At 68.4% G+C, this 113,838-nt stretch carries 102 protein-coding genes and 1 pseudogene (2 of these 103 running past the window's edge); 51 read left to right on the forward strand and 52 right to left on the reverse strand.

From position 1 onward, the window contains the following. On the reverse strand, positions 1-672 hold the start of the coding sequence (locus CFB52_RS21490; RefSeq protein WP_099317377.1) for a penicillin-binding protein 2. The gene continues 1,191 nt to the left of window position 1, outside the view; 672 of the gene's 1,863 nt are visible here — the first part of the coding sequence; its start codon is at positions 670-672; the stop codon falls past the left edge of the window. Positions 673-1,088: 416 nt separating this feature from the next. Next, complete coding sequence (locus CFB52_RS21495; RefSeq protein ID WP_059639369.1) at positions 1,089-1,436, reverse strand: DUF3564 family protein; 348 nt, start codon at positions 1,434-1,436, stop codon at positions 1,089-1,091. A 647-nt stretch (positions 1,437-2,083) separates the two neighbouring features. Between CFB52_RS21495 and CFB52_RS21500 the strand changes: the two genes are divergently transcribed. Next, complete coding sequence (locus CFB52_RS21500; RefSeq protein WP_059574603.1) at positions 2,084-3,295, forward strand: SDR family oxidoreductase; 1,212 nt, start codon at positions 2,084-2,086, stop codon at positions 3,293-3,295. Positions 3,296-3,350: 55 nt separating this feature from the next. Here CFB52_RS21500 and hpaR read toward each other — a convergent pair whose 3' ends face one another. Then, positions 3,351-3,791: a homoprotocatechuate degradation operon regulator HpaR gene (gene hpaR / locus CFB52_RS21505; protein WP_059574601.1), complete on the reverse strand. Its 441-nt coding sequence runs from the start codon at positions 3,789-3,791 to the stop codon at positions 3,351-3,353. 152 nt (positions 3,792-3,943) lie between these two features. Here hpaR and CFB52_RS21510 point away from each other — a divergent pair, with 152 nt between their 5' ends. From CFB52_RS21510 to hpaI, 7 genes are all read left to right on the forward strand, one after another. Beyond that, entirely contained in the window at positions 3,944-4,633 is a 690-nt protein-coding gene (locus CFB52_RS21510) for a fumarylacetoacetate hydrolase family protein (RefSeq protein ID WP_099317378.1), read from the forward strand. Next, positions 4,630-5,394, forward strand: a complete 765-nt coding sequence (locus CFB52_RS21515; RefSeq protein WP_099317379.1) for a fumarylacetoacetate hydrolase family protein — start codon at positions 4,630-4,632, stop codon at positions 5,392-5,394. Before CFB52_RS21510 ends, CFB52_RS21515 begins: the two co-directional genes overlap by 4 nt. A 26-nt stretch (positions 5,395-5,420) precedes the next feature. Next, positions 5,421-6,884: a 5-carboxymethyl-2-hydroxymuconate semialdehyde dehydrogenase gene (gene hpaE / locus CFB52_RS21520; protein ID WP_099317380.1), complete on the forward strand. Its 1,464-nt coding sequence runs from the start codon at positions 5,421-5,423 to the stop codon at positions 6,882-6,884. 116 nt (positions 6,885-7,000) lie between these two features. After that, on the forward strand, positions 7,001-7,849 hold the full coding sequence (gene hpaD / locus CFB52_RS21525) for a 3,4-dihydroxyphenylacetate 2,3-dioxygenase (RefSeq protein ID WP_059574594.1): 849 nt from the start codon (positions 7,001-7,003) through the stop codon (positions 7,847-7,849). A gap of 44 nt (positions 7,850-7,893) precedes the next feature. Then, positions 7,894-8,286: a 5-carboxymethyl-2-hydroxymuconate Delta-isomerase gene (locus tag CFB52_RS21530; protein ID WP_059574592.1), complete on the forward strand. Its 393-nt coding sequence runs from the start codon at positions 7,894-7,896 to the stop codon at positions 8,284-8,286. A gap of 20 nt (positions 8,287-8,306) precedes the next feature. After that, entirely contained in the window at positions 8,307-9,110 is an 804-nt protein-coding gene (hpaH, locus tag CFB52_RS21535; protein ID WP_059639374.1) for a 2-oxo-hept-4-ene-1,7-dioate hydratase, read from the forward strand. Positions 9,111-9,122: 12 nt separating this feature from the next. Next, a complete protein-coding gene (gene hpaI, locus CFB52_RS21540) occupies positions 9,123-9,929 on the forward strand; it encodes a 4-hydroxy-2-oxoheptanedioate aldolase (RefSeq protein WP_059639375.1) in 807 nt (268 codons plus the stop codon). A gap of 75 nt (positions 9,930-10,004) precedes the next feature. Here the strand turns inward: hpaI and CFB52_RS21545 are convergent, their stop codons facing one another. Beyond that, a complete protein-coding gene (locus CFB52_RS21545) occupies positions 10,005-10,796 on the reverse strand; it encodes a helix-turn-helix domain-containing protein (RefSeq protein ID WP_099317381.1) in 792 nt (263 codons plus the stop codon). A 95-nt stretch (positions 10,797-10,891) separates the two neighbouring features. On the opposite strand from CFB52_RS21545, the gene CFB52_RS21550 reads away from it, so the two are divergent. From CFB52_RS21550 to CFB52_RS21565, 4 genes are all read left to right on the forward strand, one after another. After that, a complete protein-coding gene (locus CFB52_RS21550) occupies positions 10,892-11,143 on the forward strand; it encodes a hypothetical protein (protein WP_059574583.1) in 252 nt (83 codons plus the stop codon). 30 nt (positions 11,144-11,173) lie between these two features. Further along, positions 11,174-12,136 (forward strand): zinc-binding alcohol dehydrogenase family protein, encoded by a 963-nt coding sequence (locus tag CFB52_RS21555; RefSeq protein ID WP_099317382.1) that lies wholly within the window; start codon positions 11,174-11,176, stop codon positions 12,134-12,136. Positions 12,137-12,320: 184 nt separating this feature from the next. Further along, entirely contained in the window at positions 12,321-12,788 is a 468-nt protein-coding gene (locus tag CFB52_RS21560) for a helix-turn-helix domain-containing protein (RefSeq protein WP_059574579.1), read from the forward strand. After that, positions 12,785-13,360: a PIN domain-containing protein gene (locus CFB52_RS21565; RefSeq protein WP_059574577.1), complete on the forward strand. Its 576-nt coding sequence runs from the start codon at positions 12,785-12,787 to the stop codon at positions 13,358-13,360. The genes CFB52_RS21560 and CFB52_RS21565 overlap by 4 nt, the downstream gene beginning before the upstream one ends. Before the next feature lie 171 nt (positions 13,361-13,531). On the opposite strand, the gene CFB52_RS21570 is transcribed toward CFB52_RS21565, so the two are convergent. The 4 genes from CFB52_RS21570 to CFB52_RS21585 all read right to left on the reverse strand — a co-directional run bounded on the left by CFB52_RS21570 (position 13,532) and on the right by CFB52_RS21585 (position 18,812). Further along, positions 13,532-14,623, reverse strand: coding sequence for a porin (locus tag CFB52_RS21570; RefSeq protein ID WP_099317383.1), 1,092 nt, complete (start codon positions 14,621-14,623; stop codon positions 13,532-13,534). A 155-nt stretch (positions 14,624-14,778) separates the two neighbouring features. Next, positions 14,779-15,846 carry an ABC transporter ATP-binding protein gene (locus CFB52_RS21575; RefSeq protein ID WP_099317384.1) on the reverse strand — a complete coding sequence of 356 codons (1,068 nt, stop codon included), beginning with the start codon at positions 15,844-15,846 and terminating at the stop codon, positions 14,779-14,781. Then, complete coding sequence (locus CFB52_RS21580) at positions 15,839-17,611, reverse strand: iron ABC transporter permease (protein ID WP_059639381.1); 1,773 nt, start codon at positions 17,609-17,611, stop codon at positions 15,839-15,841. Before CFB52_RS21580 ends, CFB52_RS21575 begins: the two co-directional genes overlap by 8 nt. Before the next feature lie 100 nt (positions 17,612-17,711). Then, positions 17,712-18,812 (reverse strand): ABC transporter substrate-binding protein, encoded by a 1,101-nt coding sequence (locus tag CFB52_RS21585; protein WP_099317385.1) that lies wholly within the window; start codon positions 18,810-18,812, stop codon positions 17,712-17,714. Positions 18,813-19,181: 369 nt separating this feature from the next. On the opposite strand from CFB52_RS21585, the gene CFB52_RS21590 reads away from it, so the two are divergent. Together CFB52_RS21590 and CFB52_RS21595 are read left to right on the forward strand one after the other, a co-directional pair. Beyond that, complete coding sequence (locus CFB52_RS21590) at positions 19,182-19,862, forward strand: response regulator (RefSeq protein ID WP_099317386.1); 681 nt, start codon at positions 19,182-19,184, stop codon at positions 19,860-19,862. Positions 19,863-19,941: 79 nt separating this feature from the next. Continuing rightward, positions 19,942-21,363, forward strand: coding sequence for a sensor histidine kinase (locus tag CFB52_RS21595; protein WP_099317902.1), 1,422 nt, complete (start codon positions 19,942-19,944; stop codon positions 21,361-21,363). A gap of 32 nt (positions 21,364-21,395) precedes the next feature. Here CFB52_RS21595 and CFB52_RS21600 read toward each other — a convergent pair whose 3' ends face one another. From CFB52_RS21600 to CFB52_RS21635, 8 genes are all read right to left on the reverse strand, one after another. Next, positions 21,396-22,262 (reverse strand): MOSC domain-containing protein, encoded by an 867-nt coding sequence (locus CFB52_RS21600; protein WP_099317387.1) that lies wholly within the window; start codon positions 22,260-22,262, stop codon positions 21,396-21,398. 93 nt (positions 22,263-22,355) lie between these two features. After that, positions 22,356-23,309: an ABC transporter substrate-binding protein gene (locus CFB52_RS21605; protein ID WP_053525091.1), complete on the reverse strand. Its 954-nt coding sequence runs from the start codon at positions 23,307-23,309 to the stop codon at positions 22,356-22,358. Positions 23,310-23,341: 32 nt separating this feature from the next. Continuing rightward, positions 23,342-24,523 (reverse strand): cytochrome c, encoded by a 1,182-nt coding sequence (locus CFB52_RS21610; RefSeq protein ID WP_099317388.1) that lies wholly within the window; start codon positions 24,521-24,523, stop codon positions 23,342-23,344. A 50-nt stretch (positions 24,524-24,573) separates the two neighbouring features. Beyond that, positions 24,574-25,395 (reverse strand): ABC transporter ATP-binding protein, encoded by an 822-nt coding sequence (locus tag CFB52_RS21615; protein ID WP_060311029.1) that lies wholly within the window; start codon positions 25,393-25,395, stop codon positions 24,574-24,576. Continuing rightward, complete coding sequence (locus tag CFB52_RS21620) at positions 25,389-26,483, reverse strand: ABC transporter permease (protein WP_099317389.1); 1,095 nt, start codon at positions 26,481-26,483, stop codon at positions 25,389-25,391. The genes CFB52_RS21615 and CFB52_RS21620 overlap by 7 nt, the downstream gene beginning before the upstream one ends. 4 nt (positions 26,484-26,487) lie before the next feature. Then, positions 26,488-27,522: an ABC transporter substrate-binding protein gene (locus CFB52_RS21625; RefSeq protein WP_060011325.1), complete on the reverse strand. Its 1,035-nt coding sequence runs from the start codon at positions 27,520-27,522 to the stop codon at positions 26,488-26,490. 48 nt (positions 27,523-27,570) lie between these two features. After that, positions 27,571-28,410, reverse strand: coding sequence for a class II aldolase/adducin family protein (locus CFB52_RS21630; RefSeq protein ID WP_099317903.1), 840 nt, complete (start codon positions 28,408-28,410; stop codon positions 27,571-27,573). A 22-nt stretch (positions 28,411-28,432) separates the two neighbouring features. Further along, positions 28,433-29,518 (reverse strand): LLM class flavin-dependent oxidoreductase, encoded by a 1,086-nt coding sequence (locus CFB52_RS21635; protein ID WP_060011329.1) that lies wholly within the window; start codon positions 29,516-29,518, stop codon positions 28,433-28,435. Between the two features lie 260 nt (positions 29,519-29,778). On the opposite strand from CFB52_RS21635, the gene CFB52_RS21640 reads away from it, so the two are divergent. Further along, on the forward strand, positions 29,779-31,137 hold the full coding sequence (locus tag CFB52_RS21640) for an acyl-CoA dehydrogenase family protein (RefSeq protein ID WP_099317390.1): 1,359 nt from the start codon (positions 29,779-29,781) through the stop codon (positions 31,135-31,137). A gap of 88 nt (positions 31,138-31,225) precedes the next feature. On the opposite strand, the gene CFB52_RS21645 is transcribed toward CFB52_RS21640, so the two are convergent. After that, positions 31,226-32,200, reverse strand: coding sequence for a LysR family transcriptional regulator (locus tag CFB52_RS21645; protein WP_179231774.1), 975 nt, complete (start codon positions 32,198-32,200; stop codon positions 31,226-31,228). Positions 32,201-32,217: 17 nt separating this feature from the next. Between CFB52_RS21645 and CFB52_RS21650 the strand changes: the two genes are divergently transcribed. Both CFB52_RS21650 and CFB52_RS21655 read left to right on the forward strand, forming a co-directional pair. After that, positions 32,218-32,784: a cysteine dioxygenase gene (locus tag CFB52_RS21650; RefSeq protein ID WP_099317391.1), complete on the forward strand. Its 567-nt coding sequence runs from the start codon at positions 32,218-32,220 to the stop codon at positions 32,782-32,784. 105 nt (positions 32,785-32,889) lie between these two features. Beyond that, positions 32,890-34,515, forward strand: a complete 1,626-nt coding sequence (locus CFB52_RS21655) for a rhodanese-related sulfurtransferase (RefSeq protein WP_099317392.1) — start codon at positions 32,890-32,892, stop codon at positions 34,513-34,515. A 69-nt stretch (positions 34,516-34,584) separates the two neighbouring features. Here the strand turns inward: CFB52_RS21655 and CFB52_RS21660 are convergent, their stop codons facing one another. Further along, the gene (locus tag CFB52_RS21660; protein WP_099317393.1) at positions 34,585-35,730 is read right to left on the reverse strand and encodes a glycerophosphodiester phosphodiesterase; all 1,146 of its coding nucleotides are present in this window, start codon (positions 35,728-35,730) and stop codon (positions 34,585-34,587) included. A gap of 370 nt (positions 35,731-36,100) precedes the next feature. On the opposite strand from CFB52_RS21660, the gene CFB52_RS21665 reads away from it, so the two are divergent. Together CFB52_RS21665 and CFB52_RS21670 are read left to right on the forward strand one after the other, a co-directional pair. Continuing rightward, the gene (locus tag CFB52_RS21665) at positions 36,101-37,168 is read left to right on the forward strand and encodes a phytoene/squalene synthase family protein (RefSeq protein WP_099317394.1); all 1,068 of its coding nucleotides are present in this window, start codon (positions 36,101-36,103) and stop codon (positions 37,166-37,168) included. Between the two features lie 486 nt (positions 37,169-37,654). Then, the gene (locus CFB52_RS21670; RefSeq protein WP_059574542.1) at positions 37,655-38,854 is read left to right on the forward strand and encodes a porin; all 1,200 of its coding nucleotides are present in this window, start codon (positions 37,655-37,657) and stop codon (positions 38,852-38,854) included. 114 nt (positions 38,855-38,968) lie between these two features. On the opposite strand, the gene CFB52_RS21675 is transcribed toward CFB52_RS21670, so the two are convergent. The 3 genes from CFB52_RS21675 to CFB52_RS21685 form a co-directional block, all read right to left on the reverse strand. After that, the gene (locus CFB52_RS21675) at positions 38,969-39,388 is read right to left on the reverse strand and encodes a cupin domain-containing protein (protein ID WP_099317395.1); all 420 of its coding nucleotides are present in this window, start codon (positions 39,386-39,388) and stop codon (positions 38,969-38,971) included. Between the two features lie 10 nt (positions 39,389-39,398). Then, entirely contained in the window at positions 39,399-39,836 is a 438-nt protein-coding gene (locus CFB52_RS21680; protein ID WP_059574538.1) for a carboxymuconolactone decarboxylase family protein, read from the reverse strand. Between the two features lie 96 nt (positions 39,837-39,932). Then, complete coding sequence (locus CFB52_RS21685) at positions 39,933-41,417, reverse strand: PLP-dependent aminotransferase family protein (protein ID WP_060011342.1); 1,485 nt, start codon at positions 41,415-41,417, stop codon at positions 39,933-39,935. 165 nt (positions 41,418-41,582) lie between these two features. Here CFB52_RS21685 and CFB52_RS21690 point away from each other — a divergent pair, with 165 nt between their 5' ends. Further along, the gene (locus CFB52_RS21690; RefSeq protein ID WP_099317904.1) at positions 41,583-42,500 is read left to right on the forward strand and encodes a LysR family transcriptional regulator; all 918 of its coding nucleotides are present in this window, start codon (positions 41,583-41,585) and stop codon (positions 42,498-42,500) included. A gap of 122 nt (positions 42,501-42,622) precedes the next feature. Further along, entirely contained in the window at positions 42,623-43,372 is a 750-nt protein-coding gene (locus tag CFB52_RS21695) for an SDR family oxidoreductase (RefSeq protein ID WP_099317396.1), read from the forward strand. Positions 43,373-43,438: 66 nt separating this feature from the next. On the opposite strand, the gene CFB52_RS21700 is transcribed toward CFB52_RS21695, so the two are convergent. Together CFB52_RS21700 and CFB52_RS21705 are read right to left on the reverse strand one after the other, a co-directional pair. Continuing rightward, complete coding sequence (locus CFB52_RS21700; RefSeq protein WP_373680974.1) at positions 43,439-45,088, reverse strand: glycoside hydrolase family 32 protein; 1,650 nt, start codon at positions 45,086-45,088, stop codon at positions 43,439-43,441. 176 nt (positions 45,089-45,264) lie between these two features. Continuing rightward, positions 45,265-46,848: a glycoside hydrolase family 68 protein gene (locus CFB52_RS21705; protein ID WP_099317397.1), complete on the reverse strand. Its 1,584-nt coding sequence runs from the start codon at positions 46,846-46,848 to the stop codon at positions 45,265-45,267. 188 nt (positions 46,849-47,036) lie between these two features. Between CFB52_RS21705 and CFB52_RS21710 the strand changes: the two genes are divergently transcribed. The 5 genes from CFB52_RS21710 (at position 47,037) to CFB52_RS21730 (ending at position 52,153) form a co-directional block, all read left to right on the forward strand. Beyond that, a complete protein-coding gene (locus CFB52_RS21710) occupies positions 47,037-48,065 on the forward strand; it encodes a substrate-binding domain-containing protein (RefSeq protein ID WP_089465554.1) in 1,029 nt (342 codons plus the stop codon). 349 nt (positions 48,066-48,414) lie between these two features. After that, entirely contained in the window at positions 48,415-49,101 is a 687-nt protein-coding gene (locus CFB52_RS21715) for a type 1 glutamine amidotransferase domain-containing protein (protein ID WP_059574523.1), read from the forward strand. A 141-nt stretch (positions 49,102-49,242) separates the two neighbouring features. Then, positions 49,243-50,352: an NADH:flavin oxidoreductase/NADH oxidase gene (locus CFB52_RS21720; protein WP_099317398.1), complete on the forward strand. Its 1,110-nt coding sequence runs from the start codon at positions 49,243-49,245 to the stop codon at positions 50,350-50,352. Between the two features lie 137 nt (positions 50,353-50,489). Next, positions 50,490-51,560, forward strand: a complete 1,071-nt coding sequence (locus CFB52_RS21725) for an AI-2E family transporter (protein WP_059574519.1) — start codon at positions 50,490-50,492, stop codon at positions 51,558-51,560. Between the two features lie 218 nt (positions 51,561-51,778). After that, entirely contained in the window at positions 51,779-52,153 is a 375-nt protein-coding gene (locus CFB52_RS21730) for a hypothetical protein (RefSeq protein ID WP_099317399.1), read from the forward strand. Positions 52,154-52,192: 39 nt separating this feature from the next. On the opposite strand, the gene CFB52_RS21735 is transcribed toward CFB52_RS21730, so the two are convergent. Further along, on the reverse strand, positions 52,193-52,987 hold the full coding sequence (locus CFB52_RS21735; protein WP_099317400.1) for an SDR family NAD(P)-dependent oxidoreductase: 795 nt from the start codon (positions 52,985-52,987) through the stop codon (positions 52,193-52,195). 158 nt (positions 52,988-53,145) lie between these two features. On the opposite strand from CFB52_RS21735, the gene CFB52_RS21740 reads away from it, so the two are divergent. Further along, positions 53,146-53,991 carry an AraC family transcriptional regulator gene (locus CFB52_RS21740; RefSeq protein WP_099317401.1) on the forward strand — a complete coding sequence of 282 codons (846 nt, stop codon included), beginning with the start codon at positions 53,146-53,148 and terminating at the stop codon, positions 53,989-53,991. A 12-nt stretch (positions 53,992-54,003) separates the two neighbouring features. On the opposite strand, the gene CFB52_RS21745 is transcribed toward CFB52_RS21740, so the two are convergent. The 7 genes from CFB52_RS21745 to CFB52_RS21775 all read right to left on the reverse strand — a co-directional run bounded on the left by CFB52_RS21745 (position 54,004) and on the right by CFB52_RS21775 (position 63,790). After that, positions 54,004-54,591 carry a LysE family translocator gene (locus CFB52_RS21745; RefSeq protein ID WP_059574512.1) on the reverse strand — a complete coding sequence of 196 codons (588 nt, stop codon included), beginning with the start codon at positions 54,589-54,591 and terminating at the stop codon, positions 54,004-54,006. Between the two features lie 99 nt (positions 54,592-54,690). After that, the gene (locus CFB52_RS21750) at positions 54,691-56,184 is read right to left on the reverse strand and encodes a heavy metal sensor histidine kinase (protein WP_099317402.1); all 1,494 of its coding nucleotides are present in this window, start codon (positions 56,182-56,184) and stop codon (positions 54,691-54,693) included. Then, positions 56,181-56,876 carry a heavy metal response regulator transcription factor gene (locus CFB52_RS21755; RefSeq protein ID WP_011547791.1) on the reverse strand — a complete coding sequence of 232 codons (696 nt, stop codon included), beginning with the start codon at positions 56,874-56,876 and terminating at the stop codon, positions 56,181-56,183. Before CFB52_RS21755 ends, CFB52_RS21750 begins: the two co-directional genes overlap by 4 nt. 34 nt (positions 56,877-56,910) lie before the next feature. Further along, a complete protein-coding gene (locus tag CFB52_RS21760; protein WP_099317906.1) occupies positions 56,911-58,422 on the reverse strand; it encodes an efflux transporter outer membrane subunit in 1,512 nt (503 codons plus the stop codon). A 5-nt stretch (positions 58,423-58,427) separates the two neighbouring features. Then, positions 58,428-59,657, reverse strand: coding sequence for an efflux RND transporter periplasmic adaptor subunit (locus tag CFB52_RS21765; RefSeq protein ID WP_099317403.1), 1,230 nt, complete (start codon positions 59,655-59,657; stop codon positions 58,428-58,430). A gap of 36 nt (positions 59,658-59,693) precedes the next feature. After that, positions 59,694-62,861, reverse strand: coding sequence for an efflux RND transporter permease subunit (locus CFB52_RS21770; RefSeq protein WP_099317404.1), 3,168 nt, complete (start codon positions 62,859-62,861; stop codon positions 59,694-59,696). A 185-nt stretch (positions 62,862-63,046) separates the two neighbouring features. Continuing rightward, a complete protein-coding gene (locus CFB52_RS21775; protein WP_099317405.1) occupies positions 63,047-63,790 on the reverse strand; it encodes a Crp/Fnr family transcriptional regulator in 744 nt (247 codons plus the stop codon). A 168-nt stretch (positions 63,791-63,958) separates the two neighbouring features. Here CFB52_RS21775 and CFB52_RS21780 point away from each other — a divergent pair, with 168 nt between their 5' ends. Then, the gene (locus CFB52_RS21780; protein WP_099317406.1) at positions 63,959-65,611 is read left to right on the forward strand and encodes an acyl-CoA synthetase; all 1,653 of its coding nucleotides are present in this window, start codon (positions 63,959-63,961) and stop codon (positions 65,609-65,611) included. Positions 65,612-65,648: 37 nt separating this feature from the next. Here the strand turns inward: CFB52_RS21780 and CFB52_RS21785 are convergent, their stop codons facing one another. From CFB52_RS21785 to CFB52_RS21795, 3 genes are all read right to left on the reverse strand, one after another. Continuing rightward, a complete protein-coding gene (locus CFB52_RS21785; RefSeq protein WP_099317407.1) occupies positions 65,649-67,631 on the reverse strand; it encodes a methyl-accepting chemotaxis protein in 1,983 nt (660 codons plus the stop codon). Between the two features lie 139 nt (positions 67,632-67,770). Continuing rightward, entirely contained in the window at positions 67,771-68,202 is a 432-nt protein-coding gene (locus CFB52_RS21790; protein WP_060311006.1) for a YqaA family protein, read from the reverse strand. A gap of 75 nt (positions 68,203-68,277) precedes the next feature. Continuing rightward, on the reverse strand, positions 68,278-68,934 hold the full coding sequence (locus tag CFB52_RS21795; RefSeq protein ID WP_060967537.1) for a LysE family translocator: 657 nt from the start codon (positions 68,932-68,934) through the stop codon (positions 68,278-68,280). Positions 68,935-69,218: 284 nt separating this feature from the next. Between CFB52_RS21795 and CFB52_RS21800 the strand changes: the two genes are divergently transcribed. Continuing rightward, positions 69,219-69,701 (forward strand): Lrp/AsnC family transcriptional regulator, encoded by a 483-nt coding sequence (locus CFB52_RS21800; RefSeq protein WP_006479115.1) that lies wholly within the window; start codon positions 69,219-69,221, stop codon positions 69,699-69,701. An 801-nt stretch (positions 69,702-70,502) separates the two neighbouring features. Here CFB52_RS21800 and CFB52_RS21810 read toward each other — a convergent pair. Further along, complete coding sequence (locus CFB52_RS21810; RefSeq protein WP_099317408.1) at positions 70,503-72,152, reverse strand: IclR family transcriptional regulator; 1,650 nt, start codon at positions 72,150-72,152, stop codon at positions 70,503-70,505. A gap of 177 nt (positions 72,153-72,329) precedes the next feature. Between CFB52_RS21810 and CFB52_RS21815 the strand changes: the two genes are divergently transcribed. Beyond that, on the forward strand, positions 72,330-73,289 hold the full coding sequence (locus CFB52_RS21815) for an MBL fold metallo-hydrolase (protein ID WP_059574490.1): 960 nt from the start codon (positions 72,330-72,332) through the stop codon (positions 73,287-73,289). A 186-nt stretch (positions 73,290-73,475) separates the two neighbouring features. Then, positions 73,476-74,858: an MFS transporter gene (locus CFB52_RS21820; protein ID WP_099317409.1), complete on the forward strand. Its 1,383-nt coding sequence runs from the start codon at positions 73,476-73,478 to the stop codon at positions 74,856-74,858. Here the strand turns inward: CFB52_RS21820 and CFB52_RS21825 are convergent. After that, positions 74,855-75,655 carry an SDR family oxidoreductase gene (locus CFB52_RS21825; protein WP_099317907.1) on the reverse strand — a complete coding sequence of 267 codons (801 nt, stop codon included), beginning with the start codon at positions 75,653-75,655 and terminating at the stop codon, positions 74,855-74,857. The genes CFB52_RS21820 and CFB52_RS21825 overlap by 4 nt on opposite strands. A gap of 132 nt (positions 75,656-75,787) precedes the next feature. Between CFB52_RS21825 and CFB52_RS21830 the strand changes: the two genes are divergently transcribed. Continuing rightward, a complete protein-coding gene (locus CFB52_RS21830) occupies positions 75,788-76,747 on the forward strand; it encodes a GlxA family transcriptional regulator (RefSeq protein WP_099317410.1) in 960 nt (319 codons plus the stop codon). A 74-nt stretch (positions 76,748-76,821) separates the two neighbouring features. After that, entirely contained in the window at positions 76,822-77,970 is a 1,149-nt protein-coding gene (locus CFB52_RS21835) for an epoxide hydrolase family protein (RefSeq protein WP_099317411.1), read from the forward strand. Between the two features lie 104 nt (positions 77,971-78,074). On the opposite strand, the gene CFB52_RS21840 is transcribed toward CFB52_RS21835, so the two are convergent. Next, a complete protein-coding gene (locus CFB52_RS21840; RefSeq protein WP_099317412.1) occupies positions 78,075-78,566 on the reverse strand; it encodes a 2,4'-dihydroxyacetophenone dioxygenase family protein in 492 nt (163 codons plus the stop codon). Between the two features lie 126 nt (positions 78,567-78,692). Beyond that, positions 78,693-79,643: a LysR family transcriptional regulator gene (locus tag CFB52_RS21845; protein WP_059574482.1), complete on the reverse strand. Its 951-nt coding sequence runs from the start codon at positions 79,641-79,643 to the stop codon at positions 78,693-78,695. Positions 79,644-79,748: 105 nt separating this feature from the next. Between CFB52_RS21845 and CFB52_RS21850 the strand changes: the two genes are divergently transcribed. Both CFB52_RS21850 and CFB52_RS21855 read left to right on the forward strand, forming a co-directional pair. After that, positions 79,749-81,104, forward strand: a complete 1,356-nt coding sequence (locus CFB52_RS21850) for an aspartate aminotransferase family protein (RefSeq protein WP_059574671.1) — start codon at positions 79,749-79,751, stop codon at positions 81,102-81,104. Positions 81,105-81,153: 49 nt separating this feature from the next. Then, a complete protein-coding gene (locus tag CFB52_RS21855; protein WP_059608910.1) occupies positions 81,154-82,671 on the forward strand; it encodes a CoA-acylating methylmalonate-semialdehyde dehydrogenase in 1,518 nt (505 codons plus the stop codon). Positions 82,672-82,765: 94 nt separating this feature from the next. Here CFB52_RS21855 and CFB52_RS21860 read toward each other — a convergent pair whose 3' ends face one another. Continuing rightward, a complete protein-coding gene (locus CFB52_RS21860) occupies positions 82,766-83,140 on the reverse strand; it encodes a hypothetical protein (RefSeq protein ID WP_059574669.1) in 375 nt (124 codons plus the stop codon). Positions 83,141-83,442: 302 nt separating this feature from the next. Beyond that, a complete protein-coding gene (locus CFB52_RS21865; RefSeq protein WP_060310995.1) occupies positions 83,443-84,243 on the reverse strand; it encodes a LuxR C-terminal-related transcriptional regulator in 801 nt (266 codons plus the stop codon). 125 nt (positions 84,244-84,368) lie between these two features. Here CFB52_RS21865 and CFB52_RS21870 point away from each other — a divergent pair, with 125 nt between their 5' ends. Together CFB52_RS21870 and CFB52_RS21875 are read left to right on the forward strand one after the other, a co-directional pair. After that, positions 84,369-85,775 (forward strand): APC family permease, encoded by a 1,407-nt coding sequence (locus tag CFB52_RS21870; protein ID WP_059608909.1) that lies wholly within the window; start codon positions 84,369-84,371, stop codon positions 85,773-85,775. A gap of 72 nt (positions 85,776-85,847) precedes the next feature. Continuing rightward, positions 85,848-86,957 carry a P1 family peptidase gene (locus tag CFB52_RS21875; RefSeq protein WP_099317413.1) on the forward strand — a complete coding sequence of 370 codons (1,110 nt, stop codon included), beginning with the start codon at positions 85,848-85,850 and terminating at the stop codon, positions 86,955-86,957. Positions 86,958-87,110: 153 nt separating this feature from the next. On the opposite strand, the gene CFB52_RS21880 is transcribed toward CFB52_RS21875, so the two are convergent. Both CFB52_RS21880 and CFB52_RS21885 read right to left on the reverse strand, forming a co-directional pair. Continuing rightward, positions 87,111-87,323, reverse strand: coding sequence for a hypothetical protein (locus CFB52_RS21880; protein WP_059574472.1), 213 nt, complete (start codon positions 87,321-87,323; stop codon positions 87,111-87,113). A gap of 136 nt (positions 87,324-87,459) precedes the next feature. Then, positions 87,460-89,643 (reverse strand): FUSC family protein, encoded by a 2,184-nt coding sequence (locus CFB52_RS21885; protein ID WP_099317414.1) that lies wholly within the window; start codon positions 89,641-89,643, stop codon positions 87,460-87,462. Between the two features lie 199 nt (positions 89,644-89,842). Between CFB52_RS21885 and CFB52_RS21890 the strand changes: the two genes are divergently transcribed. Beyond that, positions 89,843-90,790 carry a LysR family transcriptional regulator gene (locus CFB52_RS21890; protein ID WP_099317415.1) on the forward strand — a complete coding sequence of 316 codons (948 nt, stop codon included), beginning with the start codon at positions 89,843-89,845 and terminating at the stop codon, positions 90,788-90,790. Between the two features lie 110 nt (positions 90,791-90,900). Here the strand turns inward: CFB52_RS21890 and CFB52_RS21895 are convergent, their stop codons facing one another. Both CFB52_RS21895 and CFB52_RS21900 read right to left on the reverse strand, forming a co-directional pair. Then, positions 90,901-91,203 (reverse strand): DUF4148 domain-containing protein, encoded by a 303-nt coding sequence (locus tag CFB52_RS21895; protein WP_099317416.1) that lies wholly within the window; start codon positions 91,201-91,203, stop codon positions 90,901-90,903. A gap of 230 nt (positions 91,204-91,433) precedes the next feature. Beyond that, a complete protein-coding gene (locus CFB52_RS21900) occupies positions 91,434-92,576 on the reverse strand; it encodes a porin (RefSeq protein ID WP_099317417.1) in 1,143 nt (380 codons plus the stop codon). 337 nt (positions 92,577-92,913) lie between these two features. Here CFB52_RS21900 and codA point away from each other — a divergent pair, with 337 nt between their 5' ends. The 5 genes and pseudogenes from codA to CFB52_RS34305 form a co-directional block, all read left to right on the forward strand. After that, positions 92,914-94,155, forward strand: a complete 1,242-nt coding sequence (gene codA, locus CFB52_RS21910; protein WP_099317418.1) for a cytosine deaminase — start codon at positions 92,914-92,916, stop codon at positions 94,153-94,155. A 166-nt stretch (positions 94,156-94,321) separates the two neighbouring features. Beyond that, complete coding sequence (locus CFB52_RS21915; protein WP_099317419.1) at positions 94,322-95,656, forward strand: chloride channel protein; 1,335 nt, start codon at positions 94,322-94,324, stop codon at positions 95,654-95,656. 252 nt (positions 95,657-95,908) lie between these two features. Continuing rightward, on the forward strand, positions 95,909-96,223 hold the full coding sequence (locus tag CFB52_RS21920; RefSeq protein ID WP_081059134.1) for a helix-turn-helix domain-containing protein: 315 nt from the start codon (positions 95,909-95,911) through the stop codon (positions 96,221-96,223). Next, entirely contained in the window at positions 96,220-97,479 is a 1,260-nt protein-coding gene (locus tag CFB52_RS21925) for a type II toxin-antitoxin system HipA family toxin (protein WP_099317420.1), read from the forward strand. The genes CFB52_RS21920 and CFB52_RS21925 overlap by 4 nt, the downstream gene beginning before the upstream one ends. Further along, positions 97,480-97,569, forward strand: a pseudogene (locus CFB52_RS34305) (TIGR00366 family protein); the annotation flags it as partial. Between the two features lie 93 nt (positions 97,570-97,662). Here CFB52_RS34305 and CFB52_RS21930 read toward each other — a convergent pair. The 4 genes from CFB52_RS21930 to CFB52_RS21945 form a co-directional block, all read right to left on the reverse strand. Continuing rightward, the gene (locus CFB52_RS21930; protein WP_099317421.1) at positions 97,663-98,991 is read right to left on the reverse strand and encodes an MFS transporter; all 1,329 of its coding nucleotides are present in this window, start codon (positions 98,989-98,991) and stop codon (positions 97,663-97,665) included. A 194-nt stretch (positions 98,992-99,185) separates the two neighbouring features. After that, positions 99,186-100,118, reverse strand: coding sequence for a 3-keto-5-aminohexanoate cleavage protein (locus tag CFB52_RS21935; RefSeq protein ID WP_060310983.1), 933 nt, complete (start codon positions 100,116-100,118; stop codon positions 99,186-99,188). Positions 100,119-100,153: 35 nt separating this feature from the next. Further along, a complete protein-coding gene (locus tag CFB52_RS21940) occupies positions 100,154-100,960 on the reverse strand; it encodes an SDR family oxidoreductase (RefSeq protein ID WP_060967517.1) in 807 nt (268 codons plus the stop codon). A gap of 73 nt (positions 100,961-101,033) precedes the next feature. Further along, a complete protein-coding gene (locus CFB52_RS21945; RefSeq protein WP_059574448.1) occupies positions 101,034-101,744 on the reverse strand; it encodes a GntR family transcriptional regulator in 711 nt (236 codons plus the stop codon). Between the two features lie 385 nt (positions 101,745-102,129). Here CFB52_RS21945 and CFB52_RS21955 point away from each other — a divergent pair, with 385 nt between their 5' ends. Continuing rightward, entirely contained in the window at positions 102,130-102,582 is a 453-nt protein-coding gene (locus CFB52_RS21955) for a type VI secretion system amidase immunity protein Tai4 (protein WP_099317422.1), read from the forward strand. 54 nt (positions 102,583-102,636) lie between these two features. Here CFB52_RS21955 and CFB52_RS21960 read toward each other — a convergent pair whose 3' ends face one another. Next, the gene (locus CFB52_RS21960) at positions 102,637-103,428 is read right to left on the reverse strand and encodes an IclR family transcriptional regulator (protein ID WP_059574447.1); all 792 of its coding nucleotides are present in this window, start codon (positions 103,426-103,428) and stop codon (positions 102,637-102,639) included. A gap of 160 nt (positions 103,429-103,588) precedes the next feature. Here CFB52_RS21960 and CFB52_RS21965 point away from each other — a divergent pair, with 160 nt between their 5' ends. The 5 genes from CFB52_RS21965 to CFB52_RS21985 all read left to right on the forward strand — a co-directional run bounded on the left by CFB52_RS21965 (position 103,589) and on the right by CFB52_RS21985 (position 107,999). After that, positions 103,589-104,365: an ABC transporter substrate-binding protein gene (locus CFB52_RS21965; RefSeq protein WP_059574445.1), complete on the forward strand. Its 777-nt coding sequence runs from the start codon at positions 103,589-103,591 to the stop codon at positions 104,363-104,365. Positions 104,366-104,453: 88 nt separating this feature from the next. Beyond that, positions 104,454-105,110, forward strand: a complete 657-nt coding sequence (locus tag CFB52_RS21970) for an amino acid ABC transporter permease (RefSeq protein ID WP_059574444.1) — start codon at positions 104,454-104,456, stop codon at positions 105,108-105,110. Beyond that, positions 105,107-105,862 (forward strand): amino acid ABC transporter ATP-binding protein, encoded by a 756-nt coding sequence (locus CFB52_RS21975; RefSeq protein ID WP_060310980.1) that lies wholly within the window; start codon positions 105,107-105,109, stop codon positions 105,860-105,862. Before CFB52_RS21970 ends, CFB52_RS21975 begins: the two co-directional genes overlap by 4 nt. Further along, positions 105,859-107,169, forward strand: coding sequence for an FAD-binding oxidoreductase (locus CFB52_RS21980; RefSeq protein WP_099317423.1), 1,311 nt, complete (start codon positions 105,859-105,861; stop codon positions 107,167-107,169). Before CFB52_RS21975 ends, CFB52_RS21980 begins: the two co-directional genes overlap by 4 nt. 89 nt (positions 107,170-107,258) lie before the next feature. Continuing rightward, positions 107,259-107,999, forward strand: coding sequence for a class I SAM-dependent methyltransferase (locus tag CFB52_RS21985; RefSeq protein ID WP_099317424.1), 741 nt, complete (start codon positions 107,259-107,261; stop codon positions 107,997-107,999). 24 nt (positions 108,000-108,023) lie between these two features. On the opposite strand, the gene CFB52_RS21990 is transcribed toward CFB52_RS21985, so the two are convergent. Together CFB52_RS21990 and CFB52_RS21995 are read right to left on the reverse strand one after the other, a co-directional pair. Then, positions 108,024-109,445, reverse strand: coding sequence for a cytochrome-c peroxidase (locus tag CFB52_RS21990; protein ID WP_099317425.1), 1,422 nt, complete (start codon positions 109,443-109,445; stop codon positions 108,024-108,026). A 95-nt stretch (positions 109,446-109,540) separates the two neighbouring features. Next, a complete protein-coding gene (locus CFB52_RS21995) occupies positions 109,541-111,214 on the reverse strand; it encodes a phospholipase C (RefSeq protein WP_099317426.1) in 1,674 nt (557 codons plus the stop codon). Between the two features lie 401 nt (positions 111,215-111,615). Here CFB52_RS21995 and CFB52_RS22000 point away from each other — a divergent pair, with 401 nt between their 5' ends. Next, complete coding sequence (locus tag CFB52_RS22000; RefSeq protein ID WP_099317908.1) at positions 111,616-112,473, forward strand: EamA family transporter; 858 nt, start codon at positions 111,616-111,618, stop codon at positions 112,471-112,473. A 27-nt stretch (positions 112,474-112,500) separates the two neighbouring features. Here CFB52_RS22000 and CFB52_RS22005 read toward each other — a convergent pair whose 3' ends face one another. Further along, on the reverse strand, positions 112,501-112,974 hold the full coding sequence (locus CFB52_RS22005; RefSeq protein WP_059574437.1) for an Lrp/AsnC family transcriptional regulator: 474 nt from the start codon (positions 112,972-112,974) through the stop codon (positions 112,501-112,503). Positions 112,975-113,295: 321 nt separating this feature from the next. Between CFB52_RS22005 and CFB52_RS22010 the strand changes: the two genes are divergently transcribed. After that, positions 113,296-113,838, forward strand: partial view of an amino acid permease gene (locus CFB52_RS22010; protein WP_059574436.1) — the 5' end (the start) only. It continues 843 nt past the right edge of the window; only the first 543 of its 1,386 coding nucleotides appear in the window; the start codon lies at positions 113,296-113,298; its stop codon lies off the right edge, out of view.

Consider the following 113,838-nt stretch of genomic DNA (forward strand, 5'->3'; position numbering starts at 1 on the left):
GGGCACGAGCGGGCGCGTGTCCGACACGATGCGGCCGAGCCGGTCGCGGATCACCTCGCGCTGGCCGGACGTGCCTTGCAGGCGCGCATTCGCCGCCAGCTCGACGCCTTCCTGGCCCTTGTCCTCGACGTTCGTGAAGCCGACCACGTGCGCGGCCGATTCGCCTTCCGGGTAGAAACGCTTCGAATCGGCGATCTGCGTGATGCCGTCGATCGCGAGCTTGTCGAGCCGGCTCGCGGTATCCGCATCGACCTGCCGCTTGAGCAGCACGAACGTCTTGTCGTTGCCGAGACGCCGCTTCACCTCGACGAGCGGCATGTCGAGCAGCTTCGCGATCTGCGGATAATCGGTGTCGGCGACCTGTTTCGGGTTCGCCCAGATTTCATAGGTCGACAGGCTGACCGCGAGCATCGCGCCGTTGCGGTCGACGATGCGCCCGCGCATCGCGTCGAGCTCGATCGTGCGCTGGTAACGCTTCTGGCCCTGGCCGACGTAGAAATCATGGTTCGCGACCTGCACCCAGAAAGCGCGGGCGATCAACGCGGCGAACGCGAGGAACACGACGACCACGATCAGCCGGGAGCGCCACATCGGAAGCCGCGACGCGAGCATCGGATTCTTGGTCGCCGCGGCGTACGGATCGGCGGGGTGGGTCTTTTTTTTCACGCTCATGCAAAGGCCGGGTCGGGCCGCCGGACGGCGGCGGGTCAGTCTGAATAATGCGATTGTAATAAATGAGTAAACAACGTGTGGGGAAAGTATGTTCCGGCCCCGCAAAAAGGCGAATGGTAGGTGATCCCGAGAATGGAGCGAAAAGGGGGCAGGGCGGCGCCGTAACGGAATGCGGCGGCGGCTGCGGCGGGGAAACACGGACGATTCGCCGTGCGCCGAGGCGGGGCACGGGGTGACCGGCATCGATCGATCGCGATTGCCCCGCACGCGATCAATTGCCCGTGTTCCGGTTATTTCTTTAATCTCGAAAATGAAAAGCGCCTCGAGCCGAGGCGCCATTCATGCTGAATATCGAAATGAATATCGTGGATGTCGGAATAAACCCGAAAACCGCAGACGATTCAGGTCAATAATACCTATCGGGCCACGGAAATAAATTCGCGGTATTCCGGCTGGGTCGTGCAGGTATCGACCGCCTGCAGCCGCCACGCGCCTGCGGGATGCTCGCCGGCGAGCACCGCGGGGCCGTGTTCGCGCCGCATCGCGTCGAACGACAGCCCCTTCAATTGACAGACGGCATTGCCGCTGTCGGCCGCGCAGAGCGCCATCGCGCCCTCCACGTCGCGGACCTTGCCCCAGGTCGGAAGGTCGATGCCCTGATGTGCCTCGCGCGACCACAGTCCCTCGTCGGTATCGACCCACAAGACCGCGAAGGAATGCCGGGTTGCCGATTCGCTGCCATTAATCCGAATGGTGAGGCGCATTGGATCCTCTCCTGAAAAGTTGAAACGTTCGACCGATTTGACTTGAACAGTCTAGATAGACTGGTGTGAAACGCAAGTGATAAACCGCAATAAATCCGTATTGAGTCCATTTCGGTTTCAGATGAAAGGACGTCTGACGATGCATGGTCATTCCCGATGCGTCAGCACACACGGGCGATAGCGGCGATCGCGGCGCCCGGCCGGACACGCGCGGCCGTCAAGAGATGGGATGACGGGCGGACACCCGCGTCGATCTGTCGCGCGCCGGCTGCCGTCGAATCGGGCCGCCCGACGCCATCGGGCACCGCCCGAACTCGGCCGCACCGAACGTTTCAGCGTTCCGACGCGGCGGCCGGCACGACACACTCCGACAATCGCGTACAAATCTGCACACTTTCACGAAACTTTCGGGACAGACTTGCACGCGTTCGAGCCCCACACTGGGCACTTCCCGATCCCATGCGCGGACGCCCGTCCGCGCCGGCTGCCGCCGCCTCGTGCCAGCGCGCGATCGACGCGATCGCAGGGCGTCCGCCCGATCGGGAGCCGCCGGGGCGCGCGTCAGCCCCGGCCCGGCCGCTGAGCCGTGCGCCGGCCCGCAACCGCGGGCGCCGCGCCGCCCGGCCGATTCTTCGAAGGAGACTATCGTGCTGATCTGGAAAACCGCGTTGTCGCTCAACTGGCGCACGAGCCTCGTGTCGCCGGCCAGCGCGCCGGTCGCGGCGGCGAACGTCGGCCGGCTCGTGCTGACCGGCGCCACGGGCTTCATCGGCAGTACCGTGCTGACGGCGCTCGTCAATGCAGGGCTGCTCGAACGCGTGGTGTGCGTCGTGCGCGCGCAGGACCGCGGCCATGCGGTCGCGCGGCTGCGTGAAGCCGCGCTGCGCGCGGGGCTCGCGCCGTACTGGGCGTCGCGCCTGACCGAAGCGAACGTGATCGTCGGCGCGCTCGGCGACGTGTGGCACGGCGCCGACGCGCCGCGCCTGGCCGGCGCGACGCACGTGATTCACTGCGCGGGCCACGCATCGCCGGCCGACGGCGCGCACCTGCAGGCCGACATCGCCGATGCGGTGCGCTTCGCCGAACGCTTTGCGCGCGCGCCGCGCCTGCAGCGCTTCGTGTACGTGGGCACGGCCTACGCGCACGCGGGCCGCGGCGGGATCGTGCAGGAAGAGGCGGAACGCGCCGCGGGCAACGATGCCGCGCCGGGCGCTGAAGGCCTGCCGGGTGCGGTGCTCGCGGCCGACTACCTGCACGCGAAGGCGCAAACGGAGCAGCGCCTGCGCGCGCTCGGGCTGCCGCTCGTCGTCGTGCGGCCGTCGCACGTGGTCGGCCACACGGTGCTCGGCACGCGGCCCGCGCCGAATTCGTTCTGGATGTTCCGGCTCGCGCATGCGGCGCGCCGCTTCACCGCGCGGCCGATGACGCGCATCGACATCGTGTCGGTGGACGACGTGGCGCGCGCGACGATGCTGCTGGCCGTCAAGCCGACGCTCGCGCATGACGTCTATCACGTGTCGGCCGGCGACGAGGCGCCGCAGGTCGCGCAGATCGTGCGCGCGATGGACGAGGCGGCGGGAATGACCGGGGCGCCGCGCTACGCGGCATGCGCGCCGGCCGAACTGCCGCTCGTCGTGCGCGACGTGCTCGGGCGCCGCGATCCGGCCCTGGAGCGCGTGATCGGCCGGGCGCTGCAGCGCTGCGGGGAATTCGCGACGGTCGATCGCGTATTCGACAATCGCCGCGTGCGCGATGAAATCGATTTCGAACCGTTGCCGTTCATCGATTACGTCGAGGAGTGCATGCGCACGTCGCGCGGCGTGGCCGTGACCGAACTGATGCGCGGCGCGTTCCACTGATCGTCCGCGCCGCACCGGCGCCCGTTGCCGCAGGCCGCGGAAGCGGGCGCCGCCGTCACGCGTCGCTGCCGAGCTCGATGAGCCGGTCGAGCGCGCGGTAGATGTCCTCGAGGCCGTCCTCGCCGAACCGCGACTCGAGTTGCCGGTATTGCTCGTCGATGCGCGGACCGATTTCCGTCACCAGTTTCCTGCTTTGCGGCGTCAGGCTGACCAGCAGCCGGCGCTGATCCTCCTGCGCGCGCGTGCGCGTGATCAGGCCGTCGCGCTCCATCCGTTCCAGCACGCCGGTCAGGCTCGGGCTCAGGATGCAGCAGCGTTTCGCGATCTGCCCGGCTTCGAGCGCCTGCGCCGGTTCGCCGTCGAGCACGCGGATGATCCGCCATTGCTGTTCGGTCAGCGAGAATTCCTTGAGAATGGGGCGAAACAGACCCATCAGCGTTTCGCGGGCCTCGAGCAGCAGCATGGCCAGGTTGCGATGGTCGAGCGTACGGTTCATCGGGGTGGGCAGAGGACGGGGACGCATCAATCTTAACAGCCGAAGCTGATGAATTTCGCGTATCAGGGTAATCGAGGTTGCCAGCGCACGATTGTTTACTTAAGATATTAACTATTGACGATGCGCCGCGACGCGCGGCAGGGGAACGACGCATGGAGCTTTCTTGCACGAACGCCGCGGCGCCGCCGTTGCCGGTCGCCATCGGTACCGTCTACGGCGCGTTGCTCAACGAGCGCGCGGCGCTCGACGCGCTCGGCGACGCCGTGAACGCGCCGCCTTACGGCCGCCCGCCGCAGGCGCCGATCCTGTACATCAAATCCGCCAACACGCATGCGGCCGACGGCGCCGCCGTCGTCGTGCCGGCCGGCGTCGACGCGCTGGAGATCGGCGCGTCGGTGGCCGTCGTGTTCGCGCGGCGTGCGACGCGCGTGCCGGCCGCGCAGGCGCTCGACTACGTGCACGGCTTCACGCTCGCGAGCGACGTGTCGGTGCCGCATCCCGACTACTACCGCCCGGCCGTGCGCTTCAAGTGCCGCGACGGCTTCTGCCCGCTCGGCCCGGCGATCGTGCCGGCCGCCGCGCTCGCCGATGTCGACGCGATCGGCCTGACGGTGCGGATCGACGGCGCGGTGGCCGCGGCCGCGTCGACCGCGACGTTGATTCGCCCGGTGCGCGCGCTGATCGCCGACGTGACGGCCTTCATGTCGTTCGACGCGGGCGACGTGCTGCTGCTCGGCGTCGCGGGCGGCGCACCGCGTGCCCGCGCGGGCAGCACGATCGAGATCGCCGCGGCCGGCATCGGCACGTTGCGGCATACGCTGATGGCGGAGGAAGCACGATGAAGACGGCGCGCGTGATCTACAACGGCGCACTCCACATGGCTGAACCGGCCGGCGACGGCGCGATCCGCCTCGATACGGGGCGCGTGGTGGCCGAGGACGCGGTGGCATGGCTGCCGCCCGTCGCGCCCCGCACGACGTTCGCGCTCGGGCTGAACTATGCGGACCACGCGAAGGAACTCGCGTTCAACGCACCGAGCGAACCGCTGATTTTCCTGAAGGGGCCGAATACGTTCATCGGCCACCGGTCGCTGACCGTGCGCCCGGCGGACGCCACGCACATGCACTACGAGTGCGAACTGGCCGTCGTGATCGGCCGGCCCGCGCGCCACGTGAGCCGCGCGCAGGCGATCGACTACGTGGCCGGCTATACGGTCGCGAACGACTACGCGATCCGCGACTATCTCGAGAACTACTACCGGCCTAACCTGCGCGTGAAGAACCGCGACACCTGCACGCCGCTCGGGCCGTGGTTCGTCAGCCGCGACGAGATCGGCGACGCGGGCGATCTCACGCTGCGCACGACGGTGAACGGCCGCGAGACGCAGCGCGGCAGCACGCGCGACATGGTGTTCGACGTGCCGGCGCTGATCGAGCACATCAGCAGCTTCATGACGCTCTCGCCGGGCGACCTGATCCTGACCGGCACGCCCGAGGGGCTGGCCGACACGAAGCCGGGCAACGAGGTCGTGACCGAAATCGAAGGGATCGGCCGGCTCGTGAACACGATCGTCGGCGAAGCGGACTACTATCGCGCCGGCTGAAGCCGTCGCCCAAGGAAGGAGAGCACATGACCATCAAGCACTGGATCGGCGGCCGCGAAGTGGAGAGCCGCGACACCTTCACGACGCTGAACCCGGCGACGGGTGAAGTCATCACCGACGTCGCGTCGGGCGGCGAGGCCGAGGTCGACGCGGCCGTGCGCGCGGCGAAGGAAGCGTTCCCGAAATGGGCGAACACGCCGGCGAAGGAGCGCGCGAAGCTGATGCGCAGGCTCGGCGAGCTGATCGAGAAGAACGTGCCGATGCTCGCCGCGCTGGAGACGCAGGACACCGGCCTGCCGATCGCGCAGACGAGCAAGCAGCTGATTCCGCGCGCGTCCGAGAACTTCAACTTCTTCGCCGAGGTGTGCGTGCAGATGAACGGCCGCACTTATCCGGTCGACGACCAGATGCTGAACTACACGCTGTACCAGCCGGTCGGCGTATGCGCGCTGGTGTCGCCGTGGAACGTGCCGTTCATGACGGCCACGTGGAAGACGGCGCCGTGCCTCGCGCTCGGCAACACGGCCGTGCTGAAGATGTCGGAGCTGTCGCCGCTGACGGCCGACCAGCTCGGCCGGCTCGCGCTCGAAGCCGGCATCCCGCCGGGCGTGCTGAACGTCGTGCAGGGTTACGGCGCGACGGCCGGCGACGCGCTCGTGCGCCATCCGGACGTGCGCGCGGTGTCGTTTACCGGCGGTACCGTCACCGGCAAGCGGATCATGGAGCGCGCGGGCCTCAAGAAGTATTCGATGGAGCTTGGCGGCAAGTCGCCGGTGCTGATCTTCGACGACGCCGATTTCGACCGCGCGCTCGACGCGTCGCTGTTCACGATCTTCTCGATCAACGGCGAACGCTGCACCGCCGGCTCGCGGATCTTCGTGCAGCGAACGATCTACGACCGCTTCGTGCAGGAATTCGCGCGCCGCGCGAACAACCTGGTGGTCGGCGACCCGACCGATCCGGGCACCAACCTCGGCGCGATGATCACGCGCCAGCACTGGGAAAAGGTGACGGGCTACATCCGCATCGGCGAGCAGGAAGGCGCGCGCGTGGTCGCGGGCGGCGCCGACAAGCCGGCCGGGTTGCCCGACCGTCTGCGCAACGGCAACTTCGTGCGGCCGACCGTATTCGCCGACGTCGACAACCGGATGCGCATCGCGCAGGAGGAGATCTTCGGGCCGGTCGCGTGCATCATCCCGTTCGAGGACGAAGACGAAGGGCTGCGGCTCGCGAACGACACGTCGTACGGCCTCGCGTCGTACATCTGGACGCAGGACGTCGGCAAGGTGCATCGGCTCGCGCGCGGCATCGAGGCCGGGATGGTGTTCGTGAACAGCCAGAACGTGCGCGACCTGCGCCAGCCGTTCGGCGGCGTGAAGGAATCGGGCACCGGGCGCGAGGGCGGCGAGTACAGTTTCGAGGTGTTCGCGGAGATCAAGAACGTGTGCATTTCGATGGGTTCGCATCACATTCCGCGCTGGGGCGTGTGACGGAAGCGGGTGGTGTCGCCGCAAGAACGAACGATTCCTTGGCCGGCACGCCGGCCAAGCATGGGGCCGGAGTAACCGCTAAAGCGCTAAGCCCGGCCGACTGGGAGACTTGAACGATGGGCAAACTGTCCCTCGCCGCGAAGATCACGCACGTGCCGTCGATGTACCTGTCGGAACTGCCCGGCAAGCATCACGGCTGCCGTGATGCGGCGATCCGCGGCCACCGGCTGATCGGTGAGCGCTGCCGTGCGCTCGGCGTCGACACGATCGTCGTGTCGGACGTGCACTGGCTCGTCAACGCGGGCTATCACGTGAACTGCAATGCAAGCTTCGCGGGCACCTATACGAGCAACGAGTTGCCGCATTTCATCCGCGACATGCAGTACGCGTACCCGGGCAACCCGGCGCTCGGCCGGCTGATCGCCGAAACGGCCACCGAGCGCGGCATCGCGACGCGCGCGCACGAGATCGACAGCCTCGAGCTCGAGTACGGCACGCTCGTGCCGATGCGCTACATGAACGGCGACCAGCACTTCAAGGTCGTGTCGATCGCCGGCTGGTGCATGTGGCATCAACTCGACGAGAGCCGGCGCTTCGGCGAGGCGCTGCTCGAAGCGATCGAGAAGAGCGATTCGAACGTCGCGTTCCTCGCGAGCGGTTCGCTGTCGCACCGCTTCAACGACAACGGCAGCCCCGAGGAATCGATCCACCAGATCAGCCGCGAATTCTTCCGGCAGGTCGACCTGCGCGTGGTCGAACTGTGGAAGCAGGGCGATTTCAGGACGTTTTGCGCGATGCTGCCCGAGTACAACGTGCATTGCCATGGCGAAGGCGGCATGCACGACACCGCGATGCTGCTCGGGCTGCTCGGCTGGGATCGCTACGACAAGCCCGTCGAGATCGTCACCGACTATTTCGCGAGCTCGGGCACCGGGCAGATCAACGCGATCTTCCCGCTGCCCTGAGCATTGCCGCGCACCACGACTTCGAATCCGACCGGAGACTTGCCATGCCACACATCGTCGTCGAATACACCGCGAACATCCGCGACGACGCACGCATTCCCGCGCTGCTGCGCACGATCAACGCGACGCTGATCGCGCAGGGCGGCGTGTTCCCGACCGGCGGCATTCGTTCGCGCGCGATCGAGCTGCACGACTACTGCATCGCCGACGGCGCGGAGGACGACGCGTTCGTCCACGTGACACTGAAGATCGGCGCGGGCCGCAGCGACGAAACGAAGCAAGCCGCATGCGACGCGCTGTTCGACGCGATCAAGGCCCATTTCGCCGAGCTGTACGCGAAGCGTTATCTCGCCCTGTCGATGGAATTGATCGAGTTCAGCGAAAGCGGCTCGTACAAGCACAACAACATTCACGCCCGCTACAAGCGGGCCGGCTGAACCCCATTTTCGATCCGACCATGCTCGAACCCGCCATCATCGACCAGCTCGCGCACCGTCTGCACGACGCCGAGCGCGCGCGCACGCAGATCCGCCAGATCTCGCTCGACCATCCCGACATCACGATCGACGACGCGTATGCGATCCAGCGCGCGTGGGTGACGCTCAAGCTCGCGGAAGGCCGCACGCTGAAGGGGCACAAGATCGGCCTCACGTCGAAGGCGATGCAGAACACGTCGCAGATCGACGAGCCCGACTACGGCGCGCTGCTCGACGACATGTTCTTCGAGGACGGCGGCACGATACCGACCGGCCGCTTCATCGTGCCGCGTGTGGAAGTCGAACTCGCGTTCGTGCTCGGCAAGCGGCTCACCGGCCCGAACTGCACGATCTTCGACGTGTACGACGCGGTCGATTACGTCGTGCCGGCGCTCGAGATCATCGACGCGCGCAGCCAGTCGATCGACCCCGATACGAAGCGGCCGCGCAAGGTGTTCGACACGATCGCCGACAACGCGGCGAACGCGGGCGTCGTGATCGGCGGCCGGCCGGTGCGCCCGCGGGACGTCGATTTGCGCTGGGTCGCGGCGATCATGTCGCGCAACGGCGTGGTCGAGGAAACCGGTGTCGCGGCCGGCGTGCTGAACCATCCGGCGAATGGCGTCGCGTGGCTCGCGAACCGGCTGTCGCGTTTCGACGTCGCGCTGGAGCCCGGGCAGATCGTGCTCGGCGGATCGTTTACGCGGCCCTGCGCGGCGCGTTCGGGCGATACGTTCAGCGTCGACTACGGCCCGCTCGGGACGATCCAGTGCTACTTCGAGTGAGGTGAGCGGACGATGCGGATTCCGTCGAATGTCTTCAAGGCCGCGCTCGCGCGCGGCGACGCGCAGATCGGCCTGTGGCTCGGCCTCGCGAATCCCTACAGCGCGGAAGTGGTCGCCGGCGCCGGTTTCGACTGGCTGCTGATCGACGGCGAGCATGCACCGAACACGGTGCCGACGATCCTCGCGCAACTGCAGGCGATCGCGCCGTATCCGTCGCATCCGGTCGTGCGCGTGCCGTGGAACGATCCGGTGATCGTCAAGCAGGTGCTCGATCTCGGCGCGCAAACGCTGCTCGTGCCGATGGTGCAGAGCGCGGACGAGGCGCGTGCGGCGGTGGCCGCGACCCGTTATCCGCCGCACGGAATCCGCGGCGTCGGCAGCGCGCTCGCGCGCGCATCGCGGTGGAATCGCGTCGGCGAGTACCTGCATCGCGCGAACGACGAGATGGCCGTGCTCGTGCAGGTCGAGACGCGGGCCGGGCTCGACGCGATCGATGCGATTGCGCGGGTCGACGGTGTCGATGGCGTGTTCATTGGCCCGGCCGATCTGGCCGCCGATCTCGGGCATCTCGGCAATCCAGGCCACCCCGATGTGCAGGCCGCGATCGACGGCGCGATCCGCGCGATCAAGGCGGCCGGCAAGGCGCCGGGCATCCTGAGCGCGGATGAAGCGGCCGCGCGGCGCTATCTGGAAGCGGGCGCGTTGTTCGTCGCGGTCGGTGTCGATACGACGCTGCTGGCGAGGAGCGCGGAGCGGCTTGCGGCGCAGTTCAAGAAGGGCGGCGACGCCGCCGCGAAGAAGGGCGACGGCACGTATTGACGCGGCGGCGGGCGGTTGTTGTCTGCCGCCCGCCGGATTTTCGCCGTGCGGCTGCATGCGCGCGCATCGCCGCCGCTATCCCTGCGCCTGGCTTCCCCCCGCCAAATATCTCCCCGGCGTCGTCCCCAGCGCGCGCCGGAACATGTCGATGAACGCGCTCACGTTGTCGTATCCGAGATCGAGCGCGATCGTCGTCACCGGCACGCCGTCGGCGATGCGCTCCAGCGCCCGCAACAGCCTCGCCTGCTGACGCCATTGCGCGAACGTCAGCCCGGTTTCGGCGACGAAGCGGCGGCTCATCGTCCGTGCGCCGATGCCGGCCCATTCGGCCCATTCCTCCAGCCGCCGGTCGTTCGCGAGATCCGCGGCCAGCGCATCGGTGATCTTCACGAGCCGCGGGTCCCGCGGTCGCACCAGCCCCAGCGCCTCGGCTTCCGATGCCGCGATTTCATCGAGGATCACGTCGGCGATCCGGGCCTGTGCGGCATCCAATTCGGAATCGCCCCAGCTCGCCGCGCGCTGCACGGCCTCGCGCAGCAGCGGCGTCGTGCGGATCGCACGCGGCGTGGCCGGCAGCGCCGCGCAGCGCGCTTCGGCGACGAACGCCGACCAGCCGGAAATCGGCCCGAACGAGCGCAGCGAATGCCGGCAGTGCGGCGGAATCCAGATCGCGTGGATCGCGGGCACGACCCACTCCTGATCGTCGAGGCCGATCGTCACGAGCCCGCTCAGCGCGCCGACGAGCTGGCCGCGCGCATGCGAATGCGGCGCGGTGATACGGGGGGCGCGTTGCGACAGGGCGGCGGCGACCACGAACGGGCCGTCGTCGGACGTGACGAAGCGGGCGGGCAGAAGCGGATCGGACATGGCCGGATATCGGTATCGAATGGCCGTTATACCGGAGAACGGCCGGATTTGCACGCCTACACTGCGTCCATCGATGACAACCGGAGTACGACGCGATGCGAGCCGAACAAATGCTTCCCGACCATGCCAACCAGATCGATGCCGGCGGAACGACGATCCGCAAGGGCACGGTTGGCGCTTTTCTGGTCAATGCCCGTGTGTTGACCGATCCGAATGCCGCGCCGGCGGACAGGGCGCGCGCGGAGGCCGATGCGATCGATGCGCTGCCGGCGCTGCGCGCGCTCGGCCTGTTCGACGTGCTGGAAGTGCGCGATCCCGCGCTGCGCGCGTGGCTCGATGCCCGGTAAAGATCCACCGTCCAGATTGAAGGAACCACCATGAAAGCAGCAGTTGTTGAAGGCGCTGGACAGCGCCCGGTTTATACCGAATTCGAACCGCCGCGCGCGATGCCGGGCCACAGCCTGATCGACGTGACGGCGTCCGCGCTGAGCCGCATCGCACAGGGACGCGCGGCCGGCACGCATTACTCGTCGGACCGACGCTATCCGTTCGTCGTCGGTGTCGACGCCGTGGGGCGTCTCGACGACGGTCGGCGCGTCTACTTCTTCGGCGCCCCCGTGCCGTTCGGCGCGATGGCCGAACGCACGGTCGTGCCCGATACGCAGTGCGTGCCGCTGCCGGACACGCTTGACGATGTCACCGCCGCGGCGATCGCGATTCCGGGGATGTCGTCGTGGGCGGCGCTGACCGAACGCGCGCGGTTCGTCGCGGGCGAGACGGTGCTCGTCAACGGTGCAACGGGTACGTCCGGGCGGCTCGCGGTGCGAATCGCGAAGCATCTCGGTGCGGCGAAGGTGATCGCGACGGGGCGCAACGCGGCTGCGTTGCAGGCGTTGCTGAATGCCGGCGCGGACGCCGTGGTGTCGCTGCAGCAGGACGACGCGCATCTGGCGCGGGCGCTCGAACCGCATTTCCGTGAAGGCGTCGACGTCGTGCTCGATTATCTGTGGGGCGCCAGCGCGCAGACGCTGCTGGCGGCTGCCGCGAAGGGGACTCCCGGCGCTCGGCGGCTGCGTTTCGTGCAGATCGGTTCGATCGGCGGCGCGGACGTGTTGCTGCCTGGCGCCGTGCTGCGTGCGACCGCGATCGAATTGATGGGCAGCGGCCTGGGCAGCGTGTCGCTGCCTGGCTTGCTCGCATCGGTGCGCGGCGTATTCGAAGCGGCGGGGCCGGCGGGCCTGACGATCGACACGCGCACGGTGCCGCTGTCGGCTGTCGGCGAGCACTGGGGCGATACGAGCAGCGCCGTGCGTTGGGTGTTCACGATGCGTGGTGACTGAACGGCGACGAGCGGGCCGCGGTCGTCACTCTGTACGCGGAAGGACCAGAAGCCGGGTGACGGCGCGTATTGACTGATATCGAGGTTCGGCGGTCTTATAAGGGCTCTATCGATTTTCGTTTATTGCGATTTTCGTTTATTTCGAATAAGATGGCGCATTTGAGAACCCTGCTTGGGAGCGCGCGATGGCCCATACCTCGATGTCCGATACGATCTTGCCGGTGGAGCGCGAGGTGCAGGCGGCGGTCGAAGGACAGCGTGCGCTGGCGGCTTATCTGGCCACGCGAACGGAAATACAGCGCATCCAGATTTTCGATGACGAAAATCGCGCCCATCAGGTCGAGCTTCCGACTTCTGCACTGCGTCTGCTGGTCGACATCCTCGCGGAGCTTGCAGATGGCAATGCGGTCAAGGTCGTGCCCGTTCACGCGGAACTGACCACGCAGGAAGCAGCCGACCTGCTCAATGTGTCCCGTCCACACCTGATCAAGCTGCTCGAATCGAAGGCGCTGCCGTATCACAAGACCGGCAAGCATCGTCGTGTGCGCTTTTCCGATCTGATGCGTTACAAGACCGAACGCGATCGGGCGAGCGCCAATGCGATGGAAGAGTTGGGGCGGCAAGCGCAGGAATTCGGGATGGGCTACGAATGACGAGTTCGCCATTCACGGCGGTCTATGATGCCTGCGTGCTGTACCCGGCACCGTTGCGCGATTTCCTGATGTGGCTCGCATTGAGCGGGTGTTTCAGGGCTCGCTGGAGTGCCGATATCCATAACGAATGGAAACGGAACCTGTTGCGCAAGCGCCCGGACCTCGGCGCCGCACAACTCGACCGGACTGCGAGTCTGATGGATCGCGCGATACCTGATGCGCTGGTGACCGGGTACGAAGCGTTGATCGAGGGCCTGAGGCTGCCGGATGCCGATGATCGGCATGTACTGGCCGCCGCGATCCGCTGCAACGCCAGTGTGATCGTGACGTTCAACCAGAAGGACTTTCCCGACGCAGTGCTGTCGGCGTACGGGGTGGAGGCGCAGCATCCCGACGTGTTCGTCGACAATCTGTTCGATCTCGAGCCGGCTGCGGTTGTCGGCGCAGCACGGCGACAACGCGAAATGCTCAAGCATCCTCCGATGATGGTGGATCGCTACCTCGACATCCTGCAGCGGCAGGGGATGGTTCAGACCTGCAAGGCGCTCGAAGCTTACCGGGCGATTCTCTGAACGAGCCGCCATGGTGTTCGCGTGCTCAGCGAATCGCCGGCACGTTGCTCGCGCATCCGTTTCAACGTGTTTCTTCGGTCGCCCGTGCCGCGCCCCGACATGCGACGAAGCAGAGGGCGACGCGCCCGGAAACGCTCGCACCGTCCTCTGCCCGCCGTCATGTCGGAGCGGTCAGAACCGCTGCTGAATCCCCGCCGTGACCCCGACCTGCGTGGTGCCGTACCCATTGAAATCGCGCGACACGCCGACTTTCTGGTCGTGCTTCGCGATCGCGAACGCACCGGCTGCATACAGCACCGTGCGCTTCGACAGCGCGTACTGCGCACGCACCGACACCAGCGTCGGGTCGGCATCCGTGCCGCCCTTGATGTTCTGGTGGTAGACGGCCGCGATCAACGAGAACGTCGGCGTGAACTGGTACGACCCGCCGAGCCAATACATGTCGCTCAACTGGTTCGCGGCCGTGGTGTGATACGTGCGCCGATAGTTGCGATAGCCGGCCATCGTCTTCAGGTTACCGAAGTCGTAGCTCAGGCCCGCGTGGATGCCCTGGATATAGTTGACGGTATCGGCCGGCGTGACGCTGTCGGCCGCGCCGTTCTGCCGGTCGAACGTGACGACGGCCGCGAACGGCCCTGTCTCGTAACCGACCGCGAAATCGTATTTCGAGCTGGTCTTCACGCTGCCCGGCACGTTGCCGAAACCGTACAGCGCGCCGAACTTGAAGCCGCTGAATTCGCCGTCGTAGCGCACCGCGTTCGACGAGCGCGTGAACAGGCCGTCCTTGCGGCCGCCCGTCGCCATCGACGAGGTCGCCCACGAGTAGTTCTGCGCGTAGCCCATCGGGTCGAACGGCAGCATGTAGTCGTACGTGACGGTGAAGTTGCGGCCGAGCGACAGCTCGCCCCATTTGCCTTTCAGGCCGACCGTCGCGCGGCGCGCGAAGATCGAGTCGGGGCCGTCGTCGGACGCGCCATTCGCGAGATCGATGCCGCTTTCGAGGCGGAACACGGCTTTCAATCCGCCGCCGAGATCCTCGACGCCGCGCAAGCCCCAGCGCGACGTGTTCTTGTTGCCCGACTTCAGCTTGAACGCATTGCCGCCCTCCGGGGCCGCATGGTTCGTGTATTCGATGCCCGCGTCCATGATCCCGTATATCGTGACCGACGACTGCGCGTGCGCGGCCGGCGCGGCGAGACAGGCTGCCGCGGCCGAACTGGTGAGGACTGCTGTTCGAATAGAGCGTTCTGCGCGTGACTTCATTTTGACGGTGTCTCCTAGATTATTGTGGGCGGGTTGAAACAGAAAACGGGTACGCGGCGCGCCATCGGCGGACGCCGTGAAGCGTCCGCCGATGCGAGTCGCAAAGGGGCGGCTTGAAAGCCGGCGCGGCGGCACGCGAGCCGCCGCGATGCGGATCAGCCCGCTTTCGCGAACGCCCAGCAGTCGTTGGCCGGGAATTCGATCCAGTGCTTGCCGGCCGCGCGCGGCACGTGGCCGAACGCGCGCAGGCGCATCTCGCCGCAATGGAACAGGTATTCCCAGCGGTCGCCGAGATACATCGACGTGACGAGGTCGGCCTGCAGCCGGTTCGCGCCCGGGCCGTCGGCCACCTGCACGCGCTCGAGACGGATCACGGCCTGCGCGTCCTGGCCCGGCGCGAACGTGTCGCGGGCCAGCGCCTGCAACTCCCAGCCGTCGCCGGAAAGCGTCACGCGTTCGCCGTCGACGGCCGCGACGCGCGCGTCGATCCGGTTGTTGCTGCCCATGAATTCGGCGGTATACAGCGAGCGCGGCGCACCGTACAGCTCGGCCGGCGTGCCTTCCTGCTCGATGCGGCCGTTGCGCAGCAGCAGGATGCGATCGGACATCGCCATCGCTTCGGTCTGGTCGTGCGTCACGCACAGGGCCGACAGTCCGAGCGACACGATCAGCTCGCGCAGCCACGCACGCGCTTCCTCGCGCAGCTTCGCGTCGAGGTTCGACAGCGGCTCGTCGAGCAGGATCACCGGCGGGTTGTAGACGAGCGCACGGGCGATCGCGACGCGCTGCTGCTGGCCGCCCGACAGTTGATGCGGAAAGCGTTCGGCGAGATGGCCGAGGCCGAGCTGGTCGAGCGCGGCCTGCACGCGGTGTTTCTGTTCGGCAGGCGCCACGCGGCGCAGCTTGAGCCCGTAGCCGACGTTGTCGGCGACGGTGCGGTGCGGCCACAGCGCGTACGACTGGAACACGAGGCCGAGCGAGCGCTGCTCGACCGGCAGGTCGATGCGCCGCGCGCCGTCGAAGAACACGCGCTCGTCGAGCTGGATGCGGCCGTCGGACGGCTGTTCGAGGCCGGCCACCGCGCGCAGCAGTGTGGTCTTGCCGCTGCCCGACGCGCCGAGCAGGCACACGACTTCGCCGGCCTTCAGTTCGAACGACACGCCCTTGAGGATCGGGTTGGCGCCGTAGCTGAGGTGCAGATCGTCGACGATGAGCTTATCCATGAAGTTTCACTCCGAAGCGCAGGGCCACGCCGAGACCGGCGCCGACCATCGCGATGTTGATGACAGAGAGCGCGGCGACCTGGTCGACGGCGCCGGTCGCCCACAGCGACACGAGCAGCGCGCCGATCACTTCGGTGCCGGGCGACAGCAGGTAGACGGCGGTCGAGTATTCGCGCTCGAAGATCATGAAGATCAGCAGCCACGCGGCGAGCAGGCCGAAGCGCACGAGCGGCAGCGTGACGTCGAGCGACACGCGGCTGCGCGTCGCGCCGACGCTGCGGCCGGCTTCCTCGAGCTCGGGGCCGACCTGCAGCAGCGCGCTCTGGATGAGCCGCATCCCGTACGCGAGCCACACGACCGTGTACGCGATCCAGATGCTCCACATCGAGTTCTTCAGTTCGCGCAGGCCCGGCACGAACAGGAAGATCCACAGGAACGCGAGACCGGCGAGCAGGCCCGGCACCGCGCGCGGCAGCAGCACGAGGTAGTCGAGCAGCCTGGTCGCCCAGTCGGGGCGGCGGTGGCCGGCGAACGCGACGAGCGAGTAGAAGCCGATCGCGAGCGCGCCGCCGATCACGCCGATGCCGAGCGTGTTGACGATCGCGCGCACCAGGTTGTCCTGCTCGAACAGCTCGACGAAGTTCGCCAGCGTCAGCACTTCGGCGAGCGGCACGCCTTCGCCCCAGTTGGTGACGAACGCGCGCAGCACGATGCCCGAGATCGGCACGATCACGGTCAGCGCGAGCCACAGCGCGACGATCGCGAGCGCGACCCAGCGCCACACGCCGAGCGGCAGCACGGTCGCGCGGCCGGCCTTGCCCTTCACGGTGACGAAGCGATTCGCGGTCTTCAGCAGGCGGCGCTGCAGCAGCACGAGCGGGAAGGTGATCGCGACGATGCACACGGCGACCGCGGCCATCAGGTGATACGACGGCACGCCGAGCTTGTTGGTCAGCTTGTACAGGTAGGTCGCGAGCACGAGGTGGCCTTCCGGGTCGCCGAGCACGAGCGGCAGCCCGAACACCTCGAAGCCGAGGAAGAACACCAGCACGCCGGCGAACAGCAGCGCAGGCATCGTCATCGGCAGGCTCACGTCGAGCGCGACGCGGAACGGGCGGGCGCCCGCCACGCGCGCGGCTTCCTCGACGTCCGAGCCGAGGTTGCGCAGCGCAGCCGACGAATACAGGTACACGTGCGGCACGTGCGTGAGGCCGACGATCACCGTGATCGCGAAGATCGAATACACGTTCCAGGGCACGCTCTGCACCCCGAACAGCTCCTTGAACCACACCGAATAGAAGCCGACCGGGCCGGCCGCGACCACGTAGCCGAACGCGAGCACCATCGGCGACACGAACACCGGCGTGAGCAGCAGCGGTTCGAGCCAGCGGCGGCCGGGCAGGTCGGTGCGCACCATCAGGAACGCGAGGATGCCGCCGAGCGGGATCGAGATGAACAGCATCCCGCCGGCGATGATGAACGAGTTCTTCACGGCCGACCAGAAATCGGGATCGCTGAAGATGAAGCGGAAGCCTTCGACGCCGAGCGTCTTGTTCGCGTCGAAGAACGGCGCGGACAGCAGGCTCTGGAACAGGATGAAGCCGAGCGGCAGCGCGACCGCGACGGTCAGTACCGCGACGACGATCCAGCGCAGCATGCCGGCGAGCGGCTGCAGGCTGCTGACCGGCAGCGCGGGAATCGCGTCGCGCGGGCCGGTGGCGGGCGGAACGGCCGGTGCCGTGCCGCGTGTGCTGGTGGAAAGCATGAGTTCGCCCCTGCGGCCATCCGGATGGCCGCCTCAAGGAAGTCGGTAAGGGGAAGGAGCCGCCCGCGCGCCGTGCGGCGGGCGGCCCGGCGTCAGCGGCTCAGCGCTTGATCGCCTGCTGCCATTGCTTCAGGAACGCGAGGCGCTTCGACTGGTCGAGATAGACGAGCAGGCCGGTGCCGATCTGGATCGGCTTGAGCGAATCGCCGAGTTCCTTCGTGAGGCTCGCGGCCGACGTTTCGCCGGTCACGTCCGCGCGGATCGCGTACAGGTTCGCCTGGTTCGCGATCAGCGTCTGGCCGCGCTTCGACAGCAGGTAGTCGACCCACAGCTTCGCGGCGTTCGGGTTCTTCGCCTTCTTCGACACGGTGGCGAGGCGGCTCACGACCTGCGTGTAGTCCTTCGGAAACACGTAGCCGATCGACTTGTCCTTCTTTGCCTTCGCGTACGCATACGAACCGATGATGTTGTAGCCGATCAGGTTCTCGCCCGACGAGATGCGCTCCATCATCGCGCCCGTGCTCGACTGCAGCTTCGGGCCGGTCGCGCCGATCGCCTTCACGAGTTCCCACGTGACCTTCTCGTTCACGTGCGCGTCCTGGGTCAGGTAGTTGAAGCCGACGCCCGATTTCTCGATGTCGTAGGTCGTGACCTTGCCCTTGAACTTGTCGGCCTGCGTGGTGAGCAGCTTGATCAGGTCGGCGCGGGTTTTCGGCACCTCGTTCTCGGGGATCAGCCGCTTGTTGTAGACGATCGCGAGCGGCTCGAACGTCGTGCCGTACGCCTGCTTCTGGTACTGCGCCCATTGCGGCACGTTCGGGCTTTCGGGCGAATCGTACGTCGCCATCAGGCCGTCGTTGACGAGCTTGACCTGCAGGTCCATCGCCGAGCTCCACAGCACGTCGGCGCTGGTGCTGCTCGCCGCGTTCTCGCTTATGTAGCGGTTGTACAGCTCGGTGCTGTTCATGTCGTTGTACTCGACCTTCACGCCGTACAGGCTTTCGAAGTCCTTGATCAGCGGACGCACGAGGCCCGTGTCGGTCGTCGAGTAGACGATCAGCTTGCCTTCCTTCTTCGCGGCGTCGATCACGCCCTGGTAGTTCCCCGGGTAGCCGGCCGGAACCTGCGCGGCGGCGCCGCCGGCGGCAGTGCCCAGGACGACCGCCAGCGCGGCGGCGAGGTGCTTCGGTGCAAACGGCATGTCTTCCTCCAGTGATGCGTCGATGTTGTTCGAATGACGCGGATGTTACGGGCGGGGCACTTTCAGCCCGCTTTCATTTCCGTTCGCGATTGCGCCGTTCGCGTCATGGATTTCCCGGGGGCGACGCGGGTTTCGCGGCGCAACAGGGGGACGCGACGCGGGGTGACCGGCTACGCGGGCGCGGCCACCAGTTGCCCGAGGACTTGGCCACCATGCCGCGCGTACGCGGCCGTTCGCGCCGCATACCCGACGCCGCCGCCGACGACGCGGCCCGTTCGCGGCACCCGCGCAACCCGTGTTTGCGCGAGGCGTGGAGACGGAAAGGATCATGTAATGTAGCGGGCTGTCGCTGACCTTACCGGAATCCCCATGCGTGTGCTGCTCGTCGAAGACAACCCGAACCTGGCCCAGTCGCTGAGCGATGCGCTGAGCGCCGCGCGCTTCGCGGTCGATCACATGGCCGACGGCGAGGCGGCGGACCACGTGCTGCGCACGCAGGATTACGCGTTGGTGATCCTCGATCTCGGGCTGCCGAAGCTCGACGGGCTGGAGGTGCTGCGGCGGCTGCGCGCGCGCCGCAATCCGGTGCCGGTGTTGATCCTCACCGCGCACGGTTCGGTCGAGGACCGCGTGAAGGGGCTCGATCTCGGCGCCGACGACTATCTCGCGAAACCGTTCGAGCTGACCGAACTCGAGGCGCGCGCCCGCGCGCTGATCCGCCGCAGCCTCGGCCACGAGCATTCGCGGGTCGAATGCGGGCCGCTTTCGTATGACAGTATCGATCGCAGCTTCCATCTCGCGGGCGAGCCGCTGTCGCTCACGCCGCGCGAGCGCTCGGTGCTCGAGGTGCTGATCCTGCGCAACGGCCGCGCGATCAACAAGGACACGCTGTCGGAGAAGATCTTCGGGCTCGACGAGTCGGTCAACGCCGATGCGATCGAGATCTACGTATACCGGCTGCGCAAGAAGCTGGAGAACACCGGCGTCGCGATCGTCACGCTGCGCGGGCTCGGCTATCTGCTCGAAGCAAAGGCTGGGACGGTCGAATGAGCGCCCGTCGCGCTCGCTCGTGCTCGCCGGCGGCCGACGCGGCGCCTGCGATCGTTGGCGCGGCCCGGCCGAACGCATGATGGCCCGCCCGAACCTGCGCGCGCAGGTCGCGCTGTGGCTGCTGCTGCCGCTGCTCGGCCTGCTCGCGCTCGACTCGTGGCTCACGTACCAGCGCGCGATGAGCGCCGCGCACGTCGCGTTCGACCGCACGCTGTCGTCGTCGCTGAAGTCGATCCGCGAAGGCGTGCGGCTCAACGACGGCGAGATCGAGGTCGACCTTCCGTATCTCGCGCTCGAAATGCTCGAGTCGAGCGACGGCGGCAAGATCTACTACCTGATCCGCGAGGACAACGGCCGCACGGTCACCGGCTATCCGGACCTGCCGCTGCCGCGCGGGCGCGACGCGGGCGACGGCGCGCTGTTCGTCACGCGCTACTACGACGTCGTGTATCGCGGCGAACAACTGCGGATGGCCGCGCTGCGCATCCCGGTGCACGACGTGCCGACCGCGCAGTCGCGCATCGTGTGGGTGATGGTCGGCGAGACGATCGAGGCGCGCCAGGCGCTCGCGCGCGAAATCCTGATCGGGTCGCTGCTGCAGGAAGGGCTGCTCGTCGTGCTGGCGCTCGGGATCGTGTGGCTCGGCGTCGGGCGCGGGCTGCGGCCGCTGAACCGGCTGTCGGCGACCGTCGCCGCGCGCAGCGAGGACGACACGACGCCGCTCGACACGGGCGCGATGCCGAGCGAACTCGCGCCGCTCGTCGATTCGATCAACCAGTACATCGGCCGCACGCAGCGGATGCAGGTGGCGCGGCGCCGCTTCTTCGCCGATGCGGCCCATCAGTTGAAGACGCCGCTCGCGGCGGTGCAGGCGGGCGTCGAGCTCGCGCTGCGGCCCGACGAGCAGCCGCGCATGAACGTGCACCTGCGGCGCGCGAACGGCGCGGTGCGGCAGGCCGCGAAGATCGTCCAGCAATTGCTGTCGCTGTCGCGGCTCGATTCGGACAGCGGTCATGCGGTCGCGCACAAGCCGGTTGCGCTGCACCGGCTCGCACGCAGCGTGACGCTCGACTGGTCGCCCGTCGCACGCGCGCGCGACATCGATCTTGGCTTCGAGCACGAGGCAGACGTCGACGTGCTCGGGCAGTCCGACCTGCTCGGCGAGATGATCGGCAACCTGATCGACAACGCGATCCGTTATGCGGGCGACCATGCGGTGATCACGGTGCGTGTCTCGCGCGACGGCGAAGCGGCGCGGCTCGACGTGATCGACGACGGGCCGGGCATTCCGGCCGACGAACGCGACGCGGTGTTCGAGCGTTTCCATCGCGGCAGCAAGACGCAGACGGTCGAAGGCACCGGGCTCGGGCTGTCGATCGTGCGGGAAATCGCGCGCGTGCATCAGGGGAGCGTGACGCTGGCCGATGCGGCCGGCGGCGGGCTGATCGTGACGATCCGGCTGCCGGCGGCGGTGAACGACGCGATGCCGCGCGCCGTATGACGGCGCGCGTAGTAGCGGGCCGCGCTGTCGGCTCAATCGCCGAACCCGATCTCCGCTTCGACCGGCTGCCCGACTTCGAGCCACGCGCCGGCGCCTTCGACGACGATCGCATTGATGCCGAACGTCAGCGCGCCGTCGTAGTTCGGGTTCGCGCGATAGGTCTGCATCGTGTCGGTCGGCTCGTGCGGCCATGCCGGGTCCGGCGTGCCGGTTGCCTGGTCGATCGTCGGCACCGGGCAGCGCGTGCACAGCTTGACGAGCCGCAGCCGCACCGGCGTGTCGCCGCCGGCGTCGAGATGCTCGACGAAATCCTCTTCGTACGCATCGAGATCCGACACGACGATGTTTGGCCGGAAGCGGTTCATCGGGATCGCCGGCGCGCCCTTCGCGGCAAGCCGCGCGTTCAGGTCGTCTAGCGACGACTGGCCGATCACCAGCAGCGGATAACCGTCGGCGAACTGCGTATGCGTATCGATGTCGCCGGTCCATTTGCGGTTGCAGCCGCGGCGCGCGTCGGGGCCGAAGCGCGCGAGCTTCGTCGGCGCGCCGAGAAATGCGGTGAGCCACGCGGCCGTTTCGGCGCCCGTGTCGATCGCGTCGACGGTGTCGCGCCACACGGTCGCGGCCATCTTCGGCGTCGCGGGCGTCGCGTCGCCGTCGAGCGGCGTGCGGATCTCCGGCATGCCCGGCGCGTTCAGCACGAGCGCATCGCGGTCGAGCGTCGGGTGGATCAGCGCGAGGCGCGGGTGCGTGCGCTGCGTGAGCATCTGTCCGTGCGGATCGGTGATCAGCCAGTGACGGTCGTACGCGAGGCCCGTTTCGAGCAGTTGCGCGCGCGACAGCGCGATGCCGGCGCAGGATTTGATCGGGTAGACGAAGAGTTCGGCGATGGCTGGCATGACGTGACGCTGGCTGGAGGCGGGATGATCGAATCGCGATTGTGCCAGATCATGCGTGAGCCGTTCGGGCGGTCGTGCGCCGCCACGCGTTCCTCAGGCGAGCGGGAAGCCGGTGTCGAAGGTCGTGCGCACGTCGAGCGGCTGGCGCAGCAGCCCGGCCTTCAGGTAGAAGTCGGCCGTGCGCTGCTGTTCGGCGATCACCGCTGCGTCGATCGGCTGCCAGCGCGTGCCGCGGCGCTCGAACTGCAGCTTCGCGGCGGCCGGTGGAATGCCGATGATGCGTGCGAGCGCCGCCGAATACGCGTCGACGTGCCGGTACGACCAGGCCTGCGCGCGCACGACGCGCCGCAGGAAATCGTGCAGCACGTCGCGCTTCGATGCGATCGCCGCGTCGGTCGCCGCGAGATAGCTGAGGCCCGACCACAGCCCGCGGCCGTTGACGAGCACGCGCGCGCGGCCGCTCGTTTCGGCGAGCGCGGTGTAGGGCTCCCAGGTCGCCCACGCGTCGATCGAACCGGTGGCGAGCGCCAGCATCGTGTCGGCCGGCGGCAGGAAGCGGAACGACACCGCATCGGGCGGCAGGCCGGCCGCATCGAGCGCCTTCAGCGTGACGAAATGGCCGATCGAGCCGCGGGTCGTGCCGATGCGCTTGCCTTTCAGGTCGGCCGCGCCTTTCAGCGCGGCGTCGGGTTGCACGAGCACGGCCGTGCCGTATGGATCGGAACGGTTCGCGCCGATCACCTTGATGCGGGCGCCCGAGGCGAGCGCGAAGATCACCGGCGCGTCGCCGATCGGCCCGCAGTCGACGGCGGCCGCGTTCAGCGCTTCCGCGAGCGGCGCGGCGGCCGGGAATTCGGTCCACGCGATGTCGTACGCGAGGCCGTTCAGTTCGCCGGCCGCTTCGAGCAGCGCGCGCAGCCCGCCTTTCTGATCGCCGGCGCGCAGCAGCGGGCGGGCGCCCGACTGCGCGCGCACGGCGGCCGGCGCGGCGGCGATCGTGGCAAGGGCGCTCGCCTGCGCGAGGAAATGGCGTCGGGTCGGATTCATCGTGAAGTTCGGTTCAAGAAAGGTTCAGGGATTCAATGCGGAAGCCCGGCCTGTACGTCGCGCACGGGTTCCTGATCGACGCGCAGCAGCAGCGCGGTCAGTGCGTCGCCGCTCGTGGCGCGCGCGGCCGGGCGGGCCACCGCGTCCGAGCGGCACAGCAGGTCGGCATCCGACCAGCCGGCGCTGCCCGGCAATGCGCGCGCCCGCAGCCAGCCGCGCCGATCGGCGAGCAGTTGCGTGCCGCCGAGCGCATCGGGCGCGACGCCGGCGATCGTCGCGAACGCGAGCCACGCATCGGCGGTCGTCGCGACGCAGTTCGCACGCGGGCCGGCTGACGGCGGCACGGGCACGCCGCGTTCGGTAACGAGCAAGGTTTGCCAGCGCGCGTCTTCCTGCGGTGGTGTCGCGCCGGCCGCGAGCGCGACGACGCGCACGCGCTGGCCTTCGCGCCAGCGCTCGAGCGCCTGGGGCGCGGCGTCGCCGCAGCGCACGTCGAGGGCCGGCAGCGGGACGGGCACCGGCCACGCGCCTTCCGCCTGTGCGCTGCTGCCGGCGGCCAGCGCTTTCAGGTAATCGAGCACGGCCCATGTGTCCTGCGGGCCGAGCGTCGCCGCGAAGCCGGGCATCGTCGACGCACCGTGCTCGTCCCGCGTGCCGTGGCGCACGCGCCAGAACAGTTCGCCGTCGAGGCGGCGCGCGAGCAGCGCGCCGGCGAAGGTCGGCGGCCAGTGCGCGAGCGTGGCCGCGAGCGGGCCTTCCCCGCGTCCGTCCGCGCCGTGGCAGGCCGCGCAATGTTGCGCATACAGGTGCGCACCGCGCATCACGTTCGACACGGAAAACGGCGTGGGGTCGCTCTGGAAGCTCGTCGGCACGGCTGGCGCGAGCCACAGCGAAGCGGGCGGCCACGGCGCGAACCACGCGACGGCCAGCGCGGCGATGGCCGTCGCGACACGCCACTTGCGCGAAGCCAGCGCGGCGCAGGCGAGCCCGACGGCCAGCGCCGTCAACGTACACGCGAACGCGAGTTGCCGCGTGAGCCCCGCGTCGATGCGCAGCGTTTCAAGCGCGATGCGGTGTGCCCACGGCCACGCGGCCTGGCCGTCGGCGTCGCCGGTCAGGCCGATCGCGTGCAACCCATGCGCCAACGCGATTTGCGCGCGATACAGCAGTTGCAGGAACGCGATGGCCCAGTCGGCGAACGGCGGCGCGTTCATCGCGCGCGCCTCCGGCGGGCCGCATTCGAACGTCGAACGGCGCCCGGCATCTACCAGCTCGCATCGAGCCCGAGATGCCGCAGCGCGTCGTGGCGCAATTCGGCGAGGCGCGGGTCGCCGCGATGGCGCGGGTAGGGCAGGTCGACGCGCAGTTCGGCGACGATCCGTGCCGGGCGCGGCCCGAACACGATCACGCGCTGCGCGAGAAACAGCGCTTCTTCCACGTCGTGCGTGACGAGCAGCGCGGAGAAGCCGTCGCGTTGCCACAGCGCGGTCAGCTCGGCCTGCATCGTGAGCCGCGTCAGCGAATCGAGCTTGCCGAGCGGTTCGTCGAGAATCAGCAGGCGCGGGTCGTTGACGAGCGCGCGGGCGAGCGCGACGCGCTGCGCCATCCCGCCGGACAACTGATGCGGAAACACGTTCGCGAAGTCCTCCAGCCCGACGCGCGCGAGGGCATCGTCGACGCGATGCTGCGCGGTACGCGCCACGCCGCGTGCTTCGAGGCCGAGCGCGACGTTCGCGCGCACGCGCCGCCACGGGTACAGCGTCGGGTCCTGGAACACGACGATGCGCGACGGATCGGGGCGCTCGATCGGCACGCCGTCCTGCGCGATTCGGCCTTGCTTGGCGGCGTCGAGCCCCGCGACGAGGCGCAGCAGCGTCGATTTCCCGCAGCCGCTCGGGCCGAGCAGCGCGACGAATTCGCCGGCCGCGACCGACAGCGACACGTCGTCGAGCACCGGCAGCGCGCCGCCGGGGCCGTCGAACGCGTGGCTCACGCGGCGGATGTCGATGCGTGCGCCTCGCGGCGGCGCGACGGCGGGCGCCGCAGCAGTGGCGGCGGACGGTTCGAGTACGGCGGCGCTTACCATTTGACGGTTCCTTTCTGCCAGGCGAGCACGCGGTCGCGCACCGCGAACAGCAGCGCGATCAACCCGGAAAACAGCAGCGCCATCACGATCAGCGCCGCATACATGTTCACGTACGACGCCCAGCCCTGCGCCCAGCTCAAATACCAGCCGAGCCCCGACTTGACGCCCATCATCTCGGCGACGACCAGCACCGTGAACGACGCGCTCAGCCCCATGAAGACGCCGACGAACACGTGCGGCAGCGCGGCCGGAATCGCGACGCGCAGCACGAGGAAGCGCGCGTTCGCGCCGAGCGTGCGCGCGACGTCGTAGTACTGCTTGTTCACGCTCGCGACGCCCGACCACGTCAGCACGGCGACCGGGAAGCCGGTCGACAGCGCGATCAGGAACGCGGCCGCTGAATAGCTCGACGGGAAGAAGTAGAACGTCAGCGGCAGCAGCGCGGTGGCCGGCACGGGCCCAAGCACGCGCAGCACCGGATGCACCCAGTAGCCGATGCGGCGCGACCAGCCGATCGACACGCCGACCGCGAAGCCGACCGTGACGCCGTACGCGAAGCCGAGCGCGAGCAGCTTCAGCGTGTTGCCGGCGCTGCCGGCGAGGCGCGGCCAGTCGTCGACGTAGACCTCGATCAGCGCCTGCGGCGGCGCGAAGAACGGCGTCGGCAGCCAGCCGGTTTTGGCGGTGACGATTTCCCACGCGGCGAGCACGAGCGGCAGCGCGACGAGCCACGGGCCGGCCGGGCGAACGCGTGCGAGCCGCGTGCGGGTCGCGGGAACGCGATGGCCGAGCGTCGCGGCGACGAGCAGCAGCGCGGCGATCGTCCACGCGGCCGTGCCGAACGTGTCGGTGTACGCCCAGTCGCTGAAGCCGACGATCCGGTTCGGCCACAGGTGCGTCAGCGCGCCGAGCGCGGCCCACGCGAATGCGGCGGCGATGCCGGTCGGCCAGGTGCGCGCGCGCCGGGCTTCCGCGGCCAGCGTGGCGTCGCAGGTCGTGCAGGCCGCTCGCGCGGAAGTTTCAGCGTTGGCGGCGCCGGCCGGAGCCGATGCGGCGCGTGCGGCGGACGCATGTTCGATCGTCGACATCGCGTTACCCCAGTACGTTCGCATAGACCTGCTGCGCGAAGCGCTGCGGGTCCGTGCTCTTCTTCAGCACGCTGATGCGGCGGAAGTCGTCCGCATAGAACGCGATTTCCTGCTGCAGGTCGACGTTGGTCGGGTGGTGCGTGTAGGTGAGCGTCGCGTACAGCTTGCGCAGATCCTCGGGGCTGATCTTCGGCGAATACTTCGCGAACACCTTCGCGGCTTCGTTCGGGTTGTCGTGCGTGTACTCGGTGGCCTGCACGATCGAGCGCGCGAGCGCGGCGGCCGACGGCCGGTCGTTGCGCACGAGGTCGCCGCGCGCGCCGATCACGCAGCACACCTTGCGCGCGTATTCGCCGGACAGGTTGGTCGCGAGTTCGGTATACGCGCCGTTGCTGCGCTTTTCGAGCAGGTAGAGGTTCGGGTCGCCGTCGGCGATCGCGTGGATCTCGCCCTTGTCGACCGCGACGCCGAGCAGGTCGGCCGGATACTGACGCCACGTGATGTCGCGCTCCGGGTCGACACCGTTCTTCGCGAGCAGGATCGAGAAGAAGTGCTTGCCGGGCGCGGCCAGATCGCTGACGCCGACCGTCTTGCCCTTCAGCGCCTGCAGCGTCGTGACGCCGGCCGCCTTCGCGCCGAGCAGCCGCACGCAGCCGCCGTGCGAGCTGCCGATGATTTTCACGTCGAAGCCGGCTTCGAGCGGCTTCAGCCAGCGGTGGATCATCCCGACCGCCGCGTCGGCCTTGCCGGTCGCGATCGATTCGAGCAGTTGATCGGTCGAGCCGCTGTAGTTGATCAGCTCGACCTGCAGCCCGTTCTTCTCGAAGAAGCCGCGCTCCTGCGCGACGACGATCGGCGTCAGGCAGAACGCGTTCTGGTTCCACGCGAACGTGAGCTTCTTCAGCGGCGGCGCGGACCACGCGTGGCGGCCGAGCGTGATCGCCGGCACGGCGAGCGCGGCGGCGCCGGCCGCGCGCAGCAGCCGGCGGCGTTGGTCGTCGTGCGCGTCGTGGGGCGCGGGTGCGGTGGTTTGGGTCATGGTCTGGTCTCCGGTGTGGCGCAAGTCCGTTATTGGCGTGAACAGGCCCTAATCGAGCAGGTCGGGTTCGTCGGCGACGACGCGTGCGAACAGGCTGTCGAACGCATGCAGCGCGCCGTCGGGGCCGCCGATCTGGCCGTGCGTATGGCGCGCGGTGGCGTGATCGATCGGCCGCGGCGTGCCGGCCGCTTCGGCCAGCAATTGCGTGTGCGCGACGTTGTCGAGCGCGATGTACCACCACGCGGCGGCCTCGACCGTCGGGCCGGCCGTCAGGATCCCGTGGTTCTTCAGGATCACGCCCTTGTGCGTGGCGCCGTCCGGCTTCGCGAGCGCTTCGGCGATCCGCGCGCCTTCGCTGGTGTCGACGACCATCCCCGTGAAATCGTCGAACAGCGCGTGGTCTTCATAGAACACGCACGCGTCCTGCGTGAGCGGATCGAGCGGGCGGCCGAGCGTCGACCATGCCTTGCCGTAGGTCGAATGCGTGTGCGCGGCGGCGACCACATGCGGATGGGCTTCGTGGATCGCCGCATGGATCGCGAACGCGGCCTTGTTCAGCGGCCGCTGGCCGATCGCGGTTTCGCCGCGTGCGTTGACGAGCAGCAGGTCGGAGACCTTGATCTGCGAGAAATGCACGCCGAGCGGGTTCACCCAGAAATGATCGGGCAGCTCCGGATCGCGCGCGGTGATGTGGCCCGCGAGGCCCGCCGCGAAGCCGAAGCGCGCGAACAGGCGGAACGCGGCCGCGAGCCGCTCCTGCCGGTGGCGACGCTCGGCGGCGACGTCGAGGCGCGGCGCGGGCGGATCGAACCAGAAGTGCTGGCGCGGGGTGTCGGCGAGCACGAGGCCCGATGCGGTACGGTGGGGCGAGGACAGGACGGCGGACATGATCGCGTATGGCTCCGTTGGCTCAGGCGGCGCGGCGTGCCGCGTCGCGTGCGGCGACGGCGCCGCGCACACGCGGAATCAGTTCGCGGCCGTAGTCGATCGCGTCTTCCAGCGGATCGAAGCCGCGGATCAGGAACGTCGTCACGCCGAGGTCGTAATAGTCGAGCAGCGCGTCGGCGACCTGTTCGGGCGTGCCGACGAGCGCCGTCGAATTCGAGCGCGCGCCGGTGAGCTTCGCGATCTCGGTCCACAGCCGCTTGTCGACGCGTGAGCCGCGCTCGGCCGCGGCGAGCAGGCGGCGTGCGCCTTCGCTCTGCTGCGGGCCGCCGGCGCCGAGCCCGGCCGCTTCGCGCAGCCGGCGCGTTTCGTCGAGGATGCGGTGCGCACGCGCCCACGCTTCGTCCTCGGTCGCCGCGAGGATCGGGCGGAAGGATACGGAGAAGCGCACCTGGCGGCCGTGTTTCGCGGCTTCGGCGCGCACGCGCGTCGTCAGGTCGCGCACCTGGTCGAGCGATTCGCCCCACAGCGCGTACACGTCCGCGTGCTTGCCGGCCACCGCGAGCGCGGCTTCCGACGCGCCGCCGAAGTAGATCGGCACGTGCGGCTGCTGGAACGGCTTCACTTCCGAGAAACCCTGCTTGAACCGGTAATGCGCGCCGTCGTGATCGAACGGCTGCGCTTCCGTCCAGATTCGCCGCAGGATGCCGAGGTATTCGTCGGTGCGTGCATAGCGCGCGTCGTGATCGAGGAAATCGCCGTCGCGCTGCTGCTCGCTGTCCGAGCCGCCGGAGATGAAGTGCACGGCGAGCCGGCCGCGGCTGAACTGGTCGAGCGTCGCGATCTGCCGCGCGGCGAGCGTCGGCGCGGTGAAGCCGGGGCGATGCGCGAGCATGAAATGGATGCGCTCGGTCGCGGCCGCCGCGAACGCGATCGTCAGCGTCGCCGACGGGCCGGTCGAGTGATGCGGCACGAGAATCCGGTCGAAACCGGCCGTTTCGTGGGCGCGGGCAAAGTCGCGCACATAGTCGGGATCGACCACCGGGCCGGACGCCGGGTGGATTTCCGACTGCTTCTGGCTCTGGATCATGCCGATGAATTCGACGCTCATCTGGGTCTCCGGTGCAGGGATGTCCCGGCGCACGGCCGGGCAGGAATGGAGCGCAGGTTAACGCGGGGATCATGCGGAATGGAAATAATCAATCCCGATTTGAATATCAGATTTGCATGGTTTGGGGCCGTATGCGTTGCGCATACGCTGTGGGCTCGTGAATGATCGGGCGCGCGTCGGCGCTGTTTTCGCCTGCTGTTTTCGCCCGCCGTTTTCGTCGTTCCGCCGCCGTGTTCGACCTACCCAGGGAATCCGTTTCGATGTCCGCCAGCCTTGCCGTTTCCTCGCCGCCACCGCAACCCTCGCTGCGCCTGCTGCCCGCGGACGCCGCCAAGCCCGCCCACGCCGACGCCATCGACGAGACGGACGACGCGCGCCTTGCCGCGCTGCTCGAGCGTCTCGCCCCCGAACTCGCCGCCGATGCGGCCCGCAACGACGTCGACGGCCGCTTTCCGCACGAGAACTTCGCGCGACTGCATCGTGCCGGGCTGATCGCGCAGGTCGTGCCGCGCGAGCATGGCGGCGCCGGGGCGACGCTGGCGCGGGCGAGCCGGATCGTCGCGGCCGTCGCGCGGGCCGATCCGGCAACCGCGCTGGTGCTGACGATGACGTATCTGCAGCACCGCGCGCTCGGCCGCGCCGACAACCGCTGGCCCGCGCAGGCGCGGCGCGCGGTGTTCGACAGCGCGGTCGCGCACGGCGCGCTGATCAACGCGCTGCGCGTCGAGCCGGCGCTCGGCTCGCCGTCGCGCGGCGGGCTGCCGGCGACCCTCGCGCGCCGCGATGGCGACGGCTGGCGGCTGTCGGGCCACAAGCTCTACAGCACCGGGATTCCGGCGCTGCGCTGGCTGGCCGTGTGGGCGCGCACCGACGAACCGGCGCCGCGCGTCGGCGTGTTTCTCGTGCCGCGCGACCCCGCGGTGGACGGCGATCGCATCCGCGTGATCGAAAGCTGGAATCACCTCGGCCTGCGTGCGTCCGGCAGCCACGAAGTCGTGTTCGACGACGTGCCGCTGCCGGCCGACCATGCAGTCGACGTGCGCGCGCCGGACGCATGGGCCGTATCGGCCGCCACTCATGCGGATGCCGACGCGCAGGCGGACCAGCAGGCGTGGATGGTCGTGCTGCTCGGCAGCCTGTACGACGCGGTGGCGCGTGCGTCGCGCGACTGGCTCGTCGAATTCGCGACGACGCGTGCGCCGAGCGGGCTCGGCGCCCCGCTCGCGACGCTGCCGCGCGTGCAGGAGGCGGTCGGCGAAATCGAAGGCTGGCTGCACGCGAACCGTGTGCTGCTCGACGATCACATCGCGCGCACCGACGCCGGCAACGCGCCGTCGGTGACGACCAGCGGCCTCGTCAAGCGCACCGTGACCGAGCACGCGATCCGGACGGTCGAGCAAGCGCTGAAGTTGTCGGGCAATCACGGGCTGAGCCGCGGCAATCCGCTCGAGCGCCACTATCGCGACGTGCTGTGCAGCCGCGTGCATACACCGCAGGACGATGCGATCGCGGTGGCGGCGGGGCGGGCGGTGCTCGACGCGGCGACGCGCGGGCAGACGAATGCAGGGGCGGACGGGACGTCACGCAACGGGATCGAACGCGGTCGACGCGATGCGTGAGCCGGGTCAGGTTGCCGCGCACGGCAACGGCGCGGCGCGACGCAGGCGCCGCGCGGCTACCGAGGCTACCGCGGCCACCGAGGCTACGTTACGCGGCCTTGTCGTGCGATTGCTCGGGCAGCGCGAACGCCGTGCGCGCATGCGCGGCGACGGCCGCGAGCGGCGCGTCGAGGCGCGCGGCATCGTGCCGGCGCAGCAGCCACAGATCGATCTGCGGCTTGAAATCGGCGAGCGGCACGATATCGAGCGCGTCGCGCAGCGGGCTGCCTTCGACGAGCGGCAGCGGCATCAGCCCGAGGCCGAAGCCGTTGGCGACGCTCTGCAGTTGCAGGTCGCGGCCGTACGCATCGAGCGTGACCGGCATCGGCAGGCCCTGCGCGTCGAGCGCCCGCCGCAGGCCCGCACGAAAGCCGCAGCCGTCCGGGTTGAGCACCCAGCCGCGCGCGTGGCAATCGGCGAGCCGGTAGCTGCGGCGCGGCCAGTCGCCCTTGCGGCCGACCGCGACGAGCCGCGTGGCCAGCAAGCGTTCACCCTCGACCTGCGCCGGCAGCACCATCTCGCGCGCGAGGAAGACCAGCGCCGCATCGAGTTCGCGGCGGGCGATGCGGTCGACGAGCAGTCCGCCCCATGCGGTCGTGACCTGCGTCGCGAGCGCGGGCCACTGCGCGGCGAGATCCGCGATCAGCGCGGGCAGCATCAGTTCGCCGAGGCCCTGCGTGAGCCCGATCCTGAATTCACCGGCGGGCGGCTGCTGGCCGGCCGTCAGTTCGCGCAGCGCGTCGACCTCGCGCAGGATCGCGCGACACTGCTCGAACACCTGCCGGCCGATGTCGGTCGGGCGCGGCGGCTTCGTGTTGCGGTCGAGCAGCGTCACGCCGAGCGTTTCCTCGAGATTCTGGACGCGCCGCGTGATCGCGGGCTGCGTCATCCCGAGCTCGGCCGCGGCCTGGCTCAGGGTCTGGCAGCGGACGACCGCTGCAAAAGCGTCGATATCGCTAATTTTCATGTTTGTTCTGCATGGTCTTTCGGGTGCATCATGACGATCCATCATATTCGGCATCATATTCGAGGAGACGGCCGATGAGTACGCTTTCGTTGCAACAGACGCCGCTGCGTCCGTTCGTCGAGGGTCTGGATGCGCTGCTCGCGTCCGGCGCGAACGAGGCGCGCATTCTCGACGAGGGCGGCGCGCTGCTCGCCGCGCTCGTCGAGCACGACGACTGGTTGCCCGACGCATTCGCGCAGCCCGATCCCGAGCGTTACCGGCAGTACCTGCTGCATCTGGACCCGGACGAGCGCTTCTCGGTCGTCAGCTTCGTGTGGGGGCCGGGCCAGGCGACACCGATCCACGATCACACGGTGTGGGGGCTGATCGGGATGCTGCGCGGCGGCGAGTTCTCGCAGCCGTACCGGTTCGACGCGGCCGGCAGGCCGGTGCCCGCGGGCGACGCCGTGCGGTTGCGGCCGGGCGAGGTCGAGGCCGTGTCGCCGCGCATCGGCGACGTTCACCGCGTGACCAACGCATTTGCCGACCGCGTATCGATCAGCATCCACGTGTACGGCGCGAACATCGGCAAGGTCGAGCGCGCGGTGTACCTGGACGACGGTACCGTGAAGCCGTTCGTGTCGGGCTATTCGAATGCCTGACGCAACGCCCGCTCGCGCGGCCCGTGGCGGGCGCGCGGCGGCAGGGCCACGATCGAGCCGTTCCGTTTTCTTCACCGACTTCAACGTATTCAACCCAGAGACATCGTGACGCACTCCGCAGATTCCCTTTCCCGTTTCCCCGTCGCGTCGTACCAGGACGTACGCGCGCGCCTGCTTGCCCGCGACGAGATCGCGCTGATCGACGTACGCGAGGAAGATCCGTACGCGCAGGGCCATCCGCTGTGGGCCGCCAATTTTCCGTTGTCGAAGCTCGAACTCGACGCGTGGACGCGGATTCCGCGCCGCGACACGCCGATCGTCGTGTTCGGCGAAGCGGGTGGCGAGGATCTCGCGCCGCGCGCGGCCGCGACGCTCGCGCGGCTCGGCTACACCGACGTGCGGCTGCTCGACGGCGGCCTCGCCGGCTGGGTCGCCGCGGGCGGCGAACTGTTCATCGACGTGAACGTGCCGAGCAAGTCGTTCGGCGAATGGGTCGAGGCCGAGCGTCATACGCCGTCGCTGTCCGCGCAGGAGGTGCAGGCGCTGATCGACGCGAAAGCCGATGTCGTGATCGTCGACGCGCGCCGCTTCGACGAATACCAGACGATGAACATCCCGACGTCGACCAGCGTGCCGGGCGCGGAACTCGTGCTGCGCGTGCGCGCGCTCGCGCCGGACCCGCGCACGCAGGTGATCGTCAACTGCGCGGGCCGCACGCGCAGCATCATCGGCACGCAGTCGCTCGTCAACGCGGGGCTGCCGAACCCGGTCGCCGCGCTGCGCAACGGCACGATCGGCTGGACGCTGGCCGGCCAGACGCTCGAGCGCGGCGCCGCACGGCGCTTTCCGGACGAGATCGATGCGACGCAGCGCGCCGAAGCGCGTCGGGCCGCCCGCGCGGTGGCCGAGCGCGCCGGCGTGCCGCGCATCGCGCTGGCCGACGTCGCCGCGCTCGCCGAACCGGGCCGCACGCTGTACCGCTTCGACGTGCGCACGCCGGAGGAATACGAAGCCGGCCACCTGCCAGGCTTCCTGAGCACGCCGGGCGGCCAGCTCGTGCAGGAGACCGACCATCATGCGGCCGTGCGCGGCGCGCGGATCGTGCTGGCCGACGACGACGGCGTGCGCGCGGACATGACCGCGTCGTGGCTCGCTCAGATGGGCTGGGACGTGCGCGTGGTCGAGCCGGCCGGCGCCGCGGCATTCGTCGAGCGCGGCCAGCCGCCGCGCGACGTGCCCGCGACGCCGCCCGCGGCCGACGTGTCGCCCGCGACGCTCGCCGGCTGGCTGAAGGAGGCCGCGCCCGGCGAGCTCGCGATCGTCGACGTGACGGCCAGCGCGAACTACGTGAAGCGTCATGTGCCGGGCGCGTGGTTTGCCGTGCGTGCGCAGTTGCGCGACGCGCTGGCCGCGATTCCGCCCGCGAAGCGCTACGTGTTCACGTGCGGATCGAGCCTGCTCGCGCGGTTCGCGGCGGATGACGCCCGCGCGCTGCTGCCGGCGTCGGCCGAGATCCGCGTGCTGACCGGCGGCACGGCCGCGTGGATCGACGCCGGGCTGCCGCTGGAGAGCGGCGAGACCCGTCTTGCGTCGCCGCGCATCGACCGCTATCGGCGCCCGTACGAAGGCACCGACAACGCGGCCGCGGCGATGCAGGCGTATCTCGACTGGGAATACGGGCTGGTCGACCAGTTGAAGCGGGACGGCACGCACCACTTCAACGTGATCTGACCGACGCGGTGGAACCGGGCGCGGCACCTCGTGCGCGGCGCCCGGTCGCGTGCGGGTCGGCGCTTCGTGTCAGCGCTTGAACGTATCGACGGCCGTGCGGCCGACGGCCGGATCGTCGGTGAAGAAGCCGTCGATGCCCGCGCGCAGGTACGCCTGGATCTCGCGCACCGAGCCGGCCGTGTTGCGCGTGGCCGGCGTGCCGCCGTCCTTCAGCGATGCGGGCAGGAAGTTGTTTTCCGGGCGGAACGTGTACGGATGCACGACGAGGCCGGCCTCGTGCGCGTAGCGCACGAACGGCGTCGGCTGCTGCAGCGTGCCGTCCGCGGCGACCGCGATGATCGACGTCTTGTACGGGCCGACGCCGTTCGCATAGGTCGCGATCTCGCGCATGCCGTCGCGCGTCGACAGGTCGCCGTAGGTGCGCGTGTCGTTCGCCTTCACGAAGTCGTACGGGCGCTGACCGGCTTCGTCCATCAGCTGCACGAGCTGCCAGTTCGGTTGGCTTGACTTGATCCGGTTGCGGATCGCTTTCAGGTTCGCGACTTCGAACGACTGGATGTAGACGGTCGCCGTGCGCGACGTGTATGAATCCTTCAGCAGCGCGTCGACGAGGCGATCCTCGAGCGGCAGGCCGATCGACTGGAAGTAGGTCGGATGCTTGGTTTCCGGGTACAGATGGATCGTGCGGCCTGTCTGCGCGGACATCTGCTTCGCGAGCGCGACGATCTCGTCGAACGTCGGAATCTCGAACTGGTCGTTGTAGGCCGTATTCGCGGGGCGCACCTGCGGAATGCGCTCGCGCGCCCGCAGCGTCTTCAGCTCCGCGAGCGTGAAATCCTCGGTGAACCAGCCGGTCAACTGCGCGCCGTCGATCGTCTTGGTCGCCTTGCGGCTTGCGAACTGCGGCAGCGTCGACACGTTCGTCGTGCCCGAGATCTCGTTCTCGTGGCGCGCGACGAGAACGCCGTCGCGCGTCGACACGAGGTCGGGCTCGATCACGTCCGCGCCGTCCTCGATCGCCTTGCGATACGACGCGAGCGTGTGTTCGGGGCGCAGCGCGCTCGCGCCGCGATGGCCGACCACCTGGACCTTCGCGGAGATCGGCTGCGTGGGATCGCGCGTCAGGGCGTCGTCGCCGCCGCACGCAGCGAGCAGGAGCGCGGCGGCGCAGGCGAACGGGGCATAGCGCAGGGAGGTCGGGCGCTTGAGGAGCATGTCGTTGAACCTTCGAAACGGAGTCGGAAAGGGCGCTCGAGTCGGCGGCCCGGCGGGAAGCCGGGCAGAACGGAATCGAACGGTGCGCGATCGTCGCATCGAATAATTACATATGTATTACTTGGACCTTTCCGTTCTGTTTTGAAGGGGCGACGGGCGCGGCAGCGCGAGCGACGGCAGCCTTGCGCACATCGCATTCCGGCCGTCACAGCGAACCCGCGCGCCGGATGCACTAAACTTGCGGGAATTTTGCATCGCCGCACCGGGGCCGACGCCCGCCGCGCGCGACGATGCGGCGACTCGCGGGCCGGCGCGGGCGCCCGGCGCCCGTGTGCGCCCGGGGCCCGCGCCGGCCGATTTTTCCCGACTCATGACGACCCATACCGATCCTGCCTATCTGCTCGGCGACCTGCTGAAGAACGTATCCCGCTCCTTCTACCTGACGCTGCGCGTGCTGCCCGACGGCATGCGCGACCCGGTCGGCCTTGCGTATCTGCTTGCACGCGCGGCCGATACGATCGCCGACACGGCGCTCGTCGCGCCTGACCGGCGCGCGGCGCTGCTGACCGACCTGCGCGACGACATCGAGCGTCTCGGCGACGGTGCGGCGCTGTCGCGTTCGCTCGAGGACGTGACGCGGATGCAGACCGATTCGCACGAACACCTGCTGCTCGGTTCGATGGAACCGATGCTCGCGCTGCTGCGCGCGCAGCCGGAGGTCGATCGCGCGTCGATCCGCAAGGTCGTCGCGACGCTCACCGCGGGGATGGAATTCGACCTGCGCACGTTTCCGGACGAGCGGTCGGGGCAGGTCGCATCGCTGCCCACGCGCGGCGAACTCGACCGCTACACGTACCTCGTCGCCGGCTGCGTCGGCGAATTCTGGACCGACATGACGGGCGCGCACACGCGCGCCGCGCGCGGCTGGGATCTGCCGGACATGCGCGAGAAGGGCATCCGTTTCGGCAAGGCGCTGCAGATGACGAACATCCTGCGCGATTGCGCGAAGGACCTGCGCATCGGCCGCTGCTACCTGCCCGACGACGTGCTGCGCGCGCACGGGCTCGTCGTGGCCGACCTGATGCAGCCCGATGCGTCGGCGCGCGCGCGCGGCGTGCTGGTCGACCTGCTGCGCGGCGCGCTCGACCAGTATCGCGACGCATGCCTGTATACGCTCGCGATCCCGCGCCGTTTCGTGCGGCTTCGGCTCGCCTGCCTGTGGCCGATCATGATCGGCCTCGAAACGCTCGAACTGCTGGCCGGCCACGCTGCGTGGCTCGACCCGGCGCAGCCGGCCAAGGTGCCGAGAAAGCGCGTCTACCGGATCATGGCGGCGTCGCTCGCGCTGGTCGGTTCGAACACGGCGATCCGCGCGCGCCTGAGCGCGCTCGCCGACGCCGTGACCGCGCGGCTCGCGCGCCCCGCGTCGCAGCACTGAAGCGCGTCGGTGCGACCGGCGCCGGCATCGCCTCCCGGCCCGCGCTCGCCGGGCCGTTCCCGTCCGATCTCCCGTGCCCCGTGCACGGACAAAAACGTTTTCATGATTTCGTGTCTCGAAATGTGGGTGTCACGAACGTCGGCGATCCTGCGCGGCGGCGTGAATCGCGGCGTCAGCTTCGATCGCGCATTTGTAAGATGTTTGGTTGCCGAAGGCGTCTGACGACATCGGACGGTCGCGTTGCACCCGTAAAAATGTAAAGCTAGGGTTTTCACCGGCAAATGCCGGAAAGGCCCGCCGCACAAGCATTTCGAGCTGTTATGTAACCGTTTGGTGAACGCCCGCGTTGCGTCGATCATACGATGACCGACTGCACATGTTGGGAAACAATTGGTAATCCGTCAGAATCGCGTCGGCATGTACTCGCACATGTGTCGGTCACAAAACCACACCAGAAAAGAAACATTCTTTGAGGACGGAGAATCAATGAAAAAGCGCGTCGCTTTCGCCATGACGGCAGTGGGTCTCGCAGCCGCTACCGCCGCCCACGCCCAGAGCAGCGTGACCCTGTACGGTATCGTCGACAACGGCCTGGCATACCAGAACAACGCGGCCCCGTCGACGGGTGCGACGACCGGCGGTCACTCGAAGGTATCGATGTCCACCGGCGTATGGGCAGGCAGCCGCTTCGGCCTGAAGGGCAGCGAAGATCTCGGCGGCGGCACGAAGGCGATCTTCCAGTTGGAAGCAGGCGTGAACTCGGCGACCGGCGCGTCGCAATGGGCAGGCGGCATCTTCACCCGCCAGGCATGGGTCGGTATGACGAACCAGGCGTACGGTACGCTGACGGCCGGCCGTCAGTACACGGCGTACTACACGCTGCTGTCGCCGTACAGCCCGACGACGTGGCTGACGGGCGCATACGGCGCGCACCCGGGCGATATCGACTCGCTGGATACCAGCTACCGCGCGAACAACTCGCTCGTCTACATGTCGCCGAAGTTCTACGGCTTCACGGTCGGCGGTTCGTACTCGTTCGGCGGCGTGCCGGGCAGCGTCAACCGCGGCTCGACGTGGAGCGCGGCGGTCCAGTACCTGAACGGCCCGGCAGGCATCGCGGTCGGCTATCAGAAGGTCAACAACTCGACGCTCGGCGGCGGCGTGTGGGGCGACAACTCGACGGTCACGAGCGGCGGCCAGCCGGCGGTGTCGGCGCTCAATGCCGGTTATCAGACGGCGCAGTCGCAGCAGCGCATCGGCGTGACGGCCGGTTACCAGTTCACGCCGGCGTGGGATGTGTCGGCGTCGTACACGAACGTCAAGTACACGCCGGGCGTGGGTTCGGTGTTCCGCAACAGCGCGATCTTCAACACGGCCGGCGCCGTGCTGCACTGGAAGGCAGCGGCTCAGTGGGACTTCGCGGTGGGCTACTCGTACACGGCGGCGACGCAGTCGAACGGCATCACGAGCGCGGCCAAGTACCATCAGGTCACGCTGTCGCAGTACTACAGCCTGTCGAAGCGCACGGGCCTGTACGCACTCGAGGCTTATCAGCACGCGTCGGGCAATACGCTGAGCAAGACTGGCACCATTCAGGCAGCAACGACGCAGATCGGCGACGGCGTGGCGGCAGGTTCGAAGCAGAACCAGATCGCTGTTGGCGTCGGCATGATCCACCGCTTCTAAACGTCGCGCGGCGCGCGAGCGCCGCTCACGGCGTGCGGTATGAAAAAACCGGCTTTCGAGCCGGTTTTTTCGTTTACGTCGCGAGCATTCGCCCGATTCGCCAGATTCTCCGGATCACTGATCGATCGGCGATTTCAGCGGCTGATGCTCGCCCGTCAGCCCGAACACGACGAGTTGCGCGGGCTCGGTCGCGCTCGCGTTGCGCGATACCTGATGGCGCGAGCCGGGCGGCTCGTACCAGCCATCGCCGGCGCGATAGCGGCGCAGCGGGCCGCCGTTCACCTGCGACAGCACTTCGCCTTTCGACACGACCGCGAACACCGAGCCGAGATGCCGGTGCGCGTCGGACGCCTGACCGGGCGCATAGTCGACCGTCGCGACGACGACGAGCTTGCCGGGCGCTTCGGGCACGGCCTGCTGCATGATCGCGTGCACGCTGTCGCCGGCGTCGTGCGCGTGGGCGGCGGCCGGCAGTGCCGCCGCGAGCACGAGCCCGATGTACGGCGCGATGCGATGGAGCGGGGAGCGGATCATCGTCGCCGCCTTACTCGGGCATCTTGCGGAACGCGATCGCGAAGCGGTTCCACGAGTTGATCGTCGCGATCAGCATCGACAGGTCGAACAGCTCCTCGTCGGTGAAATGCGGCTTCACGGCTTCCCAGACGGCGTCGGGCACGTGGTTGCCGGCCACCAGCGTCAGCGCCTCGGTCCATTCCAGCGCCGCGCGTTCGCGCTCGGTGAAGAACGGCGTTTCGCGCCACGTGACGACGGTCGCGAGACGGCGGTCGGTTTCGCCGCCCTTGCGTGCGTCGCTCGTATGCATGTCGACGCAGAACGCGCAGCCGTTGATCTGCGACGCACGCAGACGGACGAGTTCGGCGAGCGGCTTCTCGATCGAGCACTTCGCGAGGAATTCCTCGGCGTTGCGCATCACCTTGATCGCATTCGGGCTGGCGGCATAGAAGTTCAGGCGCGGTTGCATGGCAGGTCCTTTTCGGTTGGGTAGCGCCGGGGTGGCGCGACAGGACCCACTTTAGGACGCGTACTGGCCTGCTTGAATAGCCAATTCCGTGGAAATTCAGGTAACCAGTGGCGGCCCGCCTGCGATGCCGGCTTCCAGCAGCCGGGCCAGCTTCGCGAGCGCCGTGTCGATGCGCAGCGCGTCGATCCCGCCATAGCCGAACAGCAGCCCGGCACGCACCGGCACGTCCGCGTGGAACGCGGAGATTCCGTACAGGCCGATGTCCTGCGCCCGCGCCGCGCGGACCAGCGCCGCTTCGTCGAGCCCCGGCTTCAGGTGCGCGGCGAGATGGATGCCGGCGGTCGGCACGATCGCGTCGAACCACGGCGCGAGTTCGCCGCGCAGGTGCGCGATCAGCACCTTGCGCCGCGCGTCGTAGTGCTTCTGCACGCGTTTCAGGTGCCGCGCGAAATCGCCATCGTGCATGAAGCGCGCGAGCGCCGCCTGCGTCAGCGTGCACGTGTGCCAGTCGACGATCTGCTTCGCCTTGGCCAGCGCGCCGCGCAGCGCGCGCGGCGGAATCGCGTAGCCGATCCGCAGCTCGGGAAAGATCGTCTTCGAGAACGTGCCGACGTACGCGACGAGGCCCGTGCGGTCGAGGCTCTTCAGCGATTCGACCGGGCGGCCTTCGAAGCGGAATTCGCCATCGTAGTCGTCCTCGATGATCACCGCGCGGCGGCGCTGCGCCCATTCGAGCAGCGCGACGCGGCGGTCGAGCGTCATCGGCATGCCGAGCGGGAACTGGTGCGACGGCGTCACGTAGACGAGCCGTGCGTCGTCCGGCAGCCGTTCCGTGACGAGGCCGTGCGCGTCCACCGGCACGCCGGTCACCGTCGCACCGAGCGACGCGAACGCGGCGCGCGCGGGCGGATAGCCTGGATCCTCGACCGCGACGACGTCGCCCGGCCGCACGACCACGCGCGCGATCAGGTCGAGCGCCTGTTGCGCGCCTTGCGTGACGAGCACGTCGTCCCAGCTGCATGCGACCGCGCGGCTGAATCCGACGTAGCGCGCGATCGCGCCGCGCAACTGCGGGTCGCCGGCCGGGTCGTGGTACTGGCCGGGGCCGCGCGCCTGCTGGCGCAGCGCGTGATGCAGGCAGCGCCGCCATGCGTCGAACGGGAACAGCGTCTTGTCGGTCACGCCGCCGCGAAAGTCGAAGCCGGGCGAATCGTGCGGCGCGGGCATCGCGAGCGCGTCCGGCAGGTCGTTCCACAGCGCGCGCGCATCGACCGCGTCGATGCGCGGCATCTCGTCGACGATCGACGGCGCCGACGCGGCCGCGGCGTGCGGCACGCGCGCGAGGCCGTCCGCAACGAACGTGCCGTCGCCGGCGCGCGTATTCAGGTAACCCTCGGCCACCAGGCGCTCGAACGCGTCGAGCGTCGTCTTGCGCGACACGCCGAGCTGTTTCGCGAGGTCGCGCGTCGACGGCAGCCGCGCGCCGGCTTCGAGACGCCCGTCGACGATCGCGGTGCGCAGTTGCCGGAAGATTTGCCCCGTCAGGTCGTGACGGCCTTCGATGCGGATCGCGATGTCCATCGCAGTGGTTACCTCGATTCGTGTCATTTCGCCTCGGCCAGCATACCGGAAGTCGAGCGCGCCGGCGGCGGTTCGTGGCTCGTGGCCGCGGCCGCCATCGCGCGATTGGACCGCCGTGCGCTGCTGCCTTACGATCCACGACAAACCTCACCGCGGAGCGACCTCATGCTGTCCGAAGACGAACTGGCGCTGCTCGACGCGATCCGCGCCACCGGCAGCCTGTCGCGTGCCGCCGCGCGGCTCGGCAAGGCGTCGTCGACGGTGTCGCACGCGGCGCGCCAGCTCGAAACGCGCTTCGACGCGCTGCTGTTCGACCGGCGCGGCTACCGGCTGCAGCTCACGCCGGCCGGACAATTGCTGGCCGACGAGGCGGCGCGGCTCGCGCTCGACGTCGCCCGGCTGACGCAGCGCGTGCGGCAGGTCGCGAGCGGCTGGGAGGACCGGCTGTGGATCGTCAGCGACGAGGTGCTGGAGTTCGATACGCTCGTGCCGGTCGTCCGCGCCTTCGATGCGCTCGATTCGGGCGTGTCGCTGCGTTTCACGCACGAGGTGCTCGGCGGGACCTGGGAAGCGTTGCGCGACGGCCGCGCGGATCTGGTCGTCGGTGCGACCAACGAGCCGCCGGCCATTCCGGGCCTCAAGTGGTTCGAACTCGGCGCGATGGAGTGGGTGTTCGCGGTGTCGCCGCGCCATCCGCTGGCGTCCGCGCGCGGCCCGCTGACGCGCGACGCGATCGGTGCGCACCGCTCGGTCGTCGTCGCCGATTCGTCGCGGCGCGCGGCCGGCCGCGCGTATGGCCTGCTCGGCGGGCAGGCCGTGCTCGCGGTGCCGTCGATGCGCGCGAAGATCCTCGCGCAGCGCGATGCGCTCGGCGTCGGCTGGGTGCCGCGCCGGCGCGTCGCGTCGCTGCTCGCGCGCGGCGAACTGGTCGAGAAGCAGACGGCCGATCCGCGCGAGCCGAATCTGTTGTACGTCGCGTGGCACGGCGATCGCGACGGCCGCGCACTGCAATGGTGGCTGGAGCAATTGCGCGAGCCGAGACTCGCACGGCGGCTGCTCGACGGGATCGACGTGGTCGGCTGAACGCGCCCGCGCGAACATGTTCGACGTTTTCGAACATGTTCGTCGCGCCCGTCGTACGGCAAGGCCGGGCGCCGCGCGCATCCTGTGTTCACGGTCAACTCACCGGTTCACAGGAGAACATCATGCAACGCTTCGAAGGAAAGACGGTCCTCGTCACGGGCGGCAACAGCGGCATCGGCCTGGCGGCCGCCCGGGCATTCGCGTCCGAAGGCGCGCGGGTCGTCATCACCGGGCGCGACGCCCAGACGTTGGAAGCCGCCCGCCAAACGCTCGGCGAAGGGGCGCTCGCGATTCGCAACGAAGCCGGCAGCGTCGCGTCGGCCCGCGCGCTGGCCGATGCGCTCGCCACCGCCGGCGTGCGGCTCGACGCCGTATTCGTCAACGCGGGCGTCGCGAAACTCGCGCCGTTCGCCGACAGCGACGAAGCGATGTGGGATCTCGTGTTCAACACCAACGTGAAGGGCGCGTATTTCCAGATCCAGTCGCTCGTGCCGCTGCTGAACCGCGGCGCCTCGATCGTGATCAACGGCTCGATCAACGCGCATGTCGGGATGCCCGGCTCGTCGGTGTACGCGGCGAGCAAGGCGGCCGTCAATTCGTTCGCGAAGACGCTGTCGACGGAACTGCTGCCGCACGGCGTGCGCGTGAACGTGGTGAGCCCCGGGCCCGTGCAGACGCCGCTGTACGGCAAGCTCGGGCTCGATGCGGCGGCGCTCGACGAGACGGCCGAGAAAATCAAGGGCCTCGTGCCGATCGGCCGCTTCGGCACGCCGGATGAAATCGCGTCGACGGTGCTGCACCTGAGCGCGCCGGAATCCGCGTTCATCGTCGGTGCGGAAATCATCGCGTCGGGCGGGATGGGGTTGCTCTGACGAGCCAGATGGGCGGGGACCGTCGCCGGCGATGCGATGCCGGACGCGCGGCCCCGTCACCCGCACCTATCGGGACGCACAGGCGCCACGTGTATCGTCGCCGGCTTTCAGCTGCGTCACCGTCAATCCCGAGAACGTCGCGCGGCCGTGCTCGGCGAACACGGCCACGCGGTCCGCCTCGAGCGGCGGAAAGATCAGGTCGGTCAGCGCCACGCGGCCGCCGTTCGCGAATACTTCGACCGACCCGCGATCGACGACGATTTCGAGCCGCAGTTGCCCATGCTCGAGCGGCAGATCGACGATGTGCTCGCGGCTGAACGTGCCGGCGAAATTCGTGTCGCCGGATTGCGACCGGTCGAGCGTCAGCGTGCGCTTCGTCGTGTCGTACACGATCCGCGTGCCGGTCGCGCCGTCGGCCGAGCGCCGGACGATCAGGCCCGCGCGCGCCGCATGCCGAGGCGAGATCGTCACCGTGATGCGCTGGACGACGCCGCGCGTCGCGGCCGACAGCACCCGCGTCGCGGAGTCGACCGTGACGTCGCCTTCGTGCACGGCGGGGCGGCTGTCGGCCCATGCGTCGAAGGCGGCGGCTGGCGCGACGACGAGGGTCGGCTCGCCGCCGATCGTCTTCAGCGACAGCTCGCGCGGCAGCGTGGTCGCGCCGCGCCACGGGGCGGTCGGCGCTTTCGCCGCGTAATCCCAGTTGCTCATCCATGCGATCGCGACCGGCCGGGCGCCGGGCGCGCCGGAGAACGTGCCGGCCGCATAAAAATCGGCGCCGTGATCGACCCAGCGGAATTGCGCGGGATCCGAGCCGGCCGGCGCGACGCGGTCGGGCACGAACGTGCGGCCGTCGAAGTTGCCGACGAAATACATCGCGCCGGAACCGCCGGCGATCGACCACGGGTTGACGTTGACGATCATCACCCATTTGATTCGCTCAGGATCGTCGTCGAGCGGCAGCGGTACGAGATCCGGCATTTCCCACAGCGCGCCCGCATGCGGCACGTCGGGCAGCGTGAAGTCGCTCAGGAACGACCAGTGGATCAGGTCGTCGGAACGATAGAGCTTCACGACGTGCGCGTCGGCGACGACCGTCGTCATCAACCAGTAGCCACCCGGCGCATACCACGACACTTTCGGATCACGAAATTGCTTCGATTCCGGATCGAGCGTCAGCACCGGATTGTGCGCATACGGCTGCCAGGTCGCGCCCCGATCGAGGCTGTACGCGAGCGACTGCGCCTGTATGCCGGGTGCGTGACCCGAGCCGGGCTTGTAGACGCTCGTGTAAAGCGCGACGAGCGGCGCGTGGCCCGGTGTGCCGAGGCCGGACGTATTCAGCGTATCGGCGACGATCGAGCCCGAGAAGATTTCCTCGGTGGCGTTCGCGCGCATCGCGACCGGCTGCTCGCGCCAGTGGACGAGATCGGTGCTGGTCGCATGGCCCCACGACATGTTGCCCCAGTCGTTGCCGAGCGGGTTGTACTGATAGAACAGGTGATAGCGGCCGTTCTCGTACACGAGCCCGTTGGGATCGTTCATCCAGTTGCGCTGCGGCGTGTAGTGGAGGGCCGGGCGCCATTGCGGCGTGCCGTTTTCGGCCGGCGCGCCGCAGGGTGCGGCGGCGGCGGCATGCGTGCAGGCGGCCGCGGCAAGCAGCAGCGCGGCGAAATGGACGGAAAGGCCGGAAGGGCCGGAAAGGCCGAACAACATTGATCTCATGCGTGATCCGGTGCTCCGTCGGGCGAAGCGGGAAAGGAGGGCGAATGCCGCTGCAACGACGGCATGCGCAATGGAGGAAAGAAAAAAGAGGAGGCGCACACGCGACACGCGCGATACGCGCCTCCTGAACCTCGTGCCTTTATCGACGACGGTTATTGTTGGTCATCCTAATTGGCCTGGGCGTTGCCGTCGTTGTGGCCGGCCCCCGTCGCGGGCAGGTTCGCCGGGATGTCGCCGTAGCCGCCGAGGCCGCCGCGTCCATACGCGCGGTCGACCGACGTCGACGTGCCGTTGATGTTCACCTTCACCGTCGGTGCGAGCGTGCCGCCGCGGCGCGGGCCGATCGCATCGATGAACGACTCGACGAGCCCGCCCGGCATCACGTAGTGCGAATACGACTGGAATTCGCGCGGGTTCTGGTTCGGGTCCTGCGAATACGGCGCGCCGGCCGGGGCGGAGAAGTCGGTCGGGTTGCCGAGCACGAGGCCGCTGCCGCCGTTCAGCGGCAGGAAGTCGCTGCGGATGCCGTTGCCGACGAAGCCGTACACGCCGTCCGGGCCGTCGACGCCGGCCGCCATCGTCGTGCGGTGGCTGATCGTGAACAGGTAGTACTTGCCGTCCTTCAGATAGATCTGCGGGCGCTCGGTCTGGTCGTCGACGCAGTTCGCCGACAGGATCGGCGGCAGGAACTTCCACTCGGTCAGTTGCGGGTTCGTCGCGACCGCGAGGCCGACGTTGGCCTTTTGATACACTGCGCCCGAATTCATCACCGCGTTGAGGTCTTCGCGGTTCGGATCGTTCGGCGCGTAGCCGAGATCGGCCTCGGTGCAGGTGCGTGCGCCGCGCGGGCCGCCGGTGTTGCCTTCGAACACCATGTAGGTCTTGCCCGGATGCGCGGGGTCGGTGAACACGAACGGATCGCGGAACGAGAAGTAGGTGTTCTGCTGGCCGGTCTGGTAGTACTTGCCGTCCGGTTCCAGCAGCGGCTTGTGATCGCCGAAGCCGGTGAACCACACGTGCTTGTCGTCGGCGTGGATGTTGCCGTCGGTGCGCGTGATGATCGCCTGCGGCGGCGTGATGTCGGCGCCGCCGGGCGCCGAGCGGTTGAACGACGTCGCGGTGTAGTACAGGCTGACGTTGCTGCCGTGCGTGAGGCGCGCGGAGCCCGACCATTCGGCGTTGTTGGTCATCGGCGCGGTGCCGAATACCTTGGCGCTCGCGCCGTCCGGGAACAGGTGGCCGCCCCAGGTCCAGCCGCCGTTCGCGGGGCGTTGCGACGCGGGGATGCCCGCGCGGCGATAGAAGAAGCCGATGCGGGCGTGCACGTGCCGGTCGTCGAACGTGTAGCCCGCGTGCGGATCGGCGGTGAGCGAGAAGATCACCTCCCAGCCCTTGTAGCTGAGCTGGTTCGCGCGCAGGTCGGCCAGCGGCCACGTGTCCCACACCCACACGTTCGAGTTGATCAGCGGGAAGTCCTGCGGGATGTCCGGCATCGTCAGTGCTTGCGGCAGCGAGTTCTTGTCAGCACCGGCGGTGTGCGATTGCGGGACGATCTGGCGGATGTCCGCTCGCGTCCAGCGCATCGTGAAGTTGCCTTCGGGATCGTAGGCTTGCTGCGTGTGGGGCGTGGGCAGGGGCGCGCCCGTGCCGCCGGACTGCGCGTGCGCGACGGACGCGAAGGCGGCGAGTGCGCCGCCAGCGAGCAGCAAACGTTTGGCCGCGGTCGGGCGGAAAAGGGGAAAGTATGTCATCTCGTCGTTGTTTCCTGGAAAAGGTGAAAGTGAACGGCTGAGTGGGCATCGATGTCCAAACCGGTTTGGATGCTATTTCAAACCGGTTTGGAACGCAAAAGATATTTAATTGACGGTAATCGTTACCAATTGGAAATAATTACCTGGTCGGCGCGTCCCGATGGCCGGGCGGCCGGGCGGAGCGGCGAATGCGAGGAGTGACGGTGAAGGTGAATCTGAAGGCGCTGTCGGACGCGCTCGGTCTGTCGCGCACGACGGTCAGCCGTGCGTTGAACGGTTACGACGACGTCAGCGAGGCGACGCGCGAGCGCGTGGCGAAGGCCGCGCGGGAAATGGGCTACGTGGCCGATCCGACCGCGCGCCGGCTGGCGACCGGGCGGGCCGACATGATCGGCATCGTCTATCCGTTCGGCGCCGGCGATCTGGGCGATCCGCGCTTCGGCGAGGTCGTCGCGGGCATCACCGAGCGGCTCGCCGAGCGCAATCTCGATTTCATCATCGCGTCGGCGCGACCGAATGCGGAACTGGACACCTACCGGCGGATCGTCGACGGCAAGCTCGTCGACGGGCTGATCGTCGCGCGCACGCTGGTCGACGATCCGCGGCTCGCGTACCTGCAGGCGAGCGCGTTTCCGTATGTCGCGTACGGCCGCACGCAGTCGGCCGGCCCGTATGCATGGTTCGACTTCGACAACGAGGCGGGCGCGCGCGACGCGGTGCGCCGGCTGATCGGCTTCGGGCATCGGCGCATCGCGATGATCAGCGCACCGCTGGCGCTGAATTTCGCCGCGCAACGGCGCGCCGGCTGTCTGTCGGCATTGCGCGAAGCCGGTATCGACGCGGATCCGGCGCTGCTCGTCGAGTGCCCGTTTACGCACGACGGCGGGGGGCAGGCAGCGCGGGCGCTGCTTGCGCAGGCCGAGCCGCCGACCGCGCTGCTGGTCGACAACAACATCGCGGGCGGCGGCGCATTTCGCGCGCTGGTCGACAGCGGGGTGCGCCTGGGTGCGGACCTGTCGCTGATCGTCTATGACGGCGTGCCGCCCGATATCGCGCATCCGTATCGTGTCACGGCGGTCGTGCAGCCGACCGGGCATGCATCCGGGCGCGCGCTAGCGGAACTGATGCTGCGGCTGCTGGACGACGGCGCGCGTGAGCATCGGCTCGAAGCGCCGACGATCGAAGCGGGCGACACGGACGGTCCGTTGCGCGGCTAGGTCTTCCGGCCGCGGCGAACCGAGGGCGGATGAGCGGGGCGGCGGGCGTGGTCGAACGACGCGCCGTCGCAAAGGCCATGACGTCGGCAGGGGCGAATGCGTGTTCTTCTAGACGACCGGTCTAATCCAGGGATATGATCCGTGCCGGTGAATGCGGCGACGTCCCTGGCGGATTCAGGCAGCGGGATGCCGTCGTTTTATTTCGGCCGCTTCTAGACGACTGGTCTAATAGGCATATATCGCATGCGGAGAAATGATTCGCACGTTGCCGCGCGCGGCCTGACTAACCGACAGGCGTGCCGCGACGTGCGGCGTCGTTCCCCGTTCATTTTCGAAGGAGTGTCCGATCATGAAGATTCTGGTTGTCCTGACCTCGCACGACACGCTCGGCGACACCGGCAAGAAAACCGGCTTCTGGCTCGAGGAATTGGCCGCGCCGTACTACACGTTCAAGGATGCGGGCGTCGAGCTGACGCTGGCGTCGCCGAAGGGCGGCCAGCCGCCGCTCGACCCGAAAAGCAGCGACCCGACGGCCCAGACCGACGCGACGCGCCGCTTCGACGCCGATGCGGCGGCCCGGGCCGAACTCGCGTCGACGCGCAAGCTGGCCGATGTGTCGATGGACGATTACGACGCCGTGTTCTACCCGGGCGGTCACGGCCCGCTGTGGGATCTCGCCGAGGATCTACATTCGATCGGCCTGATCGAGCGCGCGCTCGCGGCCGGCAAGCCGGTCGCCGCGGTCTGCCACGCGCCGGGCGTGCTGCGCCACGTGAAGAACCCGCAGACCGGCGAGTCGGTCGTGCGCGGCAAGCGTGCGACGGGCTTCACCAACAGCGAGGAAGCGGCCGTCGAGTTGACCGAAGTCGTGCCGTTCCTCGTCGAGGACATGCTGAAGACCAACGGCGCGGCATTCGAGCGCAGCGCCGACTGGGCGCCGCATGTCGTCACCGACGGGCTGCTGATCACCGGGCAGAACCCCGCGTCGTCGGCGCCCGCGGCCGAGGCGCTGCTCGCGAAGCTCGGCCACCGCTAAACACGCGGCGCCGGCCCGGCCGGTGCCGCGTCCTTGCCGTCGCCGGGCGCAGCCGGCCCGCCGACGGCCCGCATCGTTGCGCCGTGCGCCCCGTACGGCGCATTCCCAGCCGTTTTGCAGAACCAAGCAAAGGAGTCGTGGATGTCTGCCCTGTTCGAACCGTTCAAACTCAAGGATGTCACGCTGCGCAACCGTATCGCGGTGCCGCCGATGTGCCAGTACGTCGCCGAGGACGGCGTCGTCAACGACTGGCATCACGTGCATCTGGCCGGCATCGCGCGCGGCGGCGCGGGCCTCGTGATCGCGGAGGCGACGGCCGTGTCGCCGGAAGGCCGCATCACGCCCGGCTGCGCGGGGTTGTGGAACGACGCGCAGGCCGACGCGTTCGCGCCGTCGGTCGCGGCGATCAAGGCGGCCGGCGCGGTGCCCGGTATCCAGCTCGCGCACGCGGGCCGCAAGGCGAGCGCCAACCGCCCGTGGGAAGGCGACGACCATATCGCCGACGGCGATCCGCGCGGCTGGCAGACCATCGCGCCGTCGGCCGTGCCGTTCGGCGCGCATCTGCCGAAGGTGCCGCGCGAAATGACGCGCGACGACATCGCGCGCGTGCAGGCCGACTTCGTCGCGGCGGCGCGGCGCGCGCGCGACCTCGGTTTCGAATGGCTGGAGCTGCACTTCGCGCACGGCTATCTCGGCCAGAGCTTCTTCTCGGTGCATTCGAACCAGCGCACCGATGAATACGGCGGTTCCGCCGAGAACCGCGGCCGTTTCCTCGTCGACACGCTCGCGGCCGTTCGCAAGGTCTGGCCCGAGCATCTGCCGTTGACCGCGCGCCTGGGCGTGATCGAATACGACGGTCGCGACGAGGAGACGCTCGCCGAGTCGATCGCGCTCACGCAGCGGATGAAGCGGGAAGGGCTCGACATGCTGAGCGTGTCGGTCGGCTTCTCGACGCCCACCGCCCAGATTCCGTGGGGCCCGGCGTTTCTCGCGCCGATCGCCGAGCGCGTGCGCCGCGAGGCCGGGCTGCCGGTGTCGTCGGCGTGGGGGATCGATACGCCGCAACTGGCGAATCGCGTGGTGGCGGAGCAGCAACTCGATCTCGTGATGGTCGGCCGCGCGCACCTGGCCGACCCGCACTGGCCGTACTACGCGGCCAGGCAGCTCGGTGTCGAGCGTCCGTCGTGGACGCTGCCCGCGCCGTACGCGCACTGGCTCGAGCGCTACCGGGTCGCCGACAAGGTGGCGTGAGCGACGCGTGACGACGCAGCGCCCGGGCGGCCCGCGCATCGCGCGTGCCGCCGATCCGGCGCCGATGGATAGAATGGCGGTTCGCGCAGGCCGGTTGCCTGCGCGAACCGCCATTTTTTCATTTCGACCGAGGTGCCATGGGCGCGCATGTCCCGTCGTCTTCCGATTCCGCCGCGCGGCCGCGCGCCCAGCAGATCGCCCGCGTCGCGCTGTATGCGGCGTTGCTGGTGCTCGCGCTGTGGGTGATCCGCGATTTCATTCCCGCCATCGCATGGGCCTGCGTGATCGCCATCGCGATGTGGCCGCTGCTGAAATGCTTTGAATCGCACCGGCTGTTCCGCAACCGGCCGACGCTGATCGCGACCGTCATCACGGCGGCGATTTCGCTGCTCGTCGTGCTGCCGGTGGCCGTCGCGACGACCCAGGCGATCGCACAGGCGCACGATCTGCGCGAGTGGCTGCGCACGATCCAGGACAACGGCATTCCGCTGCCGGACGTGGTCAGCCGGTTGCCGTACGGCGCGGCGCAGATCACCGAATGGTGGCAGGCCAATCTCGGCCATCCGCTGCATGCGGCCACCGCGATGCACGGCGTCAACGGCGAGAAATTCATCGCGTTCGGCCGGCACTTCGGCACGAAGCTTGCGCACGTGCTGCTCGAATTCGGCTTCATGCTCGTCACGCTGTTCGTGATCCTGCGCGCCGGCCACAAGCTGTCGGGTGCGTTGCTGCAGGGCGCGCGGCGTGCGTTCGGGCGCAACGGCGCGGAACTGATCGAGCGCATGGTCGCGGCCGTGTACGGCACGGTGACGGGGCTCGTCGTCGTCGGGCTCGGCGAGGGCGCGTTGCTCGGCGTCGCCTATGCGCTCGCGGGCGTTCCGCACGCGGCGCTGCTCGGCCTCGTCACGGCGGTCGCCGCGATGCTGCCGTTCTGTGCGCCGGTCGTGTTCTGCGGCGCGGCGCTCTGGCTGTTCGTGCAGGGGGCGACGATGTGGGCCGTCGTGATCGCGGCGCTCGGGTTCATCGTCGTGTTCGTCGCCGAGCATTTCGTGCGGCCGGTGCTGATCGGCGGTTCGACACGGCTGCCGTTCCTGCTCGTGCTGTTCGGCATCCTCGGCGGGGCGGAGACGTTCGGCCTGATCGGGCTGTTCGTCGGTCCCGCGCTGATGACGGTGCTGACGATGCTGTGGGCCGAATGGATTGCCTGACCGCGCATGCCGGTTCGACGCGGCGGCGCAGCGGCGCAGCGGCGCGGTTGCGCGCACGGGCGCCGGTTGCAACGTTCGTTGACGATTCGGCTGGCGCGGATGCACGCCAGCGCGGGGATTCGGACAGAGATCTCTACATTTCTTTTCGATCCGGACCCAAAGGTCGAGTAGCATGGGGCTTTCGATCACGCCGGCATGGCGCAGCAGATTTCCCGAGCATGCGATTGATTTCGATGTCCCGTCCCGCGGCGGCGCTGTCCGTGGCCGCCGGCTGCCTGATGTTGCACGGCTGTGCCTGGTTCGACGCGTGGCTGCCGTTCTCGTACTCGCGCACGCCGCTCGCGCGGGCCGCGTCGCGGCATGGCGCGACGCGCGCCGACGTCGTCCGCGTCGCCGGCAACCCGCGCAGCGTGTGGATGGTCCGCAACGGCAGCGGCGTCTGCTACAACTATTTCATCGAGCACGGCAACGATCACCGCGCGTACTTCGTCGTGTTCGACAAGGCCGGCGTCGTCACGCGGTACGGCTTCGATTCCTGCATGGACGCCGACCGCAAGGGCGCGCTTCGCTCGGAGAAGGCCGCTTCGCGCTAGCGCGGCCGACCTGCGCCGCGCGAGCGTGTCACGCAGTCGTCACGCGATCGTGTCGACCACGCCGCCATCGACGCGCAACGCCGCGCCGGTCGTCGCCGACGCCTGCGGCGAGCACACGTACACGACCAGGTTCGCGACTTCCTCGGTCGTCGCCGGCCGCTGGATGATCGAGCTCGCGCGCTCGCTGCGCACGAATTCCACCGCGATGTCGTCGATGCTGCGGCCCGTTTCGTCGGCCTGCGCCTTCAGCATCTCGCGCACGCCTTCCGACATCGTCGGCCCCGGCAGCACCGAATTGACGGTCACGCGGGTGCCGGCCGCGAGCTTCGCGAGGCCGCGCGCGATCGACAGTTGCGCGGTTTTCGTGAACCCGTAATGGATCATGTCGACCGGGATGTTCAAGCCCGATTCCGACGAAATGAACACGATGCGCCCGGCATTGCGTTCGATCATCCCTTTCAGGTAATGCCGCGCGAGCCGCACGCCGGACATCACGTTCATCTGAAAATAATGTTCCCATTCGACGTCGTCGATGTCGAAGAACGGCTTCAGGCCGTAGATGCCCGCGTTGTTGACGAGAATGTCGGCATCCGGCGTGTGCTGCGTGACGCGCGCGACGCCGGCCGCGTCGGACAGGTCGGCGGCGACGCCGTCGAGGCTTGCGTCTGGCACGGCGTCGCGCAGTTTCTCGAGCGCGGACTGCACCGACGCGTCGCTGCGGCCGTTGACGACGACGTGCGCGCCGGCGCGCGCGAGCCCTTCGGCGATCGCGAACCCGATGCCGGCGGTGGAAGCGGTGACGACCGCGGTCTTGCCTTTCAGATCGATCTGCATGAGTGGTACCGGTTGGAAGAGGAAGCGGAACCCGCCGCGTCTGCCGCGGCGGCCGAATTCAAAGCTTAGGCGATCCAGCCGCCAGGCGTCGGCTCGCGGTTGCGCGGCGCCGCACAGTCTTGTACGGTGAGCGTTCGTCCGAACCGGGAGCCTGCCGCGTGAGCCGTACCGCCAACCGATCCGCCGTGCCGTCGCCGTTCTGGCGCGATGCGGCGCTGCCGTTCATCGAGGCGCGCACCGTCGACGACGGGCGCGCGATCTGCTATGCGAAGCACACGCACGACACGTTTTCGGTGGGCGCGATCGTCGGCGGCACGAGCACGTACGTGAACGGTGCGACGAACGCACACGTCGGGCGCGGCGTGCTCGTGATCATCGATCCCGAGCAGGTGCACGCGTGCAACCCGTACGGCCCCGATGCGTGGGCGTACCGGATGGTCTATGTCGACGTGCCGTGGCTCGCGCGGCTGCAACACGCGCTGGGCCGCGATCCGAACCGCGATTTTCACGGGTTTTCGACGAAATGGACCGAGCGCGGCGATCTGTTCGCGCAATTCGGCGGCTTCTACCGCACGCTCGTGTCGCCCCGCGTCGATGCGCTCGGCAAGGAGAGCGCGGCGGTCGAATTCTTCACGGCGCTGCACGGCGCGCTCGAACGCGAACCGCCCGATTCGCGGCCGGGCGACGACAACGCGAAGCTCGCGCGCGCGGCCGACTACATCGCCGCCCATTGCCGCGAGGCCGTCACGCTCGATGCGATCTGCGCGGCGGCCGACCTGTCGCCGTCGTACCTGATCCGCGCGTTCAATGCGCGCTACGGGATGACGCCGCATGCGTTCCTGATCGATCGGCGCGTGCAGTACGGCCGCACGGAACTGCGCCGCGGCCGGCCGATCGCCGAAGTCGCGCTCGATGCCGGCTTTGCGGACCAGGCGCATTTCCAGCGCGCGTTCCGGCGAATCGCGGCCGCGACGCCCGGGCAGTACCGCAGTGCGATGCGCTGACCGGCGAAGCCGCTACACGTCGAGCAGCAACAGCGCGCTGCCCGCGAGTAGCAGCGCCATCAGCCGGTTGAACACGCGCATGCGCCGTGCGTTCGCGAGCCGGTGCCGCAACGACGCGCCCGCATAGCCCCAGCATGCGATCGACGCGAAGCAGATCACCAGATACAGCGCGGCGAACTGCCAGACCTGCGCACGGTCGCCATCGGCCGCATATGCGCCCATCGCGGCCACGCATGCGAGCCACGCCTTCGGGTTGAGCCACTGCATCGCCGCGCCGGCCGCCGCCGACGGGCCGGCCACGTCCGGATCGGCCGACAGCCGGCCGTCGTCGAGCGCGAGCCGCAACGCCATATACAGCAGGAACGCGATCCCCGACCACTGCGTGGCCGTCGTCAGCACGGGCCAGCGCGCGAGCGCCGCGTGCAGGCCGAGGCCGATCAGCAGGAACAGCGCGACGAAGCCGAGCGTCGCGCCGGCCGCGTAGCGCAGGCTCGCGCCGAGGCCGTGGCGCGCGCCCGCGCCGAGCGCGACGATGTTGACGGGACCGGGGGTGATCGACGAGGCGAGCGCGAACGCGGCCATCGAAACCAGCATGCTCATCAGATGTCTCCATGCGACATGTCGAAAGTCGCATCGAGACTACGGGCGCCGCGTCGGTCCGTATTGAAGAAAACTGCCCTCGGCGGCGCGCGGCCGCCGTCAGTGCAGTGCGCCCGGCGCGTGCGCCGGGCGAGCGCCGTGGAGATCGGCCGGATTCGCCGAATCGGTGGAATCGGTGGAATCGGGCGGGCCGGCGGCGTCGCCCGGACGCAGCGGCCCGCCCGAGCCGGGCTGCGTCGACACCGAGAAGCCGAACGTATTGACGCCGCCCGAGCACGCGACGAACACGCCGCCGCCGTGCATCTCCGCCACGGCCTTGACGATCGACAGCCCGAGCCCGTGGTTTTCCTTGCTGTTCGCGCGCGCTTCCTCGAGCCGGTAGAAACGTTCGAACACGTGCGAGCGCTGCACCGGGTCGATCGGCTCGCCCGGGTTCGACACGGCCATCTCGACGAGCGTGCCGCGGTGCGTGATCGTCACGTTCAGCGTCGCGCCGGGCGCCGAATGCTGGATCGCGTTGATCAGCAGGTTCGTCATCGCGCGGCGGAACAGCGACGGATCGACGGCCGCGCGCGCATCGCCGTGCAGTTCGGCGCGCAACCGCGCCTCGTCGAGCGGGATTTCGAGGAAGTCGAGCATGCGCCGCACCTCGTCGGCCAGCGACACGTCCTTCAGGTCGGTCGCGCGTTCGCCGCGATCGCTGCGCGACAGGAACAGCATGTCGTTGATGATCACGCGCAGCCGCTCGAATTCCTCGAGGTTCGACTGCAGCGTCTGGCGCATCCGGTCGACCGAGCGGTCGCGGCTCGTCAGCGCGACCTGGGTCTGGCCGATCAGGATGCTGATCGGCGTGCGCAGCTCGTGCGCGACGTCCGCGTTGAACGCTTCGAGCCGCGCGTAGGTTTGCTGGATGCGTTCGAGCGCGCCGTTGAACGACGTCGCGAGATCGCGCAGCTCGGTCGGCAGCGCGTCGGTGTGCAGGCGCTGGCGGCGGTTCGTCGCGCTCACGCTCGCCGCGTCCTGCGACAGCCGGTCGAGCGGCGCGAGCCCGAAGCGCGCGACCGCGCGGCTCAGCAGCAGCGTGATCACGGTGGCCGTCGCGATCAGCGCGGCCAGCGTCCAGCCGAAGCGGCGCAGCATCCGCTGCGTACGCTCGCACGACGTCGCGACGACGAGCTGCAGCGTCGGCCGTTCGCCGGCGCCGGCCAGCGTGACGGTTTTCGTCATCACCGCGTAGCTGCTGTCGTTGAGCTGGTAGCGCTGGAACGCGCCGAACGGCGGATCGAGCGGCACGCCGTTGACGGGGCTGCCGAAGCGAAACGCGGGGTCGGGGCTGACGACCTGATAGTGCGTCGACCCGTCGGGCGGTTCGAGGTCCGCGAGCTTTTCCTGCATCAGGCGGCCGCGCGCGGCCGTGGTCGCGTGCGACACGATCATCGCGGCGACTTTGGCGCGCGTGTCGAGCGTCGCGCGCAATTCGGCGAACAGTTGCCGTTCCATCATCACGAACAGCCCGCAGCCGACCAGCGTGAACACCAGCAGCGACACGATGCCGAACATCGCCGAGAGCCGCAGGATGATCGAGCGTTTCATGCGCGCCGCTCCGTGTCGCCGTCCTCGCGCGCCTCGAGCACGTAGCCCATCCCGCGGATCGTGTGCAGCAGCTTCTCCGCGAACGGGCCGTCGAGTTTCGCGCGCAGGCGCTTGATCGCCGTCTCGACGACGTTCGCGTTGCTGTCGAAGTTCACGTCCCACACGAGTTCGGCGATCGTCGTCTTCGACAGCACCTCGCCGCTGCGCCGCGCGAGCACGCCGAGCAACTGGAATTCCTGCGCGGTCAGGTCGAGCCGCGCGCCGTCGCGGGTCGCGCGGCGGCCGATCAGATCCACGCGCAGGTCGCCGATCGAGATCAGCGTCGATTCCTGCACGCGCGCGCGGCGCGTCAGCGCGCGCAGCCGTTCGATCAGTTCGAGGAACGAGAACGGCTTGGTCAGGTAGTCGTCGGCGCCGCCGCGCAAGCCCCGCACGCGGTCGTCGACGCGATCGCGCGCGGTCAGCATGATCACGGGCGTCTGCTTCTGCGCGCGCAGCGCACGCAGCACGCCGAAGCCGTCGAGCTTCGGCAGCATCACGTCGAGCACGACCACGTCGTAGTCGAATTCGACGGCTTTCCACGCACCGTCCTCGCCGTCGAGCGCGGTATCGACGACCCAGCCTTCCTCGGTCAGGCCGCTCTTCAGGTATTCGACGACTTTCGGTTCGTCTTCGACGATCAGCACTTTCATAGGTTCGTTGTCCGCGTAACCGGTTAAGGGCAGGTCAAGGGCCGACGCCCGCGCCGCGCCGCGGGGCCGCCGACGCGACGTCGGACGGCGGGGCGCCGTTCGCCGCATCGCCGTCCCAGCCGCCGCCGAGCGCCTTCGCGAGAAACACGACGAGCGCCGCGCGCTGGCCCTGGATCTGCACGGCCTGGCGCTCGCTCGTCAGCAATTGCTGCTGGGCCGTCAGCACGTCGATGAACGGCGTCAGGCCGCCCGCGTAGCGATCCTGCGCGAGCGACACGAGCTTGCGCGCGTCGTCGACGGCGGCCGATGCCTGCTGCGCCGCCTGCACCAGCACCGACAGGCCGGTTACCGCATTCTGCACCTCCTGGAACGCGGTGAGCACGGTCTGCCGGTAGCTGGCCTGCGCGGCGACGTAGCCGGCCTGCGCGAAATCGACGCCGGCCTTCAGCTTGCCGCCTTCGAACAGCGGCTGGCTGAGCGATCCGCCGACCGACCACAGCAGCGCCGGCACGGTGAACAGGCCCGCGAAGCGCGTCGCATCCCAGCCGATGTCGGGCGACAGCGAGATGCGCGGGAAATACGCGGCGCGCGCGACGCCGATCTGCGCGTTCGCGGCGGCCATCGCGCGCTCGGCCGACGCGACGTCGGGACGCCGCTGCAGCAGGTCGCTCGGCATGCCGGTCGGCAGCGCGGGCGCGTTGATCGGCACCACGCGCGCCGGCAGCGAGAATTCGGGGGCCGGCGTGCCGACCAGCGTCGCGATCGCGGTTTCGACCTGCGCGCGCTGCTGGATCAGCAACTGCACCTGCGTGCGCGTCGCGTCGAGCTGCGCGCGCTGCTGCAGCAGGTCGAGGCCCGACACCGCGCCGAGGTCGTGGCGCGCGCTCACGTAATCGAGCGCTTTCTGCTGCAACGCGATCGAGCGCTTGACGACGTCGATCTCGGTGTCGAGTTCCCGCAACGCAAAATAGCTCGACGCGAGATCGGCGCTCAGCACGAGGCGCGCGTTCGCGAAATCGTCGCGCGCCTGCTCGCTGTTCGCCTGTGCCGATTCGACGTTGCGCCGCACGCGGCCGAACAGGTCGAGTTCGTAGCTGACCGCCGCGCCGACCTGGATCTCGTTCTGCACGGTCGACATGCTCTTCGTCGCGTAGTTGGTCTGCGGCCGGTCGGCGGAGATCTTGAAGCGCTGGCCGCTCGCGTTCAGCCCGACGGCCGGATACTGCGCGGACGCGACCGACGCGAGCGTCGCCTTCGCCTGGTCGTAGCGCGCGGCCACCGCCTTCAGGTTCTGGTTGTTGCGCAGCGCGTCGGCTTCCAGCGCGTCGAGCTGCGAGTCGCCGAACGCGGTCCACCAGGCCGGATCGAGCGGCGCGCGGGCCGGTGCGGCCGGGTGCCAGTATGCGTCGGCCGGGTCGAGCCGCCACGCGGCCGGCGTATCGACAGCCGGGCGTTGGTAGTCCTGGCCGACCGTGCAGCCGGCGAGGGCGACGGCGGCGGCCGCGACGACGGCGGCGAGCGCCGCGGGCCGCACGCGGGTGCGTATCGCACTCACGACTTCGCTCCCGCGACGGCCGAGGCCGGCTGCGCCGCCGGCGCCTGCACGACGACCCGGTCGCCAGTCGCGAGCGCGTCGCCCGGGTTCGCGACGAGGCGGTCGTTCGGCGTGATCGGCCCGTCGACTTCGAGCGTCTGGCCGATCGTGCGCACGACCGTCACCTGTTTCAGATGAACCTGGCCGTTCGCATCGACGGTCGCGACCGTCGGGCCTTCGGCGCGGAACAGCAGCGTATTGGCCGGCACCTGCAGGCGGCCGACCGGCGTCATCGGCAGCGTCGCCTGCACGTACGCGCCGGGCAGCAGTCGCCCGTCCGGGTTCGGCAGTGTGATTTCGATCTGCAGCGAACGCGTCGCGACGTCGATCGCCTCGGACGTGCGCGTGATCGTGCCGTCGAAGGTCCGACCCGGCAGTTCCGCCTGCGCGACGCTCACGTGCTGGCCAACCTTGATCTGCTGCGCATACGCCTGCGGCACTTGCACGTACAGGCGCAGCCGGTCGGCCTGCACGACCGTGAACAGCGAGCGGCCCGCGTTGCCGGAATTGACGAGGTCGCCGACGTCGATGTTGCGCTGCGTGACGATCCCGTCGATCGGCGCGACGATCCGCTGGAAGCCCTTCAATTCGGTGAGACGGCGCACGTTCGCATCGGCCGCCGCGAGATTCGCGGTGCCCTGATTGAACGCGCCTTGCCGGTCGTCGAGTTCCTGTTGCGACACGGCATCGCGCTGACGCAACTGCTGCGCGCGGTCGAACGACGTCTTCGCGAGCGCGAGCGACGCTTGCGCCTGCTGGCGCTGCGCGGTGGCCTGCGCGAGTTCCTGGTTCAGCTCGGGCGTGTCGAGTTCGGCGAGCGTTTGCCCCTGCTTCACGTGCGCGCCGATGTCGGCCTGCCAGCGCAGCACGTAGCCGCTGGCGCGCGCATAGATCGGCGACTCGACGAAGCCGCGCAGCGTGCCGGGCAGCGTCAGCTTGCCGCCGCTGGCCGCGTCGACCGGATGCACGACGCTCACATATTGGCGCGTGTTCTGCTCGGCGACCGCGTCGAGGTGATGCCGGTTCAGCACGTTGACGACGATGGTGCGCGCGGCGCCCGCCACTAGCAGCACGCCGATCACGATCAGGACGATCCGTCCGCGTCGCGACACCGACGCGCGCGCCGGCAGGTGCATGCCGTGTTCGTCCACCTGGATGCCGACGGCGCTGTGATGTTTCTCTTCCATGAATTCAACCAATTCAACCGGGTAGTGGGGCGAAAGTCAGTGTCCGGCCTGGCGCGCGCGCCGCCGGGCCAGCCGCGCATGCACGCCGCCGAACACGAGCGGCACGAACAGCAACGTCGAAACGGTCGCGAACAGCAGCCCGCCGATCACCGCGCGGCCGAGCGGCGCGTTCTGCTCGGCGCCTTCGCCGAGACCGAGCGCCATCGGCACCATCCCGATGATCATCGCGAGCGCCGTCATCAGCACCGGGCGGATCCGGGTCGCGCCGGCTTCGAGCGCGGCCGTGAGCGGCGGCGCGCCGGCCGCGAGCCGTTGCCGCGCGAACGACACGACGAGAATGCTGTTCGCGGTCGCGACGCCGACCGTCATGATCGCGCCCGTCAGCGCGGGCACGCTCAGGTGCGTGCCGGTGACGAACAGCATCCACGCGATGCCGGCGAGCGCGGCCGGCATCGCGCTGATGATGATCAGCGGGTCGAGCCACGACTGGAAATTGACGACGATCAGCAGGTAGACGAGCACGATCGCCATCGCGACGCCCGCGCCGAGGCCGAGATACGACGTGCGCATCGTCTCGATCTGGCCGCGCATCGCGAGGGCGGTGCCGCGCGGCAGCGTCGCGCGCGCGTCGGCCACGATGCGGTCGATCTCGCCCGCGACCGCGCCGAGATCGCGGCCCTCGACGCTCACGTATACGTCGATCGCCGGGCGGATGTTGTAGTGCGTGATCACGGCGGGGTTCGCGGTACTGCGCACCTGCACCAGGTTGCCGAGCAGTTGCAGCGGCGTGCCCGTGCGGCCGCTGGCGGAGATCGGCGTGCCGAGCAGATCGTCGACCGACGACAGGTTGTATTGCGGGGTCTGGATCTGCAGCGGGTACTGGACGCCGGTGCGCGGGTTGATCCAGAACGACGGCGTCGTCTGCGAGCTCCCCGACAGCGAGATCAGCATGTTCTGCGCGACGTTCTGCGCGGAGAGATTGAGCTGCTGCATGCGCGTACGGTCCATGTCGGCCAGCAGGGTCGGTTCGTCGTTGCGTTGCAGTACATGCACGTCGACGGCGCCGGGGATTTGCCTGATCTTTTTCATCAGGCCGCTCGCAATGGTCATGTTACTCGCGAGATCGTTGCCGAGCACCTGCACGTCGATCGCGGCCGGCTGCCCGAAGTTGAGGATCTGCGTGATGATGTCCGACGGCTGGAAGAAGAACTCGACGCCCGGGAAGCGCTGCGGCAGCAGCGTGCGCAGTGTCTGCACGTAGTGCCCGGTCGCGCGGTGGCCGGGCTTCAGCGCGATCAGCAGCTCGCCGTCGAGCGTGCCGATCGTGCCGGCGTTGCTGTACGACAGGTTGATGCCGCTCACCGGCAGGCCGAGGTTGTCGACGATCGCGCCGAGCTCGTCGGGCGGCACGGTTTCTCGGATCACGCCTTCGACCTGGTCGGCAAGGCGCGCGGTTTCCTCGATCCGGTAGCCGGTCGGCGCGCGCACGTGCAGCCGGAGGTTGCCGGAATCGGCGTTCGGGAAGAAGTCGCGGCCGAGCACGAATACGAGGCCCGTCGACAGCACGCAGAAGCCGAGGAAGCACAGCGCGTAGAAGCGGCGGCGCACGAGCAGGATGCTCAGCAGCACGATGTACCACGCGCGCAGCCGTTCGAACGCGTGGTTGAACGCGTGATGGATGCGCGCGAAGCGCGACGTCGAAGGGCCGGGGCCGGTGCTCGCCTGCTGCGGGCGGAACAGCAGCATCGCGAGCGTCGGCACCAGCGTGCGCGACAGCACGTACGACGCGAGCATCGCGAATACCACGGCTTCCGCGAGCGGCACGAACAGGAAGCGCGCGACGCCGGTCAGGAAGAACATCGGCACGAACACGATGCAGATGCACAGCGTCGACACGAGCGCGGGTACCGCGATCTCGCCCGCGCCTTCGAGAATCGCTTCGTGCAGGTTCGTACCGAGATGCAAATGCCGCTCGATGTTCTCGATCGTGACGGTCGCATCGTCGACGAGAATGCCGACCGCGAGCGCGAGCCCGCCGAGCGTCATGATGTTGATGGTCTCGCCGAGCGCGGACAGCGCGATCAGCGACGTGAAGATCGACAGCGGGATCGAGATTGCAATGATCAGCGTGCTGCGCCAGTTGCCGAGGAACAGCAGGATCATCATCGCGGTCAGCACGGCGGCGATCAGCGCCTCATGGATCACGCCCTGGACGGCTGCGTTGACGAACACCGACTGGTCGAACAGCGGCGTGATCGTGAGCCCCTCGGGCAGCGTCGGGATCACCTTCGGCAGCAGCGCCTTCAGGTCGGACACGACCTTGAGCGTCGACGCGTCGCCGCTTTTCAGGATCGAGATCAGCACGCCGCGCTGGCCGTTCTGGCGCACGACGTTGGTCTGCGGCGCGAAGCCGTCGCGCACCGCCGCGACCTCGCGCAGGTAGGTCGTCGCGCCGTTGATCGTCTGGACCGGCAGGTTGCCGATGTCGGCAACCGTATCGGCCGACGCGTTCGTGTCGATCCGGTATTCGGTCTGGCCCATCTTCGCGGTGCCGGTCGGCAGCACGAGGTTCTGCGCGTTGACCGCGTTGACGATGTCGGCCGGCGTGAGGCCCTTCGCCTGCAGCGCCTGCGGGTCGAGGTCGATCGCGACCACGCGCGTGCGGCCGCCGTACGGGAACGGAATCTGCACGCCGGGCACGGTGATCAGCTGCGGGCGCAGGAAGTTGAGCGCGATGTCGGCGAGCGACTGCTCGCTGAGCGTCTTGCTCGACAGCCCGAGCTGGATCACCGGAATGCTCGACGCGGAATAGGTGATGACGAGCGGCGGCGTCGCGCCCTGCGGCATCTGCCGCACGATCGCCTGCGCGGACGACACCGTCTGCGCGATCGCTGTCTGCACGTTCGCGCCCGGTTGCAGGAACACCTTGACGACCGCGATGCCGGGCAACGACGTCGATTCGACGTGCTGGATATTGTTGACGGTCGTCGTCAGGATCCGTTCATGCACCGACGTGATGCGGTTCGTCATCTCCGTCGCGGAGAAGCCGTTGTAATTCCAGATCACGCTGATCACGGGGATGTTGATCGCGGGCAGCACGTCGACCGGTGTGCGCATCAGCGCCAGCGGGGTGGCCAGCACGATCATGATGGCCATGACGATGAACGTGTAGGGGCGCCTGAGCGCGAGATTGACGATCCACATGGAGGCGGCGGGACAGGCGGTGATCGGGCGGCGGTGAAGGGAACCCGAATGATAGGCGTCGGCCCGCAACGGGTTACTGTCGCGAAACTGGCGGAATTGTCAGGTTGGGGCGTGGCGGCCGTCGGCCGATTCCGCAGGCGGAATGCGTGGCCGCGATGGCGACGGTTCCGCGCATCGGGCGGCGCTCACAGCTGCTCCATGCCGAAACGCGCGAGCGCATCGAGATCGACGACGTCGATCTGGTTGTACGCGAGCCGCAGCGCGCCGAGCTTCTCGAGCTGCTGCAGCGCCTGGTTGATCCGCTGGCGCGACACGCCGACCAGCATCCCCAGTTCCTCCTGCGAGATCGACAGCGACGGGCCGGTATCCGGATACAGCGCGGGGTTGAAGAGCTGCGCGAGCGCCTGCGCGACGCGCGCGTCGACGTCGAGCAGCCGGCTGTTCTGGATCGATGCGATGAATTCGCCCATCCGGTTGTTCAACTGATGAATCACGAAGCGCGTGAACGGCAGGCTCGTGTCGAGCAGCGCATGGAACGTGTCGACCGGCACGAACAGCACGGTCGAGCGCTGGATCGCGACGACCTCGTATTTGCGTAGCTCGCGCTTGATCACGCTGCCTTCGCCGAACCAGCCGCCCGACGGCACGCCGGAGAACGTGCAGCCGCGCCCCGACACGTTGAAGATCGCAAGCTTCAGCAGCCCCCGATGGACGCCGATCCAGTATTCGGACGGCGCGAGCCGGTGCGCGATCACGTCGCCGGCGTCGCACTGCGCGACGTGCGACTGGGCCAGCACGAGCGCCTGGTGTTCGGGCGCCAGCGTGCGGAACCACGCGCACTGGCCGAACAGCGTCGCCAGCGGCGGCAACGGGCCCGGTTCGGGAAGCGTGTCGGCCGGGGCGGCGGCCGCGTCGAGGTGGTCGTGCATGGATGCGGGTTTGCGAGGATAGGGATAACGCGCAGCGCTCGCGCGGCACTCTGTCGTTTCGATGACAGACGGCTCACAATAGCGCCCGTTAGGCTGTCGGCAATTGAACCACATCAAAACGATCCGGGGTGCATGCGCCCCGGTCGACAGAACACGGGAGACAGGATCATGACGCAGATGTTCGAGGCCGGGCTCGGCCGCCGCGACGCCAACTACGTACCGCTCACGCCGATCGATTTCCTGATCCGCGCGGCCGAAGTCTACGGCGAGCGCCTCGCGATCGTGCACGGCGACGTGCGGCGCACGTGGGGCGAAACCTGCACGCGCGCGAAGCAACTGGCGAGCGCGCTCGCGCAGGCCGGCGTCGGGCGCGGCGACACGGTCGCGGCGCTGCTGCCGAACATCCCGGCGATGGTCGAGGCGCACTTCGGCGTGCCGATGGCCGGCGCCGTGCTGAACACGATCAACACGCGGCTCGACGTATCGTCGGTGCTGTTCATGCTGCGTCACGGCGAGGCGAAGGTGCTGATCGTCGACACCGAATATGCGGAGGTCGCGCATCGCGCGGCGCTCGAGGTGCCGGGCCTGAAGATCGTCAGCGTGGCCGACGCGATGCCGGCCGACCCCGAACGTTTCGCGGGCGCGACCGACTACGAGGCGTTCGTGGCCGGCGGCGACCCCGACCATGCATGGACGCCGCCCGCCGACGAATGGGAGGCGATCGCGCTGAACTACACGTCCGGCACGACGGGCGACCCGAAGGGCGTCGTCTACCACCATCGCGGCGCGTATCTCGCGGCGATCAGCAACATCCTCGAATGGGACATGCCGAAGCACGCGGTGTATCTGTGGACGCTGCCGATGTTCCACTGCAACGGCTGGTGTTTTCCGTGGGCCATCGCGGCGCGCGCGGGCGTGAACGTGTGCCTGCGCAAGTTCGACGCGAAGACCGTGTTCGACCCGATCCGCCGCGAGCGCGTCACGCATTACTGCGGCGCGCCGATCGTGCAGAGCGCGATCGCGAACGCGCCGGCCGAGCTGCGCGAAGGCATCGACCACACGGTGCACGCGATGGTCGCGGGCGCGGCGCCCGCGCCGGCCGTGATCGCCAAGATGAAGGAGATCGGCTTCGACCTGCTGCACGTGTACGGGCTGACCGAGGTCTACGGCCCGGCGACCGTCTGCGCGAAGCAGGCGCACTGGGATGCGCTGCCCGACGAGGAACGCGCACGGCTCAATGCGCGCCAGGGCGTGCGCTACCACCTCGAAGCGGGCGCGACGGTGCTCGACCCCGACACGATGACGCCGGTGCCGCCCGACGGCGAGACGCTCGGCGAGATCATGTTCCGCGGCAACATCTGCATGAAGGGCTACCTGAAGAACCCGAAGGCGACCGACGAGGCGTTCCACGGCGGCTGGTTCCATACCGGCGATCTCGCGGTGCTGATGCCGGACGGCTATATCCGGATCAAGGATCGCAAGAAGGACATCATCATCTCGGGCGGAGAGAACATCTCGAGCATCGAGGTCGAGGACGCGCTGTACCGGCATCCGGCCGTGGCCGTGGCGGCCGTCGTCGCGATGCCCGACCCGAAATGGGGCGAGGTGCCGTGCGCGTTCGTCGAGCTGCGCGAAGGCGCGAGCGCGACCGAGGCGGAAATCGTCGCGCACTGCCGGCAACTGCTCGCGGGCTTCAAGGTGCCGAAGGCCGTGCGCTTCGGCGAGCTGCCGAAGACCTCGACCGGCAAGATCCAGAAGTTCCAGTTGCGTCACGCGGTCGGCTCGAACACGGCGATCGACCTGGCGGGCGACAAGAAGTAGGCAGCGCACCCGGCCGTGGCCGATCATCGGGCGTCGGTCACGCGCCGCGTTCGAGCCGGAACACGCTGACGGCGTCCGACAGTTGCGCGGCCTGCTCGCGCAGCGCGACGGCCGCGCGCTCGGCATCCGAAATCAGCGTCGCATTCTGCTGCGTCGCTTCGCCGATCTGCGTGACGGCCAGGTTCACCTGCTCGATGCCGGTCGATTGCTCGCGCGACGCGGCGCTGATCTCGCCGATCAGCGTGCGCACCTGGTCGACCCGCGCGACGATGTCGCGCATCGTGCCGCGCGCGGCGTCCGCGATCCGGTAACCCTGTTCGACGGTCGTCGACGATTCGGCGCTCAGCGCGTCGATCTCCTTGACCGCGGCCGCGCTGCGCTGCGCGAGCGCGCGCACCTCGGCCGCGACCACCGCGAAGCCCTTGCCGTGCTCGCCGGCGCGGGCGGCCTCGACGGCCGCGTTCAGCGCGAGGATGTTGGTCTGGAACGCGATGCCTTCGATCGCGCCGGTGATCTCCGCGATCCGGCGCGTCGCGCGGCCGATGTCGTCCATCGTCGCGACCACGCGCTGCACCGCGGCGTCGCCGTTCGTCGCGGCGGCCGATGCGTCCGCGACCAGCGCGTTGGCTTGCGCCGCATGCTCGGCGCTCTGCTGCACGGCGGCGGTGATCTGCTCCATGCTCGCGGCCGTCTGCTCGACGCTGCTCGCCTGCGTCGCGATTCGCGCGGCGATGTCGCTGCTGCCGGCCGCGATGCCGACCGTGCCGTGCGCGATGTCGGCCGCGCCGTTGCGCACCTGCGCGACGATTCGCGCGAGGCCGTCGCCGATCCCGTCGACCGCCTGCACGAGCCGGCCGATCTCGTCGTTGCCCGCGCTGCCGTGCGCGGCCGCGCCGTCGCGGATGCGCACGCTGAGATCGCCCGCCGCATAGCGCTCGGACGCGCGGGCGGCGGCTTCCAGCGGCCGGCTCACGACGCGTCGCACGACGATGACGAACAGCATCGCGAACGCCGCGACGAGCGCGGCGCCGATCATCAGGAAGCGGTTGCGGGTGGCGCGCATCGTGGCGAGCAGTTCGTCGTCGAGCGCGATGCCGCCGACGAGCCATTGCCACTGCGGAATCGTCGTGAAGGATACGAATTTCGCGGTCGGCCCGGCGTCGTGCGCGGCCGGGTCGGTCGACGTGTACGCGAGCCGGCCCTGGGCCGCCGCGAGCATCTGCGCGTAGGGCGCGCGCGTGTCGTCGGCCCGTTGGCCCGCCGCGTCGGGATGCACGACGAAGGTGCCGCGCGACGGCCCCTGCGATGCGTCGAGCACGAAGTAGTAGCCGTTGTCGCCGATCTTCAGCGCGCGGATGCCGTCTTCGACGAGCTTGAGCTCGGCGCCGATGTCGAGGCCGACGAACAGCGCGCCGATCACGCGGCCGCTTACGTCGGTCACCGGCTTGTACTGCGTGATGTACGGCCGGCCGAACAGCTTCGCGAGGCCCGTGTAGCTGCGCCCGGCGACGAGCGGCGCATATGCGGGGCCGGCGCGGTCGAGCTTCGTGCCGACGGCGCGCGCGCCGTCCTGCTTCTTCAGCGACGTCGTGATGCGCACGAAATCGTCGCCGTCGCGCGCGAAGATCGTCGCGATCGCGCCGCTTTTCTTCAGGAACTGGTCGGGAATCGAGTAGTCGAGGTCGAGCGGCTGGCCACCCGCGAGCAGCGTCGGCGCGGCGACGCCGCCGATATCGACGGTGCGCGCCGGGTCGAGCGAGAAATCGGCCGGCAGGAAGCTCGCGAACAACGACATCGAGCGGTTGGCTTCGGCGCTCAGTGCCTTGTCGAACAGGTCGACCATCGCGCGGATCGACTGCTCCTTGTCGTCGATCCGCTGATGCGCTTCGTCGGCGAGCTGCTGGCCGGCGAAATGGGCGAGCGTCCACGCGAACACGGTAAACAGCAGGGCGACGAGCGCGCACGCCAGCGCGGCCAGACGCGCGCCGACGCTCACTCGGCCCGATTGGGTCATTCTCATGAGACATCCTGAGTGGGAGTGAGAGGAGGCGGAACGCACGCGTCACCGCTTGTGGACCCGTTAATACGGCAACTTTCGCGAAATCTTTAGCGGGCGTCGCGGATCACGGGCCCGCAGGCAGGAGAGGGGGAGGCGGAGATCAGTGCGTGACGACCCACGCGACGGCCAGATAGCGGCCGACCTTCGCGATCGTCACGATGACGAGAAAGGTCGGCAGCGGCTCGCGCAGCACGCCGGCGATCATCGTCAGCGGATCGCCGATCACCGGCGCCCAGCTCAGCAGCAGCGACCAGCGGCCGTAGCGTGCATACCAGCGCTCGGCGCGCGCGAGCGCGGACGGCTTGACCGGAAACCAGCGGCGCTCGCGGAAGTGCTCGATGCCGCGCCCGAGCGCCCAGTTGATCGCCGAGCCGGCGACATTGCCGATGCTCGCGACCAGCACCAGCGCCCATACGGGTTCGCGCCCGGCGAGCAGCAGGCCGGCGAGCACGGCTTCGGACTGGAGGGGAAACAGGGTCGCGGCGACCATCGACACGGCGAACAGGCCGCCGTAAGTGAGCAATTCGGACATCGCGCGATTGTACTGGCGGCGTCGCCGCCGGTGCGGGGTGTCGCGGTCGCGTGGAAACGAACGCGTCGGCGGTTCTCAGTTCCAGCCGACCATGATCGCGCCCATCCCGACGAGCAGCCCGCCCGTCACGCGGTTCATCGCGCGCATCCGCGCCGGCCGCTGCAACGCGCGGCTCAGCCGGTGCGAGAACAGCGCCATCGACGCGACGCCGCCCGCGAACAGCAGCGCGAACGTCGCGGCGAGCAGCAGGTATTGAAGGTTCAGGCTCCAGTCGGCGTTCGGGCTGATGAACTGCGGAAAGAACGACGGAAAGAACAGCAGCGTCTTCGGGTTCAGCCCGGAAGTCGCGACGCCGCGCCAGAACAGCGCGCGCCCGCTGTCGGTGTCCGGCGCGGCGCTTGCCGTTGCGGCGCCGGTGTCGGCCGGTGCCGCGGCTGCGCCGGCCGGCGTGCGGCTCAGCCATTGCTTGCCGCCGAGCCAGACGAGATATGCGGCGCCGGCCCAGCGCAGCACGGTCAGCGCATGTTCGTCGAGGTGGACCAGCGAATTCAGGCACAGCGCGGTCAGCGCGAGTTGCAGCAGCACGGCGAGCGTGCCGCCCCAGACGCACGGCAGCGCGCGGCGCCAGCCGGTGCGCAGCGCCTGATTCATCGTGAGCAGGTTGACGGGGCCGGGCGCGTAGATGAGGACGACGGAAGCAGCAAGGAACGACAGATAAAGCTTGAACGACATGACGGACGGGCAGGAACGGGGAAGCAGGCACCGGCCCCGCACGCGGTCGGATAGGCGTGCGGGCGGCGGGGAATCGCATGCCTGCCGGCCGGCGCCGCAACTCGTGATTGCGGCCGTGCGTCCCGCTGCGACGGGTGATCGCGGGGAGCGTGCCGGGCAGCAGGCATGGAGAAAATGTATCAAGCGGCCCGGTTAAGAGGCTTCCTGTTTTCCAGCAAAACGGCGCTGAAACCGGAATGGCGTTCAGATAGAATCGGGTTTTTCAGTAGAAGATTCTTCTCGTCATGGCTACCCGCGAACGCACGCCGAAAACGCTCGACAATCAGGACCGCAAGATCCTGGGTGCATTGCAGAAAAATGCGCGCCTGTCGAATGCCGAACTCGCCGAACAGATCGGCATGTCGACCACCGCCTGCTGGAACCGCACGCGGCAACTCGAACTCGACGGCTATATCGACGGCTATGTCGCGCTGGTCAACCAGCGCAAGCTCGGCTACGCGGACATCGTGATCCTCGAAGTCACGCTCGATCGCCACGAGGACGACGCGCTGGCGCGCTTCGGCGCCGAACTGGCGGCGCTGCCGGAGGTGCTCGAGGCGTATCTCGTGTCGGGCGAATACGACTACTGGATCAAGGTGGCGGTGGACGGCACGGCCGGCTACGAACGCTTTCTGCGGGAAAAGCTGTACCGGATTTCGAGCATCCGGCATAGCCGCTCGATGTTCGCGCTGCGGTGCATGAAGGACGTGCCTTCGATTCAGGTGTGACGGGGAATTGCTGGCGAGGCCGTCGTCGCGGCGGGCGGCGATGCGGCGCGGCGCTTGCGCGGAGGAAACCGGCGCAGGGCCGACAGGGAAGGCTCGCCGGGGAAAGGGCCCGCGGATACACGAAAACGGATGAATCTTCCGTCCGCGATGGCCGGGCACAATCGCGCGCCGGCGGGGAATGGTTTCTCGCCGAAGCGACCGGTTTACACCAATCCGCGCCGATAACGGATGAATCGGCGCCGGTATCGGCCTGAAACACGGCCTCTCAAGACGATCTCGAAACGCTCGCCGCGCGGTGAGCGTGTTCGGCAGGGCGCGCCCGGCCTCTTGCTACACGACCGGCGCGGCAACAGCCGCTGCCGGCGTGCGTCAGCGCAAGCGAATCAGGCGGCCGGCGCTCCGGCGGCCGGCAATCCGGCTGCCCGCTCAGCGCGGCAGGCGCGCGTGTGCTTCAGCGATGACTTCGCAGTTCTCGAGGTGCAGCGCCCAGGCCTCTGCCAGCAGCTCGCCAACGCGTGCGAGCCAGCCAGTGGATTGGGTGGAACGATCGGAGACATTAGACGTTTGCATGACGAAGCCCCATATAGGTGGCGAGTTAGGGATAACCCTAATCATAGCGAAACGTCACCGCCTTGTGAAATTCGATTTCGTTATATGAGAATTTCTGACAGTTTATGTTGCTGCTGCGCAACATGAATATCGGCTGCCCGGGCGTATCGGATAGGCGTGACGAGGCCGTGCCGGCACGGCCTCACGGGGCGAAAGAAAGGGATTCGAGCGTACGTTCGGGAAAAGGGGCGATTACCGGCCGATCCACCCGAAGCGCCACGACAGCCGCCGCGTCGCGGCCCGCAGCGTCTGCGCCAGCTCGCTGTCGGGCCCGCGCGGGAAGCCGCGCGACGCGCCGATGATCGCGATCACGAGCCGGATGCTGCCCGTGTGATCGAACACGGGCGCGGCGATCGTCCCGATGCCCGGCACCGGCGCGTCGAACGCGAAATCGAGTTCGTCCGCGCGGATCGCCGCGAGCCGTGCGCGGAACGCCGCGTCGTCGGGTGCGGCGGACGCGCCGGCGAGGCGCACGGGCTCGTTGGCGAGCAGATCGGCCAGCACGTCGTCGGACATGCCGGACGCGAAAATCCGCCCGATCGCCGTATTGACGAGCGACATCACGGTGCCGACCTGCAGGCTCACGTGCTGCGGCCGCGCCGATTCCTCGAGCCGGATCACGGTCGGCCCGAGCGGCCCGAGCGTCGCGGCGGCCACGCTCATGTCGGTCGCGCCGGCGAGCGCGACGATCTCGGCTTCCGCGTCGCGCGTCGGCGATACGCGCTGCATCGCGATCAGGCCGAGCGCCTGCGCGAGCGGGCCGCCGTCGAAGCAGCCGGCGTCGTCGCGGCTCAACAGGCCGATCTTCTGCAGGCTGACGAGATGCGGAAACGCCTTCGCGGCTGGCATGCCGGCCGCCGTCGCGAGATCGCGCAGCGGCAGCGCGCGGCCCGCCGAGACCAGCGCGAGCAGCAAGTCGCCGGTGCTGTCGAGGGCATTGATCCCGCGTTGCGCTTTCGCGTCGTCGGCGAGCGCGGGCGGCACGCGCGCTGCGGCCAACGCCGGCGCGGGCGTCGGTTCCGCATCCACCGCGCCGAGCGACGCGGTCGCCTGACGCGCCGCGTCGCGCAAGGCCGCCGCGATCGGCCCGTTCCAGTCGACATCGATCGATCCCGTCGAACCGATCACCGTCAACGCGAGTTGCAGGCGCCCGTGTGCATCGAAAACAGGCACGCACATCCCGCTGACGCCGGGGCTGGGCCGGTCGATGCTGCGGTCGATGCCGCGCGCGCGGAGCGCGTCGAGTTCGACGTGCCGCGCATCGGCGTCCGGCGCGGCCGGCTCGCGTTCGGCGCCGGCGAGCGTATCGCCCGCGCCGGCCTGGCTGGCCGCCATCGCGTCGAGTTGCGCGGCGTCGCCGAACGCGCGGAACACGCGGCCGGTTGCCGTCGTGTCGAGCGACATCACCGAACCGACGTGCAGGTTCACGTGCAACGGATAGCCGCCGTGCTCGATGCGCACGATCGTCGGGCCGAGCACGCCCGGCACCGACAACGCGACGCTCAGGCCGACCGTTTCCGCGAGCCGCACCGCATGCGGCAGCGTCGCGCGATAGGCCGGCTGGCGCTCGATCGACATCAGCCCGAGCCGCAGCGACAGCGGGCCGGGCTCGTAGTTGCCGGTGATCGCGTCGCGTTTCACGAGCGCGAGCCGCGTCAGGCTCACGAGATAGGTGTGCGCCTGCGCGGTGGAGAGGTCGGCCGCCGCGGCCAGCTCCGACAGCCCGAGCGGCTTGCGCCGGCGCGCGAGCGCGTCGAGCAGCCGGCCGCCGACCTCGACACTCTGGATGCCGCGCTGCGCCTTGGGCGGCGCATCGTCCGCGCTGACTTCGTGGTTCTGCACGCGATGATTCTTCCGTTGACGAAACCCCGCATGGTATCCGACGCCGTTTTCGGCACCAGCCCGCAGGTTTACCCGTATTAGACAATAGCAAGCTCATTTGCCATTGACAAATATTCGATGCGGGCAGATGATCCGCTCATTCCCCTCAACACATGGCTCGCAGCCACGGAACGCACAATGGCCAAAGCATTCGCCTCCCAAGCCGATCTGGAAGAGAAGAAAGTCACCTGGACGCAGCTGTCCGAGAACGCGTACGCGTACACAGCCGAAGGCGATCCGAACTCCGGCGTGATCATCGGCGACGACAGCGTGCTGATCGTCGACACGACCGCGACGCCCGCGATGGCGCAGGACCTGATCGCGAGGATCCGCAGCGTGACCGACAAGCCGATCAAGCACGTGGTGCTGTCGCATTACCACGCGGTGCGCGTGCTCGGCGCGTCCGCGTATTTCGCCGAAGGCGCGCAGCACGTGATCGCGAGCCGCGGCACGTACGAGATGATCGTCGAGCGCGGCGAGGCCGACATGAAGTCGGAGATCGAGCGCTTCCCGCGCCTGTTCGCCGGCGTCGAGACGGTGCCGGGGCTGACGTGGCCGACGCTCGTGTTCGAGCGCGAGATCACGCTGTTTCTCGGCAAGCTCGAAGTGAAGATCATGCACGTCGGCTCGGGCCACACGAAGGGCGACACGATCGTGTGGCTGCCGTCGCAGAAGGTGCTGTTCTCCGGCGACCTCGTCGAATACGACGCCGCGTGCTATTGCGGCGACGCGCAGCTCGAACAGTGGCCGGCCACGCTCGAGGCGCTGCGCGCGCTCGGCGCCGAGAAACTCGTGCCGGGCCGCGGCCCCGCGCTGCTGAATCCGGCCGAAGTGAACAAGGGCCTCGACTACACGAAGGATTTCGTCACGACGCTGCTCGCGCAGGGCCGCAAGGCCGTCGAGCGCAATCTCGACCTGAAGGCGGCGATGGCGCTCACGCGCGAGGCGATGGACCCGAAGTTCGGCCACGTGTTCATCTACGAGCACTGTCTGCCGTTCGACGTGTCGCGCGCGTTCGACGAAGCGAGCGGCATCACGCATCCGCGCATCTGGACCGCGCAGCGCGACAAGGAGATGTGGGCCGCGCTCCAGGAGTGAATCGCTCAAGGCGGCGGCGCGGTGTTCAGATGACCGCGCCGCCGTTTCCCTGACGGTTGCGGCATTCGCGGCGGCATCGCGCCGCGGAGCCGGCGGCCGTATCCGGTCTCACAAGAAAGCAGGGCGCACGCACGCCCTCGGAGACTGCCGCGCGCTCGACATCGCGCGGCCCGTTTGGAGAGAGACATGCCCCAATCGCTTCCCGCCGAAGCGACGCTCGCGCACGCGAGCGCTTCGGCTTCCGTATCCGACTCCGCAATCGGCGACGCGCTGCTGTTCCGCAAGATCGCGTGGCGGATCGTTCCGTTCCTGTTCCTCTGCTACGTCGTGTCGTTTCTCGACCGCATCAACATCGGCTTCGCGCAGTTGCAGATGAAGCACGACCTCGGCTTCAGCGATGCGATGTACGGCCTCGGCGCCGCGGTGTTCTACGTCGGCTACGTGTTCTGCGAAGTGCCGAGCAACATGCTGCTCGCGCGGTTCGGCGCGCGCCGCACGTTCACGCGGATCATGCTGCTGTGGGGCCTCGCGTCGACCGGGATGATGTTCGTATCGCAGCCGTCGCATTTCTACGTGCTGCGCTTCCTGCTCGGCGTGTTCGAGGCCGGCTTCTTCCCCGGCATCGTGCTGTACCTGACCTACTGGTTTCCCGCGAACCGGCGGGCGGCGGCGATCTCGGTGTTCTTCGCGGGCGTCGCGGTGGCCGGCGTGCTTGGCGGGCTGTTGTCCGGGTGGATCATGCGCGACATGAGCGGCGTGCTCGGGCTGCACGGCTGGCAGTGGATGTTCGCGATCGAAGGCGCGCCGGCGATCCTGCTCGCGTTCGCCGCGTTCACGTTGCTCGTCGACCGGCCGCGGGACGCCACGTGGCTCACGGCCGACGAAAAGGCGCGCGTCGCCACGCTGTGCGCCGAAGGCCGCGTACACGGCCACGGCAGCACACCCGGCAGCGCGCACGACGGGCGCGGCGTGATGGCCGCGCTCGCGAACCCGCGCGTGTACCTGTTCGCGTTCATCTATTTCTCGCTGACCTGCGCGTCGCTGACGCTCAACTTCTGGATGCCGCTGATGATCCGCGACTTCGGCGTGACCGACGTCGTCGCCGTGAGCCTCTACACGGTCGTGCCGAATGCGGTGGGCGCCGTGGGGCTGGTGCTGATCGCGCGCCGCTCGGACCGCACCGGCGAGCGCCGCAAGCACTTCGCGTGCTGCACGATCGGCGGCGGCCTCGCACTCGCGGCGCTGACGCTGCACCTGCACAGCTTCGCTGCGATGCTCGCGTGCCTGTCGATCGCGGCGACGCTGATCTTCGCCGCGCTGCCGATCTTCTGGGCCGTGCCGACCCGCTACCTGTCCGGCAACGCGGCCGCGGCCGGGATCGCGCTGATCAGCAGCATCGGGATCACGAGCGGCATCGTCAGCCCGTGGGTGATCGGGATGATCCGCACGCGCACGGGCAGCATGGATCTCGCCGTGTACCTGCTCGCCGCGCTGCTGGTCGCGAGCGGCGTGGCGCTGATGCTCGGCGTGCGCGCCGCACCGCGCGGCGCGGGCCCCTCCGGCAACTAGCGCGCTACGGTGTAACGCGGCGCGGGCGTATCGGCCGACAGGTGCCGCGCCATCGTGCGGCGCGCGGCCTCGTACGCCTCCCATTCGTCGCCCGCGTGCAGCGACGGGATCGTCACGAGTTCGCCTCGATCGAACCCGACCAGGGCGGCATCGACCATGTCCTGTGCGGTCATTACGATTTCCTTCGGCAGATGCTCGAGCGGCAGGCCGCCCGTCTGCCAGAAATCGGTGGCCGTCGCGCCGGGCAGCACGGCCTGCACCTGCACGCCCTGGTCGGCGAGTTCGTGATGCAGCGACTGGCTGAACGCGAGCACGAACGCCTTGCTGCCGCCGTACACGCCGTTCAGCGTTTCCGGCGAGATCGCGACGATCGACGAAATGTTGATCACCGCGCCGCGGCCGCGTGCGACGAAGCCGGGCACGGCCGCATAGGTCAGCCGCGTGAGCGCGGTCACGTTCAGGTCGATCATCCGCGTCATCGCGTCGACGTCGCTGTCGAGCAGCGGCGCGTGCGTGCCGACGCCCGCGTTGTTCACGAGCAGCGTGATGCTCGCGTCCTGTTTCAGCTTCGCTTCGACGGCGGCGAGCGCCGCGCGGTCGTTGAGGTCCGCGTCGACGATCTCGACGCTGCGCCGCGTGTCGTTCGTGATGCGCTCGGCGAGGGCGTTCAGCCGGTCGCGGTTGCGCGCGACCAGGATCAGGTCGTAGCCGCGGCGCGCGAGGCGGTCCGCGTACACTGCGCCGATGCCCGACGACGCGCCGGTGATGAGGGCGGTACCACGATGTGCTTGCGTCATGATGTGCTCCGTTTCGATGAGGGTGGCCGGATGGCGTGAACGCATTCTGGCCTCGACGCGCCGCGACATAAATGACGTAGATGGGTATGATTTCGGACATCGGGCCAATCGGCACACGATCGGAGAGCGCATATGCACCGAATCGGCTTCTTGATCAGCGACGGTTTCCAGATCATGGCGCTCGCCGCGCAGTCGGTGTTCGAGTACGCGAACATCGGGATGGACGCGCCGTTCTACGCGATGGACAACTATTCGGTCGACGGCGGCGACGTGCGCTCGTCGCTCGGGCTGCCGGTCGCCACGCGCGCGCTGCGCGGGCGGCTCGGCGTCGATACGTGGATCGTCGCGGGCGTCAACGATCCGCTCGCCGCGCCGGCGCCGGCCGGCGTCGTCGCCTACCTGCGCCGCGCGCATGCGCACGCGCGGCGGATCGCCGGCATCTGTACGGGTGCGTTCGTGCTGGCCGAGGCCGGGCTGCTCGCGCAGCGCCGCGCGACCACGCACTGGGCGTTCGGCCGCGACATGCAGCGGCACTATCCGGAGATCCGCGTCGAGGACGACCGGATCTTCATCGTCGACGGCCCGATCTGGACGTCGGCCGGGATGACGGCCGGGCTCGATCTCGCGCTCGCGATGGTGGAGAAGGATCTCGGCGCCGACGCCGCGCGCTCGGTCGCGCACAAGCTGGTGATGCATCAGCGCCGCGCCGGCGGCCAGTCGCAGCATTCGGAAATGCTCGAGCTTGCGCCGAAATCCGACCGGATCCAGAACGCGCTGAACTATGCGCGGCAGCATCTCGGCCGCGCACTGACGGTCGAGGAGCTGGCCGAGGCCGTGCACCTGAGCCCGCGCCAGTTCAGCCGCGTGTTTACGCTCGAAACCGGGCAGTCGCCCGCGAAGGCGATCGAGCGGCTGCGGCTCGAATCGGCGCGGCTGATGATCGAGCAAAGCCGCCATCCGCTCGACGTGATCGCCAAGGAGAACGGTTTTCGCGACCGCCGGCACATGCGCGACGCGTTCGTGCGCGGGTTCGGCGTGCCGCCGCAGGCATTGCGGCGCGACGCGCGCACGGACGAACGGGAAACGCGCTGACGCACGCGGCCGCCGCCAGCGCGGGTCCGAAAAAGCGCGCAGAATCGCGTCGACATGTTTCGCGAGGAGACACGATGCGCGCCGAGCCGTTCGATATTGCGATACCCGATCAAGCCCTTGACGACCTGCGTCGGCGCGTGCGCGACAGCCGCCCGCCGAACCTCACACCGGCCGAGCCCTGGCAGCAGGGCGTCGACGGCACGTGGCTGCGCGAACTGGCCGCGTACTGGGCCGACGGCTTCGATTGGCGCGCGGCGGAACGTGCGCTGAACCGGCTGCCGCAGTTCATCGCGGACGTCGGCGGCCGGCGCGTGCATTTCGTGCATCGGCGCGGCACGGGGCCGAAACCCTATCCGCTCGTCGTCACGCACGGCTGGCCCGGTTCCGCATTCGAATTCCACGCGCTGATCGATCGCCTGTGCGATCCGGCCGCGTTCGGCGGCGATCCGGACGACGCATTCGACGTCGTCGCACCATCGCTGCCGGGCTTTCTGTTTTCTCCCGCACCGGCGGCGCCCGGCACGTCGGCGCGCCAGGTCGCCGACTGCTGGGCGGAATTGATGGCCGGCCTTGGCTACCCACGGTTCGGCGCGCAGGGCGGCGACCTGGGCGCGGGCGTGTCGGTCGCGCTCGGCGCGCGGCATGAGGGCGTGGTCGACGGCATCCATCTGAACTACCTGCCCGGCAACTACGAACCGCCGATCGACGCGACGCGGCCGCTGACCGACGACGAGCAGGCATTCCTGACGCAGCGCGGCGAGTGGGCGGCGCTCGAAGGCGGGTACGCGCACGTCCACATGACGAAGCCGCGGACGCTGGCCGTCGCGCTCAACGATTCGCCGCTCGGGCTGGCCGCGTGGATCGCCGAGAAATTCCGTGCATGGAGCGATTGCGACGGCGACGTCGCGCGGCGTTTTTCGCACGACACGCTGCTGACGGGCATATCGCTGTACTGGTTCACGGGCTGCATCGGCTCGTCGATGCAGATGTATTGGGAAAACCGGCTGCAGCCGATGCGGTTTGCGGCCGGGCAACGCGTGGCGGCGCCGGTCGCGTTCGCGCGTTTTCCGAAGGAGATCAGCCGCCCGCCGCGCAGTTGGCTCGAACGTGTGTTCGACGTCGCGCAGTGGACCGACATGCCGAGCGGCGGCCATTTCGCCGCGATGGAGGAGCCGGATCTGCTGGCCGACGATATTCGGCGGTTTTTCAGGCGGTTTCGGTAACGAGCGGGGTGGCCGGCGAAGCGGGCCGGCGGCCATTCGGGTAATCGGCCGCGGCGCCGCCGCGCGGATCGCGCGGCGCCGACGTCGCCTGTCTTGTCGCGTAGTTACCGCGTCACGAACGCCGTGGCCGCATCCGGCGCCGTCCGTGCATGCTTGCGCTGGCGCAGCAGCGCGACGCGGCAGTTCTCGCGCGCCGTTTCGCGGCCGTCGTCGTCGAGCAGCACGAGGTCGCCGCGCATCACGTTCAGCGTGATCACATCCTCACCCGGCGCGCCGAGCGTTTCCGGCGTATGCACCGAGCCGGCCGGTTCGAGCACCGTCGAACCGGCGCGCGCGACCCAGTCGTATTCGCGGTAGCGCCACGCCCCCTGCAGCGTATGGACGAACACCTCGCCGTCGTGACGGTGGCGCGGCAGCGTGCCGCCGGCCGGCATCTTCAGCAGCGCGGTGAGCGTGTCCTCGGCCGCATTGATGTGCAGGTATTTGATCGCGAGCCCCGGCAGGTCGGCGCTCATCGGCAGCCACGGCAGCGCGTCGCCGGGCAGGCACGAGATCGGCGGCAGGTTGGTGGAGAGCGGGGCGGACGGCTGCGTCATGGCGGAAGGCGGCGTGGAAACGGAAAGAGGTTGGCATTATCGCAGAGCGTCGCGACCCATTTCGTCGCACTCAGGCGGGCGTGGCCGGGCCCGCGCGGCGACGGGGCCTGACCGAGCCGGAAACCGCTACGCCGCCGGCCGCACCGCCGCATGCGCGGCTTCGAGGCACGACTGGAACAGCAGCGCGGCCCGCGACGGCCGCGGCGAGCGCCGCAGCAGGCTCACGAACCGGCACTGGTAATTGAACCGGTGCGGCGCGACCGGCTGCATCAGCCCCTTGTTTTCGAAACTCTCCGCGTAGTGATCGGGCAGGAAGCCGAGATAGCGGCCGGACAGGATCAGCGTCGCGATCGATTCCTGGTCCGACGCGGTCGCGCTGCGGGTGAGCTTCGCGCGATGGCTCAGTTCCATGTTCGGCGAATGGAAACCGAGCCCGGCGAATGCGTGATTGCGGATCGTCGTCCACGTGAGCTTGCCGTGCGGCGCGTCGAACAGCGGATGCTGGCGGCCGCAATAGAGCAGCATCCGTTCGTCGAACAGCGACGAATACACGAGGCTGCCCGAGTTGCGGTGCGCCGGAATGATCCCGACCTGATAGCTGCCGTCGATGATCCCGCGCTCGACCTCGTTGATCGACGCGACGTGCAGGTTCAGCGCGACGTCGGGCGCTTCGTCCGCGAATTGGCGAATCGCGTCGCCCAGGCGCGCATGCGGATTGGTGGCCGTCTTGTCGAACACCGCGATGTGCAGTTCTCCGCCCATCCTGTCATGAATACCGTCGATCCTGCTGCGAAATGCTTCCATCGACGCCAGCAGCCGCAGCGTTTCCTCGTACACCGTCTGCCCCTCGGGCGTCAGCGTGAAGCCCGCGCGGCCGCGCCGGCACAGCACGAGGCCGAGCCGCGTTTCCAGATCCTTCACGTGCCGGCTGATCGTCGAGATGCCGATATTCAGTTCCAGCTCGGCCGCCGCCATCCCGCCGCACTGCACGACGCCCTTGAAGACTCGCAGCAGGCGCAGGTCCATGTCGCTGAGCTGCCCGAGCAGCGCGCGGCTCTTCGGTTTCTTTGCTTGCATGGATGAGCAAGTGAACATTGATATTGCGATATTCAAAAGACTAATTGGCGTCCCGACAATGTGCAACATCATTACCAGGAGGAGGGGCGCGCCGCGCCGACCGACATGACCGACATCACCACCGCCCAGCACGACGAAACCAACCTCCGCACCGACGCCGCGTGGCTCGATGCGCACTGGATGCCGTTCACGGCCAACCGCCAGTTCAAGGCCGATCCGCGCCTGATCGTGTCGGGCAAGGGCGCGTATTACACCGACGCCGAAGGCCGCAAGATCTTCGACGGCCTGTCGGGCCTCTGGTGCACGGGCCTCGGTCACGGCCGCACGGAAATCGTCGAGGCCGTGAGCCGCCAGGTCGCGCAGCTCGACTACGCGCCGGCCTTCCAGTTCGGCCATCCGAAATCGTTCGAGCTCGCCAACAAGATCAAGGAACTCACGCCGGCCGGCCTCGACTACGTGTTCTTCACGGGCTCGGGCTCGGAAGCGGCCGACACGTCGCTGAAGCTGGCCCGCGCGTACTGGCGCGCGAAAGGCAAGGGCACGAAGACGCGCCTGATCGGCCGCGAGAAGGGTTACCACGGCGTGAACTTCGGCGGCATCTCGGTCGGCGGGATCGGGCCAAACCGCAAGCTGTTCGGCCAGGGCCTCGACGCCGATTTCCTGCCGCATACGCAACTGGCCGAGAACAAGTTCTCGCGCGGCATGCCGGAGCACGGCGCCGAGCTGGCAGACCGCCTGCTCGAGCTGATCGCGCTGCACGACGCATCGAACATCGCGGCCGTGATCGTCGAGCCGTTCTCCGGTTCGGCGGGCGTGGTCGTGCCGCCGAAGGGCTATCTGAAGCGCCTGCGCGACATCTGTACCGCGCACGACATCCTGCTGATCTTCGACGAGGTGATCACGGGCTTCGGCCGGGCCGGCGCGATGACGGGCGCCGACGCATTCGGCGTGGTGCCGGACATCATGAACTTCGCGAAGCAGGTGACGAACGGCACGCAGCCGCTCGGCGGCGTGATCGCGACGAAGGAGATCTACGACACGTTCATGGCCGCGGGCGGCCCCGAGTACATGCTCGAGTTCCCGCACGGCTACACGTATTCGGCGCACCCGGTCGCCTGCGCGGCCGGCGTCGCGGCGCTCGACCTGCTGGTGAAGGAAGACGCGGTGGCCCGCGTGCGCGATCTCGCGCCGCATTTCGAGGCGGCCGTGCACGGGCTGAAGGGCCAGCGCCACATCGCGGACATCCGCAACTACGGGCTGGCGGCCGGCCTGACGATCGCCGCGCTGCCGGGCGAGCCGGCACGGCGCCCGTACGAAATCGCGATGCGCTGCTGGGCGAAGGGCTTCTACGTGCGCTACGGCGGCGACACGATCCAGCTCGCGCCGCCGTTCATCGCCGAGAAGCGCGAGATCGACAACCTGGTCAACGCGCTGTCCGATGCACTGAACGAAGTCGACTGAGCCACGGCTCGCCCGCAGCGACAACCGAATTCACGATAGAGCCCGAACCATGAAACACGACAGCAATGTGACCTCCACCGTCGGCCACCTGATCGACGGCAAGCGCGTCGACGGCGGCAGCCGCGTCCAGCCGGTGTTCGACCCGGCCACCGGCGAATCGCACAAGAGCGTCGCGCTCGCCGACAAGCCGACCGTCGAAGCCGCGATCGCGTCCGCGCAGGCCGCGTTTCCGGCATGGCGCAACACGCCGCCGCTGAAGCGCGCCCGCGTGATGAGCCGCTTCAAGACGCTGCTCGAGGAGCACGCGGAAGAACTGTGCGCGCTGATCACGGCCGAGCACGGCAAGGTGCTCGCCGATGCGATGGGCGAACTGCAGCGCGGGATCGAGAACGTCGAGTACGCGAGCTACGTGCCCGAGCTGCTGAAGGGCGAGCACAGCAAGAACGTCGGCCCCGCGATCGATTCGTGGAGCGAGTTCCAGGCGCTCGGCGTCGCGGCCGGCATCACGCCGTTCAACTTCCCGGTGATGGTGCCGCTGTGGATGTGGCCGATGGCCGTCGCGTGCGGCAACACGTTCGTGCTGAAGCCGTCCGAGCGCACGCCGTCGTCGACGCTGCGCATGGCCGAGCTCGCGCTCGAAGCCGGCCTGCCGCCGGGCGTGCTGAACGTCGTGAACGGCGACAAGGAAGCGGTCGATACGATCCTGACCGATCCGCGCGTGAAGGCGGTGAGCTTCGTCGGCTCGACGCCGATCGCCGAATATATCTACGCGACCGGGTGCGCGCACGGCAAGCGCGTGCAGGCGCTCGGCGGCGCGAAGAACTTCGCGGTCGTGATGCCGGATGCCGATATCCCCAACGCGGTGAACGCGCTGATGGGCGCCGCGTACGGCTCGTGCGGCGAGCGCTGCATGGCGATTCCGCTCGTCGTCGCGATCGGCGACGAAACGGGGGACCAGGTCGTCGCGGGGCTGAAGGCCGAGATCGAGAAGATGAAGGTCGGCCCGGGCAACGGCGCGGGCGTCGACATGGGCCCGCTCGTCACGCAGCAGCATTTCGAGAAGGTCACCGGTTTCGTCGAGGCGGGTGTGGCGGCGGGCGCGACGCTCGTCGTCGACGGTCGCGGCGTGAAGGTCGACGGCCATGACGGCGGCTACTACCTCGGCCCGTGCCTGTTCGACAACGTGAAGCCCGGCATGCCGATCTATCAGCACGAGATCTTCGGGCCCGTGCTCGGCGTGATCCGCCTCAAGTCGCTCGACGAGGCGATGGCGCTGATCGATGCGCACGAGTACGGCAACGGCACGTGCCTGTTCACGCGCGACGGCGAAGCGGCACGCTACTTCAGCGACAACATCCAGATCGGGATGGTCGGCATCAACGTGCCGTTGCCGGTGCCGGTCGCGTATCACTCGTTCGGCGGCTGGAAGCGTTCGCTGTTCGGCGATCTGCACGCGTACGGCCCGGATGCCGTGCGCTTCTACACGAAGCGCAAGACGATCACGCAGCGTTGGCCGTCCGCCGGCGTGCGCGAAGGAACGGTGTTCAGCTTCCCGTCGAACCGCTGAGCTGACGCGCGCACCGGCTGCATCCAGCCGGTGCGACCTGCGGAACTGCCAGGGCCCGCCCCGATCGCCGATCGGCGGCGGGCTTTTTACGTGCTTACGGCGCGACCACGTGCCACACGTTCTTGAAGTTGTCGCCGTTGCGCTCGCCCTGTTTCATGTCCTTCGAGAAGAAGTACAGTGGCTTGCCCTTGTACGCCCATTGCGGGCTGCCGTCGTCGCGCTTGACGATCGTGTAGGGGCCGACCGGTACGTCGGTCGCGCTGGCCTTGTACGGCGGCCAGAGGGTTTCGCATGGGCCTGAACAGGCGCTGGTGCCGGCGTTGGGCTTGTCCTTGTCGAATGTGTAGACGGTCATCCCGTTCGCGGCGACGAGTGCGCCGTTTTCTTCCTTCGTGATGGAACCCTGGGCCGTGGCCGAAGCTGACGCAATGGCGAGCAGGGCGGAGCTGACGAGCAGCGCGGCTTTCATGAGTGCCTCCTGATAGTCCGGTGAGCGGCCGCGATCGCGCACGGGCGAGCGTGCGCCGGAATCGCGATGAATGGTGCCGGAGCACGGCGCCGTCGCCGCCCGCCCGCGCGAGCGAGCGACCCGGGGCGAATGGCGGCAAACGGGCGCCTTCTTCACGATAGGCGGTTTTTGGCGACGCTGCGAGAAGATCGGGGGGCATATCGGCCGCACGTAGGCCGCGCGCAACGGCGCGACGATCGTCGTCATGCGTCGGTATTCGGCGTCCGTCCCCGAGCCCGGCCCGCGCGTGCCGGCCGACGCACTCATCCGGCCGCATCGTCCCCCAGCGCCTGAATGAACCGCGAAAACAGCTCCGGCTGAGACGAAATCCCGAGCTTCGCGTACACATGCCGCCGATGCACCTTCACCGTTTCGGGTGAAATCGCGAGCCGCTCGGCGATCGCCTTCGACGAATTGCCGCGCAGCACCATGCGTGCGATCGACATCTCGCGGTCGGTCAGCACGCCCGCGCCGAAGCGTGCGAGCGCCTGCTCGACGCGCGCGCCGAGATCGGCATCGGGCGTCGCGCGCGCCGCATCACCCACCAGCCGCCAGTGCTGCCGGATGACCGCGAGCACCCACGGCATCGCGGCCGTCAGCTTGCCGAGCGGCTCGACGTCGAAGCGCGCCGATGCACCGAGCGACAGCGACAGCAGCGTATCGGCATTCGGCCGCACGAGAATCTGGATCTCGTCGTCGCCGACCGCGTCGCGGAAATAGCTCAGGAAATACTCGCTCTGCCGAAACAGGTCCGGCGCGACTTCCTCGAGCCGGTAGCAGCCGTCGGCGAGCCCGTCGTGCGCGGCCTGCAGGAACGGATCGAGCAGATATAACCCATTGAGGTAAAGCGGTACCGGCGACGCGGTATCGGTGCCGCCCGTGTCGTATTCGTCGAGCACGAGCGGCACGCCGTCGCGGCCGACCGCGGTCGCGAGCGCGTTGTCGAACGGCGCCATTTCGTTGAGCAGCAGCACGAGGAACCGCCAGAAGCGCGGCTGGCCGAGATGATCGATTGCGCGGCCGAGCGCCTGGTGCATCGCGATTTCGGAAAAGAGACGATCCATACCACCACCGGAAGGGCGTAACACGAAGGGGGAATAGCGGTCCTGAAATTGGCTTCCTAGACTGCCACGCAATCAATCGGGCCCGAGTATGGGTGTTCAAAAAAACGCGGCACAGGAAGAACGAAATGGCGATGATGTCGGAATCCAAGGGCACGCTGCAAGCGGCCTCTGCAACGGAAGACGCGCCGCGCGCGCTGTCGCAGACGCTCAGCGTGCGCGACGCAGTGATGATCACCGTATCGGGCGTGACGCCGGCCAGCTCGATCTTCGTGATCGCGCCGTTCGCGATCCAGCAGGCCGGCAGCGGCGCCGTGCTGTCGTTCGTGCTCGGCGGCGTGCTCGCGCTCGCTTTCGCGCTCTGCTATGCGGAACTCAGCGCCGCGCACCGCAGCGCGGGCGGCGAATACGTGATGGCCAAACGCGTGTTCGGCACGCTGCCCGGCTACCTGACCTTCATCACGGTGCTGTCCGTCAGCGTGTTCATCCCGGCGGTGCTCGCGAGCGGCGCCGCGCCGTACCTGAACAACGCGCTCGGCACGCACTTCGGCAACCAGTCGGTCGCGCTGACGATCGTGCTGCTCAGCTATCTGCTCGGCATGCTGAACATCAAGACGAATGCGTGGATCACCGGCGCGTTCCTGGTCGTCGAAATCGGCGTGCTGATGTTGATCGCGGGCCTCGGTTTCGGTTCGCCGCAGCGCGGCGCCGACGTATTGATCGCACCGGTCGTCGCGAGCGGCAATGCGCTCGCGCCGGCCACGCTCGCGGCCATCGTGCCCGCGATCGGCACCGCGATCTTCTGCTACAACGGCTTCGGCTCGGCCGCCTATCTCGCGGAAGACCTGCGCGGCGGCAACCGCAACGTCGCGAAGGCGGTGATCTATTCGCTGCTCGTGATCCTCGTCGTCGAACTGGTTCCGCTCACCGCCATCGTGCTCGGCGCGCCGTCGCTGACGGAACTGACGAAGAGCGCCGATCCGATCGGCTATGTCGTGCGCTCGCTGAGCAATCCGGCCGTGTCGCGCGTGGTCAGCGGCGGGATCTTCCTGTCGGTGTTCAACGCGATCATCGCGATCGTGATCACGATGGGCCGCCTGCTGTACAGCAGCGGCCGGCATGCGCTCTGGTCGCGCACCTGCAACCGCGCGTTCTCGACGATCCATCCGCGCCTCGAATCGCCGTGGCTCGCGACGATCGCGCTGGCCATTCCGTCGGCCGGGCTCGTGTTCGTGTCGAGCCTCGACGAGCTGACCGCGTTCACCGTCGACCTGCTGCTGCTGATCTACCTCGTCGTCGGGCTGGCCGCGCTCGCGAGCCGGTTCGTGCGCCGCGACGTCGAGCATCACTACCGGATGCCGCTGTGGCCCGTGACGCCGCTCGTCGCGGTGGCGGGCGCCGCGTATACGCTCTACACGACGCTCGCGACGGCGACGAAGCCGACCGACCTGATCATCATCGCGGGGCTGCTGGTCGCGGCGCTCGCGATGTACGTGGCCTGGGCGCGCCACAGCGAAGCATTCCGCGCGCTCTGAGCACCGGATCGACATCTTGCAGCACCGAAACATCGAACCATTGAAAGATTGAAAGACTGGAGGAATCGCATCATGCGCACGAGGGATCTCGGCATCCGCATCGGCCTCGGCACGCCCGGCCGCTTCAACGCGATCACGGACGTACCGGGCGTGCGGGTCGGACACTGCACGCTGAACGTCGAGAACGGCGACGCGTCGATCCACACCGGCGTCACCGTCATCGAGCCGCGCGCGGGCGCCGCGCACGATTCGCCGTGCTTCGCGGGCGTGCACGTGCTGAACGGCAACGGCGACGCGACCGGGCTCGAATGGATCCGCGAAGCCGGCCTGCTGACGACGCCGATCGCCTATACGAACACGCACAGCGTCGGCGCGGTGCGCGACGCGCTCGTCGCGAACGAACGCGAAGCGGCGGCCGGGCGCGTGTACTGGTGCATGCCGGTCGTGATGGAGACCTACGACGGACTGCTGAACGACATCTGGGGGCAGCACGTGAATGCCACACACGTCTCGCAGGCGCTGGCCGCCGCGCAGTCGGGGCCGATCGCCGAAGGCGGCGTGGGCGGCGGCACGGGCATGATCTGCCACGAGTTCAAGGGCGGCATCGGCACCGCGTCGCGCGTGCTGGCGAGCGATGCGGGCGGCTGGACCGTCGGCGCGCTCGTGCAGGCGAACTACGGCGTGCGGGAGATGCTGCGCGTGGCCGGTTATCCGGTCGGCGAAGTGCTGCGGCACGTGCATTCGCCGTTTCGCGAAGCAGGCGCGAAGGGCGAGGCCGGCATGGGCTCGATCGTCGTCACGATCGCGACCGATGCACCGTTGCTGCCGCATCAATGCACGCGTCTCGCGCAGCGCGCGGGCGTCGGGCTCGCCCGCGTCGGCGGTGGCACCGAGGATTCGAGCGGCGACATCTTTCTTGCGTTCGCCACCGGCAACGACGGCTTGCCCGCGGCGAACTACGGCAGCAAGGGTATGCCGACCAGCGGCGTGCGGATGGTCAACAACGACCATATTTCCGCGCTGTTCGTCGCGGCGGCCGAAGCGGTGGAGGAGGCGATCGTGAATGCGCTGGTCGCGGGCGGCGACGTCGAGTCGCGCGGGGCGCGGGTCGAAGGGATCGGGCCGGCGCGCTTGCTGGATGCGTTGCGCGAAGTGGGCTGGCGGCCGGGGCGCGGCGCGTGAGACGGCAAGCGCGGCTTCAATCGAAACGGCGTGGGGCGGAACGGCGGTGTGGCGATCGGCCGGGCCGCGATCGGCCGGGCCGCCGCCCGCCCGCGGATGCGATGCATGCGATGCGGGCGATGCGGGCCTGGCCGTGACGACGTCGCATCATGCTCAGCTGCCGAAGTAGATGTTGCAGAAGCTGACGGGGCCGACGCACGCGTTCGGGTCCTCCTGCTTCGATTGCGCACGATCGACGCGACCGGCGGCCTGGACCGCCTCGGCGCGGTTCGCCTGTTGCGGTGCGGCGTCTGCCGGCGCCGGCTGCGCGTGGGCGACGGCAGCGGTGAGCGACAGGGCAACGAGGGCGAGGTGCAGCGGCTTCATTTGGGTTCTCCTGGGTGGGTGCCAGCCTCGCTGGCAGTGAGGAAACTATAGGCTCGCACTGCTTAAAGATTAATCGCCGGGGCCGTAGAGCTTATTTCCATCCGGAACAACGATCCCGTTGCGCGCACATCCATCTTCAATGGCGGTGCCGGTTGAACGGCGCGTCCTTGTCGAGCAGCGCGCTGCGCATGAAGTGCAGGCAGCCGACGATCCGCTGCATGTTGCGGCGCGCGTCGGGCACCGCGTACCACGCCTGCAGCGCGTGCTGCGCCGCGCGGATCGCGAGATTCACGGATTTCAGCGTGCGCGCATGGCGGGCGGGCGTCGGATCGTCGAAGAAGCGCGGCAGTTCCAGCAGCACCGCATCGATCGAACCGGTCCAGCGTAGCGTCTGCGGCGGTTTCGACGCGCGGAACGCGTGCAGCTCGTCGCGCAGGTCGATCACGGCATGGCCGACCTCGAGCGTCGACAGCATCCAGCGCAGTGCATCGCGATGCTGCCGCGTGCGACGCACGAGCAGCGTACGCAATTGCGCCATCAGGTCGTGCGTGCTCGACTGGAAGCGCTGCGCGAGGCCGTTCGGCGCCCCTTCGCACGCAAGCGTCACCTGGCGGCGCAGGTCGTGCGCGATCCGGCCGGTGAGCCAGGGCATGTGGGTGGGGAACACGACGGCGAACACGAGCGAGCATGCGAGCATCGCGACGACGACCGCCAGCCCGTTGTTGATCAGCACTTCCGGCGTATACGCGATCGTGTTGTCGGGGCCCGCGAGCAGGCAGAAGAACACCGCGAAGCCGATCCCGTAGCCGGACAGTCCTGGCCGCATCGCGAGAAACGCGCCCAGGCCCAGCACGGGAGCCAGCGCCGCGCACAGCAGCGGGAAGCCGTCGATGTTCGGATAGACGTAGCACAGGAACACATAGCCGACCGCGGTCGCGAACGCGGCGCCGACGCCCATCTGCGCGACGAACTTCGGCGCGCGTGGCGAGGTCGAGCTGAGTGCGCACGCGATCGCGGTGGCGATCACCGCGAGCGAGCCGCTCGGCCATTCGGACGCGATCCAGAACGCGCTCATCGCACCGACGGCGATCACCGTGCGCAGGAACGCGAAACCGACGAAGAACGAATTGGTTTTGACCGCGTAATGCGTGACCGAGCGCTCGAACGCGTGATCGTCCTGGTCGAGCGACGCGTAGGTGTCGACGTAGCCGAGATATTCGCCGATGAACCGGTACAGCAGCTCGATCGCGGTATCGAAGTCGAGCAGGCCGCCGGCCGCGTGGTCTTCGAGCGCCCGGCGCGACGCGCGCGCGGCCTTCGGCAGCGCGGCATGGAAGCGGCGCAGGTCGAGCAGCGCGCCGGTGGTCGGTGCGATGCCGCGCTGGCGTTCGTCGCGCAACGCGGCGAAGCGCAGCGCGAGTGCGTCGACGTGCGGCGCCAGCGCTTCCAGCACCGCGTCCGAGCGATTCGCGCGCAGCCGCTTGACGAGCTGGTGCAGCGCATGCAGCCGCGTGCATGCGTTCATGAACTCGCTGTTCAGCCGCGCGAGCCGGCGGCTGCGCGCGCGAATGTGCGGATCCTCGAACGACGCGAACGCGCGGTTCGCTTCGAAGCCGACGATGTCGTCGACGAAGTCGGCGAAGCGCCGTTCGAAATCGCCGCGTGCGACGTCGCCCGCCAGTGCGCCGGCCGTGAATGCCGCGAACGTCGCGTGGCGTGCGCTCAACGAACGCATCAGCGCCTTCGCGGAACTCAACGGCAGGATCAGCGCGCTGACCGCGCCCGAGCACGCGATGCCGAGCGCGACTTCCGCGGCGCGCGTGAGCGCCGACTGGAACAGCGTCTGCGGCGTCATCACGGCCGGCAGGCCGATCAGCGCGGCCGTGTAGCCGGCGAGCACGAAACCGTACCAGCGGAAGTGGCGGTTGCGCACCGCGAGTGCGATGCAGCCGCCGATCCACAGCGTGATGCCGGCCATGTACAGCTCGGGCTGCTGCGCGAACAGCCCGCCGAGCGCGAGCGCGCCGACGAGGCCGGCCGCCGTGCCGAGCACGCGGTAGAAGCTCTTCGCGAACACCATCCCCGACAGCGGCTGCATCAGCACGAACACGGTGGTCATCGCGGTGCGCGGCTGCGACATCTCCAGGCGCATCGCGATGCCCATCGCCAGCAGCGCCGCGAGCACGGTTTTCGCGAGGTGCAGCCAGATCAGCCCGTCGGTCGCGGCCCAGTCGCGCGCCGCGTTGCCGAGTGGATCGAGCCATGCTCTCCATCGTGCGGGTTCGATGGAAGGTCGCTCGATCGCAGGTTGTGGCTTCATGAAAAGAGGGCCCAGGGCCGACCGCGCAAGGTGCCGCGGGACGCCCGAACGGGTCCGTTCGACGGGTGAGGCGCCGATTGTAGGAGTGAGGCGCCCGCGCATTAACGCAGTTGCGGGGAAACGATAGTTGCAGCCGGAGTAACAATCTGTCGCATTCGGTGGAGGAAAATGACGGCTCCGCTACAGGTTGCTCACAGGAATGGATACCCTACAAAACATGCGGGTGTTTTCGCGCGTCGTCGAGACGGGCAGCTTCACCGCGGCCGCGCAATCGCTGAATTCGACCACGGGCGCGATGTCGCGCGCGGTATCGGAGCTCGAGGCGCGCCTGCGCACCCGCTTGATGAATCGCTCGACGCGCCGTCTCGCGCTCACGTCGGCCGGTGAAAACTATCTGCGGCGCTGCCGCCAGATCCTCGCCGACGTGGACCGCGCGGAAGAAGAGGCGAGCTGCGCGCACGAGCGCCCGGCCGGCGTGCTGCGCATGCACAGCTTCGCGAGCGTCGGCCATCACTACGTATTGCCCGCGCTGACGCGCTATCACGCGCAGTTTCCGGACGTCTCGATCGAGCTGTCGCTGTCGCAGCGCATGCCCGACCTGTTCGACGGCACGAGCGACATGGCCGTCGTCACCGCGTCGTCGCTGCCCGACTCGGAGCTCGTGTCGCACCTGCTTGGCTCGACGTTCAGCATTCTGTGCGCATCGCCCGATTACGTGAAACGGCACGGCGCGCCGGCCCGCCCGCAGGATCTCGCCGCGCACGCGTGTCTGACGCTGTGTACGCCGGCGTTCCCGACGCACGAATGGGTGCTCGAAGGGCCCGACGGCGTTGAGCAGATCCACGTCGCCGGGCCGGTGCAGACCAATACCGCCGAATCGCTCGCGCTCGCGATCCGCGACGGCATCGGGATCGGCATGCTGCCGGTGTATTCGGCGATCGACGCATTGCGCGACGGCACGCTCGTCCGTGTGCTGCCCACGCATATCCTGCAGAAGATGAACGTGCACGCGCTGTACCCGTCGCGCCGCTTCGTCGATGCGAAGGTGCGGACCTGGGTCGAGATGCTGCGTGCGCAGGTGCCGGGGATGATCGCCCGCGACGTCGAGATGCTGAACGCGATCGACCGCGAACCGCAGGCCGCCTGAACGCAGGCCATCGGAACCCCGCGCGCGCATCGGCGCGCGGCGGCATGCTTCATGCAAACACCGGATACGCGCCGCTCGCAATGGATGCCCGATGCGAGTGACGCGCGCCGTCACAGCGCGGGCCTGGCCGCCGCGCCCGATTCGGTTGCCGGCTCGCCGGCCGGGCCGTAAGCGGCCTGCGCCGCTTTCCTCGCGGCGACACGCTTCGCCTGCAGTCGTTCCTGCGCGGCCAGGATGTCGTCCGGATAGTTGCCGACTTCACCGCGCGCCGGGTTGTAGCCGACCGATTCGAGATCGATCAGTTCCTGCAGCACCTGCGCGCGCGTGACGGGCGAGGTCGGCTGCTGGGCGAACGACAGGACCGGTGCGGCAAGCAGGACGGCAGCGGCGGCGGTTACGACGAGCAATTTCACGAGGTTCTCCTGAATACGGGGTGGGTGACCGCAGCGGCGCCTGACGCCCGGCTGCGACCTTCGACGTCAGTCTACGTAGCGCTGCCACGCGCAAACACCCCGATTTCAGGAGGGCTGCCTTCCAGAAAGCACAACATTGGTGCCGTCGCCCGCACTGGCCGAACCCGTGAGCGAACGCGGGCGCCGTGCATACGGGCGCCGTGCGCACGGGCACCGTTACGCGATGCCGGTCAGAACCGCGTGCGCATGCCGATCGTGCCGACCACCTGGTTCGCCGTGCTCGATGCGCCGCCCGACGTGTTGATGAACGCGTGGTAGCCGCGGCCGGACGCATGCTGGAACATCGCTTCCGCGTACAGGTCGGTGCGGCGCGACAGCTTGTACACGGCCTGCAGGTTGGCCTGATGCCACTTCGGAGCGGTGCCGTGCTTGCTGTCGGGATTCGACACGCTGGCGTCCGTGTACACATAGGCGGCGCCGACGCTGACGGCCGGCGTGACCGCATAGCGCACGTTCACGTCGTAGTTGTTGAACGCGATCTGGCCGCTGGAGCCGAACGCGCCCGTGTTGTCGTACTGCGAGCGCGTGTAGACGAAGCCGACCGTCGCCGGGCCGAACACGTAGCCGACGCCGCCGCCGTAGGTGCGCATGCGGTCCGAGCCGATCGACCAGCCACCCTGGTTCAGGCTCTTCGCCTCGGCCGAATCGAGCGCGCCCGGGCTCGCGCTCGTCGAGCCCTTCGTGCCGTTCATCTGCAGGTACGCGCCGGCCAGCTTCAGCGGGCCGTTCGTGTAGCTCGCGGCCACGCTGTACGCGCGGTTGGCACTGAAATTCGCCGAGTTGGAGAATGCGTACAGCGCGCCGACCTTGAAGCCCGCGATCGTGTCGCTCGTGTACTTGACCGCGTTGCTGATGCGCAGCGAGTGGTTCAGGTTGTCGTTGTCGAACGGATGCGCGAAGCCCGTATCGCCGAAATCGCCGGCCGTCGCCGACAGCGGCGCGACGAAGTCGACCATCGTGTCGTACTGGCGGCCGAGCGTCAGCGTGCCGTAGCCGGCCTGGCCGAGGCCGACATACGCGTGACGGCCGAACAGCTTGCCATCCTGGCCGAGCCCGCCGTTGTTCGCGTTGAAGCCGTTTTCGAGCACGAACAGCGCCTTCAGGCCGCCGCCGAGATCCTCGGTGCCGCGCAGGCCGAAGCGGCTGCCGTTGATCGTGCCGGTCGTCATGCGCCATTGCGACGCACCGCTTGCGTTGTTGGTATAGGCGATGCCGGCGTCGATCAGGCCGTACAGCGTGACCGAGCCTTGCGCGTGGGCGAGCGGCGCGAACAGGGCGGCGGCGCCCGCGCCGGCGATCAGGGTTTTTTTCATCGTGAAGCTCCTGCGTGTGGGACTGGAAACGAAAGTTCGGCGCAAGTATAGGAATGCGCGGCGTGCGCAAGGGCGTGGCGGCCGCGAGCGCACCGTTCCAGATCCGGCAAGAGTCGTTCACAAAACCGACACGACGTGTTGCGCGCGCCGGGCAGGCGGTTCTTGCGTGACGACCGGCGAGCGGCGTCCGTCCGGCGCGGCCCGGCTGTCGTGCCGATGCAACATGCACGGCACGTACGCGCGTCGCCGCTTTTCCTCCATACTGGTCGTCCGGACCGCACGGCCGCCGACGCAGATCGCGCGGCCGTGTTCATGCATACGACCAGAGGCCTCCCCCATGAACCTGTTCAACGTACGCCTGCGCGGCCGAGACGGCCTGTTCACGATCGGCATCGACGCCGGCACGATCGCGCGCATCGACGCGCAAGCCGCACCGATCGCGTCGACGAATCCCGACCATATCGATGGCGGCGGCCGTCTCGCGATTGCGCCGCTCGTCGAGCCGCATATCCACCTCGATGCCGTGCTGACGGCCGGCGAGCCCGCGTGGAACATGAGCGGCACGCTGTTCGAGGGCATCGAGCGCTGGGCCGAGCGCAAGGCGACGATCACGCACGACGACACGAAGGCGCGCGCGCATGCGGCGATCGGCATGCTGCGCGACCACGGGATCCAGCACGTGCGCACGCACGTCGACGTGACCGATCCGACGCTCGCCGCGCTGAAGGCGATGCTGGAAGTGAAGGACGAGGCGCGCGGGCTGATCGACCTGCAGATCGTCGCGTTCCCGCAGGAAGGCATCGAATCGTTCGACGGCGGCCGCGCGCTGATGGAGCAGGCGATCGAGCTCGGCGCGGACGTCGTCGGCGGGATTCCGCATTTCGAGAACACGCGGGAGCAGGGCGTCAGCTCGATCCGCTTCCTGATGGATCTCGCGGAACGCACGGGCTGCCTCGTCGACGTGCACTGCGACGAAACCGACGATCCGCAATCGCGCTTTCTCGAAGTGCTCGCGGAGGAAGCGCGCGTGCGCGGCATGGGTGCGCGCGTCACCGCGAGCCACACGACCGCGATGGGTTCGTACGACAACGCGTACTGCTCGAAGCTGTTCCGGCTGCTGAAGCGGGCCGGGTTGAACTTCATCTCGTGCCCGACCGAGAGCATCCATCTGCAGGGGCGCTTCGACACGTTTCCGAAGCGGCGCGGCGTCACGCGCGTCGCGGAACTCGATCGCGCCGGGCTCAACGTGTGCTTCGGGCAGGATTCGATCAAGGATCCGTGGTATCCGCTCGGCAACGGCAACATCCTGCGCGTGCTCGATGCGGGCCTTCATATCTGCCACATGATGGGCTATCAGGACTTGCAGCGCTGCCTCGACTTCGTGACCGACCACAGCGCGACGGCGATGCATCTCGGCGACCGGTACGGCATCGAGGTCGGGCGTCCGGCGAATCTCGTCGTGCTCGACGCGGACAGCGACTACGAAGCCGTGCGCCGGCAGGCGAAGGCCACGCTGTCGATGCGCGACGGCAAGATCATCATGCGGCGCGAGCCGGAGCGCATTACGTATCCGGATTGACAGGGCAAGACAGGCCGCTATGACCTGTCGTGCGTCGTGTATTCTAAAAATACATGAGTTGATCAAAAAAATACGTTTGCCTCATGATGGGCGCGCGCCTACGATGCGGTTCTGACGACGGCGCGCGTATTGCGCGCCGTCCTTTCGATCCTCGTTCGCCGACCCCATGCGCCTCGATCTTCCATCCGCTCCCGCTTCGTCTTCGCCGGCCGCCAGCCCGTTCGCGCGCCTGGCCGTCGTCACGGTCCTGACCGGCATCGGCGCGGGTCTCGGCGGCATGCTGCTCGCGTTGCTGCTGCATGCGATCCAGCACATCGCGTACGGCTACAGCGTCGCGCACGTGATCGGGTCCGAGAGCTTCCTCACTGGCGTGACCGCGGCCGATCCGCTGCGCCGGCTCGCGGTGCTGGCCGTCTGCGGACTCGTCGCCGGCGGCGGCTGGTGGGCGCTTTACCGGTATGGCCGGCCGCTCGTCAGCATCCGTCGCGCGGTGCGCGCGGCCGATCCGCGGATGCCGTTCGTCAGCACGACGGTTCACGCGCTGCTGCAGATCGTCACCGTCGCGCTCGGCTCGCCGCTCGGCCGCGAAGTCGCGCCGCGCGAAATCGGTTCGCTGCTCGCCGGGCAGTTCGCCCATGCGGCGCGACTCACGCCCGACGACTGCCGGCTGATGGTCGCGTGCGGCGCCGGCGCGGGGCTCGCGGCCGTCTACAACGTGCCGCTCGGCGGCGCGATCTTCGTGCTCGAGGTGCTGCTCGGTACGTTCGAGCTGCGTGCGCTGATCGTGGCGGTCGTGACGTCCGCGATCGCGGCGATCGTCGCGTGGATCGGCCTCGGCAACGAGCACCAGTACACGGTGCCGGCGTTCGTGCTGAGCACGCCGCTCGTCGCATGGTCGATCGTCTGCGGGCCGCTGTTCGGCTTCGCCGCGTACGGTTTCGTGCGGCTCACGACCGCGGCGCGCGCGAACGCGCCGAAGGACTGGCGGCTGCCGGTGTTCGCGCTGCTCAACTTCGCGGTGATCGGCTTGCTCGCGATCGGGTTTCCGCAACTGCTCGGCAACGGCAAGGGTCCGGCGTCGCTGGGCTTCGACGGCACGCTGACGATCGGGCTTGCCGCGGCGTTGTTGGTGCTGAAGGTGCTGATCGAGGCCGGCAGCCTGCGGGCCGGCGCGGAAGGCGGATTGCTGACGCCGGGTCTCGCGAACGGCGCGCTGCTCGGCGTCGTGCTCGGCGGGCTGTGGAGCGCCTTATGGCCCGGCGCATCGCTCGGCGGATGCGCGCTGATCGGCGCGACCGCGTTTCTCGCCGCGTCGATGCAGATGCCGATCACGGCCGTCGTGCTGATGCTCGAATTCACGCGCGCGAATCACGACTGCCTCGTGCCGATGTTGCTCGCCGTGGCCGGTTCGCTCGTGGCGTACCGGTTCGCGCAGCGGGTGGCGGAGGGGCGTGCGCGGGCGATCGCAGCTGTCAGCACGCTGGAGGCGGTTGCCCGCTAGCCGGGCTCACGGCCGGCCACATCCAGGGTACTGGCGAGCGCGACGAACCGCACCACGACTTGGCGTGTTCGGCGGGCGTCGCATGGACACTGGAAGGGCACGGGGCGCGCGCGTAATTCCCTTTTGAAGTGGATTATAACCGAACATCTCGCGGTAAGACCCAACAATCGGGGATTATATTTCTTGAGCGTATCTCGCTCATAACTCTATAATATTGTGAGTTATCAGAGATAAAGCATTCTAAGATCCACTATGTTGGAATTAAGTTTCCGCAAGCCCGACGAAATCGTCACCCTCCTTTGTGCGCGGCTTCGCACGGAGCGGCTCGCGTTGCAACTGACGCAGAGCGACGTAGCCGCGCGTGCCGGCGTCGGTGCCAATACCGTGTCCAATCTCGAAGCTGGCCGCAATGTGAGCCTCGAGACGGTAATCCGTGTAGCGATGGTTCTGGGACGAAGCAAGGAACTCGAGGGACTTTTCCTGCCGAAGCTCGATAGCCTGGAAGACGTTCACCGGTATGAAAAAAGTGCCAAACGCCGGCGCGTCAAGAGGGGTAACCAGAAATGATCGAGCGGATCGATGTCTACTACGACGGCTGGGGGGAACACTGGCTGTGGGGATCGATGGTTTCCACGACCGCGATCACGGGGCGCCCGTTGGTCGTATTCGAATATAGCGACGACGCGCGCAAGAGGGGGCTGGAACTGTCGTCTTATGCGCTCCCATTGCATGGGGCGAGGCTGCGCAAGGACTTTCCGGTCCACCAGCTTGGATTGCCCGGACCGGTCTATGACGCGTTGCCCGATGGATGGGGCATGTTGCTGATGGACCGCTTGTTCAAACGCCGCGGTCTCAACGCCGCACGTATCGGGCCGCTGGAGCGATTGGCTTACATTGGCAACCATGCAATGGGCGCCCTGTCGTTCGAGCCTGTCGCGCCCGAGATCCTGGCGCCGCGGCAGGATATCCCCCTCGCTCGGCTTGCGGCCGAGGTACAGGAAGTTCTCGATGGCGAGGGTGGCGAATTCCTTCATCAATTGCTGCAGGTCGGTGGCTCTCCGCAAGGCGCCAGGCCAAAGGCCCTGGTCTATCGTGATCCGCGGTCCGGCGTATTTACCACGGCCGCGGTGGCGGGCTTTGAAGCGTGGTTGGTCAAGTTCCCGGCTCGGCAAGAGCATCCCGAGGTGTGTGCGATCGAAATGGTCTACGCCGAGTGCTTGCGCATGTGCGGCATCGAGACCCCGGACACGCTGCATTTCAATTTGCCTGACGGGATGGCGGCATTTGCGTCCCGGCGTTTCGATCGACTGGACGGTCTGCGCGTGCCCATGCAAAGCGTTGCCGCGTTCACCGGCGCCGATTACAAAACGCCGGGTGCGCTGGATTACGTGAATTTCTTGCGCGCCACTCACATGTGCACCAACGACGTACGCGAGAAGGCGCGGGCGTTTGAACGGGCTGTCTTCAATGTCGCATTCAACAATCGCGACGATCATCCGAAGAACTTCGCGTACGTCATGTCGCGATCCGGCGAGTGGAAGCTCGCGCCGGCCTACGACGTGACATTCTGCGAGGGGCCGGGCGGTTACCACCAAATGGACGTCATGGGCGAGGCGCTGCGGATCGACCGAGCCGCATTGCTCGGACTGGCAAAGGAAGCGGAGCTTCCCGCAGCCGCTGCCGGCGACATGATCGACGGAATGTGCGGCGTGGCCAGCCAGTTTTCGACCATTGCGAAGTGCCGCTACGAGGGGATCATCACCGAAGACACCCTCATGGACATCCAGCGCCGAATCGACGAGAACGTTGCGCTGCTGCACTAGGGGCTCGGCATGCGCGACATCATGGGGTATTGCGTGACGACGATGCTGTTGTCGGGCGTCGTGTTCGTCGGGGCGATGTATCTGTTCTGACGACGTGAGGCGAGAGGCGAGAGGCGAGAGGCGAGAGGCGAGAGGCGGGCGGGGCTGAGCCCCCCTCCCGCCAGCTTGATTCCAGCCTGCCTGTCAGCCGCGCGACCGCGCGTCGGCGCGCTCGTGCCCGTGACGCAACGCGAGGCTCGCGACCGCCGCGACGACGAGCGCGGCTGCCAGCAGCGTCAGCCCGTTCTTCGCATTGCCGGTCGTCTGTTCGATCGCGCCGACGACGGTCGGCCCGACGAAGCCGCCGAGCAACCCGCACGTATTCACAAGCCCGAGCCCGCCGGCCAGTGCGCTGCCCGCGAGGCGCGACGCCGGAAACGTGAACACGATCGACTGCACGACGAAGAACATCGACGCGGCCACGCACACGCAGAGCAGCCCCGCCACCGGCGACGCATGCGCGGCGCCGACCATCCCGGCCGCCATCACGACGAGCCCCGCGCACAGCATCCGCCGCGAATGACGCGATTCGCGTGCGAAGCGCGGCAGCGTCCCGGCCCCGAGTGCGGCGGAGAGCCAGGGCAGCGACGTCAGCAACCCGACCGCCACCGGCGAAAGACGTCCCGACGCGCCGATGATGCCCGGCAGGAAGAAGATCACCGTGTAGATGGTCAACTGGTGGCAGAAGTACACGAAGATCGCGAGCCAGATCTGCGGATCGCGCAGCGCGGCGCCGAACGCATGGCTGCCGTGCGCGGCGACGCCCGCGTCCTGTTCGGCCGCGAGCTTCCGCTCGAGCGCGCGGCCGGTTTCCGGCGCGAGCCACGGCGCGGCGCTCGGACGGTCGGGCAACCGTGCCCACACGACGAATGCGAGCAGGATCGCCGGAATGCCTTCGACGACGAACAGCCATTGCCAGCCGTGGAAGCCGAACGTGCCGTCGAGCTCGATCAGCGCACCGGCGAGCGGCCCGCCGACGATGTTGGCGATGCACACGCCGAGCAGGAAGTAGCCGGTCGCGCGCGCACGCTCCTCGCGGCCGAACCAGTACGTCAGATACAGCATCACGCCCGGAAACAGGCCGGCTTCGGCCACGCCGAGCAGCAGGCGCATCACGTAGAACGACGTCTCGCCGCGGACGAACGCCATCGCGACCGACAGCGCGCCCCACGTGATCATGATCCGCGTGATCCAGAAGCGCGCGCCGACGCGATGCATGATCAGGTTGCTCGGGATCTCGAAAAGCGCGTAGGTCAGGAAGAACAGTCCCGCGCCGAGCCCGTACGCGGCCGACGAAATGCCGAGATCGACCCCCATCGAATGTTTGGCGAACGCGATGTTGGTGCGGTCGAGAAAGCTGATCACGTACGCGGCGATCAGCAGCGGCATGAGTTTGCGGAACAGCAGCCGGTTCAGCGACGCGTGCGCGTCGCCGGCGGCGGAAGGCAAGGCCTGGGCGTGATGAGTGGACATGCGGACGACTCCGGTAAGGGCGAACCGGCGCGCACGGCAAGCACGGCGCGCCGCGTTCGGCAAATGCCGCTGCGGTGCACGCAGCGGATGGGCAGACGACGGAGCCGCGCCGGCGGCGCTCGAATCGAGCGGGGCGATCAAGGGCGCCTTGTCACTGCGCTTGCGGATGCTGCTGTTGGGGGATGGCCCGGCGCTCAGAAATTCACCGCGTCGCCGCCCTTGAGCGCGAGCATCGCGCGCGCCTCGGCCGGCGTCGCGATCTCGAGCGACAGGCCTTCGAGCACCTGGCGCATTTTCAGGACCTGGGCGGCGCTCGATTCCGCGAGCTTGCCGGGCGCGATCCACAGCGAATCCTCGAGCCCGACGCGTACGTTCGCGCCCTGCGCGGCGCCGATCGTCGCGAGCGGAATCTGGTTGCGCCCGGCGCCGAGGATCGACCACACGTAATCGCCGCCGAACAGGCGGTCGGCCGTGCGGCGCATGTGCATCAAATCCTCCGGATGCGCGCCGATCCCGCCGAGCAGCCCGAACACGCTTTGCACGAAGAACGGCGGCTTCGCGAGCCCGCGATCGACGAAATGCGCGAGGTTGTACAGGTGCGAGATGTCGTAGCACTCGAATTCGAACCGCGTGCCGTTCGCGCCGCAGCGCGTGAGGATCGTCTCGATGTCCGCGAACGTGTTCTTGAACACGAGATCGCGGCTTTTCTCGAGATGCTCGCGCTCCCACGGATGCTTCAGCTCGCGAAAGCGCTCGAGCATCGGGTACAGCCCGAAGTTCATCGAGCCCATGTTCAGCGACGCGATCTCGGGCTGGAAGTGCAGTGCGGGTTGCAATCGTTCGTCGACCGTCATGTGCGGGCTGCCGCCCGACGTGAGGTTGATCACCGCGTCGGTCTGCGCCTTGATGCGCGGCAGGAATTCGGCGAACACGGCCGGATCCTGCGTCGGCCTGCCGTCGGACGGGTTGCGTGCGTGCAGGTGCAGGATCGCCGCGCCGGCCTGCGCGGCCGCGACCGCGGCCGTTTCGATTTCGTGCGGCGTCACGGGCAGGTACGGCGACATCGACGGCGTATGGATCGCGCCGGTCGGCGCACAGGTGATGATGACTTTGCGAGCGTTTGCCACGGATGGATTCCTTTCGATGAACGATGCAGGAGGGCTCAGAGCACTTCGACGTTGCCGCAGACGGAGATCGCCTGGCCCGTGATCCCGTGCCCGCCCGGCGAGCACAGGAACAGCGCGGTCGCGGCGATTTCGGCCGGATCGGTCATGCGCCGCAGCGAGATCTTCTCGAGATAGCGCTTTTCCATTTCGTCGTAGCCGATGCCGAGCTGCTGCGCGCGCGCCTCGATCACGCGGCGCATTCGCGGGCCGCGCACGATGCCGGGCTGGATCGCGTTCACGCGGATGCCGAGCGGCCCGAGCTCGATCGCGAGGCTCTTCACGAGGCCGACCACCGCCCATTTGGTGGCCGCGTACGGCGTGCGGAACGCATAGCCGAGCCGGCCGGCGACCGACGACAGCGCGATGATCGCGCCGCCGTGTTTCGACTCGCGCAGCAGCGGCACCGCGCGGCGGGCGAACTGGAATTGCGCGTTCAGGTTGATCGCGACGGTCTGCTCCCACTGCACGGGGTCGATTTCGTCGATGCCGCCGGTCGGGCCGGCGATGCCCGCGTTGTTGACCAGCACGTCGAGGCCGCCGAGCGTGGTCGACACGTCCGCGAACACGCGCTCGACGGCGGCCGGGTCGGATACGTCGGCGAGCGTCGCGCCGATCGCACGGGCCGCGGCGCGCGGCGGCCGGTCGGCGAGCGCCGCGATCGCGGCTTGCGACGCGTCGCACACGTGCACGCGCGCGCCGCATTCGGCGAACGCGTCGGCGATTTCGAGGCCGATACCCGACGCGCCGCCCGTCACGAGGACGCGCAGGCCGTCATAGGGTTTCAGTAGTTCGGAAGCTGTCATGCCGGGTCGTCTCCATCGTTGGTGTAGTGGGATGGCGGCCGCTCGTGCGGCGGGCGGCCGTGGCAAGCGGTCGCTACGGTTTCGCGTTCACGGTCCGCGGTGTCTGTTCGGCCCGCAGCGTCTCGGCGAGATCGTGCGCGGCGCCGCCGATGTCGAGCGCGATGCCGGCCCGCACGCCCGCGCCGTCGCGCCGTTCGAGCGCATCGACGATCGCGCGGTGCGCATCCATCGAGCGCCGCATGTGCGGGATGTCGAGCGCGACCATGTTGAGGAACGGGCCGACGCGCATCCACAGGTTCTCGACGATCGCGAGCGTGTTTTCGCTGGCGCCGTGCGCGTAGATCGCGCTGTGGAACGCGAAATTGCTTTGCAGGTAGGCGCGCGAGCGGCCGGCCTCGGCGTGCGCCTGCATCGTTTCGCAGGTCTTGCGCACGGCCGCGATCTGCGCGTCGGTCATTCGGGCGCACGCGCGCTCGGCGATGCAGCCTTCGAGCGCGATGCGCACGTCGCGCAGTTCGTCGAGCATGTCGAGCGTCATCGGCGGGACGACGAGCGCCCGATTCGGGCCGTCGACCAGCGCGCGTTCGGCGCGCAGCCGCGTGAGCGCGGCACGCACGGGCATCGTCGACGAGCCGACCGCCTCGGCGACGCTGCGCAGGCTCAGCGCCTGGCCAGGCGCGAAGCGGCCGCTCATCAGCGCTTCGCGCAGTTGCTGGTAGACCTTGTCTCCCATCGTTTCCTGTTCGATGGCTTTCAGGGCGGGCGGAACGATACGAGGCGGCAAGGCGGGGTTCTCCTGGGTTTGATCTGCGATCTGTGATCACACTGGCGATGGGTGAAGTCTTGACGATCGGGGGAGCCGAGTCAAGTCGAACGGGATCGGGGAAAACGAGGGGGGCGGGTGGGCGAACAGGCTCGCAGACCGATGCGTATCCGGTCGCTCTTTCTTGTCGAAACCCTTCCATTCAGGGCCGCGACAGTCGGCAATACTTTTCCACGTCAAGGTTCGATCCGGGTCTCGCGGCACGGGTCCCGCGTTGCGCAACATCGATCGGGATGGCATGGAGCCGAGCCACGCTATTCAACGGGCGCACATGTTACGACCATTGCTACTTCAACGAGCCGGGCGCGCGGTATCGTACCGATCGCGCAAATTTTTGGAGCTTGTCATGAGGGGAGTCCGGATCGCTGCCGCGTTCGCGTGCATCGCGTTTCAACCGGCGATGGTCGTGGCGAAGGACGCCGCACAGCAGTCGCCTGAAGCCGGCTCACGGACTTACCTCCAGAACTTCAAGGACATGGTGCTTGCGGAGTGCCTGGCTACCGCTTATAAGCACGAGCCCGGCGCGAGCACGGACATCGGCAGCAGCGCCAGCGCGTTGCGCGACTGGACCTACTACGACATGGAACGTGCGCCGGACGTGATTCACGCGCTGGTCGCGAAGTATCTGGCGCGCGACTATCGGAATCCGATTGTCGAATCCGAAGTCCGGGATGTGAAGTTCGACTTCCTGAAGTGCATCGATCTGTATCACGGCAAGGAACTGGACGCTGCGGCGAAGAAGCTGGTATTGCGCCCGAACGGTACCTACCGGGCCGAGCATTCCCCAAAGCCGCAGTAGCGATCAAACGCCGCTGCGCAATGCAGCGGCGCGCCGTGCGTCATTTCCCCGGCGCTATTCAAGCGTCCGGATCGAATTGCTGATGCCGCGCGCGCAGTCGATCACCGCCGGCGCGAGCTTGCGGCGCGCGTCGTCGAACGTCCAGCGGCTCGTCGGTGCGACCACGTGCACGGCCGCGACCGGCTGTCCCTGACTGCCGAGCACCGGCGCCGCGATCGACATGTCCCCGATGAACAATTCTTCCTGGTTGGTCGCGTAGCCTTCGCGCCGCGCGCCATCGAGCAGCGCGACGAGCTCGTCGAGCGCCGTGACCGTGCGCGGCGTATGCGGCGTGCGCACCATGCCGTCGAGCCGCGCGCGCGCATCGTCCGGCGGCAACGCGCTCAGGAACGCACGGCCGGAGCCCGTGCAATACATCGGGATACGGCTGCCGATCGGCATGTGGATCGGCACGAACTTGGTGGACACGAAACGCGCGACGTACACCATTTCATCCTCGTCCGGCTCGGTGAGGTTGGTGGTTTCGCCGGTCAGGTTCGTGAGCTCGGACAGGAACGGATTCGCGACGTCGATCAACGTGTCGGCCGCGAGATAGTTGAAGCCGATCCGCATCACGTGCGGTGTGAGCTGGTAGCGGCGCGTGACCGGATGCTTGCGGATGTAGCCGAGCTTCTCGAGCGTGTAGACCATTCGCTGCGCGGAGCTTTTCGTCATCCCGGCCGCGTCGGCCACTTCCGCCAGCGTCATCGTGCGCCGTTTCGCGCTGAACGCGCGCAGCACGTTCAGCCCTTTCTCGAGCGACTGGTTGAACAGCAGATCGTTTGATTGGTCGGGCAAGGTGTCCATGGCGCGGGGCGCGATCGATTCGATATCGCATCATATCGTATCGAATATCGATACGCAAAAATCTGTTTGCGATATTTTTGATTCGTTCTAAGATCGGGTCATCGTCGCAGTGTCGATCAGCGGCCGGCCGGCGCATCGGATTATTCGAGAAGGAGTCACCATGGTTCCGTTCATCAAGCGGTTCGGCGCACTGGCCGCCGGTTTCGCCACCTGTATCGCACTCTCCACGGCTTCGGCGAGCGCCGTTGCCGCCGAGCCCACGCTGAAGGTCGGCGCGACGGCCACCGGCGTGCCGTTCACGTTTCTCGACGTCAAGAGCAATTCGATCCAGGGGATGATGGTCGATGCGATCACGGCAGCCGGGAAGTCGGCCGGGTTTCGCGTCGACGTGCAGCAGACCGTGTTCTCCGCGCTGATTCCGTCGCTCACCACGCAGAAGATCGACATCATCTCGGCCGCGATGCTGAAGACGCCGGCGCGCCAGCAGGTCGTCGATTTCTCCGACACCGTCTACTCGTTCGGCGAAGGCCTGATCGTGAAGGCCGACGACCCGGGCCGCTATACGTCGATGGACGATTTCAAGGGGCAGGCGGTCGGCGCGCAGGTCGGCACGGCGTTCGTCGACGCGCTCAACAAGAAGGGCATCTTCAAGGAAGTCCGGACCTACGATTCGATCGCCGACATCATGCGCGACGTCGCGCTCGGGCGCATCAAGGCCGGCTTCGCCGACCAGCCGATCGTCGCGTACCAGATCGAGCACGGCGTCAATCGCCAGGTGCGGCTCGTGCCCGAATACCAGAGCGTCGTGAAGGGGCAGGTGTGCTTCATCGTGCGCAAGGGCGACACCGCCATGCTCGAACAGCTCAACGGCGCGATCCGCAAGATGAAGAGCGACGGCACGCTGCAGCAGATCCTGCAGAAGTGGCACATGAGCTGAGCGTCCGCGCCCGAGTTCCGACCGGTATCGCCCGCGCGTCGCGGGCATCCACGGCGGCGCGCCGTCCGGGCGTCGCATAGGAGACCTCATGTTTTTCCAGAACGCGATCGATTTCCTGCCGATCCTGCTGAAGGGCGCGGTGGTCACGATCGAGATCACCGCATGCGCGTTCGTGCTCAGCTCGGTGCTCGGGCTGATCCTCGCATTGCTGAAGGTGTCGCGCAATCGGGCCGTATCGACGGCCGGCAGCACGATCATCAACGTGATCCGCGGGCTGCCGATCATCGTGCAACTGTTCTATATGTACTTTGTGCTGCCCGATCTCGGCGTGCAGCTGTCGGCGTTCCAAGCTGGCGTGCTGGGCCTCGGCATCGCGTATTCGGCGTATCAGGCCGAGAATTTCCGCGCGGGCATCGAGGCGATCGACCGCGGCCAGATCGAGGCCGCGCACGCGATCGGCATGCGCGGCCCGATGATCATGCGGCGCGTGGTGCTGCCGCAGGCGTTCCGCATCGCGCTGCCGCCGTACGGCAACACGCTGGTGATGCTGCTGAAGGATTCGTCGGTCGCGTCGACGATCACGGTCGCCGAGATCACGCGCGCCGGCCAGCTGATCGCGTCGTCGACGTTCCAGAACATGAGCGTCTACACGCTCGTCGCACTGCTGTATCTCGCGCTCGGCCTGCCGCTGATGTTCGGCGTGAACCGGCTCGGCAAGCGGCTCGCACTGAGGAGAGGCGCATGATCCGGATCGATTCGATACACAAGCGGTTTCAGCAGCACGCGGTGCTGAAGGGCGTGAGCCTCGACGTGCGGCAGGGGGAGGTCGTGTGCCTGATCGGGCCGTCGGGTTCCGGCAAGTCGACCGTGCTGCGCTGTATCAACGGCTTCGAGACCTACGACGAAGGGTCGATCACGATCGACGGCGTGAAGGTCGACGCGCATTCGAAGCGGATCCACGAATTGCGAATGCGGGTCGGCATGGTGTTCCAGCGCTTCAACCTGTTCGCGCACCGCACCGCGCTCGAGAACGTGATGGAAGGGCCCGTGCACGTGCGGCGCATGCCGGCCGCGCAGGCGCGCGAGCAGGCCCGCGCACTGCTCGACAAGGTCGGGCTCGCGCACCGGATGAATGCGTATCCGTCGGAGCTGTCGGGCGGGCAGCAGCAGCGCGTCGCGATCGCGCGCGCGCTCGCGATGGAGCCGCAGGCGATTCTGTTCGACGAGCCGACGTCGGCACTCGACCCCGAGCTCGTCGGCGAAGTGCTCGGCGTGATGCGCGGGCTCGCTCGCGACGGGATGACCATGGTGGTCGTCACGCATGAAATGGCATTCGCCCGCGAGGTGGCCGATCGCGTGTGCTTCCTGCACGACGGCACGATCTGCGAGAGCGGACCGGCGCGCGACGTGCTCACGCAGCCGACGCATCCCCGTACGCAGGAATTCCTGCGCCGCTTGCTGGCGTCGGACGGCGCCGACCACCCGGATCGAACATGAGCGCAACGAACGCGGCACCCGGATGGCCCGGCTCGCGGTGGCCGGATTCGCTGTGGGCGGCGACCGCCGCGCCGGCGCCCGATACGCCCGCGCTCGACGCGTCCGCGTCGTGCGACGTGGCGATCGTCGGCGCCGGCTTCACCGGCCTGTCGACCGCACTTCATCTGGCCGAGCGCGGCGTGAACGTCCGCGTGATCGACGGCGCGCAGCCGGGGTGGGGCGCGTCGGGCCGCAACGGCGGGCAGGTGATTCCCGGGCTGAAATACGACCCCGACGAACTGGTGCGCCGGTTCGGCGACGCGGCCGGCGAGCAGCTTGCCGGCATCGTCGGCGGCGCGGCCGACACGGTGTTCGACCTGATCGCGCGGCACGCGATCGACTGCGATGCGCGTCGCGAGGGCTGGATCCAGCCGGCGCCGACCGCCGCGATGCTCGATACGGTCGCGCGCCGCGCGCAGCAATGGGCCGCGCGCGGCGCGCCGGTCGACGTGCTCGGCCGCGACGACGTCGCGCGGCGGCTCGGCACGCCAGCGTATGCGGGCGGCTGGATCGATCGCCGCGCGGGCAGCGTGCAGCCGCTCAGCTATACGCGCGGCCTGGTGCGTGCCGTGCAGGCGAGCGGGGCGGTCGTGCACGGAGCGACCCGCGCCGTCGGGCTGACGCGTGCCGACGGCCGCTGGCGGATCGCGACGTCCGGCGGCGCGACGCTGTCGGCCGAGCGCGTCGTGATCGCGACCAACGGCTATACGGACGGGCTGTGGCCCGGCTTGCGTCAGTCGGTGATCGCCGCGAACAGTTTCATCGTCGCGACGGAACCGCTCGCGCCGGCGCTTGGCCGCGACATCCTCGCCGGCGGCGAAGTCGCGTCGGATGCGCGGCGCCTGCTGCTGTACTTCCGCCGCGACGCGGCCGGGCGCCTGCTGATGGGCGGCCGCGGCCCGTTCGCCGAACCGCGCGCGCCGAGCGACTGGCGCCATCTCGAACGCGCGACGACGCTGTTGTATCCGCAACTGAAGGGTGTCCGGTTCGAATACCGCTGGGCGGGGCGCGTCGCGATCACCGCGGATTTCCTGCCGCACGTGCACGAGCCCGCGCCGGGCGTGACGATCGCGCTCGGCTACAACGGCCGCGGCATCGCGATGGCGACGACGCTCGGCAAGCACCTGGCCGCGCATCTGTCGGGCGATGCGCAACTGCCGCTGCCGTTCCGGGTTTCGCCGATCCGACCCATTCCGTTGCACGGGCTGCAGCGCTTCTATATCGCGGCCGGAGTCGCGTGGTATCGGTTGCTCGACAGTCTGTCGTGACGCAGGCGCGACAAGGTCGCCGTCCAGGTCGCCATCCGTCGTCCGATCGGGCAGAATCGGCCTGCCCAGTTTCCACCGACGGATGCCGGATGACCGAACCGAATGACCCGAACCAGCCGCCCGGCCGCCGCGCTTACGCGAGCTTCGCGCAACGCTATGCGGACATCGCGCCGACCAAGGCGCACAATGCGCTCTACGAGCGTCCGGCCACCCTGGCGCTGCTCGGCGACGTCGACGGCCTGACGGTGCTCGATGCCGGCTGCGGGCCCGGCATCTGCAGCGCGCACCTCGCCCAGGGCGGCGCGACCGTGCATGCGTTCGACGTGACGCCCGAGATGGTTGCGCTCGCGCGAACGCGCTGCGCGGGGCTCGCGGTCGACGTCACGGAAGGCGATCTGGAGGCGCCGCTCGCGTGGCTGCCCGACGCGTCGGTCGACAAGGTGCTGTGCTCGCTCGCGCTCGACTACGTGCGCGACCTCGCACCGACGCTGCGGGAATTCCGGCGCGTCGCGCGCCCCGGGGCAACGCTCGTGTTCTCGATGGCGCATCCGATGCGCGACTGGTTGGACGAACGCACGCGTGGCGACGGCACCTACTTCGATACCTCGCGCTTCGGTTTTCACTGGTCGGGGTTCGGCGAGCCGCGGCCCTACGTCGAGGCATGGCGGCGGCCGCTCGCCGACATCCTGAACGCGGTCGCCGACGGCGGCTGGCGGCTCGACCGCTTCGTCGAACCGAAGCCGCTGCCGGAAATGAAAGCCGTGTCGGAACGGCTTCATGCGGAGCTGTCGCTCGCGCCGGCGTTTCTCTGCATTCGCGCGCGCTGCTGACGCGGCGCTGCGCTCGGCCGGCGTTCAGCGCTGCGGCGGCGGGTCCGTCAGCGTGCCGAGAAACGCTTCGATATCCTTGATGTCCTGCGCCGTCATCGCGGGTTTGTCGCCGGGCTTGCGATCGAACGGCGCGTCGGTCACGTCGACGTTCGCGCGATATTTCGGCGGGATATCGTCGTATTCGTCGATCTTGCCGTCCGGCCCGCGCGGATAGAACTTCTGCGGCGAGATGCTGCGCTCGTTGTAGAACGCCATCACCTGGTCGAGCGTATGGAATACGCCATTGTGGAAGAACACGTGGCGCGTCGCCGCGTTGCGCAGCGTCGGCGTCAGGAACATCCCGCAATACTGCGTCTGGTCCTTCAGGTCGTCGCGGAACGGCCCGCATACGCCGAGATCGTGGAACGCCGGGTTGCGGTTCTGCGCGAGCGCGCGGTTGCGCGGCGCGCCCAGCGCCTCGTACTGGTAGTCGGTAAACATCGGCGGCAAGCCGTCCTTGCCGGGCTTCGACAGATGGCAGCCCGCGCAATTGGCCTTGTCCGGATCGTTGAACAGGCGCAGGCCGCGCAACTCGGCCTGCGTGAGGCGCGCGCGGCCTTCGAGCCAGCGGTCGTACTTGCTGTCGTACGGATGGAACGACGGATCCTCGACCTGGTAGCGCGCGATCGCGAACATCGCTTCCGATACCGCGAGCTGCGGCGTGGAGAACACGCGCGCGCCGAACAGTTGCTCGAACTGCGCGCGATGCGACGACTGCGCGAGCTTGCGCGCGACGTCGTCGATGCTCGCGTTCGCCATCTCGACCGGATTCAGCAGCGGCCCGAACGCCTGTTGCTGCAGCGTATCGGCGCGGCCGTCCCAGAACATCCCGCCCTGCGGCACGAGCTGCGGCGCCGCCGACGTTCCGGCCACCTTCTGCGCCTTGACGACGCCGGCCGCCGCCGCGGCCTGCTGCGCGACGCTCGGCGCGGCGTCGTTCTCGCCGGCATCGGGACCGATGCTGAAATTCGGCTGGCGGTACAGGTACATCAGCGACGGCGGCGGACGATAGCCCTGCTGCGTCATCGCGAGGCCGCCCGGCTGCACGTCGAGCGCATTCGGCGGGCCGTACGCGTGATCGGGGCTGTGACACGACGCGCACGACTGCTTGCCCGACGCCGACAGCGACGGATCGTGGAACAGCGCGCGTCCGAGCTGCGCGACCGCCGACAACGGCTGTGCGGCAGGCCGCTGCAACACGACCGGATGCGGATTCGCGCCCGTCCAGTCGGCGACCACGGCGCCGATCGCCGCCGGCACCTGCGCGGGAAACGCGATCGCGAACGCGCCATAGCCGAGCACGGCCGCGCCGAGCACGAACGCCGCGCGGCGCAGCAGGCGGGAAGGGGCGCGCGGCGCGGGCGCGCCGGCGGCATCGGGAGACGGAAACGCGGGGCGAGCTGTCATGCTGTCGGTCGAAAATCGGGCGTCGCACGAAGCGGCGCGTTGAAATGGAAACGGCCGGCGCGTGATGCGCCGGCCATGCGGTCAGGCTGTCCCCGTCAGATCGCCGGGGCCGCGCTCAATGCGGTGCCGAGCGTCGGGTCGAGATACAGCGGCGTCGTGTTCGGCTTCGACGTGAAGTCGAACAGGTTGCGCAGGTCGCCCGCCGTCGCATCGAACGAACCGCCGCCGATACGCTGGCCGCCGAGCCAGTTGTCCTCGATGAAGCGCACCACGGACGACTGGTCGAGCATCGTGTGATCGACGTAGTTCTGCTTCGCATACGGCGAGATCACGACCAGCGGAATGCGCACGCCCGGGCCGCAGCGGCCGTTCACGGTCGCGCCGTTCACGCCGGTGGTGCCGCCCGTGCCGCACTTGCCGGGGCCGTTGAGCTGGTCGACCGGGTCCGACGATGCGTGCGTCGGCGCCGTGTACACGTGGTCGTACCAGCCGTCCGAGTCGTCATAGGTGACGATCACGGCCGTGTTCTGCCAGTCCGGCTGCTGCTGCAGGAAGTTGACCACCTTCGTCACGAACGCCTGCTCGTCGAGCGGATCCGAATAGCCCGCGTGCCCGTCCTGCGCGGCCGGCGCCTTCAGGTAGCTCACCGACGGGAAGTTGCCGGCCTTCACGGCGGCGAAGAAGTCGTCCGTGTCGTACTGGTGGTTCGCCGGTTCGGGCGTCTTGCCGTCGGTCTCGACGCTCGAACCGATCGCCGCGATCGAGCTCGGACGCGTGTGTTGCGGGTTCGCGGTCGACGCGTAGTACTGGAACCAGTTGTGATGCGGGATGTAGTCGGCCGTCGCGGCGTTTACGGCGGTGGCGACCGTGCTGCGCGCGCAGCCCGTCGTGCCGTTGCCGTTCGTCGTCGACAGGTTGAAGCCGCCCATGAAGCCGCCCCACGTGATCTTCGCGGCGTTCAGCAGGTCGCCGATGTTCTTGCCGGTCATCATCGCCTGGTCGGTCGTGCTCGAACACACGTCGAAGCCCGGGTCGACGTCGTTGATCATCGTGAGGCCGCCCTGGCCGTCGTTGATGTAGTACGAGGTCGCGGCGAGCGTCGACGGCTGCTTCGACGTCTTGACGATCTGCATCCCGTTGGTCTGGCCCGACACGACGTTCAGCGCGCCCGGCGTCGACGGGCCGTAGACCGTCGTGTACGTGTTGTCGCTCATCGCGAAGCGCTGTGCGTAGTTCCACAACGCGGTCACCGTGTTGCCGTCGAAATAGCCCATCACCTGGCCTTTCGTGCCGAACGCGCCGGCGCCGCCGGACGAGCCCTTGCCCGTGTACTTCGGGAACAGGTCCGCAAGACCGTTGTCCTCGGCCTGCTGTTCGGCCGTGTACGCGTGGTTCTGGTCGGCGGTCGCGGCCTGCGTGCGGTCGAGGCGGAACGGGTTCGCCGCGTCGGTGCCGTTGGCCGTGTTCGTGAAGTTCGGGTTCGTGGTGAGCAGCGTGCCCGTCAGGCCGTTCGGCGTCGGTGTGCCGGGTTTCGCGGTGAACGCCGGTTCGCCCGACGGGTTCGTCGCGTTCGGATAGGTGCCGAAGTAATGATCGAACGAGATGTTTTCGCCGTAGATCACGACGACGTGCTTGATCGGCGTGGCGGTCTGCAGCGCATCCTGCGACGACACGGCGGCCGTCGGCGTGGAATCGTCACTGCCGCCGCAGGCGAACAGCGCAAGCGTGGCGCCGGCGCAGGCGGTGACGAGCAAGGCTTGACGGAACATCGGGAAACTCCAGGGTAAGGCCTTCGATGGTGGAGAACGGCCCCGTCGCCGTGTCGGTTCGGCGCGGAGCTCGTGAGGAAGCACGCGCATTGGAACAGCCGCGTATGAAAATATGGGGACGGAGTGTTTTCGCGACGGTTGCGCCGCGGTATCGGTTTCATTACGACCCGGCGCGATGCGAAAGAGAACGGAAAGGGGCGGACTGTCCGCAACCTCCACGTCACAGGTCGCCGCATGCCGGTCGCTTGCGACGCCAGCATTGCCGGGCGGGCGACGGGGAGCCGCCGGCCGGATCCTTGGCAGGGCATCGCGCGTCGCTTTTTTGACAATACGGTGACGCGTTCATACGATGAACGCCTGCCGTGCACCGTGCGGCTTCCGACCGTCAGGGAGTATTGAGCGTGCCGATCCCCGTTCTGTTTGCCGTTCTGTGCGCGGCGTTCCTGCACGCATCATGGAATGCGCTCGTGCGCAGCAGCGGCGACCGGCTGCGCTCGGCCACGGTGCTGCAGATCGCGATCGGGCTGTTCGCGCTGCTGTTCCTGCCGGCCGCCGCGCCGATCACGCCGGCGAGCTGGCTCTGCGTCGTCGCGTCGGCCGTGATCCACGTCGTCTATACGCTGCTGCTCGTCCGTGCTTACGAGCACGGCGACCTGAGCATCGCGTACCCGGTCGCGCGCGGCACCGCGCCGCTGCTGGTCACGCTCGGCGCGGCGGCGTTCGCGGGCGAGCGCCTGAACGTCGGCGCGCAATGCGGGCTCGTGCTGATCTGCGCGGGCATCATGGCGATCGGACTGGAGCGCGGGCGCGGCGCGAAACACCGGATGATGCAGGTGCTGCCGACCGCGTTCGCGACCGGCGTGTCGATCGCGGCGTACAGCGTGGTCGACGGGATCGGCGTGCGGGAGAGCGGCAGTACGGTCGGCTATACCGCGTGGATGTTCGTGCTGACAGGCGCGATGATGGCCGCGTACTACCGGCTGCGGGCGGGGCCGCTGCGGTTGACGCAGGATGTCGGCGAAACCGCGAAGGCGGCCTGCGGCGGCGTGTTCGCGGCGCTCGCGTACGGCATCGTGATCTGGGCGATGGATCGCGCGCCGATGGGGCCGGTGTCGGCGCTGCGGGAAACGAGCGTGGTGTTCGCGGCGCTGATCGCGCGCGTGTATCTCGGCGAGCGGCTGACGCCGCGTCGGGCGGCAGGGTGCCTCGTGATTGCTTGCGGCGCGCTGCTGATCAGTGCGTTCGAGGCGGTGCGGTGAGCGCGCCGGCGCGGTGCGCCGGGCTGGTCAACCTTCCACCGGCATCGCGCTCGTGCACTTGATCTCGTCGAGACACACGCTCGAATGCACGCCGCTCACGCCCGGAATGCGCATCAGCGTTTCGAGCAAGAACGTCGACAGCCCCTTCAGGTCGTGCGCGACGACCTTCAGCACGTAGTCGATATCGCCCGTGACCGAGAAACATTCCTGGATCTGCGCGAGATCCGACACGAGTTTCTGAAACTTCGACAGATCGCGGATATGCCCGCGCTCCATCGTCACGTGCACGAACGCGGTGACGCCGAACCCGAGCGTATCCGGGCACAGCCGGGTTTCATAACGGCGGATCGCGCCGATTTCCTCCAGCCGCCGATGGCGCCGCAAGGTCTGCGCGGGCGACAGCCCGACGGCCTTCGCCAGGTCGAGGTTCGACGCACGGCCGTTCTCCTGCAACACCGACAGCAAGTGGCGATCGATGCGGTCGAGAAGCGGTTCAGGCATTTTTGTTTCCTCATCTGTCTCCTGGGCGCAATCTTATCTCATAATGTAGGGTTTGCATGAGCGGGTTACGCAACCCGATTTCGCCGTCGCGACGCTAAACTGACGCCGGATTTTCGTGTTCGGCCGCGGCAATGCGGCATGGGCGACGAGTCGGCGGCCGGTCTGGCCGGCACGCCGACGCGAATCGGGTGTCGCCCGCGCGAAAATTGCAGTCCCCAACCCGGCGTCCCCACGAACGGCCGCCGGCACAGCAAAAACAGCGCCCGGCACACCGAGGCGCGCCGCACCGCTTCCGGCGGAGGCGGGAAGAATGGAGAAGACATGGTTTCTGGAAACGAGAGCGCTGGCCTCAAGCGCGGGCTGAAGAACCGGCACATCCAGCTGATCGCGCTCGGTGGCGCGCTCGGCACGGGGCTGTTCCTCGGCATCGCGCAGACGATCAAGATGGCCGGCCCGTCCGTGCTGCTCGGCTACGCGGTGGCCGGCATCGTCGCGTTTTTCATCATGCGCCAGCTCGGCGAGATGGTCGTCGACGAACCCGTCGCCGGCTCGTTCAGCTATTTCGCCGACAAATACGTCGGCCACTTCACCGGTTTCCTGTCCGGCTGGAACTACTGGGTGCTGTACATCCTCGTCAGCATGGCCGAGCTGTCGGCTGTTGGAATCTACGTGCAGTACTGGTGGCCCGGCGTGCCGACCTGGGTGTCGGCGCTGGTGTTCTTCGTCGCGATCAACCTGCTGAATCTGGCGAGCGTGAAGTCGTACGGCGAGACGGAATTCTGGTTCTCGATCATCAAGGTCGCCGCGATCGTCGGGATGATCGGCTTCGGCGGCTGGCTGCTCGCGAGCGGGCAAGCGGGGCCC

Source organism: Burkholderia sp. AU18528 (assembly GCF_002223215.2).
Classification (GTDB): Bacteria; Pseudomonadota; Gammaproteobacteria; order Burkholderiales; family Burkholderiaceae; genus Burkholderia; species Burkholderia semiarida.

Excerpts from the sequence above, each read along its gene's own strand:
- CFB52_RS21495 (WP_059639369.1), bottom strand. The coding sequence starts at position 1,436 with ATGCGCCTCACCATTCGGATTAATGGCAGCGAATCGGCAACCCGGCAT.
- hpaR (WP_059574601.1), bottom strand. The coding sequence starts at position 3,791 with ATGAACCGTACGCTCGACCATCGCAACCTGGCCATGCTGCTGCTCGAG.
- CFB52_RS21510 (WP_099317378.1), top strand. The coding sequence starts at position 3,944 with ATGGAGCTTTCTTGCACGAACGCCGCGGCGCCGCCGTTGCCGGTCGCC.
- CFB52_RS21515 (WP_099317379.1), top strand. The coding sequence starts at position 4,630 with ATGAAGACGGCGCGCGTGATCTACAACGGCGCACTCCACATGGCTGAA.
- hpaE (WP_099317380.1), top strand. The coding sequence starts at position 5,421 with ATGACCATCAAGCACTGGATCGGCGGCCGCGAAGTGGAGAGCCGCGAC.
- hpaD (WP_059574594.1), top strand. The coding sequence starts at position 7,001 with ATGGGCAAACTGTCCCTCGCCGCGAAGATCACGCACGTGCCGTCGATG.
- CFB52_RS21530 (WP_059574592.1), top strand. The coding sequence starts at position 7,894 with ATGCCACACATCGTCGTCGAATACACCGCGAACATCCGCGACGACGCA.
- hpaH (WP_059639374.1), top strand. The coding sequence starts at position 8,307 with ATGCTCGAACCCGCCATCATCGACCAGCTCGCGCACCGTCTGCACGAC.
- hpaI (WP_059639375.1), top strand. The coding sequence starts at position 9,123 with ATGCGGATTCCGTCGAATGTCTTCAAGGCCGCGCTCGCGCGCGGCGAC.
- CFB52_RS21545 (WP_099317381.1), bottom strand. The coding sequence starts at position 10,796 with ATGTCCGATCCGCTTCTGCCCGCCCGCTTCGTCACGTCCGACGACGGC.
- CFB52_RS21550 (WP_059574583.1), top strand. The coding sequence starts at position 10,892 with ATGCGAGCCGAACAAATGCTTCCCGACCATGCCAACCAGATCGATGCC.
- CFB52_RS21555 (WP_099317382.1), top strand. The coding sequence starts at position 11,174 with ATGAAAGCAGCAGTTGTTGAAGGCGCTGGACAGCGCCCGGTTTATACC.
- CFB52_RS21560 (WP_059574579.1), top strand. The coding sequence starts at position 12,321 with ATGGCCCATACCTCGATGTCCGATACGATCTTGCCGGTGGAGCGCGAG.
- CFB52_RS21565 (WP_059574577.1), top strand. The coding sequence starts at position 12,785 with ATGACGAGTTCGCCATTCACGGCGGTCTATGATGCCTGCGTGCTGTAC.
- CFB52_RS21570 (WP_099317383.1), bottom strand. The coding sequence starts at position 14,623 with ATGAAGTCACGCGCAGAACGCTCTATTCGAACAGCAGTCCTCACCAGT.
- CFB52_RS21575 (WP_099317384.1), bottom strand. The coding sequence starts at position 15,846 with ATGGATAAGCTCATCGTCGACGATCTGCACCTCAGCTACGGCGCCAAC.
- CFB52_RS21580 (WP_059639381.1), bottom strand. The coding sequence starts at position 17,611 with ATGCTTTCCACCAGCACACGCGGCACGGCACCGGCCGTTCCGCCCGCC.
- CFB52_RS21585 (WP_099317385.1), bottom strand. The coding sequence starts at position 18,812 with ATGCCGTTTGCACCGAAGCACCTCGCCGCCGCGCTGGCGGTCGTCCTG.
- CFB52_RS21590 (WP_099317386.1), top strand. The coding sequence starts at position 19,182 with ATGCGTGTGCTGCTCGTCGAAGACAACCCGAACCTGGCCCAGTCGCTG.
- CFB52_RS21595 (WP_099317902.1), top strand. The coding sequence starts at position 19,942 with ATGGCCCGCCCGAACCTGCGCGCGCAGGTCGCGCTGTGGCTGCTGCTG.
- CFB52_RS21600 (WP_099317387.1), bottom strand. The coding sequence starts at position 22,262 with ATGCCAGCCATCGCCGAACTCTTCGTCTACCCGATCAAATCCTGCGCC.
- CFB52_RS21605 (WP_053525091.1), bottom strand. The coding sequence starts at position 23,309 with ATGAATCCGACCCGACGCCATTTCCTCGCGCAGGCGAGCGCCCTTGCC.
- CFB52_RS21610 (WP_099317388.1), bottom strand. The coding sequence starts at position 24,523 with ATGAACGCGCCGCCGTTCGCCGACTGGGCCATCGCGTTCCTGCAACTG.
- CFB52_RS21615 (WP_060311029.1), bottom strand. The coding sequence starts at position 25,395 with ATGGTAAGCGCCGCCGTACTCGAACCGTCCGCCGCCACTGCTGCGGCG.
- CFB52_RS21620 (WP_099317389.1), bottom strand. The coding sequence starts at position 26,483 with ATGTCGACGATCGAACATGCGTCCGCCGCACGCGCCGCATCGGCTCCG.
- CFB52_RS21625 (WP_060011325.1), bottom strand. The coding sequence starts at position 27,522 with ATGACCCAAACCACCGCACCCGCGCCCCACGACGCGCACGACGACCAA.
- CFB52_RS21630 (WP_099317903.1), bottom strand. The coding sequence starts at position 28,410 with ATGTCCGCCGTCCTGTCCTCGCCCCACCGTACCGCATCGGGCCTCGTG.
- CFB52_RS21635 (WP_060011329.1), bottom strand. The coding sequence starts at position 29,518 with ATGAGCGTCGAATTCATCGGCATGATCCAGAGCCAGAAGCAGTCGGAA.
- CFB52_RS21640 (WP_099317390.1), top strand. The coding sequence starts at position 29,779 with ATGTCCGCCAGCCTTGCCGTTTCCTCGCCGCCACCGCAACCCTCGCTG.
- CFB52_RS21645 (WP_179231774.1), bottom strand. The coding sequence starts at position 32,200 with ATGATGCCGAATATGATGGATCGTCATGATGCACCCGAAAGACCATGC.
- CFB52_RS21650 (WP_099317391.1), top strand. The coding sequence starts at position 32,218 with ATGAGTACGCTTTCGTTGCAACAGACGCCGCTGCGTCCGTTCGTCGAG.
- CFB52_RS21660 (WP_099317393.1), bottom strand. The coding sequence starts at position 35,730 with ATGCTCCTCAAGCGCCCGACCTCCCTGCGCTATGCCCCGTTCGCCTGC.
- CFB52_RS21665 (WP_099317394.1), top strand. The coding sequence starts at position 36,101 with ATGACGACCCATACCGATCCTGCCTATCTGCTCGGCGACCTGCTGAAG.
- CFB52_RS21670 (WP_059574542.1), top strand. The coding sequence starts at position 37,655 with ATGAAAAAGCGCGTCGCTTTCGCCATGACGGCAGTGGGTCTCGCAGCC.
- CFB52_RS21675 (WP_099317395.1), bottom strand. The coding sequence starts at position 39,388 with ATGATCCGCTCCCCGCTCCATCGCATCGCGCCGTACATCGGGCTCGTG.
- CFB52_RS21680 (WP_059574538.1), bottom strand. The coding sequence starts at position 39,836 with ATGCAACCGCGCCTGAACTTCTATGCCGCCAGCCCGAATGCGATCAAG.
- CFB52_RS21685 (WP_060011342.1), bottom strand. The coding sequence starts at position 41,417 with ATGGACATCGCGATCCGCATCGAAGGCCGTCACGACCTGACGGGGCAA.
- CFB52_RS21690 (WP_099317904.1), top strand. The coding sequence starts at position 41,583 with ATGCTGTCCGAAGACGAACTGGCGCTGCTCGACGCGATCCGCGCCACC.
- CFB52_RS21695 (WP_099317396.1), top strand. The coding sequence starts at position 42,623 with ATGCAACGCTTCGAAGGAAAGACGGTCCTCGTCACGGGCGGCAACAGC.
- CFB52_RS21700 (WP_373680974.1), bottom strand. The coding sequence starts at position 45,088 with ATGTTGTTCGGCCTTTCCGGCCCTTCCGGCCTTTCCGTCCATTTCGCC.
- CFB52_RS21705 (WP_099317397.1), bottom strand. The coding sequence starts at position 46,848 with ATGACATACTTTCCCCTTTTCCGCCCGACCGCGGCCAAACGTTTGCTG.
- CFB52_RS21710 (WP_089465554.1), top strand. The coding sequence starts at position 47,037 with ATGCGAGGAGTGACGGTGAAGGTGAATCTGAAGGCGCTGTCGGACGCG.
- CFB52_RS21715 (WP_059574523.1), top strand. The coding sequence starts at position 48,415 with ATGAAGATTCTGGTTGTCCTGACCTCGCACGACACGCTCGGCGACACC.
- CFB52_RS21720 (WP_099317398.1), top strand. The coding sequence starts at position 49,243 with ATGTCTGCCCTGTTCGAACCGTTCAAACTCAAGGATGTCACGCTGCGC.
- CFB52_RS21725 (WP_059574519.1), top strand. The coding sequence starts at position 50,490 with ATGGGCGCGCATGTCCCGTCGTCTTCCGATTCCGCCGCGCGGCCGCGC.
- CFB52_RS21730 (WP_099317399.1), top strand. The coding sequence starts at position 51,779 with ATGCGATTGATTTCGATGTCCCGTCCCGCGGCGGCGCTGTCCGTGGCC.
- CFB52_RS21735 (WP_099317400.1), bottom strand. The coding sequence starts at position 52,987 with ATGCAGATCGATCTGAAAGGCAAGACCGCGGTCGTCACCGCTTCCACC.
- CFB52_RS21745 (WP_059574512.1), bottom strand. The coding sequence starts at position 54,591 with ATGAGCATGCTGGTTTCGATGGCCGCGTTCGCGCTCGCCTCGTCGATC.
- CFB52_RS21750 (WP_099317402.1), bottom strand. The coding sequence starts at position 56,184 with ATGAAACGCTCGATCATCCTGCGGCTCTCGGCGATGTTCGGCATCGTG.
- CFB52_RS21755 (WP_011547791.1), bottom strand. The coding sequence starts at position 56,876 with ATGAAAGTGCTGATCGTCGAAGACGAACCGAAAGTCGTCGAATACCTG.
- CFB52_RS21765 (WP_099317403.1), bottom strand. The coding sequence starts at position 59,657 with ATGGAAGAGAAACATCACAGCGCCGTCGGCATCCAGGTGGACGAACAC.
- CFB52_RS21770 (WP_099317404.1), bottom strand. The coding sequence starts at position 62,861 with ATGTGGATCGTCAATCTCGCGCTCAGGCGCCCCTACACGTTCATCGTC.
- CFB52_RS21775 (WP_099317405.1), bottom strand. The coding sequence starts at position 63,790 with ATGCACGACCACCTCGACGCGGCCGCCGCCCCGGCCGACACGCTTCCC.
- CFB52_RS21780 (WP_099317406.1), top strand. The coding sequence starts at position 63,959 with ATGACGCAGATGTTCGAGGCCGGGCTCGGCCGCCGCGACGCCAACTAC.
- CFB52_RS21785 (WP_099317407.1), bottom strand. The coding sequence starts at position 67,631 with ATGAGAATGACCCAATCGGGCCGAGTGAGCGTCGGCGCGCGTCTGGCC.
- CFB52_RS21790 (WP_060311006.1), bottom strand. The coding sequence starts at position 68,202 with ATGTCCGAATTGCTCACTTACGGCGGCCTGTTCGCCGTGTCGATGGTC.
- CFB52_RS21795 (WP_060967537.1), bottom strand. The coding sequence starts at position 68,934 with ATGTCGTTCAAGCTTTATCTGTCGTTCCTTGCTGCTTCCGTCGTCCTC.
- CFB52_RS21800 (WP_006479115.1), top strand. The coding sequence starts at position 69,219 with ATGGCTACCCGCGAACGCACGCCGAAAACGCTCGACAATCAGGACCGC.
- CFB52_RS21815 (WP_059574490.1), top strand. The coding sequence starts at position 72,330 with ATGGCCAAAGCATTCGCCTCCCAAGCCGATCTGGAAGAGAAGAAAGTC.
- CFB52_RS21820 (WP_099317409.1), top strand. The coding sequence starts at position 73,476 with ATGCCCCAATCGCTTCCCGCCGAAGCGACGCTCGCGCACGCGAGCGCT.
- CFB52_RS21825 (WP_099317907.1), bottom strand. The coding sequence starts at position 75,655 with ATGACGCAAGCACATCGTGGTACCGCCCTCATCACCGGCGCGTCGTCG.
- CFB52_RS21830 (WP_099317410.1), top strand. The coding sequence starts at position 75,788 with ATGCACCGAATCGGCTTCTTGATCAGCGACGGTTTCCAGATCATGGCG.
- CFB52_RS21835 (WP_099317411.1), top strand. The coding sequence starts at position 76,822 with ATGCGCGCCGAGCCGTTCGATATTGCGATACCCGATCAAGCCCTTGAC.
- CFB52_RS21840 (WP_099317412.1), bottom strand. The coding sequence starts at position 78,566 with ATGACGCAGCCGTCCGCCCCGCTCTCCACCAACCTGCCGCCGATCTCG.
- CFB52_RS21845 (WP_059574482.1), bottom strand. The coding sequence starts at position 79,643 with ATGCAAGCAAAGAAACCGAAGAGCCGCGCGCTGCTCGGGCAGCTCAGC.
- CFB52_RS21850 (WP_059574671.1), top strand. The coding sequence starts at position 79,749 with ATGACCGACATCACCACCGCCCAGCACGACGAAACCAACCTCCGCACC.
- CFB52_RS21855 (WP_059608910.1), top strand. The coding sequence starts at position 81,154 with ATGAAACACGACAGCAATGTGACCTCCACCGTCGGCCACCTGATCGAC.
- CFB52_RS21860 (WP_059574669.1), bottom strand. The coding sequence starts at position 83,140 with ATGAAAGCCGCGCTGCTCGTCAGCTCCGCCCTGCTCGCCATTGCGTCA.
- CFB52_RS21865 (WP_060310995.1), bottom strand. The coding sequence starts at position 84,243 with ATGGATCGTCTCTTTTCCGAAATCGCGATGCACCAGGCGCTCGGCCGC.
- CFB52_RS21870 (WP_059608909.1), top strand. The coding sequence starts at position 84,369 with ATGGCGATGATGTCGGAATCCAAGGGCACGCTGCAAGCGGCCTCTGCA.
- CFB52_RS21875 (WP_099317413.1), top strand. The coding sequence starts at position 85,848 with ATGCGCACGAGGGATCTCGGCATCCGCATCGGCCTCGGCACGCCCGGC.
- CFB52_RS21880 (WP_059574472.1), bottom strand. The coding sequence starts at position 87,323 with ATGAAGCCGCTGCACCTCGCCCTCGTTGCCCTGTCGCTCACCGCTGCC.
- CFB52_RS21885 (WP_099317414.1), bottom strand. The coding sequence starts at position 89,643 with ATGAAGCCACAACCTGCGATCGAGCGACCTTCCATCGAACCCGCACGA.
- CFB52_RS21890 (WP_099317415.1), top strand. The coding sequence starts at position 89,843 with ATGGATACCCTACAAAACATGCGGGTGTTTTCGCGCGTCGTCGAGACG.
- CFB52_RS21900 (WP_099317417.1), bottom strand. The coding sequence starts at position 92,576 with ATGAAAAAAACCCTGATCGCCGGCGCGGGCGCCGCCGCCCTGTTCGCG.
- codA (WP_099317418.1), top strand. The coding sequence starts at position 92,914 with ATGAACCTGTTCAACGTACGCCTGCGCGGCCGAGACGGCCTGTTCACG.
- CFB52_RS21915 (WP_099317419.1), top strand. The coding sequence starts at position 94,322 with ATGCGCCTCGATCTTCCATCCGCTCCCGCTTCGTCTTCGCCGGCCGCC.
- CFB52_RS21920 (WP_081059134.1), top strand. The coding sequence starts at position 95,909 with ATGTTGGAATTAAGTTTCCGCAAGCCCGACGAAATCGTCACCCTCCTT.
- CFB52_RS21925 (WP_099317420.1), top strand. The coding sequence starts at position 96,220 with ATGATCGAGCGGATCGATGTCTACTACGACGGCTGGGGGGAACACTGG.
- CFB52_RS21930 (WP_099317421.1), bottom strand. The coding sequence starts at position 98,991 with ATGTCCACTCATCACGCCCAGGCCTTGCCTTCCGCCGCCGGCGACGCG.
- CFB52_RS21940 (WP_060967517.1), bottom strand. The coding sequence starts at position 100,960 with ATGACAGCTTCCGAACTACTGAAACCCTATGACGGCCTGCGCGTCCTC.
- CFB52_RS21955 (WP_099317422.1), top strand. The coding sequence starts at position 102,130 with ATGAGGGGAGTCCGGATCGCTGCCGCGTTCGCGTGCATCGCGTTTCAA.
- CFB52_RS21960 (WP_059574447.1), bottom strand. The coding sequence starts at position 103,428 with ATGGACACCTTGCCCGACCAATCAAACGATCTGCTGTTCAACCAGTCG.
- CFB52_RS21965 (WP_059574445.1), top strand. The coding sequence starts at position 103,589 with ATGGTTCCGTTCATCAAGCGGTTCGGCGCACTGGCCGCCGGTTTCGCC.
- CFB52_RS21970 (WP_059574444.1), top strand. The coding sequence starts at position 104,454 with ATGTTTTTCCAGAACGCGATCGATTTCCTGCCGATCCTGCTGAAGGGC.
- CFB52_RS21975 (WP_060310980.1), top strand. The coding sequence starts at position 105,107 with ATGATCCGGATCGATTCGATACACAAGCGGTTTCAGCAGCACGCGGTG.
- CFB52_RS21980 (WP_099317423.1), top strand. The coding sequence starts at position 105,859 with ATGAGCGCAACGAACGCGGCACCCGGATGGCCCGGCTCGCGGTGGCCG.
- CFB52_RS21985 (WP_099317424.1), top strand. The coding sequence starts at position 107,259 with ATGACCGAACCGAATGACCCGAACCAGCCGCCCGGCCGCCGCGCTTAC.
- CFB52_RS21990 (WP_099317425.1), bottom strand. The coding sequence starts at position 109,445 with ATGACAGCTCGCCCCGCGTTTCCGTCTCCCGATGCCGCCGGCGCGCCC.
- CFB52_RS21995 (WP_099317426.1), bottom strand. The coding sequence starts at position 111,214 with ATGTTCCGTCAAGCCTTGCTCGTCACCGCCTGCGCCGGCGCCACGCTT.
- CFB52_RS22005 (WP_059574437.1), bottom strand. The coding sequence starts at position 112,974 with ATGCCTGAACCGCTTCTCGACCGCATCGATCGCCACTTGCTGTCGGTG.